At 40.9% G+C, this 115,343-nt stretch carries 114 protein-coding genes, 1 pseudogene and 1 riboswitch (1 of these 116 running past the window's edge); of the genes and pseudogenes, 28 read left to right on the forward strand and 87 right to left on the reverse strand.

From position 1 onward, the window contains the following. Positions 1-105: 105 nt before the first annotated feature. From NSQ41_RS18330 to NSQ41_RS18360, 7 genes are all read right to left on the reverse strand, one after another. Positions 106-1,938, reverse strand: a complete 1,833-nt coding sequence (locus NSQ41_RS18330; RefSeq protein ID WP_339210621.1) for a nucleoside-diphosphate sugar epimerase/dehydratase — start codon at positions 1,936-1,938, stop codon at positions 106-108. A 40-nt stretch (positions 1,939-1,978) separates the two neighbouring features. Then, a complete protein-coding gene (galU, locus tag NSQ41_RS18335; RefSeq protein ID WP_339211662.1) occupies positions 1,979-2,860 on the reverse strand; it encodes a UTP--glucose-1-phosphate uridylyltransferase GalU in 882 nt (293 codons plus the stop codon). 720 nt (positions 2,861-3,580) lie between these two features. Further along, on the reverse strand, positions 3,581-4,345 hold the full coding sequence (locus NSQ41_RS18340; protein WP_339211664.1) for a CpsB/CapC family capsule biosynthesis tyrosine phosphatase: 765 nt from the start codon (positions 4,343-4,345) through the stop codon (positions 3,581-3,583). Positions 4,346-4,442: 97 nt separating this feature from the next. Then, complete coding sequence (locus NSQ41_RS18345; protein ID WP_339210622.1) at positions 4,443-5,141, reverse strand: CpsD/CapB family tyrosine-protein kinase; 699 nt, start codon at positions 5,139-5,141, stop codon at positions 4,443-4,445. Continuing rightward, positions 5,131-5,877, reverse strand: a complete 747-nt coding sequence (locus tag NSQ41_RS18350; protein ID WP_339210624.1) for a YveK family protein — start codon at positions 5,875-5,877, stop codon at positions 5,131-5,133. Before NSQ41_RS18350 ends, NSQ41_RS18345 begins: the two co-directional genes overlap by 11 nt. 163 nt (positions 5,878-6,040) lie before the next feature. Next, positions 6,041-6,175, reverse strand: a complete 135-nt coding sequence (locus NSQ41_RS18355; RefSeq protein WP_339210625.1) for a hypothetical protein — start codon at positions 6,173-6,175, stop codon at positions 6,041-6,043. A 375-nt stretch (positions 6,176-6,550) separates the two neighbouring features. Then, positions 6,551-6,694 (reverse strand): hypothetical protein, encoded by a 144-nt coding sequence (locus NSQ41_RS18360; protein ID WP_339210626.1) that lies wholly within the window; start codon positions 6,692-6,694, stop codon positions 6,551-6,553. A 177-nt stretch (positions 6,695-6,871) separates the two neighbouring features. Between NSQ41_RS18360 and NSQ41_RS18365 the strand changes: the two genes are divergently transcribed. Further along, positions 6,872-8,485, forward strand: coding sequence for an SWIM zinc finger family protein (locus tag NSQ41_RS18365; protein WP_339210627.1), 1,614 nt, complete (start codon positions 6,872-6,874; stop codon positions 8,483-8,485). Positions 8,486-8,534: 49 nt separating this feature from the next. Then, positions 8,535-11,282 (forward strand): DEAD/DEAH box helicase, encoded by a 2,748-nt coding sequence (locus NSQ41_RS18370; protein WP_339210629.1) that lies wholly within the window; start codon positions 8,535-8,537, stop codon positions 11,280-11,282. Positions 11,283-12,099: 817 nt separating this feature from the next. On the opposite strand, the gene ssb is transcribed toward NSQ41_RS18370, so the two are convergent. Together ssb and NSQ41_RS18380 are read right to left on the reverse strand one after the other, a co-directional pair. Then, a complete protein-coding gene (gene ssb, locus NSQ41_RS18375) occupies positions 12,100-12,483 on the reverse strand; it encodes a single-stranded DNA-binding protein (RefSeq protein WP_311066645.1) in 384 nt (127 codons plus the stop codon). Between the two features lie 147 nt (positions 12,484-12,630). Then, on the reverse strand, positions 12,631-13,026 hold the full coding sequence (locus NSQ41_RS18380) for a hypothetical protein (protein WP_339210630.1): 396 nt from the start codon (positions 13,024-13,026) through the stop codon (positions 12,631-12,633). Positions 13,027-13,286: 260 nt separating this feature from the next. On the opposite strand from NSQ41_RS18380, the gene NSQ41_RS18385 reads away from it, so the two are divergent. Beyond that, positions 13,287-13,688 (forward strand): helix-turn-helix transcriptional regulator, encoded by a 402-nt coding sequence (locus NSQ41_RS18385; protein ID WP_339210631.1) that lies wholly within the window; start codon positions 13,287-13,289, stop codon positions 13,686-13,688. A gap of 73 nt (positions 13,689-13,761) precedes the next feature. After that, positions 13,762-14,220 carry a YwpF-like family protein gene (locus tag NSQ41_RS18390; RefSeq protein ID WP_063388992.1) on the forward strand — a complete coding sequence of 153 codons (459 nt, stop codon included), beginning with the start codon at positions 13,762-13,764 and terminating at the stop codon, positions 14,218-14,220. Positions 14,221-14,404: 184 nt separating this feature from the next. Here NSQ41_RS18390 and NSQ41_RS18395 read toward each other — a convergent pair whose 3' ends face one another. The 14 genes from NSQ41_RS18395 to NSQ41_RS18460 all read right to left on the reverse strand — a co-directional run bounded on the left by NSQ41_RS18395 (position 14,405) and on the right by NSQ41_RS18460 (position 27,402). Continuing rightward, positions 14,405-15,685, reverse strand: a complete 1,281-nt coding sequence (locus tag NSQ41_RS18395; protein ID WP_094246128.1) for an RNA-guided endonuclease TnpB family protein — start codon at positions 15,683-15,685, stop codon at positions 14,405-14,407. Further along, complete coding sequence (gene tnpA / locus NSQ41_RS18400) at positions 15,686-16,102, reverse strand: IS200/IS605 family transposase (protein ID WP_339210633.1); 417 nt, start codon at positions 16,100-16,102, stop codon at positions 15,686-15,688. A gap of 171 nt (positions 16,103-16,273) precedes the next feature. Continuing rightward, positions 16,274-16,546, reverse strand: coding sequence for a hypothetical protein (locus tag NSQ41_RS18405; RefSeq protein WP_339210635.1), 273 nt, complete (start codon positions 16,544-16,546; stop codon positions 16,274-16,276). A 478-nt stretch (positions 16,547-17,024) separates the two neighbouring features. Next, positions 17,025-17,447, reverse strand: a complete 423-nt coding sequence (fabZ, locus tag NSQ41_RS18410) for a 3-hydroxyacyl-ACP dehydratase FabZ (RefSeq protein WP_094244697.1) — start codon at positions 17,445-17,447, stop codon at positions 17,025-17,027. A 199-nt stretch (positions 17,448-17,646) separates the two neighbouring features. Next, on the reverse strand, positions 17,647-17,913 hold the full coding sequence (locus NSQ41_RS18415) for a DNA-directed RNA polymerase subunit beta (RefSeq protein ID WP_094244698.1): 267 nt from the start codon (positions 17,911-17,913) through the stop codon (positions 17,647-17,649). 190 nt (positions 17,914-18,103) lie between these two features. Beyond that, entirely contained in the window at positions 18,104-18,934 is an 831-nt protein-coding gene (locus tag NSQ41_RS18420) for a flagellar hook-basal body protein (protein ID WP_066248024.1), read from the reverse strand. Positions 18,935-18,950: 16 nt separating this feature from the next. Then, positions 18,951-19,769: a flagellar hook-basal body protein gene (locus tag NSQ41_RS18425; RefSeq protein ID WP_339197992.1), complete on the reverse strand. Its 819-nt coding sequence runs from the start codon at positions 19,767-19,769 to the stop codon at positions 18,951-18,953. A 928-nt stretch (positions 19,770-20,697) separates the two neighbouring features. Next, the gene (locus NSQ41_RS18430) at positions 20,698-21,699 is read right to left on the reverse strand and encodes a rod shape-determining protein (RefSeq protein ID WP_063388998.1); all 1,002 of its coding nucleotides are present in this window, start codon (positions 21,697-21,699) and stop codon (positions 20,698-20,700) included. Between the two features lie 144 nt (positions 21,700-21,843). After that, complete coding sequence (gene spoIIID / locus NSQ41_RS18435; protein WP_063388999.1) at positions 21,844-22,119, reverse strand: sporulation transcriptional regulator SpoIIID; 276 nt, start codon at positions 22,117-22,119, stop codon at positions 21,844-21,846. A 598-nt stretch (positions 22,120-22,717) separates the two neighbouring features. Beyond that, a complete protein-coding gene (locus tag NSQ41_RS18440; protein WP_339210636.1) occupies positions 22,718-23,677 on the reverse strand; it encodes a biotin-dependent carboxyltransferase family protein in 960 nt (319 codons plus the stop codon). Beyond that, entirely contained in the window at positions 23,655-24,443 is a 789-nt protein-coding gene (locus tag NSQ41_RS18445; protein ID WP_339210638.1) for a 5-oxoprolinase subunit PxpA, read from the reverse strand. Before NSQ41_RS18445 ends, NSQ41_RS18440 begins: the two co-directional genes overlap by 23 nt. Next, positions 24,440-25,174 carry a 5-oxoprolinase subunit PxpB gene (gene pxpB, locus NSQ41_RS18450; RefSeq protein ID WP_339210639.1) on the reverse strand — a complete coding sequence of 245 codons (735 nt, stop codon included), beginning with the start codon at positions 25,172-25,174 and terminating at the stop codon, positions 24,440-24,442. The genes NSQ41_RS18445 and pxpB overlap by 4 nt, the downstream gene beginning before the upstream one ends. A gap of 594 nt (positions 25,175-25,768) precedes the next feature. After that, the gene (locus NSQ41_RS18455) at positions 25,769-26,272 is read right to left on the reverse strand and encodes a GNAT family N-acetyltransferase (protein WP_063389004.1); all 504 of its coding nucleotides are present in this window, start codon (positions 26,270-26,272) and stop codon (positions 25,769-25,771) included. Between the two features lie 266 nt (positions 26,273-26,538). Further along, the gene (locus NSQ41_RS18460) at positions 26,539-27,402 is read right to left on the reverse strand and encodes a M23 family metallopeptidase (RefSeq protein WP_339197998.1); all 864 of its coding nucleotides are present in this window, start codon (positions 27,400-27,402) and stop codon (positions 26,539-26,541) included. 134 nt (positions 27,403-27,536) lie between these two features. On the opposite strand from NSQ41_RS18460, the gene NSQ41_RS18465 reads away from it, so the two are divergent. Beyond that, positions 27,537-27,977: a VanZ family protein gene (locus tag NSQ41_RS18465; protein WP_339198000.1), complete on the forward strand. Its 441-nt coding sequence runs from the start codon at positions 27,537-27,539 to the stop codon at positions 27,975-27,977. Between the two features lie 792 nt (positions 27,978-28,769). Here the strand turns inward: NSQ41_RS18465 and spoIID are convergent. The 23 genes from spoIID to NSQ41_RS18580 all read right to left on the reverse strand — a co-directional run bounded on the left by spoIID (position 28,770) and on the right by NSQ41_RS18580 (position 50,179). Further along, on the reverse strand, positions 28,770-29,789 hold the full coding sequence (gene spoIID / locus NSQ41_RS18470) for a stage II sporulation protein D (RefSeq protein ID WP_339210641.1): 1,020 nt from the start codon (positions 29,787-29,789) through the stop codon (positions 28,770-28,772). A 194-nt stretch (positions 29,790-29,983) separates the two neighbouring features. Then, positions 29,984-31,297, reverse strand: coding sequence for a UDP-N-acetylglucosamine 1-carboxyvinyltransferase (murA, locus tag NSQ41_RS18475; RefSeq protein ID WP_311066654.1), 1,314 nt, complete (start codon positions 31,295-31,297; stop codon positions 29,984-29,986). A 32-nt stretch (positions 31,298-31,329) separates the two neighbouring features. After that, positions 31,330-32,064 carry a YwmB family TATA-box binding protein gene (locus NSQ41_RS18480; RefSeq protein WP_327848526.1) on the reverse strand — a complete coding sequence of 245 codons (735 nt, stop codon included), beginning with the start codon at positions 32,062-32,064 and terminating at the stop codon, positions 31,330-31,332. A gap of 112 nt (positions 32,065-32,176) precedes the next feature. After that, positions 32,177-32,407, reverse strand: a complete 231-nt coding sequence (locus NSQ41_RS18485) for a DUF1146 family protein (protein ID WP_162877012.1) — start codon at positions 32,405-32,407, stop codon at positions 32,177-32,179. Positions 32,408-32,791: 384 nt separating this feature from the next. Beyond that, positions 32,792-33,205, reverse strand: a complete 414-nt coding sequence (locus NSQ41_RS18490; protein WP_063389011.1) for a F0F1 ATP synthase subunit epsilon — start codon at positions 33,203-33,205, stop codon at positions 32,792-32,794. 28 nt (positions 33,206-33,233) lie between these two features. Then, entirely contained in the window at positions 33,234-34,652 is a 1,419-nt protein-coding gene (atpD, locus tag NSQ41_RS18495; protein ID WP_066251292.1) for a F0F1 ATP synthase subunit beta, read from the reverse strand. Between the two features lie 36 nt (positions 34,653-34,688). Next, positions 34,689-35,546, reverse strand: coding sequence for an ATP synthase F1 subunit gamma (atpG, locus tag NSQ41_RS18500; protein ID WP_066251293.1), 858 nt, complete (start codon positions 35,544-35,546; stop codon positions 34,689-34,691). A 90-nt stretch (positions 35,547-35,636) separates the two neighbouring features. Next, entirely contained in the window at positions 35,637-37,145 is a 1,509-nt protein-coding gene (atpA, locus tag NSQ41_RS18505; protein ID WP_063389014.1) for a F0F1 ATP synthase subunit alpha, read from the reverse strand. Between the two features lie 15 nt (positions 37,146-37,160). Next, complete coding sequence (locus NSQ41_RS18510) at positions 37,161-37,700, reverse strand: F0F1 ATP synthase subunit delta (RefSeq protein WP_063389015.1); 540 nt, start codon at positions 37,698-37,700, stop codon at positions 37,161-37,163. Further along, on the reverse strand, positions 37,697-38,161 hold the full coding sequence (gene atpF / locus NSQ41_RS18515; protein WP_082830384.1) for a F0F1 ATP synthase subunit B: 465 nt from the start codon (positions 38,159-38,161) through the stop codon (positions 37,697-37,699). Before atpF ends, NSQ41_RS18510 begins: the two co-directional genes overlap by 4 nt. A gap of 281 nt (positions 38,162-38,442) precedes the next feature. Then, positions 38,443-38,655: a F0F1 ATP synthase subunit C gene (gene atpE, locus NSQ41_RS18520; RefSeq protein ID WP_063389017.1), complete on the reverse strand. Its 213-nt coding sequence runs from the start codon at positions 38,653-38,655 to the stop codon at positions 38,443-38,445. Positions 38,656-38,724: 69 nt separating this feature from the next. After that, complete coding sequence (gene atpB, locus NSQ41_RS18525) at positions 38,725-39,435, reverse strand: F0F1 ATP synthase subunit A (RefSeq protein WP_327873303.1); 711 nt, start codon at positions 39,433-39,435, stop codon at positions 38,725-38,727. A gap of 6 nt (positions 39,436-39,441) precedes the next feature. Continuing rightward, positions 39,442-39,825: an ATP synthase subunit I gene (locus NSQ41_RS18530; protein WP_339210643.1), complete on the reverse strand. Its 384-nt coding sequence runs from the start codon at positions 39,823-39,825 to the stop codon at positions 39,442-39,444. A 2-nt stretch (positions 39,826-39,827) separates the two neighbouring features. Then, positions 39,828-40,055 carry an AtpZ/AtpI family protein gene (locus tag NSQ41_RS18535; protein ID WP_066251303.1) on the reverse strand — a complete coding sequence of 76 codons (228 nt, stop codon included), beginning with the start codon at positions 40,053-40,055 and terminating at the stop codon, positions 39,828-39,830. Positions 40,056-40,238: 183 nt separating this feature from the next. Then, positions 40,239-42,485 carry a S8 family serine peptidase gene (locus tag NSQ41_RS18540; RefSeq protein WP_339210646.1) on the reverse strand — a complete coding sequence of 749 codons (2,247 nt, stop codon included), beginning with the start codon at positions 42,483-42,485 and terminating at the stop codon, positions 40,239-40,241. Between the two features lie 276 nt (positions 42,486-42,761). Next, on the reverse strand, positions 42,762-43,391 hold the full coding sequence (gene upp / locus NSQ41_RS18545) for a uracil phosphoribosyltransferase (protein ID WP_063389021.1): 630 nt from the start codon (positions 43,389-43,391) through the stop codon (positions 42,762-42,764). 187 nt (positions 43,392-43,578) lie between these two features. Beyond that, positions 43,579-44,820: a serine hydroxymethyltransferase gene (gene glyA, locus NSQ41_RS18550; protein ID WP_311066659.1), complete on the reverse strand. Its 1,242-nt coding sequence runs from the start codon at positions 44,818-44,820 to the stop codon at positions 43,579-43,581. 503 nt (positions 44,821-45,323) lie between these two features. Then, positions 45,324-45,872 carry a TIGR01440 family protein gene (locus NSQ41_RS18555; RefSeq protein ID WP_063389023.1) on the reverse strand — a complete coding sequence of 183 codons (549 nt, stop codon included), beginning with the start codon at positions 45,870-45,872 and terminating at the stop codon, positions 45,324-45,326. A 12-nt stretch (positions 45,873-45,884) separates the two neighbouring features. Beyond that, complete coding sequence (gene rpiB, locus NSQ41_RS18560) at positions 45,885-46,331, reverse strand: ribose 5-phosphate isomerase B (RefSeq protein ID WP_063389024.1); 447 nt, start codon at positions 46,329-46,331, stop codon at positions 45,885-45,887. A gap of 16 nt (positions 46,332-46,347) precedes the next feature. Beyond that, positions 46,348-47,643, reverse strand: coding sequence for a methyl-accepting chemotaxis protein (locus NSQ41_RS18565; protein WP_066251307.1), 1,296 nt, complete (start codon positions 47,641-47,643; stop codon positions 46,348-46,350). Between the two features lie 16 nt (positions 47,644-47,659). Next, positions 47,660-48,064, reverse strand: coding sequence for a low molecular weight protein arginine phosphatase (locus NSQ41_RS18570; protein ID WP_066251512.1), 405 nt, complete (start codon positions 48,062-48,064; stop codon positions 47,660-47,662). 263 nt (positions 48,065-48,327) lie between these two features. Next, positions 48,328-48,873, reverse strand: a complete 546-nt coding sequence (locus NSQ41_RS18575; RefSeq protein ID WP_063389026.1) for a manganese efflux pump MntP family protein — start codon at positions 48,871-48,873, stop codon at positions 48,328-48,330. A 262-nt stretch (positions 48,874-49,135) separates the two neighbouring features. Beyond that, positions 49,136-50,179: an L-threonylcarbamoyladenylate synthase gene (locus NSQ41_RS18580; protein WP_063389027.1), complete on the reverse strand. Its 1,044-nt coding sequence runs from the start codon at positions 50,177-50,179 to the stop codon at positions 49,136-49,138. Between the two features lie 432 nt (positions 50,180-50,611). On the opposite strand from NSQ41_RS18580, the gene NSQ41_RS18585 reads away from it, so the two are divergent. After that, the gene (locus NSQ41_RS18585; RefSeq protein ID WP_027725928.1) at positions 50,612-51,841 is read left to right on the forward strand and encodes an IS110 family transposase; all 1,230 of its coding nucleotides are present in this window, start codon (positions 50,612-50,614) and stop codon (positions 51,839-51,841) included. Between the two features lie 314 nt (positions 51,842-52,155). On the opposite strand, the gene NSQ41_RS18590 is transcribed toward NSQ41_RS18585, so the two are convergent. The 4 genes from NSQ41_RS18590 to prfA form a co-directional block, all read right to left on the reverse strand. Beyond that, the gene (locus tag NSQ41_RS18590; RefSeq protein ID WP_339210649.1) at positions 52,156-52,587 is read right to left on the reverse strand and encodes a hypothetical protein; all 432 of its coding nucleotides are present in this window, start codon (positions 52,585-52,587) and stop codon (positions 52,156-52,158) included. Between the two features lie 64 nt (positions 52,588-52,651). Next, a complete protein-coding gene (gene spoIIR / locus NSQ41_RS18595) occupies positions 52,652-53,296 on the reverse strand; it encodes a stage II sporulation protein R (RefSeq protein ID WP_339210651.1) in 645 nt (214 codons plus the stop codon). A gap of 115 nt (positions 53,297-53,411) precedes the next feature. After that, entirely contained in the window at positions 53,412-54,272 is an 861-nt protein-coding gene (gene prmC, locus NSQ41_RS18600) for a peptide chain release factor N(5)-glutamine methyltransferase (RefSeq protein ID WP_339210654.1), read from the reverse strand. A 3-nt stretch (positions 54,273-54,275) separates the two neighbouring features. Beyond that, positions 54,276-55,346, reverse strand: coding sequence for a peptide chain release factor 1 (gene prfA / locus NSQ41_RS18605; RefSeq protein WP_063389031.1), 1,071 nt, complete (start codon positions 55,344-55,346; stop codon positions 54,276-54,278). Between the two features lie 562 nt (positions 55,347-55,908). On the opposite strand from prfA, the gene NSQ41_RS18610 reads away from it, so the two are divergent. Then, positions 55,909-56,403, forward strand: coding sequence for a MerR family transcriptional regulator (locus NSQ41_RS18610; RefSeq protein WP_066251323.1), 495 nt, complete (start codon positions 55,909-55,911; stop codon positions 56,401-56,403). Positions 56,404-56,492: 89 nt separating this feature from the next. Here the strand turns inward: NSQ41_RS18610 and NSQ41_RS18615 are convergent, their stop codons facing one another. The 9 genes from NSQ41_RS18615 to NSQ41_RS18655 all read right to left on the reverse strand — a co-directional run bounded on the left by NSQ41_RS18615 (position 56,493) and on the right by NSQ41_RS18655 (position 64,373). Further along, positions 56,493-56,924: a hypothetical protein gene (locus tag NSQ41_RS18615; protein ID WP_066251326.1), complete on the reverse strand. Its 432-nt coding sequence runs from the start codon at positions 56,922-56,924 to the stop codon at positions 56,493-56,495. 134 nt (positions 56,925-57,058) lie between these two features. Then, positions 57,059-57,631, reverse strand: a complete 573-nt coding sequence (locus NSQ41_RS18620) for a thymidine kinase (protein ID WP_063389034.1) — start codon at positions 57,629-57,631, stop codon at positions 57,059-57,061. A gap of 85 nt (positions 57,632-57,716) precedes the next feature. Beyond that, entirely contained in the window at positions 57,717-57,917 is a 201-nt protein-coding gene (gene rpmE, locus NSQ41_RS18625) for a 50S ribosomal protein L31 (RefSeq protein WP_063389035.1), read from the reverse strand. A gap of 137 nt (positions 57,918-58,054) precedes the next feature. Then, positions 58,055-59,332: a transcription termination factor Rho gene (gene rho, locus NSQ41_RS18630; protein ID WP_339193595.1), complete on the reverse strand. Its 1,278-nt coding sequence runs from the start codon at positions 59,330-59,332 to the stop codon at positions 58,055-58,057. A gap of 273 nt (positions 59,333-59,605) precedes the next feature. Then, complete coding sequence (glpX, locus tag NSQ41_RS18635) at positions 59,606-60,571, reverse strand: class II fructose-bisphosphatase (RefSeq protein ID WP_063389037.1); 966 nt, start codon at positions 60,569-60,571, stop codon at positions 59,606-59,608. Positions 60,572-60,633: 62 nt separating this feature from the next. After that, positions 60,634-61,923, reverse strand: a complete 1,290-nt coding sequence (locus NSQ41_RS18640; RefSeq protein WP_339193597.1) for a UDP-N-acetylglucosamine 1-carboxyvinyltransferase — start codon at positions 61,921-61,923, stop codon at positions 60,634-60,636. A 285-nt stretch (positions 61,924-62,208) separates the two neighbouring features. After that, positions 62,209-62,850, reverse strand: a complete 642-nt coding sequence (gene fsa / locus NSQ41_RS18645; protein WP_339198020.1) for a fructose-6-phosphate aldolase — start codon at positions 62,848-62,850, stop codon at positions 62,209-62,211. Between the two features lie 113 nt (positions 62,851-62,963). Then, positions 62,964-63,824: a class II fructose-bisphosphate aldolase gene (locus tag NSQ41_RS18650; protein ID WP_063389040.1), complete on the reverse strand. Its 861-nt coding sequence runs from the start codon at positions 63,822-63,824 to the stop codon at positions 62,964-62,966. 177 nt (positions 63,825-64,001) lie between these two features. Continuing rightward, the gene (locus NSQ41_RS18655; protein WP_063389041.1) at positions 64,002-64,373 is read right to left on the reverse strand and encodes a response regulator; all 372 of its coding nucleotides are present in this window, start codon (positions 64,371-64,373) and stop codon (positions 64,002-64,004) included. A 178-nt stretch (positions 64,374-64,551) separates the two neighbouring features. Between NSQ41_RS18655 and NSQ41_RS18660 the strand changes: the two genes are divergently transcribed. Next, the gene (locus tag NSQ41_RS18660; RefSeq protein ID WP_339210656.1) at positions 64,552-65,070 is read left to right on the forward strand and encodes a DUF2529 domain-containing protein; all 519 of its coding nucleotides are present in this window, start codon (positions 64,552-64,554) and stop codon (positions 65,068-65,070) included. Between the two features lie 428 nt (positions 65,071-65,498). Here the strand turns inward: NSQ41_RS18660 and NSQ41_RS18665 are convergent, their stop codons facing one another. The 4 genes from NSQ41_RS18665 to NSQ41_RS18680 form a co-directional block, all read right to left on the reverse strand. Then, on the reverse strand, positions 65,499-67,103 hold the full coding sequence (locus NSQ41_RS18665) for a CTP synthase (protein WP_063389043.1): 1,605 nt from the start codon (positions 67,101-67,103) through the stop codon (positions 65,499-65,501). Between the two features lie 203 nt (positions 67,104-67,306). After that, positions 67,307-67,840 (reverse strand): DNA-directed RNA polymerase subunit delta, encoded by a 534-nt coding sequence (rpoE, locus tag NSQ41_RS18670; protein ID WP_339210658.1) that lies wholly within the window; start codon positions 67,838-67,840, stop codon positions 67,307-67,309. A 260-nt stretch (positions 67,841-68,100) separates the two neighbouring features. Next, positions 68,101-70,218, reverse strand: a complete 2,118-nt coding sequence (locus tag NSQ41_RS18675; protein WP_339210660.1) for a heterodisulfide reductase-related iron-sulfur binding cluster — start codon at positions 70,216-70,218, stop codon at positions 68,101-68,103. Positions 70,219-70,423: 205 nt separating this feature from the next. Then, positions 70,424-71,593 carry an ISL3 family transposase gene (locus NSQ41_RS18680; RefSeq protein ID WP_021292746.1) on the reverse strand — a complete coding sequence of 390 codons (1,170 nt, stop codon included), beginning with the start codon at positions 71,591-71,593 and terminating at the stop codon, positions 70,424-70,426. 178 nt (positions 71,594-71,771) lie between these two features. On the opposite strand from NSQ41_RS18680, the gene NSQ41_RS18685 reads away from it, so the two are divergent. Then, positions 71,772-72,296, forward strand: a complete 525-nt coding sequence (locus NSQ41_RS18685; RefSeq protein ID WP_327873552.1) for an RNA polymerase sigma factor — start codon at positions 71,772-71,774, stop codon at positions 72,294-72,296. Positions 72,297-72,814: 518 nt separating this feature from the next. Here NSQ41_RS18685 and argS read toward each other — a convergent pair. The 4 genes from argS to speE (NSQ41_RS18705) all read right to left on the reverse strand — a co-directional run bounded on the left by argS (position 72,815) and on the right by speE (NSQ41_RS18705) (position 76,888). Further along, positions 72,815-74,491 (reverse strand): arginine--tRNA ligase, encoded by a 1,677-nt coding sequence (gene argS, locus NSQ41_RS18690; RefSeq protein WP_066251345.1) that lies wholly within the window; start codon positions 74,489-74,491, stop codon positions 72,815-72,817. Continuing rightward, a complete protein-coding gene (locus NSQ41_RS18695; protein ID WP_063389048.1) occupies positions 74,492-74,917 on the reverse strand; it encodes a DUF1934 domain-containing protein in 426 nt (141 codons plus the stop codon). 165 nt (positions 74,918-75,082) lie between these two features. Then, on the reverse strand, positions 75,083-75,964 hold the full coding sequence (speB, locus tag NSQ41_RS18700) for an agmatinase (RefSeq protein WP_063389049.1): 882 nt from the start codon (positions 75,962-75,964) through the stop codon (positions 75,083-75,085). A 93-nt stretch (positions 75,965-76,057) separates the two neighbouring features. Beyond that, entirely contained in the window at positions 76,058-76,888 is an 831-nt protein-coding gene (gene speE, locus NSQ41_RS18705) for a polyamine aminopropyltransferase (RefSeq protein WP_082829608.1), read from the reverse strand. A 197-nt stretch (positions 76,889-77,085) separates the two neighbouring features. Between speE (NSQ41_RS18705) and NSQ41_RS18710 the strand changes: the two genes are divergently transcribed. The 3 genes from NSQ41_RS18710 (at position 77,086) to NSQ41_RS18720 (ending at position 80,899) form a co-directional block, all read left to right on the forward strand. Beyond that, positions 77,086-79,146 (forward strand): PBP1A family penicillin-binding protein, encoded by a 2,061-nt coding sequence (locus tag NSQ41_RS18710; protein ID WP_339198032.1) that lies wholly within the window; start codon positions 77,086-77,088, stop codon positions 79,144-79,146. Between the two features lie 285 nt (positions 79,147-79,431). Beyond that, entirely contained in the window at positions 79,432-80,265 is an 834-nt protein-coding gene (locus NSQ41_RS18715; RefSeq protein WP_094244729.1) for a lipoate--protein ligase family protein, read from the forward strand. Positions 80,266-80,284: 19 nt separating this feature from the next. Beyond that, positions 80,285-80,899: a PH domain-containing protein gene (locus tag NSQ41_RS18720; RefSeq protein WP_063389052.1), complete on the forward strand. Its 615-nt coding sequence runs from the start codon at positions 80,285-80,287 to the stop codon at positions 80,897-80,899. Positions 80,900-81,129: 230 nt separating this feature from the next. On the opposite strand, the gene NSQ41_RS18725 is transcribed toward NSQ41_RS18720, so the two are convergent. Then, entirely contained in the window at positions 81,130-81,807 is a 678-nt protein-coding gene (locus NSQ41_RS18725; protein ID WP_066251351.1) for an RsfA family transcriptional regulator, read from the reverse strand. A 182-nt stretch (positions 81,808-81,989) separates the two neighbouring features. Here NSQ41_RS18725 and NSQ41_RS18730 point away from each other — a divergent pair, with 182 nt between their 5' ends. The 5 genes from NSQ41_RS18730 (at position 81,990) to NSQ41_RS18750 (ending at position 85,527) form a co-directional block, all read left to right on the forward strand. Further along, positions 81,990-82,214, forward strand: a complete 225-nt coding sequence (locus tag NSQ41_RS18730; RefSeq protein ID WP_094244732.1) for a DUF1450 domain-containing protein — start codon at positions 81,990-81,992, stop codon at positions 82,212-82,214. Positions 82,215-82,380: 166 nt separating this feature from the next. After that, on the forward strand, positions 82,381-83,706 hold the full coding sequence (locus NSQ41_RS18735) for an HD domain-containing protein (RefSeq protein ID WP_094244733.1): 1,326 nt from the start codon (positions 82,381-82,383) through the stop codon (positions 83,704-83,706). 17 nt (positions 83,707-83,723) lie between these two features. Beyond that, on the forward strand, positions 83,724-84,242 hold the full coding sequence (locus tag NSQ41_RS18740) for a YwgA family protein (RefSeq protein ID WP_339210662.1): 519 nt from the start codon (positions 83,724-83,726) through the stop codon (positions 84,240-84,242). A gap of 100 nt (positions 84,243-84,342) precedes the next feature. Next, complete coding sequence (locus NSQ41_RS18745) at positions 84,343-85,005, forward strand: site-2 protease family protein (protein WP_339210665.1); 663 nt, start codon at positions 84,343-84,345, stop codon at positions 85,003-85,005. A 15-nt stretch (positions 85,006-85,020) separates the two neighbouring features. Further along, the gene (locus tag NSQ41_RS18750; RefSeq protein ID WP_063389058.1) at positions 85,021-85,527 is read left to right on the forward strand and encodes a YwhD family protein; all 507 of its coding nucleotides are present in this window, start codon (positions 85,021-85,023) and stop codon (positions 85,525-85,527) included. 76 nt (positions 85,528-85,603) lie between these two features. Here NSQ41_RS18750 and pta read toward each other — a convergent pair whose 3' ends face one another. Next, the gene (gene pta / locus NSQ41_RS18755; RefSeq protein ID WP_339210667.1) at positions 85,604-86,578 is read right to left on the reverse strand and encodes a phosphate acetyltransferase; all 975 of its coding nucleotides are present in this window, start codon (positions 86,576-86,578) and stop codon (positions 85,604-85,606) included. A 225-nt stretch (positions 86,579-86,803) separates the two neighbouring features. On the opposite strand from pta, the gene hemQ reads away from it, so the two are divergent. Together hemQ and NSQ41_RS18765 are read left to right on the forward strand one after the other, a co-directional pair. Continuing rightward, complete coding sequence (gene hemQ, locus NSQ41_RS18760) at positions 86,804-87,571, forward strand: hydrogen peroxide-dependent heme synthase (protein WP_063389059.1); 768 nt, start codon at positions 86,804-86,806, stop codon at positions 87,569-87,571. Further along, positions 87,564-87,881, forward strand: coding sequence for a hypothetical protein (locus NSQ41_RS18765; RefSeq protein ID WP_066251356.1), 318 nt, complete (start codon positions 87,564-87,566; stop codon positions 87,879-87,881). The genes hemQ and NSQ41_RS18765 overlap by 8 nt, the downstream gene beginning before the upstream one ends. 414 nt (positions 87,882-88,295) lie before the next feature. On the opposite strand, the gene NSQ41_RS18770 is transcribed toward NSQ41_RS18765, so the two are convergent. After that, on the reverse strand, positions 88,296-88,619 hold the full coding sequence (locus tag NSQ41_RS18770) for an alpha/beta fold hydrolase (protein ID WP_082829609.1): 324 nt from the start codon (positions 88,617-88,619) through the stop codon (positions 88,296-88,298). Between the two features lie 345 nt (positions 88,620-88,964). Between NSQ41_RS18770 and NSQ41_RS18775 the strand changes: the two genes are divergently transcribed. Both NSQ41_RS18775 and gerQ read left to right on the forward strand, forming a co-directional pair. Then, entirely contained in the window at positions 88,965-89,342 is a 378-nt protein-coding gene (locus tag NSQ41_RS18775) for a cell wall hydrolase (RefSeq protein ID WP_066251518.1), read from the forward strand. Between the two features lie 10 nt (positions 89,343-89,352). Next, the gene (gene gerQ / locus NSQ41_RS18780; RefSeq protein ID WP_063389060.1) at positions 89,353-89,796 is read left to right on the forward strand and encodes a spore coat protein GerQ; all 444 of its coding nucleotides are present in this window, start codon (positions 89,353-89,355) and stop codon (positions 89,794-89,796) included. 1,662 nt (positions 89,797-91,458) lie between these two features. On the opposite strand, the gene NSQ41_RS18785 is transcribed toward gerQ, so the two are convergent. From NSQ41_RS18785 to NSQ41_RS18805, 5 genes are all read right to left on the reverse strand, one after another. Continuing rightward, entirely contained in the window at positions 91,459-93,099 is a 1,641-nt protein-coding gene (locus NSQ41_RS18785; RefSeq protein WP_094244736.1) for a b(o/a)3-type cytochrome-c oxidase subunit 1, read from the reverse strand. Next, on the reverse strand, positions 93,096-93,569 hold the full coding sequence (locus tag NSQ41_RS18790; protein WP_094244737.1) for a cytochrome c oxidase subunit II: 474 nt from the start codon (positions 93,567-93,569) through the stop codon (positions 93,096-93,098). Before NSQ41_RS18790 ends, NSQ41_RS18785 begins: the two co-directional genes overlap by 4 nt. Positions 93,570-93,584: 15 nt before the next feature. Then, entirely contained in the window at positions 93,585-93,701 is a 117-nt protein-coding gene (locus NSQ41_RS18795; RefSeq protein WP_232515720.1) for a cytochrome c oxidase subunit 2A, read from the reverse strand. A 324-nt stretch (positions 93,702-94,025) separates the two neighbouring features. Next, entirely contained in the window at positions 94,026-94,397 is a 372-nt protein-coding gene (locus NSQ41_RS18800; RefSeq protein ID WP_063389063.1) for a DUF423 domain-containing protein, read from the reverse strand. An 80-nt stretch (positions 94,398-94,477) separates the two neighbouring features. Next, positions 94,478-94,783 (reverse strand): YwdI family protein, encoded by a 306-nt coding sequence (locus NSQ41_RS18805; RefSeq protein WP_144597606.1) that lies wholly within the window; start codon positions 94,781-94,783, stop codon positions 94,478-94,480. Between the two features lie 151 nt (positions 94,784-94,934). Here NSQ41_RS18805 and speE (NSQ41_RS18810) point away from each other — a divergent pair, with 151 nt between their 5' ends. Next, positions 94,935-95,783, forward strand: a complete 849-nt coding sequence (gene speE, locus NSQ41_RS18810; protein WP_094244739.1) for a polyamine aminopropyltransferase — start codon at positions 94,935-94,937, stop codon at positions 95,781-95,783. Positions 95,784-95,995: 212 nt separating this feature from the next. On the opposite strand, the gene NSQ41_RS18815 is transcribed toward speE (NSQ41_RS18810), so the two are convergent. Together NSQ41_RS18815 and NSQ41_RS18820 are read right to left on the reverse strand one after the other, a co-directional pair. Then, entirely contained in the window at positions 95,996-96,169 is a 174-nt protein-coding gene (locus NSQ41_RS18815; protein ID WP_235600485.1) for a hypothetical protein, read from the reverse strand. A gap of 693 nt (positions 96,170-96,862) precedes the next feature. Then, the gene (locus tag NSQ41_RS18820; protein ID WP_063389069.1) at positions 96,863-97,546 is read right to left on the reverse strand and encodes a uracil-DNA glycosylase; all 684 of its coding nucleotides are present in this window, start codon (positions 97,544-97,546) and stop codon (positions 96,863-96,865) included. Between the two features lie 384 nt (positions 97,547-97,930). On the opposite strand from NSQ41_RS18820, the pseudogene NSQ41_RS18825 reads away from it, so the two are divergent. Further along, positions 97,931-98,088 (forward strand): annotated as a pseudogene (locus NSQ41_RS18825) (UDP-glucose 4-epimerase GalE); the annotation flags it as partial. A 206-nt stretch (positions 98,089-98,294) separates the two neighbouring features. After that, on the forward strand, positions 98,295-98,930 hold the full coding sequence (locus NSQ41_RS18830; RefSeq protein ID WP_063389070.1) for a L,D-transpeptidase: 636 nt from the start codon (positions 98,295-98,297) through the stop codon (positions 98,928-98,930). Positions 98,931-99,068: 138 nt separating this feature from the next. On the opposite strand, the gene NSQ41_RS18835 is transcribed toward NSQ41_RS18830, so the two are convergent. Next, entirely contained in the window at positions 99,069-100,016 is a 948-nt protein-coding gene (locus NSQ41_RS18835) for an SDR family NAD(P)-dependent oxidoreductase (protein ID WP_339210669.1), read from the reverse strand. An 82-nt stretch (positions 100,017-100,098) separates the two neighbouring features. Next, positions 100,099-100,671 (reverse strand): TetR/AcrR family transcriptional regulator, encoded by a 573-nt coding sequence (locus NSQ41_RS18840; RefSeq protein WP_157727879.1) that lies wholly within the window; start codon positions 100,669-100,671, stop codon positions 100,099-100,101. Positions 100,672-100,871: 200 nt separating this feature from the next. Here NSQ41_RS18840 and NSQ41_RS18845 point away from each other — a divergent pair, with 200 nt between their 5' ends. Beyond that, positions 100,872-101,681 carry a bifunctional hydroxymethylpyrimidine kinase/phosphomethylpyrimidine kinase gene (locus tag NSQ41_RS18845; RefSeq protein ID WP_066251370.1) on the forward strand — a complete coding sequence of 270 codons (810 nt, stop codon included), beginning with the start codon at positions 100,872-100,874 and terminating at the stop codon, positions 101,679-101,681. Positions 101,682-101,742: 61 nt separating this feature from the next. Here NSQ41_RS18845 and NSQ41_RS18850 read toward each other — a convergent pair whose 3' ends face one another. Next, positions 101,743-103,209: a nicotinate phosphoribosyltransferase gene (locus NSQ41_RS18850; RefSeq protein ID WP_066251373.1), complete on the reverse strand. Its 1,467-nt coding sequence runs from the start codon at positions 103,207-103,209 to the stop codon at positions 101,743-101,745. A 310-nt stretch (positions 103,210-103,519) separates the two neighbouring features. Beyond that, the gene (locus NSQ41_RS18855) at positions 103,520-104,350 is read right to left on the reverse strand and encodes a glycerophosphodiester phosphodiesterase family protein (protein WP_339210671.1); all 831 of its coding nucleotides are present in this window, start codon (positions 104,348-104,350) and stop codon (positions 103,520-103,522) included. Positions 104,351-104,644: 294 nt separating this feature from the next. Between NSQ41_RS18855 and NSQ41_RS18860 the strand changes: the two genes are divergently transcribed. After that, positions 104,645-104,926: a biotin/lipoyl-binding protein gene (locus tag NSQ41_RS18860; protein WP_235600486.1), complete on the forward strand. Its 282-nt coding sequence runs from the start codon at positions 104,645-104,647 to the stop codon at positions 104,924-104,926. A 41-nt stretch (positions 104,927-104,967) separates the two neighbouring features. On the opposite strand, the gene NSQ41_RS18865 is transcribed toward NSQ41_RS18860, so the two are convergent. From NSQ41_RS18865 to nfsA, 6 genes are all read right to left on the reverse strand, one after another. After that, positions 104,968-105,669 (reverse strand): RNA methyltransferase, encoded by a 702-nt coding sequence (locus NSQ41_RS18865; RefSeq protein ID WP_327856162.1) that lies wholly within the window; start codon positions 105,667-105,669, stop codon positions 104,968-104,970. Between the two features lie 494 nt (positions 105,670-106,163). Next, positions 106,164-106,469 carry a cytochrome aa3 quinol oxidase subunit IV gene (gene qoxD, locus NSQ41_RS18870; protein ID WP_063389077.1) on the reverse strand — a complete coding sequence of 102 codons (306 nt, stop codon included), beginning with the start codon at positions 106,467-106,469 and terminating at the stop codon, positions 106,164-106,166. Position 106,470: 1 nt separating this feature from the next. After that, on the reverse strand, positions 106,471-107,085 hold the full coding sequence (gene qoxC / locus NSQ41_RS18875; protein ID WP_063389078.1) for a cytochrome aa3 quinol oxidase subunit III: 615 nt from the start codon (positions 107,083-107,085) through the stop codon (positions 106,471-106,473). Position 107,086: 1 nt separating this feature from the next. Beyond that, positions 107,087-108,982, reverse strand: coding sequence for a cytochrome aa3 quinol oxidase subunit I (gene qoxB / locus NSQ41_RS18880; RefSeq protein WP_232515722.1), 1,896 nt, complete (start codon positions 108,980-108,982; stop codon positions 107,087-107,089). Between the two features lie 68 nt (positions 108,983-109,050). Then, positions 109,051-110,013, reverse strand: coding sequence for a cytochrome aa3 quinol oxidase subunit II (qoxA, locus tag NSQ41_RS18885; RefSeq protein WP_339198058.1), 963 nt, complete (start codon positions 110,011-110,013; stop codon positions 109,051-109,053). 466 nt (positions 110,014-110,479) lie between these two features. Next, complete coding sequence (gene nfsA / locus NSQ41_RS18890) at positions 110,480-111,229, reverse strand: oxygen-insensitive NADPH nitroreductase (RefSeq protein ID WP_339193629.1); 750 nt, start codon at positions 111,227-111,229, stop codon at positions 110,480-110,482. 262 nt (positions 111,230-111,491) lie between these two features. Here nfsA and NSQ41_RS18895 point away from each other — a divergent pair, with 262 nt between their 5' ends. Both NSQ41_RS18895 and metE read left to right on the forward strand, forming a co-directional pair. Next, positions 111,492-113,078 (forward strand): BCCT family transporter, encoded by a 1,587-nt coding sequence (locus tag NSQ41_RS18895; RefSeq protein ID WP_339193631.1) that lies wholly within the window; start codon positions 111,492-111,494, stop codon positions 113,076-113,078. Positions 113,079-113,264: 186 nt separating this feature from the next. Next, positions 113,265-113,464: riboswitch (cobalamin riboswitch) on the forward strand. 150 nt (positions 113,465-113,614) lie between these two features. Further along, positions 113,615-115,343: the 5' portion of a 5-methyltetrahydropteroyltriglutamate--homocysteine S-methyltransferase gene (metE, locus tag NSQ41_RS18900; RefSeq protein ID WP_339198061.1), read on the forward strand. It continues 554 nt past the right edge of the window; the window shows 1,729 of its 2,283 coding nt (coding positions 1-1,729); it begins with the start codon at positions 113,615-113,617; the stop codon falls past the right edge of the window.

Below are 115,343 nucleotides of genomic sequence, written 5' to 3' on the forward strand. Positions count from 1 at the left end.
ATTAACTGAATTCAGTTTTTATTAAGAGTTCACTTCATTGATGATAGTTAGAGAATCTACTAAACAAAAGTTAAGCAAATTGGCATTCCTCAATACTTATAACAACTATTGATTAAACACAGAATTGATAGAAACCGACGATATAAATCGATTATTCGCAATCTCCAACAATCTTTCCCTAACCTCTTCTTTATCCATCTCTTCAAACTCTTCCATAAAGTCACGAAGAATTTTTTCGTCCACCATCGTTGCTTTCCCGATAAATATTTTCGGAAACACCTGCTCCGGATGCACTTCGTTTTCATTGAGAAGTTCTTCAAACAACTTTTCACCTGGTCGAATGCCGGTAAATTTGATACCTATTTCTTCGACGGTGTATCCTGATAATTTGATTAAATTTTTTGCCAACTCAACAATTTTCACCGGTTCACCCATATCTAAAACAAAAATTTCCCCGCCATTTGCAAGTGCTCCAGCTTGAATGACCAGCCTGGATGCTTCGGGGATTGTCATAAAATAACGTGTCATGTCGGGGTGAGTAACCGTCACGGGACCACCTTCTTGAATTTGCTTTTTAAATAACGGAATAACGCTCCCTCTGCTACCTAAAACATTTCCAAATCGAACGGCAACAAATTTTGTATTACTTCGCTTGTCCAATTGCTGTATGAGCATTTCGGCAAAGCGTTTTGTAGCCCCCATCACATTCGTCGGATTCACTGCTTTATCAGTTGAGATTAACACAAAATTATTGACACCAAATGTATCCGCTGCTTCGGCAACATTTTTCGTTCCGAAAATGTTGTTTTTGACTGCTTCCTTAGGATTGTATTCCATTAAAGGTACATGTTTATGGGCAGCCGCATGATATACAACATTGGGTTTATGCTCTTCCATCACTTCGAAGATGCGTTCACGATCTTGTATGTCCGCTATAATAGGAACAATTTCGAATTTGTCTTGATATTTTTTTCTTAACTCCAAATCTATTTGATAGATACTGTTTTCTCCATGTCCTAACAAAAGGATTTTTTTAGGATGGAACTTACATACTTGACGGCAAATTTCCGAACCGATCGAACCTCCCGCACCTGTCACAAGAATTGTTTTTCCCGTTAGTTTTTCTGAAATGCTTTGCATATCTAATTCAACTGGCTCACGACCTAATAAATCTTCGACTTGGACATCACGGAATTGATTAACGGATACCTTTCCTTCCAAAATGTCTTCCAACATCGGAACAATTTGTGTTTTTGCGTTTGTTTTCGTACAAACTTCAAAAATAGCATTCATTTTTCTTTTATTTAAGGATGGAATCGCAATAATTATATGTTCAATGTTCATTTTTTGAACAATATGGGGAATATCACGAATCATTCCAGCAACAGGAACATTTAAAATGTCAAGCTGTTGTTTTTTCGGATCATCGTCAACAAAGGCAACAGGATAGAGCTCTGCCTCTTTGTTACGCAAAAGCTGTCGTACCACCATCGTACCTGCTGCACCTGCGCCAATGATTAAAGTTCTCTTTTTATCAATTGCTTTTGTCATATAATTATCTCTGAAAATTCTCCATGCAAAACGGGAACCGCCAATGAGCAAAATATGAAGCATCCAAGTAACAGTAAGCATACGGATATAAATGTCATTTGTAAGAATAAATTGAATAATAGCTGTAACAATGATAGATAAAGTAACTGCTTTAAATATACTTAACAACTCACCGATGCTCGCATACTGCCATGCTTTTTTATATAGTTTATAAATATACGCAAAAATGTGATGGCAGCATAACATAGAAATTGAACTTATAATAACTAAAACTGGTACCTTGATTGTTTGATTTGGGTACAAAAGCCAGTAGCATAAATAAATAGAGGTAAGTACAATCATCGAATCGAGCAATATTAACAATGACAATCTTTTTTGATATGTCAAGCGCCGATTCCCCCCCTTTCATTTTCTCTTTAAATAGCATTTAATTAGTAATTTTATGTATTTTTATCAACTCTTCCATAAACTGTATCAACTCTGGCTTTAGTTCTTCGTTTTTCATCGCAAACTCGATCGTCGTCTTAATAAATCCGATCTTTTCCCCGACATCATACCGTTTTCCTTCGAAGTTGTAGGCGAAGACGCGCTGAATTTCGTTCAGTTTTTGGATGGCGTCTGTTAGCTGGATTTCGCCGCCAGCTCCGATTTTTTGTTCTTCTAAAAACCGGAAAATTTCAGGTGTTAGTATGTACCTACCCATAATGGCGAGGTTGGATGGCGCGGTTCCTTTTGCCGGCTTTTCGACGAAGTTTTTGACTTCGTATCGGCGGCCCGTTTGCTCGAGCGGTTCGATGATGCCGTAGCGGTGTGTTTCTTCTTCAGGAACAGGCTGTACGCCGATGATCGATGCTCCCGTTTTTCCATATTCGTCCATCAATTGTTTTAAGCAAGGCTTGTCCGCTTGCACGATGTCATCTCCAAGAAGCACCGCAAACGGTTCGTCACCGATAAATTTCCGAGCGCACCAGACAGCATGTCCAAGCCCTTTTGGTTCCTTTTGCCGTATGTAATGAATATCTACTTTGGAAGATTGGCGCACTTTTTCCAAGAGATCAAATTTTTCTTTTTCCACTAAATTTTGTTCAAGCTCAAAGTTGTTGTCAAAATGATCTTCGATCGCTCTTTTTCCTTTTCCGGTGACGATGATGATGTCTTCAATTCCGGATTCGATCGCTTCTTCTACTATGTATTGAATCGTCGGTTTATCAACGATCGGCAGCATTTCTTTCGGCATCGCTTTCGTTGCAGGCAAAAATCTTGTTCCGAGCCCCGCAGCTGGTATGATGGCTTTCCTCACTTTTTTCAATATACTCACTCACTTCCCTTTGTACTTTTTGTTTATACGGACCTACGTATAATCTATTCATCAATAGAGCATACGTAGATTCATATCGGTTTTGAAAACAATAACCACTTTTTGTTTCTAGTGGTTTTCCAGTTTTGTTTTTTAGTTTTAGCATTTTTTGTTTAAATACTCTTTATTTAGTTCTCTCTGTTTTAGGTAAATTATTTACTGACAATTTGCAGACTGTTTAATAAACAAAGCTTAATATGTTTGATGCAAATTTCAATTAAGATTTTTTATATAAGTCAATGTTTTCCTGTTAATTTTATCAATACTTTCTTGTGTTTGTTCAATATTGCTTTTTTACTCAATCCAATCATTCATAAAATAGTATAATTTTCCTTTCCATGTAGAGTAAAGAATGCTTTACAGCTGCCTACAATTTTGGGCGTTCACCAGTGAATTCTTTCAATATATCGTGTTAATAAACCGGTGAAGCACGTGAAAAAGATACAGGTCTATAGGCATATCTTTCAATATACCGTGTTAATAAACCGGGCATCTAACCCGCCCTCACACCGCACCATCGACGACTAGCGTCTAAGGTGTCCTTTGGGAAGCACCCACAGTGCGGCCGAGTGCCTCTATTGATAAAGGTAAAGAGACATCACCTTTAAAAAAATTCTAAAAAACAATATATTATATAGAAAAGGCGCTAATAGCCTTTCAATATATTGTAATTTAGAAAATTCCAAAAAACTTCTTTTTTTTGATGCGCTCGGGAGGTTCTTTGTAAATCGATTCGTTTCGGATGACGCAGTCGGCGTTATCTTTGAAATATTCGACCGCATCTATGCCGAATTGTTCTTCCACCTCCGCAAAAGCTTCCTGCATGTGAAAGCTCCTATACTTCAAATTGTGCGCATCTGAAGCAATAAAATGGACAAGATTGGCATTTAGCAACTCGAAAGAAAATTTTTTAATTTTGCTGCCAAACGTTCCCGTAATGCTTGCTGCTGTCAGCTGGGCTGCCGCTCCTTGCTTTACAAGCTTGTACAAAAGGTCGGGATTTTGCGCAATTTCGCTGTTTCTCTCTGGATGGGCAATGATCGGATTCAGCCCGGCCATCATCATATCAAATATCAACCGTTCCGCATATCTTGGCACATGGTTTGAAGGAAACTCAATTAAAATATAGTTTGACTGATTTAAACCGCCGCAGTTCCCAGCCGAAAAGTCTTCAAGCAGTTCCCCGTACAGCCGGATCTCTTGGCCGGGAACAACTGTAAGCGGAATTCCTTCCTGTTTCAATGTTTCATTCAATTTTTCTGTCTTTTCTATAACGAAGCTCCATTCATTGTCAAACTTCCCGTTTTTATGGTGCGGTGTAGCGGTAATGACCGAAATCCCTTGACGGACAGCCGCTCGCGCCATTTCGATACTTTCAGTCAAATGCTTCGCTCCATCGTCCACTTCCGGCAATATATGACAGTGCAGATCAATCATCATACGAAACCATCCTTCAAATCACGGAAAAAAATCAGATATTTCTCATTTTAAACCAGTAGACTGTTTTTTTCAAAGAAAAAATGGGTAAAAATACCTAATTTTTCCCGCCGTAATAATAGTAATAATGGCTGTCTTTCTGCGGCTTGCCGTTTAATACAACTCCTAACAGCTTGCTTTTTGCCGACAACAATGATTCTTTTCCTTTTAACGCTGCTTCTCTCTCCGTTTTTCCGCTTGCCACCACCATGATCGACGCATCGACTTGATTAGCCAAAATTTGCGCATCCGCTACCGCTAAAAGAGGCGGAGAATCAATAATCACAATGTCGTACTGATCATAAGCTTCTTTGAGCAACTCCACCATGCTTCTCGATGACAAAAGCTCGGCTGGATTCGGAGGAATCGGTCCGCTCGTTAAAACGTCCAAATGATCAACTTCACTTACCGACACAGCTTCCTGCAAAGTCGCATTTTTCAACAACACACTCGTCAATCCGTGAATGTTTTGCAGACGGAATGTATAATGAACTGTCGGTTTGCGCAAATCAGCGTCAATTAACAGCACCTGCTTCCTTTGCTGAGCAAACACAACAGCCAAGTTTGCCGCCGTTGTCGACTTCCCTTCTCCAGGGCCTGTTGATGTAATCATGATTGAACGAATTTCATGGTCCACAGACGAAAATTGAATGTTTGTCCGAATCGTCCGGTACTGTTCAGAGATCGGCGACTTCGGGTTGAGCGCCGTGATCAATGTGCGCTGTTTTTGCTTCATTCCTTTCGCTCTAGGCGCCATACGTCTCACCCCTGACTCTCGATTTTTTTACCGCTTGATTCATTGTCGAACTGTTCATTTCATTGTCCATTTCAGAAATTGCCCCAAGCACAGGAAGCTCCAAAAGCTTCTCAATATCCTGCTCTGTCTTTACCGTGTTGTCAAGATACTCAAGCAAAAACGCAAGTCCAACGCCGGCCATCAATCCGACAACAAACGCAATCGCCATATTTAAGACAGGCTTCGGCTTGACAGGAGAAACATTCTCTTTCACTTCCGCTTTCGACAAAATGTTGACGTTGTCAACGTTCATAATATTTTTAATTTCCTTTTGAAAAACGCTCGCGATCGTGTTGGCAATATTTGCTGCGTGATTCGGGTCAGGATCTTGAACGGAAATGTTGACGACCTGCGAGTCCTTTTCGCTTCCGACCGTAATTTTTTCATTTAATTCGTCGACCGTCTCGTTTAAACCCAGCTCTTCAATCACCAGCTCCAAAATTCTTGGACTTTTAATAATGACATTGTATGTATTAATGAGCTGCAAATTCGTTTGAATTTCGTTGTATTGAAAAGCGGCTTGGTCATCCTTCGTTTGGTTGACTAAAATTTGGGTGGAAGCTTGATATATCGGCGTCATAAAAAAATAGCTGACAATGCCGCTTGCCGCTGTTGCAATCGCCGTAATGAGAATAATTAAGCTGATCCGTTTTTTCAATGTATCCAATATCTCTTTTAAACTAATTGTTTCTTCCATGTTTACCTCCGTTGCAAAAAATGTCATTACCTATCAATTTATTATAATATTAAATTCTTCCAACATCTAGTTGATTCGACAATTTTTATAGAGAATTTTGTCCTTTTTCAGAAAAAAGTGTAAGGAGGCGAATCGCTTCAATTCACCTCCTGACACTTTCTTCCTACATCGTATTCAGCAAAATTGCAGAAGCCACCCCAATGGCAACAGCAAAAACCGGAAAAATGATATAAAGGCACATTTTTTTAATTTTTCTTCTCGCCTCGATTTCTTCCGGTGTCAACCATTGACCTTTCAACCCTTCACCCTCCCCTTCCCCTGATGCGCTTCTCCTAGCAAATACCAAGAAAGCGTCATCAAAAACTTCACAAATCCTTACAAAAATAATATGAAGTAAGAACTACATTACCCATATCGGTCAGCCGCCTTATGATGTTTACAGGAAAAAAGGCTTATTTTTAGTTCGGAGGAGATAGAACAATCAAACGTTCCCTAGCTTTTAAAACATGCAGAATGAAAGGAGATGTCAGATAAGTCACTTAAAATAAATCAAGTAGAGAAAAACAAACCGTTTTTCTCTACTTGATTTCGTATATTTCTATTTTTGTTTGAAAGTATCTGGCGGATGCCGGCTACTTTCAGTATGTTGCGGGATAATGCCACAATCCCACAGCTATGATACATACACCTTTTTAATCTCGTGTTCAAGCTGTTTTAACAATTCTTTCGTTGTGACATGTTCGTTCGTTTCACCTTGCATATACGCATTAAGGAGAATTTTCAGAAATTCATCCTGGATTTTCTTTGTCTCTTCCATTCTGAAAAATTTCCTTTCTTCATATTTTTACAAAAATAAACAGCAAGATATGACAATTATACTAACATCAAATCAAAGTTGCAATAGTTTACTAGACAAGAATAGTGTTCGATTTCGCATTTTGCGCTATAATCGTAAGGAACGTGTTGCTATAAACGACAAAGGAGCGGACTTCTCATGCCTTCCCATATTTTCGATAAACAATTAGTGCTTCATTGTTCAGAACAAGTGATAAACATGCTTTCCCCTGAAACAGAGGAACACCGTGAGTGGATAAAAAAAGGGTTTCTTTTATATAGACAAGGAAACGTGTTTAATGTCAAGCAGGAAGGAATATTTATTTCGGCGGCTGTTGAGGACGTAGAGCGCGCATATGTCAAGCTTGATTTGGAATATTTTCAGCTGTCAAGCTGTTCCTGTTCTAATGAGTTTCCATGCCGTCATCTCATTGCTGTTTTTTTATATATTTATGCATTTACAGACGATCTCGGTAATTTTTTTAGCAAATGGAAAGAAAATCCAAACAAAAAACTTGCCATGTGGAAGGAGGAAGGCTTGATTCAAAAAGGAATGAAGCCGAGTGAACAATCGGCCGAAGATTGGGCGGAGCTTTTTAAAGCCGAACTGGACAATGTCGAAACGCTCTTCGGTACACAAAGAATTTACGCGATTTGGTATAAAGTGTATCCGCTTCTGAAAAAAAAGGAGCCTGAAAACCGAGAATTAAAACCTCTCTACCATATCATGCTGGCAAGTAGTCTGCTTGTTGAAATTTGCCGTTTTTGCCATCAAAACGAAACAAATACAAATTCGCCAGCTCTTTTCCAGTATGCTGCTCAGGTGATAGAAGAATTGCAGCTTGAGATCATTGAACATGTAAAGCAAATCAAAACAACGCCTTTACCTTTTTCCGCTGATCCCATTTTACATGACATGAGGGATCACATCCGCGAGCTTTTGTTTTGCGGCAAAGCTTTTCTCTATGAGCGAGTCGTTATTTACCGGATCATCTGGGAGTATTTACTGAACAGAAAAAAGTGGATGGAAGAAGAGCGGACGATTCTTGAACATCAAAAAGATGATGAAATGAAAAAAGGCGGTTTGTTCATTCTTGAATGCGAACTCGCTATTTTCCATTTTGATTTTTTGGACAAAAACGACGACCATATCATCCATTACTTGCATGAAACTGATCTTCCTCTTTTGCCGTTTTTGTTTGATTGGATTATATCGATGAACAAACGAAAAGAATTTAAACGGTTCCGAAAATGGGTTCCGGTGATTCTTGATCAAGCCAATTTGTATATTCAAGTAGAATATTTTTACGATCGACAAGAAACGATATATTATTTATTAAATGAGTTTGAACATTACCGTGCTCAAGCTGGGGATGACGAGACGTTCGAACACGCTTGCCGAAAGCTTCTTCCGTACAGCTATGCAGTTTATCATGAATATTTAATTGAAAGAGGCCTGTTTCATACATGGGCGGAGCTTCAGCTTTCGATCGGTTTCTCTCTAGATGATGTAGAGAGCCGGCTTCTTACTGTCATTGAAAAAAAAGCACCCGGTGTGCTGCTTCCCCTATTGCATCAAGAAATTGCCGGCAAAATCGCTGCCAAAAACCGATCAAGCTACAAAGACGCTGTGAAATATTTAAAAAGACTGAAACGCGTTTATAAAAAAACGGGCGATATGGACACTTGGGAACACTATTTTCAGCATATTACGAGCGAGTATAAACGCCTTCGCGCTTTTCAAGAAGAGCTCGTAAAAGGAAAATTGATGTAATGCACACGCTTAAAGATCAAAAGTATTCAACAGAAAAGGAAGTGGGGACATGTTCACCACAACTAGTCTTGTGATTTGTGCCGAGAAAATCGGAGATTATCAATACAGCATTTGGTGTACAGATGAAGCTGGCACCTTTCTTGCGCTTAAGGAATGGCAGCAATATGCATTTATTTGGCATACTTCTTCCTTTTACGGCACCGATTTGCGTGTATCAGACAATTGTATTCTGCTTTCGCCGTGGCAGGCGGTCGAATTTTTTGCCAAACGACCTGTCAACTCTTTGCTCAATATTTCCTTTTCTAGCGATCTTGACCAGACATCGCAAACAGCTGAACTGATTTTTCAGCTTGTTCAGACCGGTAACTTCATGCCTGACTATTCATCTTGGCAAAAAGGAAAGCTGGGCTGGAAGCCGAAGGATAACACGGTTAAGGAAATTGATCTTCCATGGTTTTCCGCTGCCGTTTCTGACCTTTTGGAAAGAAGCGCAGGAGCGAAACGTGCTTGGGATCAGCTTGTCGAAACATATCCTTTGCTCACATCGTTTGAAGGGCATTTTCTTGACGAGCAGGACTGGCTTGAGAAAATAGGCTGGCGATTAAACGATCAGCCGTTTCAAATCGGCTTTCGTTTAAATGAACCTGAACAGGATGGCGGCATTTGGAGACTGGAAATGTTTTTGCGAGACCAAACAGACAAAGATTCTTTTCTTTTATACAAGGGGAAAAGCTCTCTGCCGGCTAAATGGCGGAAATATACGGACACGATTGAGCGTGAACAGCAGCGATTTTCTACAATCGTCCCATGGCTTGCATTTGAAAATGGAGAAGCTCTATTAAACGAACAAGAAGCGTGGCGTTTTTTATTTGAAGCAAGCGAAACATTCATCAATTCAGGCGTCGAGATTCTCCTGCCATCTTGGTGGCAGGCGGTGAAGCAATCAAGCCTGGCATTGAAAGCGCATGTGAATACCGTCCCGAAAGGAAGATCGTTTGTCGGGATGAATTCCCTCATCGACTTTAATTGGCGGATCGCAACAAACGGCGTGGAGCTGACCGAAGAGGAATTTGAACAGCTGGTTGAGCACAAACGGCGGCTCGTCAACATACGGGGAAAATGGATCATGCTTGATCCGTCAATGATCGAGCAGATGAAAAAAATGCTGAAGCGTGCAGAAAAAGAAGGCCTCCACATTTTTGATATTTTAGAGCAGGAATTTGGGCGAAATCGCGAAGAGGGGGACGAGCTAGAGCGCCCATTTGCTGGGATCGAAATCAAATTAAACAGCACATTAAAAAAAATGGTGAAGCAGCTGGGGGAGCTTTCGGAAATCCCTTCGGTAAGCCTGCCGAAACATTTCGCCGGCACCCTCAGACCTTATCAAAAACAAGGCTTGGATTGGCTGTTATTTTTACGCCGCTTCGGTTTTGGCGCGTGTTTGGCAGACGATATGGGGCTTGGGAAAACAGTGCAGATGATTGCTTATTTTCAATATGTGAAGGAACGGGAGAAGCCGGAAACGCCCGCACTGATCATCGTGCCGACGTCCGTGCTCGGCAACTGGCAAAAGGAAATAGAAAAATTCGCGCCTCAATTAAACGTTTATTTACATTACGGCCAAAACCGGAAAAAAGGCGAAGCATTTCAAAAAAAGGTTTTGGGCTCCGATATTGTTTTGACATCTTACGGCTTAAGCCACGTTGATTTTGACGAACTTTCTTCTGTTCATTGGTCCAGCCTCTGCATCGATGAAGCGCAAAATATTAAAAACGCCCATACGAAACAATCGCGATCTATCCGGAAATTGAACAGCCATCAGCGCATTGCGCTGACAGGAACGCCGATAGAAAACCGTTTGACGGAGCTTTGGGCCATTTTTGATTTTATCAATAAAGGTCTTTTAGGAAGCCTTCACCAATTTCAGAAGCAATATGTGCTTCCGATCGAAAAAGGGGAAAAACCGGACAAAATTCAAAAACTGCGCAGCATGATCAGGCCGTTTCTGCTTCGAAGAACAAAACGCGATGAGCATGTCGCACTGAATTTACCGGAAAAACAAGAACAGAAGGAGTACGTGCCGCTCACCGTCGAGCAGGCATCATTATATGAACAGCTTGTCAAAGACACACTTGAGGAAGTAATGAAAGCGGACGGCTTCGAGCGGAAAGCACTCATTTTAAAAATGCTGGGCAAGCTGAAACAAATTTGCAATCACCCCGCTCTTTATTTGAAGGAAGAGGCTGTTTCTACTCTTCAAGGCCGGTCTCATAAAATCGATAAGCTGCTTGAATTAGTTGAAGCTATTTTGAATCAAGACGAAAGCTGTTTAATTTTTACCCAGTACATTCAAATGGGGAAAATGCTGAAAAACTTGCTTGAAAAAACATTTAAAATAGACGTTTTATTTTTGCACGGAGGCTTATCCAAAACAGAAAGGGACAAACTTGTCGAGACGTTTCAAAATGGAGGCAGCCGCTTGTTTATTTTGTCGCTGAAAGCCGGAGGCACAGGATTAAATTTGACAGCCGCCAACCACGTCATCCATTTTGACCGTTGGTGGAACCCGGCCGTTGAAAACCAGGCAACCGACCGCGCCTACCGCATCGGCCAAAAGCGGTTTGTCCACGTGCATAAACTGATTACTACCGGCACAATTGAAGAGAAAATCGACGACATGATCGAGAAAAAACAAGCATTAAACGAAGAGCTGATCCAAAGCGACAACTGGATCACCGAACTTTCCACAGAAGAATTGAAGGACTTAATTGCACTCAGAAATGAAGAAAGACGATAAAGCGTGTCTGCATCGATCGAAAACGACTGAGGAATAAAAAAAGACGATAAAGTGTTAAAATGTAAAGCTTTTTAAAAAGTGACTATGTCTACTTTAGCGACTTCTTTTGTCAAAGTTTGAAAGCAAAGGGATTATTCCATTCTTAAGCTGTTAAAAAAGGAGGGAATCTTCTTGGCAAAAAAAGATTCTAAAACGGAAACACATGCCCCGGAATGGGAAAAACTTTATGAAGAATTAATAAAAGCTGCAAATAAATAAGAACTCTTTTAACCACTCTTTTTGGGAGTGAGGAGCGGAGTCTATACACCACAAAAAAAGATCTTGGAGTCTTATCAATTTTAATGAGGCTGAGGCAAAGACCGGAAGTTGGAAGCAGTCTCGACGAAACAGCATAAATACATTAAAAGGAAGCCAAGAATGGAGCGGTTGAAGCTTTTATAAAATGAAGCATCATTTTCATCTCTAAAAAATTTGAACAAAATGGATCAAAACGTCATTTCTAAAAAACGGCTGTTACCTTTCATTAGCTGATAATTCCTTTCCTCTCAACAAAACAGCCAGCCTCAAAAAAACGGCTGGCCAAAGGTTGAGGGAGCTTTTAGGGGATGCCTTGTGATTTTTTCTTTTCACTGGAAGGAAAAAAGCGGACGACTTAGCTAACGGAAGTCCATTTTCGATTTGTGTCAAAAGGTGGACTTTCTTCTCATAAGATTGATTTACGTTTCTTCTGCGGAATCAAAAGCAAACTTACTTTACATCAAACATGCCTTATTTTGCTGAGGACGAAAGGATTGTTTTTCCTCTAAAGTCAGACTTACTATGCCTCAGACTGTTCAGGTGCGGATTCCGGATCGAAAAGCTCTCTTGCCCGTATTCTTTGCGGCGGAGTGCCCATAAATCGAACGGAATCCGCAACAACTTCTGTTACGTACACTTTTTTGCCCTCGCTGTTTTCATAGTTTCGCGTTTGAATTCTTCCGATTACGCCAACGATCGATCCTTTCCGGCAGTAATTTGCAGTATTTTCAGCTGTTCGTCTCCAAAGTGTACAATGAACAAAATCTGTGTCGATTTCCCCTGCCGCATTGCGAAAGTTGCGGCTCACAGCCAGCGTAATATTGGCAACAGGAGCCCCTTCACTTGTATAGCGGATTTCAGGATCTTTCGTTAATCGACCGACGAGCGTCACATGGTTGATCACATCATCCCTCCCTTCTCGTAATGTGCACCCTTATTGTAGCTGAAGTTAAAAAAATAGAAAAATGTCTATTTTTAGATTTTTCCGCCTTTAACGACGTTGATTTTCTCATTTTCCTATAGCTATTTTTCGAAAATAAACAACGATTTATTAATTTTCGCGATTTTTCATATTTTTTGTCGTAATGAAGGAAAAATGATTCGACCCATAGATGTGTATGTTCTGCAAAAGCTTTGAGAAGATTGGAGAAGATTTCATTTGCTCATCGATGATTTCTTCTTTATAGCGAAGAGTTGTGTGGTCGTATGTAAACAATTGAACATAAAACTGCTTTTCTTGCATACCAAACATTACCCGCAATATTGACAATTTATCCTCCATTTGAAAATATACATCAATTACCGCATCGCTCGGGATTTGAAAATAATGATAGCTAAGCTCATTTTCGGAAAAATCGCCAATCCTCAACATCATGAATTCCTTATTTCTAGTTCTATTTTCATGACCGCGGATAATATGAATTTTTTTGAGTTTATATTTCGTCATCAAATCCCCCCTTAGGCCTTTTTAAAAAAGTATAATCCTTAATGTCAAAATTATCTATATTTACGAAATATTTGTAATATATGTATTTTAGTTCATTTTTCCTATAAAATGTCGAAAATTCTCCTTATCTCTTGTATTTTCTTCATTTTTCAATTTCGTTCTAATACTGAACGTTTATTTTATTGATCTTATTACGATCTGACGATGCCTTCTTTTTCCTTTACCATATTTTTTAATGGTATGGAAAAGTTGGTGGAATCGTGAACGCACAGCAAAAATTTCAAATGAATATGAAATTTTTCCGAAAAGAAAAAGGATGGACTCAGAAACAGCTGGCCGAAAAATTGAATATGACAAGATCAGTAATCAGCAAATTGGAAACTGGAGTGCAGCAGCCTAGTCTGGAGCAGCTTGTTTCGATTAGTGAAGCACTCGAAATCAGCATTGATCATCTAGTTGGTCAAGGCGGTACCCCGAGCATGTTGGCAGAAGTGCTTGAACCGTATCGGTCAGAAAAACATTTGGAGGAAGTAATTGACTTTTTAATAAAACATCCCAATTTATACGATGCGATTAAAAAATTAGCGCAAACGAATCATAATCAACAGCAATTATCCCAGTATGTTGCTACGATGATTCATGAACTGTTGAAAATAGAGTAAAGGCTGACTTTTGTCAAGCCTTTTTTATTTTATGTTATAATAAAGCATAAACTCTAGTTGGGGGCCTTGAACCATGAAAACCTTTAAGCTTGTCGAATTGAAAGTTGAGAGGAAAGATCAGGAAAACCGCATCGAAAATTTACCTCTTGCTGATGGGCTGATCATTAATAAAGAGGACGGCGAAAATTCGTGGTTAATTGAGGCGCTTCTTTCTAAACAGTTTCGTCCTTATTTTGAACACCATTTGCAAAATAATGATGAACTCAAGCTTTTAGCCACGATTACTAAAAAAAATAATAGACCCGCTCATATCATTGCAAAAATTCGTTCGATCACTATGTTAAAGGATCATATTTCTGTCCTTTTTGACGGCAGAATCTATAATAACCGAACTTCCAAGCAGGAAGCAGAAATGGTCCTCAGAGAACTAATTTCAAAAGGTCTATCCGGACAAGAGCTGCTGGAGGCATTTAGTAAAACAATCCATAAAATCCATGATCCAAAAACTAAATGCCGATTCAAAAAAAATTGAATAGTCCTCCATGAAAAAGGATAGTCCTGCGTATTTTAATGTGAAAGCCAACAAAAATCCTGGCCAGATTTGCCTAGATGAAACCGCAGATGCTCCACATCTAATCAATTTTAACTTAAATCAGTTATGAGACACCTCATTTAACTCGTGAACTACTCGTCATTGAAATGACGAGCTTCCTGTTCTACGCAACGAACTGTTGTCCGTTAAACGTATACACAGTCGGCGTGTCCAACACCACTACTGATTGAGATAAAGCCTTAATCTCTTTCAGATACTTTTTGCTGATATTGATAGCACCATTCACATCCGCATTGATGGTTGTATGACAGTCGTTACATACATATAACCCTCGATGAATCCGATTACTCGGCTTTGCGTTTTCTTCACAAGGGAACATTTGGCATACTGAACATGCTTGAGAGGTGTATTCTTCGGTTAATAAACGAACATCTATTCCTTGCTCCTGCGCTTTATACCGTATCATTTGAATGATTTTCGCATACGGAAAACCATGCAATTTTTGATTCGTTTTCTTGTTGAATTTCGCTTGTTCTCGTATACCTGTAATGTCACCAATCACAATCGTTTCGACTCCTTGTTGCAGAGCAATATCAATCACTTTTCTTGTCATACAATGCAACATGTGATGCACTTGTTTTCTTTTCTTTTGATAAAGTTGTAACACACGTCTGGAAGGTTTCGGGTATTGTATTCCTTTAGCACATTGTTGAGCGAAACCAATCGCTTGAAAATGGGCGATTTGTTTATGAAAGTAGCGTTCAACGGATAGCCATTGCCTTCCTGAAATGATGTGTGCTTTTCCTTGATAATCATAACAAGTCATCGCATTGGCAATCCCTAAGTCAATCGATAAAAATTTCGTGCTATTCTTTTGTTTCAATGGTACATCTTTGTATTCTTGAATCAGATAAATCGTATATTCTTTTCGACTGATGGGTTTCACTTCAATCAGTTTTATCTTTTCGATTTCGATATGTTTCGGAATCGGGATATAAAGATAACTTTCTTCCAATCCATACGTTTCTTTTAAAAAGGCTTTTTGAGCCTTTGGAATGGGTAAACGAATTTTGGTATTGTTCTCCACCAATTTGAAACTGTTATTTAGAAAACGGACATTAAAGTTTTGATGTTTGAATCGTGGTGGTTGTGGATTATCTATTCCATTGCTTTCCTTTAGTTTGAAAAAAGACACCCACGCTTCTTGCAAGACTTTTAAGACCTCTTGTGCTGATTGAGCAGGTAATTGTTTATACCAAAAATGTGTTTTTAATCGTTTTTTCTGTTCATACCAATTCGGGAACGGTACACCTTGTTCTTTCGACCAATTCCGTTTTTCATAGTTCCCCACATTCCATAACTTCCGACTGGCATAACACAAGTGATATAAGATGATTTGATTGGTTCGATTCGCTTTATAGGTGAAATACGATACCTTTTTCATTTAGTCACCACCTTTCTTTTGGTTAGCAATATAGCGTTTTATGACATCCTCACTAATAGAGCCAACGGTTTCAATATAATAACTAGAGTTCCATAATACTCCTTTCCATAATTTTTGTTTGATTTCAGGAAATTGCAGAAAAATTTTTCTCCCTGAAATCCCTTTTAACATTTTGACAATATAAGAAGGTGCTATTTTTGGATGAGCTGATACAAATACATGAATATGATCTTGTTCACCCACCTCTACCATCTGCAACAGAAAACCTTTTTCTTCTGCAATCTCTTTAAAAATTTTCTTGAGATATAACTCAACCTCTTGTGTCAAAACCTTCTTTCGATATTTCACAGACCATACAATATAATAATTGACATTATAAACACAAGTTCTTGCGTGAATTAAATTTGTTTTCTTCATACATATAGTATATCAAAAATATACAAAAAAACCAATTATTTCAATCTTTAATAAACCACATATAGTCTTTATAAAATATAAAAAAAGCGATTCATCTCCCCTTTAAAAAGGGGAGGATTCTCGCTTGTCTATCCTAAAAATAAAATAGAAGGCACAGACGGCCTTCTTCAATTATTGATTTTCTTGTTCTTCGTTGTTTTCGTCGTTATTATCGTCGTTATTATCGTCGGCAGTATCATCTTGATTGTTATCAGCACCTTCTTCATCATCCGGTGGCAATTCTTCATCTAAAGTATTCCCGTTATTGTCTTCATCTGTTGGACCTGTATTTTCTTCTGTATCGTTATTATTGTCCGGAGGGACCTCATCATTCGTATTGCACCCTGTCACCACCATCAACGCCATTAGCATGCTAAATAACATGTACATCCATTTCTTTTTCATATGATTGCTCCTTTCTTATTGTTATACGTTCTTAACATGCCCAAGTATTTTTAACACATTCAACAAATTTTTCTAAAACACAGATTGAATTTTTCAACCTTCAGTATATGATGACATAGATTGAAGAAAGGATAAGAAGAAATATTCGTAAAAGAACGATTTCGAAAATAAACTTTTGCAATCCAACATTTTCATATCCAAATGTAAGAGAAAACACTTTAGAAGGGCTCATAATCGGGGAAAAACAAACGAAAGCCATATTTTCAACATCAGAAGAAATAAAAAATGAAGATATAGAGATGAATACACCGTACTGGAGCACATCGAAAATTTTGGGAGAGAATACAGAAAGAAGATCTTTTAAGATGCAAGTACATTCAAATTGAGGTCAATACAACAGACTTCTTGAACTTATGAAAAAAGCGGCAGTCTAATGTGCTTATTTAATAAAAAACAGATGCCATTTGAAGGCACCCGTTTATTTCACAGCAAATGTTAATTCAGCTTCACAAGCGATTTCGTCATCAACCTTTGCAATTCCTTTTGCTTTTCCGATCGGACCCCGCTGTGCGATCATTTCCACTTCCAGTTTTAGTTGATCCCCGGGGCGTACTTGTCTTTTAAAACGGCATTTATCAATGCCAGCAAAAAGAGGGAGCTTCCCTTTATATTCTTCTTTTTTCATCATGGCAACGCCGCCTACTTGAGCCAGTGCTTCAACGATCAAAACGCCTGGCATAACCGGATAATCCGGATAATGTCCGTTAAAAAACGGTTCATTAATTGTGACATTTTTGATGCCGACCGCCCGCTTGCCTTCCTCTAATTCAACAACTCGATCGACTAGCAAAAACGGATATCGATGTGGTATGATCTCTTTTATTTGCTGAATATCCAACATGAAGATGCCTCCTTAAGGATTAAAACGATAGTCTGTTTCCGCAGCTTTTTATGGCTCTAATAAACGATTTATGCCCCATTTTTTCGTCTCCCGATCTCCGGCATGTGAGCAATGCATCAGCTCGTTTCTTAGAACCAGTCTTGCAGAAGATCTTAACAAGGAGGAAAATTCCCCCAGCCTTTCATCAAGTATATTAGAATTACGCGTCCTTTTCAACAAGATCTATGATGTGCTGCCATGTAGACGGTTTAAGTGCATCTAGTGGACGTCCGTCCCCCAACACTCCATATCCGATTATCGCACCGATGGCCATGCTGATGACCATTCCAAAAACAAGTAAAATGAGACGAAGCCAAATTGGAATAAGCCGGACTCGTGTGCGCGTTTTTCTCTTGACTCCGTCCTCTTTTTTCGCTTTTTTCCGTTCTTCCCTTGTTAAAATATCAACTTTTTCCTGAGCAGCCATCATAAAAACTCCCTTAAAAAAATAACAAGTTTTAAAAAGCTGATACAGCAGCTTCTTTTAAGGTCAAAGATCAAAAAGACCTATTTCTATATTCACGGTGAACTACCCCGTTTAAGGCTAGAGGTAAAACTTGTTAAATTGAATTTTTGCCGATTTTCAACTGTTCAACACAATTGCAGAAATCGCTCTATTACCTCACCGTGTTGATTAGTCCAAGCATTTGATCGCCGATCGTGATTGACCGAGCATTTAGTTGGTAGGAGCGTTGTGCGATCATTAAGTCTGTAATTTCTTGAGTCAGGTCGACATTTGAGCTTTCCAGAGCCCCTTGCCGCATGCCGATTTCCGTCCGCAAATCCCCTTCCAAATTCGTCAGCACATCTGTGATGGGCACGTTTCCTAATTGCTGCAAGCCGTATATATTATTGCCGAGTGAAATCATCATGCTCGGACGATCTACTCTGACAACTCCAAGATTAACCGTTTGCGGTAGCTCTCCTTCATTCCGTGGCGCTGCTGTAAGCGTCCCGTTTGCAGAAATGACAATATCTCGAATATCTCCGTCCAAGTAAATCGGGTTTTGATTTTCATCAAGCACTCGGTAGCCGTCTTTCGTCACAAGCATAAGGCGGTTCGTACCATCGTTTGCAGGAGATAAATAAAGAGCACCGTCTCTTGTATACCGGACCTCGCCGTCTACTTCCACTTGTAAAAACTGATCCTTGTGTAAAAGCGCAACATCTAGCTCTCTGCCTGTCGTTTTAATAGCGCCTTGATGAAAGACAAGCTGTTTATCCAGTCTGGCGCCGACGCCAAGACGAAGGCCGTAATCAGTCAATCTGCCTGTTTCTTTTTGAAGATCCGGCTGATTGTTCAGCTCTTGTCTCATCAATTCGTGAAAGGTTGTGCTCGTTTTTTTATAACCGTTTGTATCGATATTCGCTAAGTTATGACCGATTGCATCCAATTGCTGCTGTAACTGATTCATCGTATTAGTCGCTGTAATCATTGAGCGGAGCATTTACAACACCTCTTTGTCAGCCGATGCGGCCGATTTCATTGACTGCTTTGTCCATACTTCTGTCATATGCTTGCAGCACCTTCTGATTTGCTTCAAAAGAACGATAGGCTGTCAGCATACCCGTATAAGCCCTTGCAACATCAACGTTGGAACGTTCAATATATCCTTGGCGCAGCACATATTGCACATTGCCGTTGCCAATTGCACTTGGCAGCTCTGTTCCGTCAGCCGTTCGAAACAAGCCGTTCCCTTCATTGACAAGATTGCGGACATCATCTTCAAACCGAATGTCGATCGTTTGACCTGTGTATTGTCCGTTTTCCAGAACTTCTCCTTCAGGCGTAATAGTAAAATCGTTTCCTTCAATAATAATCGGCGTTCCGGTTACAGACAGGACAGGGTTTCCTGCCATTGTCAGGCGGCCTTGCTCATCAATCGTAAAGTGGCCGTTTCTCGTATATTTCACTTCACCATTTCCCGTTTCAACAGCAAAAAAGAGAGTGCCTTTTAAATTCGTTTCTTCATGAATTGGAACCGCTTCTTCCACTAAAGCTACATCAGTCGGCAAATCAGTTGCACGGATATCCCCTTGGGTAAATAGTGGAATCAATTCTTGCATATAAACGCCTGTATTGACAGATCCAACTTCCGAAATATTTGTCACACCGTTTTTTGTTTCAATTCTTGACAAAAGCATTTCCGGAAAAGCCCGTATTGCAGCCCGGTCAGATTTATATCCCGGCGTGTTAGCGTTGGCTATATTGTTTGAAAGCATTTCCGCATGGCGCTGCTGTGTGAGCATTCCTGCTGCAGCTGTATAGAATCCTCGAAGCATGATTTTTCACCCCATCCAACAAATCCGACATGTTCTCCTAATTTTATATTATAAAGGACTTTTCGATGATTCTCATTACAATTTTTTTATTATCTTATAGGTAAAAGATCACAATTTTCTGATAGGTCTATTATCTTCCGTCTCCTTTCCAAACTGTTCATAAAGAAAAATATCATTTGGATGTTGGGAGCTGAATGGGTATGTAAAAGCAGGATTGGTCTTTCAGATTTGAATCGAGTAGGAGGGAGCGATTAACTCCCGTCCTCTCACACCACCGTACGTACGGTTCCGTATACGGCGGTTCAATTAAGATAATTGACGCAAGTCTTTATAACTTCCGTGAATAGCTGTTCTCTTTATGCCAGTGGTCACTCCACCCTCCAAGAGATCTCCCACGGGATTCACCGCTTCCTCCCTCAAGTGAGGTACTACGTTTTCTGTGTTCATCATGACTCACTGAATGCCAAGGGCTATTCTCTCTTAATTGTTCGGTCCTTCTTAGTTGTTCTAGACCAACTAATACTATGACCTCTGCTGACTTCTGACTGTTCAGCTATCTATCACTAGATAGGTTACCAAGGTTACTTGGCGTGCCAGCCAGACCTCCCCGGGTAAGAGTGTAATCTTTCCTTCCATCCATCTGCTTCATTTACTCTGTATCACCTTCGGCAGAAAGGGCTTTGTTTTGTCTTGCAAACTCACCCAGTGATACCTAGCCTCATATGAAGTTCGTGTTCCTCAGACCGGAAGTTTGCCGCTCGCTTCCTTCAGATTCCGCGTCACCACGGACACCCTTGCGTTAAGCTAACTGCTACTTCTGCCTTCGCAGCTCGGGACTTTCACCCTATAGATTACACCCATGCCGGGCGCACAAGTAAAAAAATCGGCGTAAAAGCCGATTTCTAAAAAACTTATTGCTACGATTTTGTTATATAAACTTTCTTTTTGGCAGTTTGTCCATGTTTTCAAGCATGATTCCTGTTCCGACAGCAACGCAGTGCAGCGGATCATCCGCTATGGTAACCGGAACCTTCAGCTCTTCAGACAAGAGCAGATCAAGCCCATGCAGGAGTGCTCCGCCGCCTGTTAAAATAACACCGCGGTCAATGATGTCTGCAGACAGCTCAGGAGGTGTGCGCTCCAACACATTTTTGGCTGCTTGAATAATGGCTTCGACAGGTTCTTTTAATGCTTGCTCGATTTCTTTCGACCTAATAGTGATCGTCCGAGGCAGTCCTGTGACCATATCACGACCCCGAATATCGATTTCTTCGTCGCGTGCACCTGGAAATACTGTTGCCGCTTTCACTTTAATATCTTCTGCAGTTCGTTCACCGATCAGAAGCTTATACTCCCGTTTAATATAATTTAAAATTTCAAGATCAAATTTGTCTCCAGCCACTTTCAAGGACGAGGCGGTAACGATATCACCCATGGATAGTACAGCTATGTCCGTCGTCCCGCCGCCAATATCCACCACCATGTTTCCACTCGGCTGGAAAATCTCCATCCCAGCGCCAATTGCAGCTACTTTTGGTTCTTCCTCTAAAAAGACTTGCTTGCCGCCGCATTTTTCAGCTGCCTCTCGGATCGCTTTCCGCTCCACTGAAGTAATGTTTGTCGGGCAGCAAATTAAAATCCGCGGCTTTGATATAATGCCTTTGACATTTAACTTATTCAAAAAATGTTTGAGCATTGTTTCTGTAATATCAAAATCTGCGATGACACCATCCTTCAGCGGGCGTATGGCAACAATATTGCCAGGTGTACGGCCAACCATACGTCTCGCTTCCTCGCCAACCGCTAACACCTTTCCGTTGTTGCGGTCAAGTGCCACAACAGAAGGCTCATTTAACACAATGCCTCTGCCCTTTACATGAATCAGCACATTTGCTGTTCCTAGGTCGATTCCTACATCTTTTGAAAACATATTACTATGATCCTCCCTTGCCAATCATCATCTCTCCAACTAATATCCTAATTTCTTATTGTATCATATAATTGCATAAAAAGTATGATTTTGTAAAAAAAGACAAGATTTTCGGAGAGTTTTGTCGGTTGGCGTCGAGAATCATCATCGTTTTATCGGTTCTTTTTGCTGTTCTTCTTTTTTATATTTTAATTTTGTTGCTTCTCCGCCACGAAGATGGCGAATCGATTTATGATAATCTAGTATTTTCTTTACTTCGTTTGCTAAATCAGGATTTATCTCCGGCAGCCTTTCCGTTAAATCTTTATGGACAGTACTCTTGGAAACGCCAAACTCTTTCGCGATTACACGAACAGTTTTTTTCGTCTCCACGATATACTTTCCAATCTTGATTGTGCGTTCTTTGATGTAATCGTGCACACCACTCGACCTCCCTAATGTGGATGTGAGAAGTGTGAAATGAGATTCGCATGCACAGTGTATACAGCTATATACATGATGTAGAATCTAAAGTTGCCATTTTTGCTGTATTGATCATCTATCTCCACGATCCCTCACCTCAAACACTCTCTTGTTAGGTTTGTAACATTTTATTAGCTTGGGTGAAGATATATTCTTGAAAAGTCAAGAAGGACAAGGGATTTATGAAAATTTATTTTCCACTTAAAGTCGAGGTCATGTTTCGACACTTTTCATTGATTAGTTTTTCGACGATATGCGCCAATCATTTTCCGGGAAATATGTATAATTCCAGTGAAAAAAAGAAAACATCTGCTCCTTTTTGGAACAGATGTCGAGAAATGGGGAATGGTTTGATTCTTATGACAAAACAGAAAAACATTTTTGATGAGCTCTTCGGCAATGTGGACAAGTTCTCTCTTGCTTTTTTATGTTCCTAAAATATTTGACTTGTTCAGGCTTTTATTAGCGCAGATTACTGAAATTGTTCAGACCTTATAGGGTCGTATTTAATAAAATTTCGTTCAATGATCCTACATGTTCACTTTCCAACTTTCGTTTATTCATCATATATGCCAGCTCCGACTGAAATTTGGCGCATGATGCGCATCTGCTCAAGATAAAGCTTTTGAGCCTCTTGAACGGAAACCGGCTGAAAGCGAATCTTTGCCCCTGGCACTGCTTGAGCAACGTACATCAAATCCACTGTAATAACTGTTCCGATTCTCGTATATCCGCCCGTTGTTTGCCGATCAGCCATTAAAATGATCGGCTGTCCGTCAGCAGGTATTTGAATTCCGCCAAGGGGAGCAGCTTCCGACAAAATGTCGGCAGGCTTTCTATGAGAAATTTTCGGCCCTTTCAGCCGATAGCCCATTCTGTCCGATTGCGGTGTGACTTCATATACAGAAGAAAAAAAAGTATCGATTCCTTCTTTTGTAAACGCCTCTTCATGTGGACCCGGGACAATGCGAATGGTCATGTGCTTTTCATATTTCGGGATAAGGGAAGGGGATAACATTCGGCCAATTGTGCTTGTTTTTACAGCATCTGAACCCATGATTACATCCCCTTTTTGAAGGGCTCTTCCATTTAATCCTCCTATTCCCGCTTTTAAGTACGTTGATTTGCTCCCCATGACCTTAGGGACATTAATTCCGCCTGCGATTGCGATATAAGCTCTTGCACCGCTTTTCAAACCGGTAAAAGAAAGCTGATCTCCCTTTTTCAGCAGCACGCTTTTCCATAACGGAGCGTCTTTCCCATTGATTTTTGCCGCTAGATCGCCTCCGCATATCGCAATCACAATATCACGGACGGCCCTTAAGGAAGGACCTGCGATTGTTGCCTCCAGCACCGCTTCATCTTTTCGGTTGCCGACTAAAAGATTTGCGATTTGCATGGAAAACGAATCCATAGCGCCGGCAACAACAACTCCGTATTGCTGATAGCCCGTTCTTCCTAAATCTTGAACAGTCGTTAACAAACCAGGCTTTTCAACTAACAATATTTCTTTCATCATTTTTCGCTCCCGGATTGACAATACGAATATTTTCTTCTTCCAGTCTGCTTTTTAAAGCTTCAGCAAATGCTAATGCCTTCGGACCGTCGCCATGGATGCAGATTGTATCAGCTTGAATGGGGATGTCTTGCCCGTTTATTGCCGCTACTTTTCCCTCCTTCACCATACGGAGAACTCTTTCTACCGCTTCCTCTGGATCGTGTATGATTGCATTTTTTTCTGATCTTGAAGTTAATGTTCCGTCAGGCTGATACGTTCTGTCGGCAAAGACTTCATGCGCGACCGTAAGCCCGATCTTTTCCCCCGCACGGCAAAGGACGCCTCCTGAGAGTCCATATAGGATAAGCGACTCGTCAACATCTTTTACTGCTTGAGCAATCGCCTCCGCTAACGCCTCGTCTTTTGCAGCCATATTGTATAGAGCGCCGTGGGGCTTCACATGGTTCAGCTTCATCCCTTTTGATGCCGCCACAGCCTGCAAAGCTCCAATTTGATAAACGACCATATTGTAGACTTCCTCAGGAGATACTTTCAATTCCCTTCGTCCGAATCCGGCTAAATCGTTCAACCCTGGATGAGCGCCTATCGCCACATCAAACTTTTTCGCAAGCTCTACAGTCCGCATCATGACATTATGGTCGCCGGCATGAAATCCACAAGCAATGTTGGCTGAAGAAATACAGCGAAGCAGTTCTTCATCATTGCCAATTTTAAAATGGCCGAAGCTTTCCCCTAAATCGCTGTTTAAGTCAACAGATATCATGTTTCTGCCGCCTCCTTTTTATATTTGACCACTTTATATGAACCCTTTAGCACCTGCTGTTCAATTTTTTCATATTCTCTTTCCGTAATGGGGACAAATCGGATGTAATCGCCGGCTTTTAGCAATATTGGATCTTGTTTCTGCGGATCATACAATTTGACAGGCGTTCTCCCGATGATTTGCCAGCCTCCCGGTGTTTCCAAAGGATAAATCCCTGTTTGCTCCCCGGCAATTCCGATTGAACCGGCAGGAATTCTAGATCTGGGTGTCTTTTTCCTCGGCGCCGCAATTCTTTTGTCCATTCCGCCTAAATATGGAAACCCTGGAACAAACCCAATCATATAAATCAAATAATCGGAGGATGAATGAATCTTCACTACTTCTTCTTCCGACAATCCATTCGTTTCAGCAACAAACTGAATATCTGGCCCTGCCTCCTTGCCATATAATGTCGGAATTTCAATGACTATTGGATCCGGCACTGGCATGCTTTCTATCTTTTCTCCAATTTTTAAAAGCTTTTGAGAAAGTTCATCGTACGAAATAATATTTGGTCGATAAAAAACAGCAAGGGTGGTGTAAGCAGGAACCCATTCGACTATTCCTTCAATGCGGATTTGTTCCAGCCGATATACATATTGGCGGATTTGTTGATAAATTGCTTCGGAAATCTCCGTGCCGAATTGAATGATGATTCCTGTATCACCAAGCGGTTGAATCAAAAATTCCACCGTTTTCCACCCTCCTTTTGAAAAAGTGCTTTTACGCAGCAAAACACTTATTTTTGCAGCTTCTGTGTAAAGCTTGTCAATCCGGCCAAAACGACTGCTGCGGATGTTTTTTTCAGCACTGGTGGATTGCTGCTGTTAAGCAAGTTTTCCAGTCCACATAAACCGTTAATCGAAGCGTTCGTATCAAAAAGAAATCGACATAAAAAAGCCCCGATCACTCAATGGAAGCAAAAATTTATTTAATACTCTGGTACGCAATTAAAATATACATACTCGCAGATGGCAGATCTGATTGAATTCTTTCGCTGCACAAACTGCCAGAAAAACAGGATCGCCCATAATCATGCAACGAACAATTTTCCGCAGGAAAACTCAACATCAGTCTATAGATTCAAACAAATTTAAACAGTCGAACAATCATGTTCTAAAAAAGGATTGCAGTTTGGCTCAAAAGACACTTTTTTCTCAACTGGCGAATGAAAAAGAAACTAAAATACTATATTGCGAGCGGAGACACTGTTAATACGTTCAATCGGCTACACGTTTCCCCACTATCATGCATGCGGATGCTTACTGGTGGCGGATAGACGAGATTCAATCGGCTACACGTTTCCCCACTATCACTAAATCTCGCTCAACACCGTCCAGTACCGCCACACGGGGAAAGTGCCCCCAATCTCGGAATCCATTTTTGTAAAACAGCTTTAAGCTCGGGATGTTGTGCTTGAAAATAAAGCCAAGCAAATTTTTTATTTGGAGGCTTGGAGCCTTTTCTATAGCGGTCTTCAAGGCAAAATCGCCGATTTGTTTTCCCCGGTACTGTTCATCAATGTAAATGCTAATTTCCGCAGTTCCGTTATAAGCAGGCCTTCCATAAAAGGATTGAAAGCTGAGCCAGCCAGCTACGTTTCCATCCTGTTCGATCATCCACAACGGTCTCGTTTTTGGATTGTGCTCATGAAACCACTGTATGCGGTCTTCCACTGAAATAGGTTCAGTATCAGCTGTCACCATCCGGCTTGGGATCGTTGAATTGTAGATCGAGACGATTTTAGGCAAGTCATGTATCGTTGCATCTCGAAAAAGAATATTTTCCACGTGCTTCTTCCTTTCTCTTGCTTAGATTGATTCTATTATATATGGAATAAAGTGAATTTTCGATCGCTTCACATTATGTTTTGAAAAAATGCTTCGGCAAGCCTGCTTTCTCGCTTGCACCTTACCGTACGTTGTTTCTTGTACCGTTTATGAAAAATTTTTTGGTCTGTTCTTTATGAAAAATTCAGCAGCCTATGCTCATTTAATTTTTACCAGATATGATTTAGACAAAAAAAAACCTACTCGTTTGAGTAGGATTGTATTGGTTAAGGTTTAGTTGTAGAATTATCAGATTTTTCTTGTTCTGAATTTTCCTTTGACTGAGATTGTTCTTCATCAGGCTGAGTTTCATCTGATGGGGCTGTTTCGTCTGAAGTAGCTTCCTCTCCATCTTTATTTTCTTCTTTTTGTGCTGCCCCGTCAGAAGGCTCTTCAACAGATTTTTCAGTTAAACTTGTTAACGGCTCGTCCATGTAGTTTAATGGATTGTAGGCTTTACCGTCTTTGCGGATCTCAAAGTGAACATGGACGCCAGCGTCTTTATTGAATTGGTTTTTCCCAGCTTGTCCGATAATTTCTCCTTGTTTAACTTTGTCGCCGACCTGTACTTTCGTATCGGCAAGCGATTGGTAAATGGTTTTTACACCGTTTTCATGTTCAATTTCTACGACATATCCTAAAAGAGAATCTTTTTCAGCTTTTGCAACCGTTCCGCTTAAAGATGCAATGACTTCAAATGCTTTTCCATCATTTGATGCGATATCGATACCTTGGTTTGGATGGTATGTGTTATTATGGAAGACAAGTGCCGTTTCTTGTTCTTTTTCTGAAGCATTAAAGTCATAAAAGTTTGTTACTACCTTCACAGCATCAGGATCGATGGCCGGCATTTTGAAGTTTTCGACGGATTGATTTACTTCCACCGATTGATCTTCATTATAGGAAACGTCTGTACCATCGTCCGTTGATAAATCGTTTGCATCATTGTTGCGGATTGCTTGATACCATAAAACGGCTGTTAAAATAACGGCTGCACTGACTAAATAAATAGCAGGAAAAACCCATTTTTTTCTGAAAAACTGTTGGAACTTCGAGCCTTGAGAAGTACGTTTCTTTTCTTCCTCTCTCATTGTTCATCACCTCAGCAACCATTGTGAACAAGTTTGAGAGAATCTATACATCAAAATAAAATTTTTTCTTTTATTTTTTGCCATTTCTTTTTTTCTATGCATATTGTTGAAAAATATTTGAAGGAGTTTGGATCATGAAGAAGTTTGCGGTATATGTAATCAGTATTTTACCGATTATGTATATGGCGGTCATTTGGATCTTGTCGAGCTATCCAGCTGACACTTTCGTCAAAACGCCGTTTTCGTTCGACCATTTATTGAAAGAGTCGCTTCATCTCATTGAGTTCGGAATTCTTTATTGGCTTTTCATTTTCGCCTTCGCTGTCCATGAAAAGCTTACAGAAAAATTAAGTTTCGCCTCAGCGATGATCGCTGTTTTTTACGGGCTGTGTGATGAAATTCATCAATATTTCGTTCCCTCAAGATCTGCGACATTCATTGATCTTATTAAGGATACAATCGGTGTTTTCGCATCCTACTATATCGTCAAAATCTTTTATTTCCAAAAAGACGAATCGAAGCTAAAAACGTTTTTTTGCAAATTAGCAGCATTAAAAAGATCCCAGCGCTTTTAAGGCTGGGATCTAAAAAAGAATTTATCGAATCGATCAATATTTCATTTAGTTCGAAATGAAGTTGGCAGCTTACTGGCACTATCAGCGGTTCCCCTAAAGAAAATCGAGTAGGAGGGAGCGATTAACTCCCGTCCTCTCACACCACCGTACGTACGGTTCCGTATACGGCGGTTCAATTAAGATGATTGACGCAAGTCTTTATAACTTCCGTGAATAGCTGTTCTCTTTATGCCAGTGGTCACTCCACCCTCCAAGAGGTCTCCCACGGGATTCACCGCTTCCTTCCTCAAGTGAGGTACTACGTTTTCTGTGTTCATCATGACTCACTGAATGCCAAGGGCTATTCTCTCTTAATTGTTCGGTCCTTCTTAGTTGTTCTAGACCAACTAATACTATGACCTCTGCTGACTTCTGACGGTTCAGCTACTTATCACTAAGTAGGTTATGAAGCGCATTTCACCTATCCGCCAGACCTCCCCGGGTAAGTACATGCACTTTCACACCATCTATCCGCCTCATTTACTCGATATGACCTTCGACAGAAAGAGCTTTGTTTTGTTTGGCAAACTCACTCAATCATACCTAGCCTTATATGAGGTTCGTGTTCCTCGGACCGGTGTTTTGCCTCCAGCTTCCTTCAGATTCCGCGTCACCACGGACACCCTTGCTCTTGGCTAACCTCTACTTCTGTCTTCGGGGTTCGGGACTTACACCCTATAGTTCATGTACATGCCGGGCGCACCAAATGTGAGAAAACCGATTACCGATTTTCTTACAAAACGCACCGATTTTTTATTTTTTCGCCATATATTTTGATAAAAACGGGTTGGCTTGCGAAATTTCAATTCCCTGGTAGTAATGTGAGACAATCTCTTTATAATTTTTCCCTTCCTGCGCCATAAAATTGGCACCGTACTGACTCATGCCGACTCCGTGTCCGTATCCTTTTGTCGTAACAATAATTTGGTCGCCTTTCAATGTCCACGAAAAATCCGTTGACCTTAGACCTAGCTTTTCTCTTATTTCCCTTCCAGTAAACTTTTTCCCGTTAATTTCGACTAGAGCGACCCTGTGTCCTGGCGTCCTTTCGATAATTTTTCCAATTGAATTGCCTTTCCCTATTTTAATCCCTAATTTTTGTTCAAACTCTTGAACGGTAAATACCTCCCTAGCGAGAAATTTTTCCGATTTCTCATCCCAAGGGCTTTCCACGCTTTTTAAATAAGGAAGGGCGTTCGGCCAAATGGCCTCCGAATTTTCCGTATATCCATTGCTCGTTGAAAAAAAAGAAGCATCAATCGGCTTGTCGTCATACGTTAAAATTTGGCCTCTTGTTTCGGCAACAGCTTCTTTAATCTTTTTTATTTTCCAATCAAAATCTTTTTTCCAAATTCTCCTTAATTCTTCTTCATTTTTATAAACTTGATGGAGCTCAGTATCCGTGACTACCGCTCCTTCGGGAGAGCCGACATTTTGGCCCGTAAACAGCTCTTTCACGATGTACGTTCTAGCAGCTAAAGCTTGAGCCTTTAACGCTTCTTTTTCAAATTCTGCGGGCATCTCGGCGGCGACAACACCGACCACATATTCTTCAAGCGGAACTTCATCAATTTTTTTTTCTTGGGAACGATAAATTGGTACAGAAACTTTTGATTCCTTTTGTAGCACATCCGTTGTTTCCTTCTCGGCTAGTTCCTCGCCAAGCGTAGCTTTCGTCTTTTCGACAAACGGGGCTACCAGCAAACTTGGCACCATCAAAATAATGAAAAATATTGCTGCAAAAAAAAGAAAGAACGGTTTCACTCGTTTCATATTACAGCCCCCATTTCTTTTATCGCTGACTTTAGTAAAGTTTATGGGGAAGGACAACCTTTTATGACTGAAATCGGAGATGCTGTTTGCAGGGGGAGTTTTATGTATAAAACGAAAAAATATGAAAAAAATAAGCGGGTAATACGAAAAAGAAGCTAGCATCTCCCTAAAAGAGGCTAGCTTCTTTTGTGAAATTATACATTTAAATTCGTTGCAACGGCTTGTTGTTCAATTGCCGGGATGTCTGCTTCATCATTGACGCGTTCAATATCTGCGCCAAGCTCTTTTAACTTCTCATGAAAACGGACGTAGCCGCGATCTAAATGCTTCAGCTCCGTAACCCGTGTATACCCTTCTGCAGCAAGCCCAGCTAAAATTAATGCAGCTGCCGCTCTTAAATCGGTTGCCGTTACTTCTGCACCTTGAAGCTTTACAGGACCATTGATAATACAAGAGCGGCCTTCGATTTTAATATCTCCGTTCATACGACGAAATTCTTCTACATGCATAAAGCGGTTTTCAAATACCGTTTCGGTAATTACGCTAGTTCCGTTTGCCTGAAGCAGCAGGGCCATCATCTGAGACTGCATGTCAGTAGGAAAACCTGGATGAGGCATTGTTTTAATATCCACTGCCTTCAATGTTTCCGGACCAATGACACGAATGCCTTCTTCTTCCTCGATAATGGTTACGCCCATTTCTTCCATTTTCGCAATTAATGATGTCAAATGCTCCGGAACTGCTCCTTTTACAAGAACATTCCCTTTCGTAATGGCAGCAGCAACCATAAATGTTCCTGCTTCAATACGATCTGGAATAATTAAATGCTTTGCACCGTGCAAGGAATCTACACCTTCAATTCTGATAGTACCAGTGCCTGCGCCGCGGACATTTCCGCCCATTTTGTTTATAAAATTCGCAAGGTCGACAATTTCAGGTTCCTTTGCACAGTTTTCGATTACAGTTGTTCCTTCTGCAAGTGCGGCTGCCATCATAATGTTTTCTGTTGCGCCGACACTTGGGAAATCCAAATAAATTTTGGCTCCGCGAAGTCTGCCATTCACTTCTGCGTCAATAAAGCCGTTGCCGACTTTTATCGTTGCACCCATCGCTTCGAAGCCTTTCAAGTGCTGATCAATCGGACGGGATCCGATGGCACATCCTCCCGGCAAAGCAACACGTGCACGGCCTTTGCGGGCAAGAAGAGGTCCCATAACAAGCACAGATGCACGCATTTTTCTAACATATTCAAATGACGCTTCCGTTAAAAGCTCTCCGCATGCATCGACAACTACTTGATTACCATCAAAACGAACCTCTGCTCCGAGATAGCGGAGAACTTCGTTTATCGTGTAAACATCGGAGAGCTTAGGAACATCACAAATTTCACTCTTTCCTTCACTAGCTAATAAAGATGCAGCGATGACAGGTAAAACGGCATTTTTAGCTCCTTCGATCTTTACTGTACCGTTTAACTTTCGACCGCCGCGGACGATGATTTTTTCCAAGGTATTCCCCTCCGCGTCCCATTTTCTCTATATTAATATTCAGTTGTAATAATAGGTGTTCCTACTGTTACAGTAGTTCTTTCGCCCATTCCTGCACTTCTGAGCGAAATTTGAATGTTCATCTTTCCATTTTTCGTTTCAATAGAATGATCCCAATCGTTTGTAAAACCGGATATGGAAACGAAGCGTTGCTCGTTTAAGCTTTCCACCGGTTTTGCATGAAACCTTTTTAAAAGGTTATTTGCCTCAAAAAACAAAACACCTTCCATCTTATCATCTGTATAGCCTTTGACACAAGTGAAAAATGTAGGATTTCCAGGAATTTTGTCGAAAATGTGACGGTTAAAATAGCGCTCCAGCTTCATCCATGCACGGCCATTCCAACGTTTCCCTGTTGCTTCATATATAACTTGAATTTTCGGGCTTGCTTTTGCATGAGGTTTAATAATTTGCAATGTTTCAGTGATCTGCTTATCGCTGTTGTAATAAGTGCCGGTCCACTTTTCAAAATTACCGCTTTCCAAGTAAGACCAATTAAATTGACGAAACTGTGTGTAGATTCGTTTCACTTTTTTGCTTTTTTGAGAAAAAGAAAATTTTGCAAAAATTGACCATTCTGCCACATCTATGTTTTGTTGATGAAATTGCTCCACGATTTCCTCTACATGAATATCGTGTCTTTCAGCATTCGTTCGTTCTGTGTGCCAAGCTGACAAAAGAAAACCGAATAAAAATATGAAAATAAAGACAAAATATAAATTTTTCACCGCCATCACCCTTTCCTTATTAAAAGTGTTGCCGGAAAGGGTTTTGGCATACGTGGAAAAAGTCGTCAAGATTAGACAACAGCCTTTATGTATTCATTGTCCCTCGACATGTTTAAAAAAGATATTGCAGCTGCTGTGACCAAAAAAAATAGTTCAAGAAAAAATTGCTCACTGATGACGCAATGGCGATGGTCAATAAAATGAGCAAAAGCCTTGTCTCGACAACTCTTCCTTTACGAATGATTTTTTCAATTTGAAGAGCCTGTAAAGCCCGCCAAGTTAGAAAAATAAATACTAAATTTACTATGATGCTAATGAGCGCCTGCTGGCCTAGCCCCGCCACATTACTCCTCCTTCCGAAATCTTCCTTTCTTGTTTCACAAACCCACTTTATTATATAAAAATCTTTCCTATTCATGCACACTTTTTATTTGATTTTGTGAAAAACAATGGTTAGGCAGTTTTTTCATGTTGTTATTTCTTATAAATGAAGCATTCATTGATGTGGAATGTAGATAGGAGGTCAATTCGTTATTTTTGGATTTGCAGTTTTAGAGTTGAATGATGCGATTACATGTTGTCCATTTTTTGCTGTCAATAAAAGTAAGTTGCCGATTTTTTGCATCCAGGCTAGAGCCAACATTGCAAAATAGCCATGATCATGATTTCTTAGTTTTTTCAAAAAAGACGGCCCGAACTTAAACGCCGGGACGTCTTAAATGAGAAATTAGAAGTTCTTCTTCGCCACGTTAATACGATTGATGGCACGTTGCAGCGCCAGCTCAGCACGTTTAAAATCTATGTCTTCCTGCCCTTGGCCTTTGCGCTGCAAGCGTTCCTCAGCACGTTTCTTTGCAGCTTCCGCGCGGGCAACATCGATATCTTCAGCTCTTTCAGCTGCTTGTGCCAAGATCGTGACTTTATCAGGGCGAACTTCCAAAAAACCTCCGCTGACAGCCACGAGTTCTGTATTATTTCCTTTTTTCAGCCGAACTGCGCCAATTGCAAGCGGCGCAACCATTGGAATATGACCAGGCAAAATTCCAAGCTCGCCGCTTTGAGCTTTGGCGCTGACCAATTCTATATCCGCATCATAAACTGGGCCATCGGGAGTGACGACACTGACTTGTACGGTCTTCATATTCAGTTCCTCCTAGGGTCCCAAAATATTATACTTCAACGCCCATTTGCTTCGCTCTTTCAAGGACATCTTCAATTGTGCCCACTAAGCGGAACGCATCTTCAGGAATGTGGTCGTACTTACCTTCAAGAATTTCTTTAAATCCACGTACAGTCTCTTTTACAGGCACATATGAACCAGGCTGCCCTGTAAACTGCTCAGCAACGTGGAAGTTTTGTGATAAGAAGAATTGGATTCTTCTAGCACGATGTACAACAAGCTTATCTTCATCTGAAAGCTCGTCCATACCAAGGATTGCAATAATATCTTGCAACTCTCTATATCTTTGCAATGTTGCCTGAACTTGGCGGGCAACGTTGTAATGCTCTTCACCGACGATTTCCGGAGCCAATGCACGTGACGTTGAAGCAAGTGGATCCACCGCTGGATAAATACCCATCTCTGACAGCTTACGGTCAAGGTTTGTTGTCGCATCTAAGTGTGCGAATGTTGTAGCCGGAGCAGGGTCTGTATAGTCGTCAGCAGGCACGTAAATCGCCTGAATCGATGTAACAGAACCTACGTTTGTTGATGTAATCCGCTCCTGCAATTGTCCCATTTCTGTCGCAAGCGTCGGTTGGTATCCAACAGCAGAAGGCATACGTCCAAGCAACGCAGATACTTCGGAACCAGCTTGTGTAAAGCGGAAGATGTTGTCGATGAAGAAGAGAACGTCTTGCCCTTGTTCATCACGGAAATATTCAGCCATTGTCAAACCTGTTAATGCAACGCGCATACGCGCTCCAGGCGGCTCGTTCATTTGTCCGAACACCATTGCTGTTTTGCTGATAACGCCGGAGTCTTTCATTTCAAAGTATAGGTCGTTTCCTTCACGAGTACGCTCCCCAACTCCAGCAAATACGGAAATACCGCCGTGCTCTTGTGCAATGTTATTGATCAGCTCTTGGATTAAAACCGTTTTTCCAACTCCTGCACCGCCGAACAAGCCGATTTTTCCACCTTTAATATATGGAGCAAGCAAGTCAACAACTTTGATTCCTGTTTCCAAAATTTCAACTTGTGTTGACAGCTGTTCAAATTTCGGAGCAGGCTTATGAATTGGATCCCGGCGCGCTTCCGCTGGAATCGGGTCTCCAAGGTCAATATGTTCCCCTAACACATTGAATACCCGTCCTAATGTGACATCTCCAACTGGCACGGAGATTGGAGCGCCTAAGTCTTCGACTTCCATTCCGCGCGTTACGCCGTCCGTTGAAGCCATAGCGATTGTCCGAACGGTGTCATCCCCTAAATGAAGCGCTACTTCCAACGTTAAATCAATGTCTACCTCGTTCTCATTGCGCGCTTTATGTGAAATTTTTAGGGCGTTATAAATTTCCGGCAAATGTCCGCTTTCAAACTTTACGTCCACTACCGGACCCATTACTTGAACTACGCGTCCTTTCATGTTCCTGTTTCCCTCCTAACGTACTGTTTCAGTGATCTATTCAAGCGCTGATGCCCCGCCAACAATTTCTGTAATTTCTTGCGTAATCGCTGCCTGACGAGCTCTGTTGTAGGAAAGAGTCAGCGTATTGATCAGTTCCTTTGCGTTGTCTGTTGCATTCTTCATTGCCGTCATTCTCGCAGCATGTTCGCTTGCTTTGCTGTCAAGCAAGGCGCCGTAAATCAAACTTTCAGCATATTGCGGCAAAAGCACTGCCAAAATGTCTTCCTGAGACGGTTCAAATTCATAAGACGTCATTTTTTTATTCGCAGCGATGTCCGAAAGCGGCAGCAGCTTTTTCTCCGTTACTTCCTGCTGGATGGCGCTGACATAATGGTTGTAGAACATATAAATTTCATCTACTTTTCCATCCTCGAACAGCTTGACTGTATTGGAAGCAATTTCTTTAATATCCGAAAAGCTTATATCATCGCCTAATCCGACAATTTCTTCAACGACAGGCATACCGCGTTTTTTGAAAAAATCGCGGCCGACTTTTCCGATGGCAATCACGGCATATTCATCCGTCGAACGATGCCGTTCTTGAATCGTTTGATAAACGGCGCGCAGCACGTTGCTGTTAAACGCACCGGCAAGCCCGCGATCCGATGTAATGACAACGTATCCTGTCTTTTTGACCGGACGCTTTTCAAGCATCGGGTGGCTTACGTCCGTACTCCCAAGGGCGATGTTTGCCACAACTTCTTGAATTTTTTCCATATAAGGCACAAATGACTTGGCGCTGGTTTCCGCCCGATTCAGCTTCGAAGCTGAAACCATCTCCATCGCCTTTGTAATTTGGCTTGTCTTCTTCGTCGAATTGATGCGTGTTTTAATATCGCGCAACGATGCCAAAGGTTCTCACCACCTTTTTGAAAAATAGCCGATCATGTTTTGAAAACGGCTGTGAAAAGAATCCCCGTATTTTCACAGCCTTATCGTTCTTTATTCAGAAACTGCAAAAGTTTTTTTGAATCCTTTGATGGCTTTTTCCATTTTCTCGTCTTCAGGCAGATTTCCTGTCGAACGGATTTCTTCAAGAAGCTCTTTTTCATTTTGATCTAAATAAGCATAAAATTCTTCTTCAAAGCGGCGAATATCCTCAACAGGAATATCATCTAAAAATCCTTTTGTTAAGGTGTAAAGGATCATGACTTGTTTTTCAACTGGGATCGGCTTGTTGATGCCTTGCTTCAATACTTCAACTGTACGCATACCGCGGTTTAACTTCGCCTGAGTTGCTTTATCTAGATCAGAACCGAATTGAGCGAATGCTTCAAGCTCTCTGTATGCTGCAAGGTCTAGCCGAAGCGTACCCGAAACTTTTTTCATCGCTTTGATTTGCGCTGCACCGCCGACGCGGGAAACGGACAATCCGGCGTTTACCGCAGGACGCACACCTGAGAAGAATAGGTCAGATTGCAAGAAAATTTGTCCGTCTGTAATGGAAATTACGTTCGTAGGAATGTAAGCTGAGATGTCGCCAGCCTGCGTTTCAACAAATGGTAATGCCGTCAAAGATCCGCCGCCTTTTGCATCGCTAAGTTTTGCTGCGCGTTCCAATAGACGGGAGTGCAAGTAAAAGACATCCCCAGGGAACGCTTCACGTCCAGGTGGACGGCGTAGTAATAGAGAAAGCTCACGGTAAGCGGCAGCTTGCTTTGAAAGATCATCATATACGATAAGGACGTGTTTTCCTTGGTACATAAAATATTCGCCCATAGATACACCGGCATATGGGGCCAAATAAAGCAATGGAGCCGGTTGAGACGCAGATGCCGTTACAACGATCGTATAATCTAATGCGCCGTGTTTACGGAGTGTTTCAACAACATTTCGAACTGTTGATTCTTTTTGTCCGATCGCAACATAGATACAAATCATGTTTTCTTCTTTTTGGTTAATGATTGTGTCGATCGCAATTTGCGTTTTACCTGTTTGACGGTCACCGATGATGAGCTCGCGTTGTCCGCGGCCAATTGGGATAAGAGCGTCGATCGCTTTAATACCCGTTTGCAGCGGTTCATGAACAGATTTCCGGTCCATGACGCCTGGGGCAGGGCTTTCAATCGGACGTGTTTTTGTTGTTTCAATCGGGCCTAACCCGTCCACTGGTTGTCCAAGCGGATTTACAACGCGGCCGATCAGCTCTTCTCCAACAGGAACTTCCATAATCCGTCCTGTTCTTCTCACTTCATCGCCTTCACGAATGTCTTTAAAAGGGCCTAAAATAACAATACCGACGTTATTTTCTTCAAGGTTTTGGGCTAATCCCATAACGCCGTTTGAAAATTCGACAAGCTCACCGGCCATGACATTGTCGAGGCCATGAGCACGTGCGATCCCGTCACCTACTTGAATAACTGTGCCGACATCGCTAACTTCTATTTCAGACTGATAGTTTTCAATTTGCTTTTTTATCAGTGCACTAATTTCTTCAGCTTTGATGCTCATGAGTTTCACCCCTATCTACGAACTTTTCGCTAAATTCCGCCCGATGCGTTCGAGCTTACTCTTGATGCTACCGTCAAAAATACGATTGCCGATTTGAAGTTTCAGTCCGCCAATTAAGTTCTGATCAATGATGTTTGTGATCTTAAGCGATTTTTTTCCGACCTTTTGCGCAAATACTTCTGAAAGAGCCTGCTTTTCTTCATCCTTCAACGGACGGACGGAGTAAACCGTTGCTTCTGCTGTTTGCTGTTCTTCATTTGCAAGCTCCACAAAGTTATCTACAAGTTCAGGAACTAAGCGGATGCGATGGCGATCGATAAGCAGAAGAAGAGTATTGATAATTTCAGCACTCAATGAAGAAAACGCTTCATTGACCAATGATTTTTTATTTTCGAGCAACACCTTCGGATGCTCTAAAATTTGCAGCAATTTTTGATTTTCAATAAACACCTGCTTTACAATCCGCAATTCTTCTTCAAACTGCTTCACTTGATTTTTTTCCTTTGCAATTTGAAAAAGAGCTGACGCATAGCGCTTTGCCACTCCGCCAATCATAACTGTTCTCCTACCTCTTTAATATAATCATTGATCAGCTTCTCTTGCTCAGCCTCATTCAATTCTTTTTCAATCACTTTAGAAGCAATAAGAACGGATAATGATGCCACTTGATTACGCAATTCAGCAACGGCTTGCTCTTTTTCGTGTTCGATTTCTTTCTTGGCTGCTTCTTTCAGTCTTTCTGCCTCCGCACGAGCCGCTTGGATGATATCTTCTTTTTGCTGTTCGCCGAGTTTTTTCGCATTTTCAACAAGCTCCTGTGCTTCGATGCGGGCTTGCTTTAATAGCTCACGCTGCTCTTCGGCAAGCTTTTTGGCTTCCGCATGCTTTTCTTCCGCAGCGTTTATTTCATTTGCAATAAATTCTTCCCTCTGTTTCATAATGCCCATAAGCGGACCAAAAGCATATTTTTTGAGCAATGCTAACAAAACTAAAAATACAACGAGCTGAACGAGCATATCTCCTGCTGCGAAGCCTCCAGCTCCGAGGGCAAATTCAACTGTTAACACGGCTTCGTTTCACTCCCTTCAAAACTTCCGTTTTCCAACTACCGGCTATATTGGGACTCTGTTACCATTCACAACATAAAGGAATGGCGAAGATGCTTAAATAACTTCGCCATTTCCTCTTTTTCACTTGCTGTCCTTTCGATTCGGACTTCACGCAAATTGATTGCATGCACTTCTAAAAAGCCTTTTTCCAACACCAATCTGGGCAAGGCTCTTTTGAAATTTTTGAATTATGCACCAAAAGCCATAAATGCAATAACAACCGCGATAATCGGAATCGCCTCAACCAACGCAACCCCGATAAACATAGTTGTTTGAAGCATACCGCGCGCCTCAGGTTGACGTGCAATACCTTCTACTGTACGAGATACGATAAGTCCGTTACCAATACCAGCACCAAGTGCCGCTAAACCAATTGCAATTGCAGCTGCTAATAAATTCATGAATAAAGTCCTCCTTTATTTGTTTAAAAATAATTTTTTACACAAAAATTATGATGAAGTCATTTATTTTTAATGGTCATGGCTAACTTTATGCGCCATATAAACCATTGTTAACATTGTAAAGATAAAAGCTTGGATTGCACCTACAAAAATACTGAATGCCTGCCACGCCATCATCGGAATAATTGCCCCGATGAAGCCGAATGCTCCGCTAGTTGCCAAGCTGACAAGCAGACCTAGCAAAATTTCCCCAGCATAGATGTTACCGTAAAGACGAAGACCAAGCGTCAACGTGTTTGCAAACTCTTCAATAATTTTAAGCGGGAACAAAAACGGCAGTGGCTTGAAAAAGTCGCTTCCATAGGCGGAAAAGCCCTTTAATTTAATCCCGTAATAATGCGATAAACCGACGACTAAAATGGCCAGTGTCAGCGTTATGGTAGGATCAGCCGTAGGCGATTTCCACCAAAGCTCATGGTCAACAACGATAGCGAATGGTAGACCAAGCATATTGGAAACAAAAATGTACATGATGAGCGTCATTCCTAAAGTAAGGAATCGGCCTCCTGTCTGCCAGTCCATCGTGCTGTTAATAATGTTTTTCACAAAATCCATGACCCATTCCAAAAAGTTTTGCATGCCCGTTGGCTTCATTGCCAAAGAGCGGGTCGACAATACGGCGATGATAAATACAATTGCGCTAGATACAAGAATCATTAAAATATTGGACAAATTAAATTCAAGCCCTAATAATTTTACTATCGGCGCTTCGTGACCCAACAAAATTCACCTCTCTTCCCAAGCTTGTCCGCAAATGTATAGAATAGAATCTATCATAATGACAATATAGATTGTCATTAAACCAATAACCACGCTAATTAAATGGAAATGTTCAGGGAATTTAAGTGCGATTAATACCGCTAATCCTGCGGCTGCCATCCTTGAAACCGTTCCAAGCGAACGTGCTGTACGGCCTTCTTCAATTGCTTGCTGTATTTGCTTTGATTTACGCACTAGTATCCATAAATTATAGAGGCTAAAGCTTGTACCAAGGGCAAGACCGAGGAAAATATCTTGATAAGGAGTAAACCCACATGCTAACACATAGATGGCAAGCAAAAACAGCAAATATTTTTTGCTGCGCACAAACAATTTTTCAATACGATCCATAGTTACCGTTCATTCTCCTGAAAAAAATGTTGGACTAATCTCAGCATCGCAACTATTCCCGCAGCCAGTCCAATTAGAAGACCAATGATCAAAAAAACGGGTTCTGTATGCAACTGTCGATCAAGCCATCTTCCTGCAAAAACCCCAACGAGCACTGATCCTGCCAAATAGGAAAGAATGGCGGTCATTAAAGCGTATGCTCGGAGCGGATGGTGCTCTTTTTGCCGCATTGGGTATGTCCTCACAATATAAAATTACCTTATTTTTTATTATATCAAAAGGCTGTTGAAAACCTTATCATCCCACCCCGTTTAGCATACAATAGGCACCATTCAATGTCAATCTGTTTCACGTCAAAAGTTGAGCTATTTGTTAAGAATATCACAATTTGTTCACAAATATTTTTGCTGTTTCTATTGACTTTTTAATATTTTTTTATCTAAAATGATTGTCGTTTCATAGCTGCTTTCTTCCCCGTCTTTTTTTGCAAAAATGAGCGCTTTGTAAACGCCGTTTGGAATGTCCTTAAATTGCCCGGAAATATCTCTTTTCAACAAACCTCCCGGGATATTTCTTTGCCAGTCTAAAAACCCTTTGAATGTTAAAGTATCCGGATCATACAGGGCAATCCCGAATTCATCCGCCCCTTGCGGCAAATAAAGTTCATAATGGTACATATTCCCTTGATCGGCAAGCCCAAATTCAAATCCCATGATTTTTGGATAATTCGGTTCGCCAACAACGAATAAATATGGAAGGCGGATTGTCTGGCTGCCGGCTGTCACAAGAAGAGTCCCGTCATACAATCCTTCCCTCAATGATTTTGGTGCAACATCAATCGAGACGGATACTTCTCTTTTCCCGTTAGCAGGAACCTTTACGGAAATAGGGAGCTGCCATTGAACCCCTTTTTGATAATGCGGTTTAGAAAAAACAAACGTTTTTTCTTGATCGGAGAGATTTTCAAGAGTTAACGTGATCTCTTTCTTTTTCCTGCCGATATTTTTGTGAAATTGACCGAATGATAGAGATGCCGGATAAATGAGAGCTCTTGTCTGAACAGCCGATAAAATATCGATTCTTCCCGCCCCCTGCTCAAACACCTTGTACAGCCTTCCATTTTGATCATAAAGCGGTTTAGCAGTATTCATCATAGCTGCTTTTATTTGTTCCGGCGACCAATCTGGATGCTTTTGTTTGATCAATGCCGCTGCACCTGCTATATGCGGAGCAGCCATGCTTGTTCCTTGAAGAGCCATATACCCTTTAGGTATTGTGCTGTCAATTGCTACACCAGGCGCGACAAGATCGGGCTTCACTTCCCATGTGACTGTTACCGGTCCTTTTGATGAAAAGGGTGCGAGGCGATCTTTTTCTATCTGAATGGTTGTTTTGATGAACGATTTTTCATTCAATTGTTTCAGCAGCCATTCGCCATCTTCCTTTGAGATGGAGACAACAGGAAAGTCCAATTTTTCTTCTAAATTGCCGGTAAATCTCCCTTTCATGTTGTTGCAAATAATCAACGCTTGGGCTCCGGCTGATTTTGCATTTTTCACTTTTTCGGCAAACGTGATCTCCCCGCGCTTCACCAAGGCTATTTTTCCTTTAACAGAAGGTTTAAAGTCTTTTTTCTCCCCTAAGCCTGCATATTCTATCCGTCCTCTAATTGTTGTCCAAGGGGCAGAATTGAACAAAGATTCAGCTGGTATTTTCTTTTGAAATCCTGAAAGGGTTAAATACTTTACGTCAAGCGGCGGTGTCGATGCGCCGACGGAAATTGCTTTGCTTGCAGTGCCAGGCGAACCGACGGTCCAAATGTTAGGTCCAGAGTTTCCGCTTGATACAACTGCAGTTATCCCCTCTTCAACGGCTCGGTTTAACGCCAGGCTTGTCGGATAATCCGGACCGTTCACATCATTGCCAAGGGAAAGATTTACGATATCTACTTGATCCTCAATCGATTTTTCAATCGCTGCAATAACTTGGTCTGTCGTCCCGTACCCATGAGGGCCAAGCGCTCTATAGGCAATGATGGAGGCTTCCGGAGCAACCCCTTTCAATTTTCCATTTGCCGCTATAATTCCTGCTACGTGAGTGCCGTGAATTGTCCTCGAATTGTCTTTCGCGACTGTTTCCATTGGGTCTTTGTCTTGATCTACAAAATCAAATCCGCCTTGATAATTTTTTTGTAAATCTCGGTGGTTGTAGTCGATCCCCGTATCTATAACAGCTACTTTCACTCCTTTTCCTGTCAATCTTTCATCCTTCGCGTCAAAATAGCCGCGTGCATCGATGCCGCCTATAAAAGGAACACTTTCTTCAACCGTTGCTTGAAAAGTCGTTACAGGCTCTGCATGTTCAATGTAAGGCTCTTTTACTAGCTGATCTAGATCTCTTTTTTTCCCTTTTACTGAAAATCCGGTAAACGTTTTTTTATATTCCCAGCAAATGTTTATTTCCGGATATTTTTTTTGAATCAACTCTTTTATTTTTGAAAGGTTCTGATCTGACAAAACAATGATCATTGTGACTTGTTCATCAGCATTCTCTTCAGGGATTTGTGGATGTTCGGGGAAGGTCTTTGCAAAAGCAGTTATATCAAAAACGTGGAAAATGAAGAAAAAAAGCAAACAAATTCGCACTGAAGGGTTTCCCATTTCTATCACCTCAGCACTTATTGTTCGCTATGAACATCAGTTTATTGCATGAAAAAAGTCGTTTTAAGGGAAAAGTGAGAAATTGATGGAGCTGTTTAATAAGTCGTTTTTACGGCTTATTGACGCCTATTAATGTTTCAGAAACGTTGATATATCGATGTTTATGATTTTGTGTTTTCAAATGGGGATTTGACTTTCTGGACAGCTCCTTATATTAATGAATTTTTCATACTATACAAAAAAGAAAGAGAGGGCACTTCACTTCGCCCTCTCCTGTTATTTTGTACCAAATAAACGGTCTCCTGCATCTCCTAAACCTGGTACGATATAGCCATGGTCGTTTAATTTCTCATCAAGTGCGGCAATGTAAATATCGACATCTGGATGAGCTTCTTCCATTGCTTTTACCCCTTCAGGAGCAGCTACTAGACACATGAAACGGATATTTTTTGCACCGCGTTTTTTTAGACACTCTATTGCTTCAACTGCTGAACCGCCGGTAGCCAGCATTGGGTCAACAACGATGAAATCCCGCTCTTCCACATCAGAAGGAAGTTTTACATAGTATTCTACAGGCTTTAATGTTTTCGGATCCCGATATAACCCGATATGGCCGACTTTTGCGGCAGGAATCAGTTTCAAAATGCCGTCAACCATTCCTAGCCCCGCACGTAAAATGGGAATAACCCCAAGTTTTTTTCCTGACAAGATTTTTGTTTTCGCTACTCCTACCGGGGTTTCTACTTCCACTTCCTCCAGCGGAAGATCTCGTGTTATCTCAAACGCCATTAATGTAGCAATCTCATCCACAAGCTCTCGAAATTCTTTTGTTCCGGTTTTTTTATCGCGAATATAGGATAGCTTATGCTGAATTAACGGGTGATCAAATACAAACACTTTGCCCAAGTTTCACATCTCCTTTTCTTTTGCCTCAATAGATTTTACAGAAAAAATTTTTGAGTTTCAACATTTTCATCAACCTTTTTCGACAACATTCCAAACGATGAAATCCATTTTAAATAGTTTTAAGAGGCAGAAAATTAAAATAAAAAAAAGCGTCCGAAGCATGTGGCTTCGAACACTCAATATTTCCTCAATAATTTGGGTAGAGCGGGAATTTTTCTGTTAAAGCTTGCACCCGTTTTCTCGCTTCTTCCAATTTAACTTCGTCTTGATGGAATTTCAATGCAAATGCAATAATCGATCCGATTTCATCCATTTCTTCCAAACCAAAACCGCGGCTTGTGACAGCTGCCGTTCCAATACGGATTCCGCTTGTAACAAAAGGCGATTCAGGATCGTATGGAATCGCGTTTTTATTCACAGTAATGCCGATTTCGTCCAAAACATGTTCAGCAACTTTTCCTGTTAATTGCAGGTTGCGGACATCAACTAAAATCAAATGGTTATCTGTTCCTCCAGATACTAAAGTCAGTCCTTCTTCTTTTAATTTTTCTGCCAGCCGCTTCGCATTGTTGATAATGTTTTGCGCATATGTTTTAAATTCTTCTTGTAAAACTTCTCCCAATGCTACCGCTTTTGCTGCAATAACATGCATTAACGGACCGCCTTGAATGCCTGGGAAAATGATTTTATCAATTTGTTTTGCAAATTCTTCTTTGCATAAAATCATTCCGCCTCTTGGACCGCGAAGTGTTTTATGCGTCGTAGTTGTTACAAAATGGGAGTACGGCACAGGATTTTGATGAAGACCTGCAGCAACAAGGCCGGCAATATGAGCCATGTCAACCATTAAGTAAGCTCCCACTTCATCAGCGATTTCCCGAAACTTTTTAAAATCAATTTCACGAGGATAAGCGCTGGCACCAGCAACAATGATTTTCGGTTTATGCTCAAGAGCTTTAGCTCGAACATCATCATAATCGATAAGATGAGTGTTAGGATCAACACCGTATTCAACAAAATTAAATTGCATTCCGCTGAAGTTTACCGGACTTCCATGCGTTAAATGGCCGCCGTGAGACAAATTCATTCCGAGAACAGTGTCCCCATGATTTAAGACAGCATAGTAAACAGCCATATTGGCTTGAGAACCGGAATGCGGCTGAACGTTTGCATGCTCAGCTCCAAAAATTTTTTTCGCCCGTTCGCGAGCTAAATCTTCCGCAACGTCAACATATTCGCATCCTCCATAGTAGCGACGTCCCGGATAACCTTCTGCATATTTATTTGTTAATACAGAACCTTGGGCCTCCATTACCGCTTCACTGACAAAATTTTCTGACGCAATCAATTCGATTTTCGTACGCTGGCGCTTTAATTCGTTCTGTATCGCTTCATATACTTCAGGATCCTGTTGTTGAATATATTTCATGAAATGTTCCCCCTCTAGTCTTTCATCGATTGAACGGCACAGGCGAGCGACAAAATCGTCATGCCGATCTACTTATTAATCAGAATAACCGTATTGATCATCCTTTGGCAACCCTTTTCTTTTATGTAAGCGTATTCTTCCCAAACTTTTTTTTGGCATGAATAGTTTTTAATTCGGAATTTCTTAAAACCTCGATTCTGCCTGTATACTTAAACTATCAGTTTGTAAAATGAATCATGTCTTGTACAACTCGACCAACGGAGCTTCTATACCTAGCTCAATGCACAGAGTCGTCAAGCAGGAAATGATCGGCAACCTGTATTTTCACTAAACAAAATCGCATCAAAGTTTGATACGACTTTTGCTTACAATTTCTAAAGATGGAGGGGCCCCGATACTTCAAAGAAATGATGTGCATGTTTTTTTTCGTTCCGCTCCACTTCTTTTATAAAAAATAGCAGCACAAACCATGACGTAAGTTCGCACTGCTAATATTCGAATGTTTATTTTGTATAAACTGCCCGCGCACCGCCGATAAGCTTCGGCCGGCTAAAAGCTAAGTTTACATGGGCTTGTCCGACTTGCTTGACCGAACTTCTAACAGGGACAGCAACATGCTTTAAATGCATGCCAATAAGTGTATCTCCGATGTCAATGCCTGCATCTGCCTTAATAAATTCAACAACAACCGGATCCCTCATATGCTCATAAGCAAACGCTGCCATGGAACCGCCTGCTTTCGGGATTGGGATGACAGAAACGATTTCGTAATTGCGCTTTTCTGCTGTTTCCCGTTCAACGACAAGAGCGCGATTCAAATGCTCGCAGCATTGAAAAGCGAGCTCTACACCTGTTTCTTTTTGAAATTCCGATAATGCAGAAAATATCATTTCGGCAACATCCGTATTTCCGGCAGTGCCGATTTTTTCTCCGATTACTTCGCTCGTTGAGCACCCTATGACAATCAGCTGCCCTTTTTGAATTGGTGCTTTTTCTTTAAAATCGGCCAGCACTGTTAAAAGCTGTTCCCGGTATTCTTGCAATTCCGGCATTCGATCATCACCTTATAAATGGGTTTCTTCATATTTTGAAATTTTTTCTATTCTATTCGCATGCCTGCCTCCCACATATTCAGTTGTTAGCCACGTTTTCACAATTTCGCGGGCAAGTCCCGGCCCGATGACACGTTCACCCATTGCAAGCATGTTGCTGTCGTTATGCTCCCGGGTTGCTTTTGCGCTAAACACATCATGTACAAGGGCGCAGCGAATACCTTTTACTTTATTGGCCGCTATTGACATTCCGATCCCTGTTCCGCAAATTAAAATACCGCGGTCAAATTCGCCTTTCGCGACTCGTTCAGCTGCCGGCAATGCGTAATCAGGATAATCAACTGATGTCCCACAGTCGCAGCCAATATCTTCGTATTCGATATTCATCTCGTCAAGCAATTTTTTGATTTCTTCACGTATGTTGACCCCTCCGTGATCTGAGGCAATTATGACTTTCACTAGATGCTCCTCCTTTTTATTTTTCATAAGTAAATCGATCGATTACTTTCTTTAGCTGCTGAGCGCTTGCTTCAAGCTCTCTCGTTAATTGATTAATGTTAGAAATATTATCAGCTTGTTCTTGTACAGATGAGGCCACTTCCTGTGCACCAGCAGATGTCTCTTCGGCAATCGCTGCCACTTCTTCGGATTGCGCTCCTGTTTGTTGAATGCTTTTTTGCTGTTCGTCCATCAGCTCGCTGATCACCTTAACCGCTTCGGCAACATGCAAAATCGATTTCGACATCTCCACAAGAATTTTCTCTGTTTCTTTCCCTCTTTGCGCTTCTTGTCGAGCTGTTTTCACTTGATCTCCAATCTGTTCAACAACATTGCTTACTTCTTTTTGAATGTTAGAGATCAGCTCGGAAATTCCTTGAACAGCTTTGGCGCTTTGGTCAGCAAGCTTTCGAACTTCTTCCGCAACGACAGCAAACCCTCTGCCGTGTTCACCTGCTCTTGCCGCTTCAATTGACGCGTTCAGCGCCAGCAGGTTTGTTTGATCGGCAATATCGCCGACAAGGGATACAATAGTCTCCACCTTTTTGGCATTTTCTTCAAGACGCTGTACCGCCAAAATAGATTGCTCGTTTTTTTCGGCCAACGATTGAATCCCTTTAATTAAAGATTGAAATATCTTTTTGCTTTGGTCAAGTGATTGAACCATTTCATTCGCCATTTTTTCGGATACTTTTGCTTTTTCTTTTACCTGACTAGCAAGCTCTACCGTATCTTCCACCGCTTCTGCTGTTTCCTGAATAGCAGCCGCCGATTGGTCGGCTCCTGTTGAAATTTCCTTAATCGTATATGAAATGCTTTCAGCTTGTCTTGTTGCCTGTTCTGTTGCAGCATGTATTTGTTTCACCTGCTCATTTGTTTGCTCAAAATTTATTTCAATGTTTTTCACCATATGTCTTAAATTGGAAAGCATTTCATTAAAGGCTCTGCTTAAGGACCGAATTTCATCATCTGATTTGATGTCAGGAACATTTACGGAAATATCGCCATCGGCCGCTATAAGAGCAGCCTTTTCAAGCCGCTTTAGCGGAGAAATAAGAAATCCAGCTGCAATAGCTGTTAAAATCCCTGACCATATGATTCCAAGAGTCAGCGTCAAAATGGTAAAAGATGTTCGGTCAATATATTGTTTCACATACTCGTATACAACATAAATGAAAAATCCGCTTGTTGAATATGTAATAAGAGCAACAATCGTAATAAAGATGACGATTTTTAAACGGATGCTGAATTTGTATCGATTCTTGTTTTTCACAGAGTCCACCTGCCTGCTAATTTGTTTCTAATTTTGAAATAAGCTTTTGAAGCAATTGCTCCAGCTCTTCCCTTGTTTTTCTGTACTTTTCCACGGAACTGCCAAACGGATCGGTAATATCACGTATCTCCTCATCTTTTCCAACAACGAACTCGCTTACCGTAAATGTTTTTTCGGCTGCTTTAGGAAAAAATTGGCATAATATGTTTTTATGATCTTTAGTCATCGTAAATACATATGTTGCCCAATCGATATGTTCTTCCGTAAGTTTTGAAGCACTGTGCTCAACATGTATTCCCTTTTCCTCCAGCACTTTTTTTGCATTTTCTGAAATTTTCTGCCCATCCAATGCAAACACGCCTGCTGAACGAACGTTAAATCGGCCGTTTTTTTGCAAATGCTTAAAAATAGCCTCCGCCATCGGGCTTCGACATGTATTTCCGGTGCAAACGAATAAAATGTTTGTCACAAGGTTTTCTCCCTTCTATCTCTCCCTTTTGATGTTACCTTCATTATAATCAAAAAGTTCGAAAGAATGGAAACCATGAGGAATTTTTTTTATTTTTATTATCGACAAAAAGTCACAATTTTTTTGCATAATAGGCATATTTAACCAAAAAAATTAACAAAAAAAAGCACGTCCAATGACTGTGCTCAAACGATTGGTTTAGACAATACAGCTTTCTACATTGAAAATAATAATTTCAAGCCAAATACAAGCAAAATGCTGCCGCCAAAAGCTTCACTATATGTGCCGAACCAATCTTGAACCCGTTTGCCGATCAATAACCCGCTCCAAGTGAGCACCATGCTCATAAAACCAAACATTACGACGGTTAACAAAACCTCCGCTCCGTAGATACCTAGACTTAATCCTACCGAAAAACTGTCTAAACTGACGCTCAGCGCAAAAAGGAACAGGCCGATGCCGACCGGTGCAATGAAAGGCGATTCATCGCGTTTAAAAGACGAATAAATCATTTGAATTCCTAAAAGAGTGAGCAGACATCCTCCAATATACATGGCAACTAAACCAAACTTTTCCGATAGTACTTTCCCCAAGACAATTCCGATAAGCGGCATGATCATATGAAAAATCCCAATATATATACCGATGTCAAAAATTTGCTTCCATCGCAAACGAACTAAGCCCATCCCAAGGCTAACTGAAAAGGCATCCATCCCTAATGCAAATGCCATTAAAAATAAAGTTACTATTTCTGCAGCCATATAGATAACCTCCCCCGGACACGCATATTGAACGATATGCACGTCAGAGGGACATTATGACAAAGAATGGCGCCCGGTTCATTGATCTCTGTTTATTTAACTGCGCGATCTGTTTCTGCCTATGCGTGCGATGGCAGATGAGCCTTTACCATTTTTATATTTGCTTTTGATCTGTCAATTCCGCCTGTTAAACAAAGGATCAGAAAGTCTGGACTCAAAAAAACCGGCCTGAGCGCCGATTTTTGTTCAAGGCATTAAAAGTTTACCGTTCTTTTATGATCCGGTGGGATGCAGCTTTTAACAAGCGATTCATAATAGCTTGTCCAACTCCTTCCGCAGGAAACGCTTCGCTGAATAATACATCCAGCTGTTCTTCATTAAACTTTCTGAGCGAATCATACAGTGCGCTGGCAACTGTTCGCAAATCGCTTCTTTTTCCGCAGACAACAATTTTATCCGCACTGTAAAAACGACTATTTTCTTCTGTTGTCAACACCCCGACTTTTTTTTCTTTTTCTTTCTCTTTTTGTATTAATTGTTCAATAAATTCTTTGCTTCCATCGACAATCGTTAAAGGAGCATCAGGTGCATAATGTGTATATTTCATGCCCGGCGCTTTCGGCAATTCCTCCTGATTCAGCAGCGCAGCATCTATGCGCACCGAACCGATGACTTCTTCTAATTGCTGCTTTGTAACACTACCTGGACGCAGGATCACTGGAATATCCTCGGTGCAGTCAAGTACTGTTGATTCTACGCCAAGTCCAGTAGGGCCTGCATCGACAATTCCCGGGATTCGCCCTTCGAGATCATCCATGACATGTTTAGCAGAAGTGGGACTTGGCTTTCCGGAAAGATTGGCGCTCGGAGCTGCAATCGGCAGATTTGCTGCTTCGATTAATGCTAATGCTGCAGGGTGATCCGGCATGCGCACTGCTACTGTTGATAATCCTGCTGTGGCAAGATTCGACAGACCTTCTTTTTTTGGCAAAACAAGGGTGAGCGGGCCTGGCCAAAAACGGTCAATTAATGGATCAATCCAATCGGGATAGCTATCCACAATCTCTGTTAACTGTTCTTTTTTAGCAATGTGGATAATTAACGGATTATCGCTCGGTCTTCCTTTCGCGCTATAAATTTTTGCTACTGCTTCATCGCTTTTCGCGTTTGCTCCTAGTCCATAGACTGTTTCTGTTGGAAAGGCAACCAATTCATTTTTTTTCAATAGTTCGGCTGCCTGAACAATTTGTGGAGAATTTTTTGTAACATGCTCTAAATTATCCACAATCCAATGCTTCGTTTTCATTTCGTTTACTCCTCGTATACTAAGTTTCAGAAAGTTTTTTTATCGAATTTCCAGTCCGATACGCTCCTTGACAATCGCATATCTTGGGTGGTTACCTTTGTGGGAGGGGCGCGCCCCTCCCACAAAGGGTTCAGCGTACCGGGGTTGGACTTTTCGCAATGTTCCTGGATAATGGTCTTAGGATCATCGGGGATACTCTTCTCACTCCTGTAGCTTCGACTACTTGTAAAGTCTGTCTCCCCGGCTCCTGTTTGGACGTCTAACCCGCAGGCTGTTCCCGTTGGTTTTCCCCATGCTGGAAGGAGCAGCTTCCAGGGCAGCCCATGGTCCAACGTGAGTTCTCATATGCGAGGGTGACTGGTCAACAGGCGCGATCCGGGGGCATCCCGAAGAGTCCAACCCCTCGATCCTACAACAATAGGAGGTGATCTCATGAAACTCTACGTCGGGATCGACGTGAGCTCACGCGACTTAGCCACCTGCATTATGGATCATGAAGGAAATACGTGCGCACGCTTCAAAGTGGATAATCATCTTCTGGGCGCCACCTTCCTTCGGGATCAAATCCTCCTGTGGGCTAACAAGCGAAAGCCAACCGAAATTCTGATCGGGATGGAAGCCACCTCGGTCTACAGTTGGCATCCAGCTATGTTTTTCCACCAGCAGGAGGCCTTGCAGGCTTGGAACGTCAAGGTGTTTACGATCAATCCAAAGCTCATTCGCAAGTTTAAAGAAGCCTATGTCGACTTGGAGAAAACGGATGACATCGATGCTTGGATCATTGCGGATCGGCTTCGCTTCGGCCGTCTGAAGATGACGGCTGTCCTCAAGGAGCAGTTTCTCGCGCTTCAGCGACTGACACGCATGCGATATCATCTCGTCCACCAGTTAACCCGTGAGAAACAGTATTTTCTCCAGCACTTGTTTTACAAATGCAGTTCCTTTACCCAAGAGGTGGACAGTTCGATCTTCGGACATGCCATTCTCGAACTGCTGCTTGAGTCGTGGAGCCTCGATGACATCTGCCAAATGGATGTCAAGCAGTTGGCCGACTTCCTGCGCCAAAAAGGGCGCAATCGCTTTGCCGATCCGGAATGCATCGCCAAGTCGATTCAAAAGGCGGCCCGTTCGTCGTATCGGTTGTCCAAGTGTGTCGAGGATTCCATCGACTTGCTGTTAGGGCTGTCGATTCAATCAATCCGCAGCCTGCAATCGCAGCTCAAAGAGCTCGATAAAGCCATTACCCGCCATCTTGAAGGCATTCCGAACACACTGCAAACCATCCCAGGCATCGGACCGGTTTATACCGCAGGCATCCTGGCCGAAATCGGGCAAATCGAGCGGTTTCACAATCAGGCCGCCTTGGCAAAATATGCCGGCTTGACATGGTCCAAGCACCAATCGGGCCGTTTTCAAGCCGAGGACACCTCCCTCATTCGTTCCGGCAATCGCTATCTCCGTTACTACCTAGTGGAGGCTGCCAACTCGGTACAACGGCATGATGCGACGTTTCGTGCGTACTACCGGAAGAAGTATGAGGAAGTGCCCAAACACCAACATAAACGAGCCCTCGTCCTCACCGCTAGAAAACTCGTGCGTGTGATCGATGCGCTGCTACGCAACGGTCAAATCTACACGCCAAGAAAGGGGGAAGATCGATAAGAGGATCGATCTGGTATACCAATATCAACCTTTAGACCCAGTTTATTACATGTACCAATACTGGGTTTCTTCAGTATTGCCTTTTTTCGGATCATCGGACAAGGGAATTTCCAATTTCTATGATTTTTCACCTTGACATATTACCGCAGGACTTTGCTAATACATGAACGAGTGTTATGAATCTTTCTAAGCAATAGTGAAACTGTTCAATTATTTTTCAAGAACAAGCTTTATCCACAATTTGTGGATAAAGCTGTTGATTGCAGTGGATAAATTTTGTGGATATTGTGTATAATTTATACGTATCCATAGCTTTATTTTACCATAAACGCTACATTTGGAACGGATACCAACTGATTCATGAGATTTGACGCAAGCATGTGGGCAGGCAATTCATCCGCTTGAATCCTCTTGAATCCGAATATTTCTAATAACTCTGCTACAGAATTTTTGTTGACTGCAAAATAAATATTTTTCAAACGAAACTGTTCCATTAATAAGTCTGCCGATTTTAATAGGGAGATGATATGTCCTTGATTCAAATTGCTGGACACAACGCAAGAGCGGAGGAGACCATCCTGATTGATGACTTCCATTCCTAGACATCCCGCTATTTCACCATGATCAGTCTCCATAATAATAAAATGGCTGTTGTCGAAGCCTTCCGTGGAAACGCCCGCTTTATTTGCAAATTGTTGAATGTTTTTCAAGTCTTCCCTTTCCGCAAACCGCAATGAATAAAACACGCTTTCACCCCTTTTATTCGGACAAATCTAGTAATCAATGTATGAGGCAAAAGCTGAATTAGACCTATGAAAACAGTTTTGTAAACCATTCTACTAAGAAAAATTTCACTTCTACTTCCTCATCATGTTCTTCAGGAGCGAATAAGTTTTTTGTTTTCTCTAATTTCTTTTCTTCTTTTACTTTATCCTTTTCTTCATCCTGTTGAATAGCTTCACCGCTTGAAAAGTCGACAAAGCAAAGCGGAGGAAACAACACACACCACCAGTTGGCCCCTTTTCCTTCTCCAAGAGTAATCAATATGGCTTCATAGTTCCCAGCCGGATAAAGGAAATTTCCATAAAGCTTTGTCGGAAATTGAATTTTTTTAAACTCCACCGTAAAGGATTGGCTGCTATTTTCCTGTTTTAAAACGATTTGGACGATATCTTTAATTTCTGGTATTTTGGCTCGAATGATTTTACGCGCCTCTTCAATCGAAGTTAGATCCTGAACCCATTGATTAATTGCTTCATTGACCGCATTTCGAACATTCCGTTTTAAAGCTTGATCTTCCGGAGAGTCGCTATTTGCTAAAATCCGCAGACGAATGGCTTCGTCAGGAATGATCACCGTCTCATTTTGTTTTGCGTCTGTCGGCATTTCATAAGCTGTTAATAGGCTGCCAAACAGCATTAAAAAAATATATATAACAGATAATTTCTTTTTCATCGTTTTTCCTCTCCCTTCAGTACGTCATTATCGACAGAAGAGAGAGGTCTTAAACATAAATAATTGCTCAGATTTCAAGTTTGCTAGAAAAGGAGGAAATGGCTCGAAAAGCTCACTATATCGAAAGGACAGCAAATACTTTCCGTTCTTTTCCATTCATATCGTATTCAATTTGTATCTCTGCTTTTGGGAACCTATTCTCTAGCAGGCTTTTCACATCTTTTCCTTGCCCGTGCCCGATTTCAAATGCGATTAATCCAGGGATGCGGATCACATCTGGAAGCTGCTCCACAATTTTTCGATAAAACAAAAGACCGTCCGCACCTCCTGAAAGCGCCAATGTCGGCTCCCAGTCCTTTACAACTGTTGACAGCTGCATAATTTCTTCATCCGGAATATACGGCGGATTGGACACAACAACATCCACTTTTTTCTCCGCATTTATAATAGGTTTCAGCAAATCGCCTTGATAAAAATGTACATGGGCACAAAGCTTTTCGCTATTTTCTTTTGCCACTGCAAGCGCTTTTTCGGAAATATCGGTGGCAGACACGCGCATTTTTGTATTTTCAAGAGCCAATGTGACGGCAATAGCACCGCTCCCCGTGCCAATATCTACAACATCGATTTGCTCCCTTTCAGAAAATAAACGTTCAGAGCGGAGCAGCACGCCGTGAACTAGCTCTTCCGTTTCCGGTCTCGGAATCAATACATGCTCGTTCACCTTAAAAGGGCGGCCGCAAAATTGTTCGCAGCCGATAATATATTGCACAGGCATCCCTTGAGCATGTTTTTGCACGTCCTGCTGAAAGATTTCCCATACTTGTTTGTCAATATCCATTCTTAAATCGGCAAGCAAGCTCGCCCGACTTTTCTTCATATGATGCAAAAGCAGCAATTCTCCCGCATTCTCATCTCTTCCCGCTTGTTTTAAAAAAGAAGAAGCCCATTTGAGGGCTTCGAAAACTTTCGGCATGGTTTACTCCCCTTGGGATTGCAGTTTTTTCGCTTGATCTTCTAAAATGAGAGCATCGATAATTTCATCCAATTTTCCTTCTAGGATGAGATCAAGCTTTTGTAATGTGAGACCGATGCGATGGTCTGTAACTCTGTTTTGCGGGAAGTTGTACGTACGAATGCGTTCCGATCGATCACCGGTTCCAACAGCAAGCTTTCGGTTTTGATCGTATTCCGCTTGCGCTTCTTGGCGGTATTTATCTAAAATGCGGGCACGCAAAACCTTCATGGCTTTCTCTTTATTTTTTATTTGCGATTTTTCATCCTGGCAGGATACGACAATTCCGGTTGGAATGTGTGTTAAACGTACAGCTGACATCGTAGTGTTAACGCTTTGTCCTCCAGGACCGCTTGATGCGAATGTATCAACACGGATATCTTTCTCGTTAATTTCTACTTCTACCTCTTCCGCTTCCGGCAAACAGGCGACTGTTGCAGTTGACGTATGAATTCTGCCTCCAGATTCCGTCTCCGGTACCCGCTGCACGCGATGGGCACCGTTTTCAAATTTTAATTTGGAATAGGCTCCTTTTCCTGTAATCATAAAAATGATCTCTTTATAGCCGCCAGTCCCGGTCGTGTTTGCTTCCATCACTTCTATTTTCCAGCCTTTATCTTCCGCATACCTAGTATACATGCGGTAAAGGTCTGCAGCAAAAAGCGCTGCTTCCTCTCCGCCTGCTGCACCGCGGATCTCCATGATAACGTTCTTTTCATCGTTTGGATCTTTTGGAAGCAATAAAATTTTTAATTGCTCAATCAGCTCGCTTTCCCGCGCTTCAAGCTCTGCCAGTTCCTCTTTTACCATTGCCCGCATTTCTGGATCAAGCTTTTCTTCAAGCATGCTTTTTGCATCTTCTAGCTGCTCTCTTACCTTTTTATATTCACGGTAAACTTCAACCGTTTCTTGAAGATCAGATTGTTCTTTCGAATATTCGCGCAACTTTTTCGGATCGTTGACAACCTCCGGATCCATTAAAAGCTCATTCAATTTTTCATATCGGTCTTCAACCGCTTGCAAACGTTCTAACACGGAATTTCACCTCTATTTTTAATCATAGCCCACTCATAGGGAAACTCCTATGTGGTGCACCGTTTGTAACTTTCTAAATTATAGTATAGGAAACTGTACCAGTCAAAAACAACCGTTTTTAACAATTGGGAAGCAAAAAAGCTTTTTTCGATATGCGATGCTGCAAAGTCGATTTTACAGGTTCGGACGGCTTTTATAATCACATCAAGGTTTTGTTAAAAAGCGATTAATCAATCCAATATGCTGCCATCATTTGTACCAAACTAGCAACCTTTTAAAATTTTTCGTTTTTGATCTAGAGTGCAGGACAAAATCAAGTCGGCTGACAGACAAAACCAGATGTATGCGGACGAATGATTCTGCCATGAAATAGAATCAGCGGCCGAATGGAACAGAATATATTTTTTGAAGCTCTCGCAGTTTCAAACGTTCGGATAATTGCCGGCTCCTCTGTCGATATTCTAGAACTTTTGCCGGATGACCGCTTGTTTTGTCAAACAGGAAGGGTTCTCCTATAAAAAGCTGAATATGTATATTATGATCGTTTGAAAGGGGAGGTTCGATGAATACAACCGATGCTGCCAAAAAAATCGGTGTTTCTCCGAAAACAGTTCAGCGCTGGATCAAACAGCTTAATCTTCCAATGGAACGGAACGAACTTGGACATTATATGTTTTCTGACGAGGATATCGCCTTGCTCAAAGAAGTTCACAATCAAATAAAACAAGGAGTTCCAATGCAACAAGTAATAGTAAAAGCGAAAAGAAAAGAATCGGCTAAAAATGCTGGTGGAACGGTTTCGAACGAATTGTTGAAAAAAATAGCGGATCTGGAGCAAATGATCTATTCAAAAGCTGACGATGTCGTGTCATATCAGCTTTTAGTGCAAAGAAAGGAAATTGAAGAGCTGACAGGAAGGATCGAGACGCTCGAAAGAAAAATAAAAGAGCTTGAAAGCAAAAAAAGTATGCCTGAACTTCAAATGTCTTCGATTGATAAACCCCGAAAAAAGAAGGCAGTATATAAAACGCTGCTCAGCTCCATTTTCGGTTTATAAGCCCGTCTTCATGACACACACTCGATACACGAAATCAATTTTCGATTTATAAGTTCTTTCATAAAACTCGCTCAATCGGTGAACGAGTTTTATTTTTTATTGATTAACTGAACATGCAAGTTGTATCGGGGCAGTGCGCGCTGCAACTTGTCATACAGCTCCTTTTGCCGGTTTTCGCGTTGTTGTTCCGTCAATTTTTGCGATGTATAAATAACCGCCCATGCATCGTCCCCATTTGTCCAAAAAGAATCGAGCTCTAAACCTTTTTCAGTTTCCAGTGTACGGACGATTTGTTCTTTTGCCTCCCTGATCGTCAAGGGGCTGTTCGCAATATTTATGTTTGGATTTTGTGTTTGCTGGTCGACCACATCTCCTGTATTTTCAGGCTTAACGTCCCTCGTCATCAGGTTGGATCCATTATGATCGAGATTTAATGAGCGATTATCTGATATTTTATCCGCCGTTCCACACCCTGACAGTAAATATATTGCCGCCAAAATGAATGGTATCAATATTCGCATAAAAAGCACCTCCTGTTCTTAAGGTGCCCAAAAGGATCAGCTCTTTTAAATGAAAATATTTCCTTATCGTAAGATTCTCTTCATCACACTTTGCCGACAACGTTTCTTCCCATCTAATGCAAATAAGCAATGATTCATAACGGCGGATTCGCGTGGCACTTTCGGCAGACAGGATAGTACTTGTCATTTCCTCCGATTTGGATTTGCTCGCCCGAATATACCGGTTTGCCGTTGTCGTCAATCCGTAAATTCATTGTTGCTTTCCTTTCGCAGAACCAGCAAATCGTTTTCATTTCCTCAATTTTATCCGCAAAAAGCAGCAAATATTTGCTTCCTTCGAAAAGCTCATTTTGAAAATCGTTTTTCAATCCAAACGCCATTGCGGGAATATTCAATTTGTCAACAATATCCGCAAGCTCAAGTACATGCTTTTTCTTTAAAAATTGTGCCTCATCCACTAGCACACAGTACGGCTTAGGCTGATACTCCTTCACAATTTGGAAAATATTCGTATCATCGTAGATCGGTATCGCTTTTCGTCTGAAGCCAATTCTGCTTGATACATATCCAACTTCATCACGAGTATCAATGGCAGACGTGAAAATCAGCACCGATTTGTTTTGTTCCTCATAGTTATGAGCAACCTTTAAAATTTCGATGGATTTGCCGCTGTTCATCGCCCCGTATTTAAAAAACAATTGCGCCATATTTAAAAATCTCTCCCCGTTTTATAAAAACATGTCAAATAAGTGAAAAAACAGGCAGAATGAAAAGACTGCCTGTTTTACATAATTATTTAAGACCGTATTTTTTGTTAAATTTGTCTACACGTCCGGCTGCAGTTGCAAATTTTTGGCGGCCTGTATAGAACGGATGGCATTCAGAACAAATTTCAACGCGCACCTCGTCTTTAACAGAACCGCTTTCAAATTCGTTTCCGCAAGCACATTTTACGAGTACTCTTTTATAATTTGGATGAATTCCCGGTTTCATAGTTTTCAACTCCTTTACGCCCTGAATCATTCGAAACAGAGTTTATCTATTCGGAAACGTGCAATTACTTCACGCTTCAACATTCTTAAACACACATGAAAAAATTATAACAAGGGTTTACAAGAAATGCAACATAGTTAGAAACTTTTTATGCCAGTTGTTTTCCATTCTTCTTTAAGCATTTCAAAAAACTCTTCATTTGATTTCGTCATGCGCATTTTCTTTAAGAAGCGTTCAGCAAAATCGATCTGATCCGACATAGATTTTCGAATCGCCCATAGCATTTCTAAATGCTCTTTCGGAATTAACAACTCTTCTTTTCGTGTACCGGAACGGCGAATATCGATGGCAGGGAATATTCTCCTTTCCGCTAATGAACGATCAAGATGAAGCTCCATATTTCCCGTTCCTTTAAATTCTTCGTAAATGACATCATCCATTCGCGATCCCGTATCTACAAGCGCAGTTGCCAATATCGTCAAGCTGCCGCCTTCCTCAATATTCCGCGCCGCCCCAAAAAACCGCTTCGGACGGTGAAACGCGGCAGGGTCAATTCCTCCTGACAACGTTCGGCCGCTAGGCGGAATGACCAGGTTATACGCACGGGCCAGACGGGTTATGCTGTCCATTAAAATAATGACATCCCGTTTATGCTCCACAAGACGCATCGCTCGTTCAAGAACGAGTTCAGCGACTTTAATATGATTCTCCGGCACCTCATCGAAAGTTGAGCTTACGACATCCCCTTTTACAGAACGTTCAATATCGGTTACCTCTTCGGGACGTTCGTCAATTAGCAGCACAATCAGCTCAGCCTCAGGATGGTTCGTCGTAATAGCATTGGCAATTTCTTTTAAAAGCATTGTTTTTCCTGCTTTAGGTGGGGCCACAATTAAACCGCGCTGCCCAAAGCCAACTGGTGTAATTAAATCCATAATTCTTGTTGATAAATTTTTAGGTTCGGTTTCCAACTTCATTTGTCTATTTGGATAAAGTGGAGTAAGACCCGGGAAATGGACGCGTTCTTTCGCAGATTCGGGGTCGTCGCCATTTACCGCTTCAACGTGCAGCAAACCGTAATATCGTTCATTTTCTTTTGGCGGGCGGACTTTTCCAGATACTTTATCGCCGTTTCTTAAATCAAAACGGCGGATTTGCGAGGCTGAAATATAAATATCTTCCGCGCTGGGAGAATAGTTAATTGGACGCAGAAAACCAAATCCTTCAGAAGGAATGATTTCTAAGACGCCTTCCATAAAAAGCAAATCTTCTTTCTCCGCATTTGCTTTTAATATTGCAAAGATTAACTCCTTTTTCGTTAATTTGCTGTAATATGAAATTTTAAATTGACGTGCTAGTTCATACAACTCTTTTAATTTCATATTTTCAAGAGTTGAAATGGAAATCTCGCTCATACTTACACCACGCTTTTCTTACCATATTCAAAATGTCTCACGTTTCGTTCTTCCATCCATTAAAATTATGTTGTTTGAAAATGTAAGGACAAATGGATTGAGAAGGAGGCAGGAAGGTAGGAAGCTTAAAAGCAGAAATCTTTTTATAACAACCTCTTTATTTTTACCTTATTTTTTTACTTTTCGCAATACATTTCAAGCTAAAAAACAGCGGAAAGTATTTTGAAGGGTATTATTTTTAAAAAGCAGAGGAGATCTATTCGTCTCCTCTCACTAAGATCGAATAACTAAATTCGGTTTTTTATTCAAAGAATGGCGGCCATCGATAAAGCGAACTGTTCCGGATTTCGCACGCATCACAACAGAATGAGTCGTTGCAATAGAGCTTTTGAATTGCACACCTTTTAACAGCTCGCCATCCGTTACACCTGTTGCAGCAAAAATCGCATCATCGCCTTTTACTAAATCTTCCATTCGGAGAGTTTTGTTTACATCAATCCCCATTTTTTTACATCGTTCCAGCTCTTGGTCATTTTGCGGCAGCAGCTTTCCTTGTATTTCTCCTCCTAAACATTTTAAAGCAACTGCTGCCAACACTCCTTCAGGAGCCCCTCCAGATCCGAACAAAATATCAACGCCCGTATGGTCAAAGGCGGTATTAATTGCCGCAGCGACATCGCCGTCATTGATCAGTTTAATGCGAACACCCGCTTCTCGAAGGGTTTGAATAATATGCTCATGTCTTTTTCGATTTAAAACAGTTGCTACAACATCTTCGATATCTTTATTTTTCGCCTTTGCAACAGCTTTTAAATTGTCGATAATCGGAGCATCAATATCTATGCACCCGACAGCTTCAGGCCCTACTGCAATTTTGTCCATATACATATCTGGCGCATGAAGCATGTTCCCATGGTCGGCTACCGCTATAACAGCAAGTGCGTTCCAGCCGCCTGACGCCACAATATTGGTTCCTTCCAATGGATCTACGGCGACATCGACACGCGGGCCGTAGCCGTTGCCAAGCTTCTCCCCAATATACAGCATCGGAGCCTCGTCCATTTCTCCTTCTCCAATCACGACTGTTCCTTTCATCGGGATCGTATCTAGAACGGTTCGCATTGCTGAGGTCGCGGCATCATCCGCCTCATCTTTTTTGCCGCGGCCCATCCAACGTGCAGACGCAAGGGCAGCAGCTTCTGTCACACGTACAAGTTCCATTGATAAACTTCTTTCCATTTTGTGTTCCTCCCCCTTTGGTGCCATTTCATCCAAAAATGTTGATTTGAACTTGTCGATTCTTATGAATTTTGCAATTGCTGAATTTCTTTGTCAGTTAATTTCTCCCTCCATATTTTGGCGCCAATCCCGGCAAGTTTTTCTTCCAAATGGCTATATCCGCGATCAATATGATCGATGCCAGTTACCTCTGTTATGCCATCGGCCATTAAACCCGCTGCAACAAGCGATGCTCCTGCCCGAAGATCGCTCGCTTTTACTTTCGCACCTTGAAGAGTTGACGGACCTGTTATGATCGCAGACCGACCTTCCACTTTGATTTGAGCACCCATTCTTCTTAATTCATCAATATGTTTGAATCTTGAAGAGTAAATGGTATCCGTCACCATGCTCGTTCCGTTCGCCTGTGTCAAAAGCGTTGTCATAGGCTGCTGCAAATCGGTTGGAAATCCCGGGTAAACGAGAGTTTTTATATCGACAGGCTTTAATTCTTTATTTCGACGGGCGATATAAACTTGATCATCGCTCGTTTCGACATGGACCCCCATTTCCCGAAGCTTCGCAATAAGGGATTCAAGATGAAGAGGTATGACATTGTCAACGATGAGCTCTTCCGCAATGCCGGCACCGATAATCATATACGTCCCTGCTTCAATTCGATCCGGAATAATCGAATGACGGCAGCCATGCAGCTTTTCAACCCCATCGATCCGGATGACGTCCGTTCCGGCTCCTTTTATCTTTGCCCCCATGCTGGATAATAAAGTTGCAACATCAATGATTTCAGGTTCTTTTGCAGCATTTTCAATAATTGTCCGCCCTTTTGCCAAGACCGCTGCAAGCATGATATTAATAGTGGCACCCACGCTGACTACATCGAGAAAAATTCGAGCTCCTCTAAGCTCATCCGCCCGCAAATAAATGGCACCATGCTCATTTGTTACAGAAGCACCTAAAGCTTCAAACCCTTTTATGTGCTGGTCGATTGGTCTCGGGCCTAAATGACAGCCGCCGGGAAGCCCGATCACCGCTTTTTTAAACCGGCCAAGCATCGCTCCCATTAAATAATAAGAGGCTCTCAGCTTTTTCACTTTTCCGTTTGGAAGCGGCATTGAAAGCATGCTTGTCGGATCGACTGTAATATCGTTTTGATGAAACGAAACTTTGCCCCCTATTTCCTCCAATAAATCGCCCAAAATATGTACATCAGATATATCCGGAAGCCCTTCAATCGTAACGGATGAGCTTGCTAAAATTGTTGCTGGAATCAATGCTACTGCGCTATTTTTGGCGCCGCTTACCTTCACCGTACCTTTCAACTTCTGCCCGCCTGCAACTTTTAACTTTTCCATAGCAGTCTCCCTTCTTGTGACCTAACAGTTTGCTAAAGAAAACGGGATCCAGATTTTCTTTAACAAACTGTCATGATGAAAAGCCCTCTTTACACATTGATTACCATTTGTTGAAAAATACATACGAAAAGGCGGCAATTTTATTGTACACAAATAGATAGGGCATGACAAAACGTTCATCAGAAAAACGAGCAGATTCTACTCCTTCAGGCGTTACAGCAAGTCAAAAGACCGGATTCGACGGCAAAAAATTTTTCAAACGGGGGAAATCCCCCGTTTTATCATTTATCGATTGTTCCAGTCTGCTAAAAATTTCTCAATACCTTGATCAGTCAGCGGATGTTTGAACAGCTGCATCAACACTTTATAAGGAATCGTGGCAATATGAGCTCCGCGCAATGCTGCCTCAGTTACATGCTGCGGATGACGGATGGAAGCAGCAATAATTTTCGTATCAATGCCATGAATATCAAATATTTGGGAGATTTCTGAAATGAGATTCAATCCATTATGACCGATGTCATCTAACCGACCTAAAAAAGGAGAAACATATGTAGCACCTGCTCTTGCAGCTAGGAGCGCTTGATTGGCGTTAAAAATAAGCGTCACGTTTGTATAAATTCCCAATTCTGAGAATTTTTTGACCGCTTTTAGGCCATCAGGCGTCATAGGAACTTTTATCGTAATATTTGGTGCAATTTTAGCTAATTCTTGACCTTCCTTAATCATTTCTTCCGCTTTAGTTGAGATGACTTCCGCGCTGACAGATCCGGAAACAATGGATGTAATTTCTTTCAATCTTTCTTCAAACGTTACGCCTTTTTCTTTTGCAACTAAGCTAGGATTGGTTGTTACTCCTGACAAAACGCCTAGTGATTGAGCTTCCTTAATTTCTTCGATATTTGCTGTATCAATAAAAAATAACATGCCTGGTACCTCCCTTATGTGATCGCTTTCTCAAAAACAAGAAACGAAACCGCCATACTTCATAAAAGAAAGGCGGCCGTAAATTGCAAAAAGAAATATGAAACCTTATCTATTTATTCTGCTTTTCCGGATGAACCGAATTCGCGCATTTTGCCTTTAACTGTTTCTTTAATGGCTTCCCGGGCAGGACCTAAATATTTGCGCGGATCATACATATCCGGATTTTCTGCCAAAACTTCGCGTACGCGTTTAGCAGATGCTATTTGGTTTTCTGTATTAACGTTAATTTTCGCAGTTCCTAAAGAAATTGCTCTTTGAATATCCTTTGTCGGAATTCCTGTTCCCCCGTGCAGTACCAATGGAACGCCAGTCCGGTTGCTGATTTCCTCCATTTCTTTAAAGCCTAGGTTCGGCTCTCCTTTATACGGACCGTGAACAGATCCCAATGCAGGAGCTAGGCAATCAATACCTGTCCGTTTTACAAGCTCTTCACATTCATTTGGATCAGCGTAAATAATTCCTTCTCCTACTACGTCATCTTCCTGTCCGCCGACAACACCTAATTCCGCTTCAACAGAAACACCATGTAGATGAGCAAGCTCCACTACTTTGGAAGTTAAAGCGACATTCTCTTCAAAAGGATGATGAGAGGCATCGATCATAACAGAAGTAAAGCCGGCATGAATAGCTTTTGCACATGATTCAAAGCTTGAGCCGTGATCTAAATGGATGGCAACTGGAACGGTAATTTTATAATCTTCCATCAAACCTTTTACCATGTTCACAACCGTTTTAAAACCGCCCATATAGCGACCAGCGCCTTCAGAAACGCCTAAAATAACCGGTGATTTTTCTTCTTCTGCTGCTTGCAGAATTGCTTGTGTGAACTCGAGATTGTTTAAATTAAACTGTCCTACAGCATAGCCGTTTTCTTTTGCACGATTTAACATTTCAGTCATTGAAACTAAGGGCATCGAAAAATCCTCCTTAAATTAAGTAGCCTATGTTGCGATTAGCGAAAAGCTCAAATCTAGCATGACCTGAGCAAGAAAAATGTATGTATGATGCCAATCATCTTTTCTTACTAAATAGAATACCAACTTATGAGGATTTCGGCAACTTTATCCCGATAAATTTATGGATTATACACTTTATTTCGCTCGGGAAGGCAAATATTTTCTCACTGTATCCCGCAGCTCGTCAATGTCAAACGGCTTGGCGAAGTGTGTTAATGCCCCTAAATCTTTCGCTTCCTGAATCATATCCAATTCTCCATACGCGGTCATGATAATGACTCGTATATCAGGGTTAACCTTTTTTAGCCTTTTTAAAATTTCTATCCCGTCCATCCCTGGAATTTTCATGTCTAATAAAACGAGATCAGGGGAATGGTTTTCGGCTATTTCTAATGCCTGAAAACCGTTAGCAGCTTGAAAAGTTTGATAACCCTCTTTATTGAACACTTCATTCAGCAAAATCCGAATTCCGTATTGATCGTCGACAATTAAAATTTTCCCATCCATTTTTACACCTCTTAACTTAAACAAATGCAATACTTTTTAAAATTTTATTTAGTTATGTATTCTCGATTAAATTACAATTTCCTGCCAACCGATTCACAAATTATTCATATTTTGATTCTTCGCCGCTTTTTCTTATTATATAAGCAGAGAACTTTGTATAAAGGTGGCTGATGATTGAATGTTAAAAATTTTTACGACACAATTAACAGGGTTTTTCCAAAGAATTCAAGAGAAAGAAAACAGCCAAATAGAAGATGCCGCACGTCTTCTGGCGCAAGCTGCAATCGGAGAAGGCGCCATTTATGTAAAAGGATGGGGAATTCTTGAAGGAGTTTATGCCCAAGTTGAAAAAGGAGAATCCTTTCCGGCATGCAAGCCTTTGCCTGATGTGGATAACGTAACCGCAGCAGACCGTGTTCTCCTTTTCACCCCGTTTTCGACTGATCTTGATGCGATTGATACTGCGCAGCAATTGGCCGAAAAAGGGATTCCAACCGTTGGGGTTTCCGCAGCTGTTAACGGCGAAAAAAGCTTACAGCAATTTGTCGATATACATGTAGATTCCAAATTAACAAAACCCATTATTCCCACTGAACATAATGAACGAATCGGCTTCCCTGTGCTCATGACTTCATTATATGTTTACTACTGCTTATTTTTGACTGTGAAAGAAATATTGGAGGAACATGAAGAATAAACTTTACATGCAAGAAATGCGAAGAAATTGGCAAATCGCCAATTTCTTTTTTTATGAATTAGCATAGAAACCCATTGATTTCAAATTTAGTCCTCTCTTATACAGACTTTAGACCTTTATCAAATACATTTTGTAGTGCAGAGAGGCTGATGATCTGTTTCATGATTTACAATGCGTTTTTATGAAAAATCGCGTATAAGTTTTTTTCGATACTCTAATAAAATTTTATGTAAAATGCGACGCCGTTTATAGGGATGGTTTTTAAATTTAGAACAGCGTCGATTTCCCGATCGATTCTTTCTTCAAAATGAAAAACAAAGCCGCTGCTTTTGGAAAACAGTGAAAGATTTGTCGTAATAAAAAAATTTGTATTACGAGCAAAAAAAGGCTGTCTAACCAATCGTTCAGACAACCTTTTCTTTCATTTCTTATTGATTTTTCTTGTTTAGAGAAGCGTGAATGAACTCCCGGAAAAGAGGCTGCGGTCTAGTTGGCCGTGATGTAAACTCCGGATGGAATTGGGACGCAACAAACCAAGGGTGGTCTTGTAATTCAATGATTTCTACTAACCGTCCATCTGGACTTGTTCCGGAGAATACAAATCCGGCCTCTTCCATTTGCTGACGGAACTCATTGTTAAATTCGTACCGATGGCGATGACGTTCATAAATTACTTCATCGTTGTAGGCTTCATAAGCCTTTGTTCCTTCTTTCAATTTGCAAGGATATAAACCAAGACGGAGCGTTCCTCCTAAATCTTCTACTTCTTTTTGCTCCGGAAGCAAGTCAATAATCGGATATGGAGTGTTTGGATCAATTTCAGATGAATTCGCACCTTTTAATCCTAGAACGTTGCGGGCAAACTCGATCGAAGCTACCTGCATGCCAAGACAGATGCCAAGGAAAGGAATTTTTTGTTCGCGGGCGTATTGAGTCGCGATTATTTTCCCTTCCACTCCCCTGTCTCCAAATCCGCCAGGAACTAATATACCTTCAGCTCCCTGAAGCAAGTCTGCTACATTCTCCTTCGTAACATGCTCCGCATTGATCCAATCAATTTCCACATCGGCATCATAATAATATCCGGCATGCTTCAAAGCTTCCACAACGGAAATATAGGCGTCCTGAAGCTCGACATATTTGCCGACTAAGGCGATTTTAACTGTTTTTGATAAATTGCGGACTTTATTGACAAGCTCGATCCATTCCGTCATATCAGCTTGTCCGCATTGAAGATCCAAATAATCGCAAACAATTTGATCAAGGTTTTGTTCTTGCAATGCTAAAGGGACGCTGTAAAGAATATCGGCATCACGGCATTCAATGACAGCTTTCGGTTCAATGTCGCAGAACAAAGCAATTTTATCTTTCATCTCTTGGGAAATCGGCATTTCTGTGCGCACTACAATCACATTTGGCTGTATTCCCAATGAGCGCAATTCTTTCACACTATGCTGTGTCGGCTTTGTTTTCATTTCTCCTGCTGCTTTAATATATGGCACAAGAGTACAATGAATGTACATGACGTTTTTGCGGCCTGCTTCATTTTTCATTTGGCGGATGGCTTCCAAAAACGGCAATGATTCAATATCTCCGACCGTACCGCCGATTTCGGTAATAACGACATCAGCATTTGTTTCTCTGCCAGCGCGAAAAACGCGGTCTTTAATTTCATTCGTAATATGGGGGATGACTTGAACGGTTCCGCCTAAATAATCGCCTCTCCGTTCTTTTTTAATGACGGCCGAATAAATTTTTCCTGTTGTGACATTGCTGTACTTATTTAAATTAATATCAATAAAGCGCTCGTAATGGCCTAAATCGAGGTCAGTCTCAGCGCCGTCATCCGTCACGAACACTTCGCCGTGCTGATACGGACTCATTGTTCCCGGATCAACATTGATATATGGATCGAATTTTTGAATCGTCACATTCAACCCGCGGTTTTTTAGAAGTCTGCCAAGAGATGCGGCAGTAATTCCTTTCCCTAAAGATGAAACAACGCCACCGGTTACAAAAATATACTTGGTCATGCAAAAATTCCCTCCAGTTGCAATCTATCCTTTTGTTAATTTGCACAAAATAAATCGTCAGAAGGCATCAACAAAAAAATATGAAAGCTCCCTTCCTTTTCGGAAAGGGAGCTTTCATATTGTAATTTGTTTTCCGTACTTTTAAAGCCCAATTAAAATATTAGCGAGGAAAACTATGAAAGTCAACCCTTAAATTTAGGACATTATTGTTCGTCCAATTCTTCCTCATCGAGATCGAAATCAGCATCCAACTCGTCATCTTCTACATCGTAATCATCGTCAATTAGTTCATCATCAAAGCTTTCATCATCTTCTTCGTCCTCAAAATCATCGTCTTCTTCATCTACATAATCGTCAAGATCGTCATAGTCAAGATCGTCTTCAACCAAGTCTTCATAATCTTCAAGATCTTCTTCATCGTATGCAATCTTCGCTTTTTTCTTCTTCGTTTTAACCGTCGGCTGGGTTTCTTCTTCAATTTGATCGAGCGGATACCAGCTCTTAATGCCCCAGCTATTTTCCCCAATGCAAATAAATTTTCCATCTATATTTAAATCCGTATAAAACTGTGCAATGCGTTCGGTCGCTTCTTCTTCCGAAAGCCCTAATAAACTGCTAACTTCTTTCATTAATTCTTCAAACGGTATAGCTTGCCTTTTTTCGGAAAGAATAAGGTAAGCAATATCCACCATCGACATTTCTTTCAGCTGCTCCTGCGAGTATTGCGTTAAGCTCAAGGTCAGGCACTCCCTTTCTCGTCTTTCATCTATCTTTATTAAATGAAAAGGGCAACGAAAATAGAATAAAGCAGATATAATTCCGAATGATGAAATGCCGCCCTTTCAGTGATGTACCATATGATACGTTTGCATACCATTCATTATAAACAAATTTTACAACTTTATGCTACCGTATTGTGTCTTGATTTTAAATTTTTTCATCAAATTCCATTGTCTATCTTTCTATTTTTTAAAATTGCTTTCTATCTAACATATCTTTATGAAATGAGTTCTTGCTCCTTCGATTCGCCAAAAACAGCTTTTTCCAGCAGCTCCGCTACATCGTACGTTTTCACTTTATTTTCAACCTCTTTTGCTTTCGTTCCATCTGTCAGCATTGTTAGACAATATGGACATCCGGAGCTGATCACGCTTGGATTGACAGCTAATGCTTGTTCGGTGCGTGCAACATTGATGCGCACTCCCGTGTCTTCCTCCATCCACATAAGGCCGCCGCCGGCTCCACAGCACATGCCCGTTTCCCGATTCCGTTCCATTTCAACAACTTTTACACCTGGAATGGATGCCAAAATTTCACGGGGCGGATCATAAATTTCGTTGTATCTTCCAAGATAACAAGAATCGTGGAAAGTAATCGTTTCATTCACTTCATATTTCGGAACGAGCTTCTTTTCTTTCAACAGTTTTGCTAAAAGTTCTGTATGATGGTACACTTCGGCTTCAAAACCGAAATCCGGATATTCATTTTTAAATATGTTGTAAGCATGCGGGTCGATTGTAACAATTTTCTTCACATTATATTTTTCAAATTCGGCTATGTTGCTTGCAGCAAGCTCTTGAAATAAAAACTCATTGCCGAGGCGCCTCGGTGTGTCACCTGAATTTTTCTCTTTATTTCCTAATATAGCAAATTTCACACCTGCTTCGTTCAAAAGTTTAGCAAACGATAAAGCGATTTTTTGGCTGCGATTATCAAATGATCCCATGGAACCGACCCAGAATAAATATTCAAACTCCTCGCCTTGCTTTTTCAATTCCTTCACCGTTGGCACGTAGACATCTTCTCGTGATTTGCGCCAATTTTCCTTATCTTTGCGGTTTAGGCCCCACGGATTTCCTTGCCGTTCAATGTTTTGCATCGCCCGCTGCGCATCCGGATTCATTTTTCCTTCTGTTAATACAAGGTAGCGGCGCAGGTCAATGATTTTATCGACATGTTCGTTCATTACTGGACATTGGTCTTCACAATTCCGGCACGTCGTACATGCCCATATTTCTTCCTCTGAAATGACCTCCCCGATGAGGCTTGGATTGTAGTCGAGAGCCGCCGCCGCTTCACCTGTTCCCTTTTGCAGCGACTGAAGAGCCAACTGATTTCCCATCGTATTTTGAAATGCAAAGGCAGGCACCCAAGGGGACTTGGAAGTGATGGCAGCCCCTTTATTTGTTAAATGATCCCGAAGCTTTATGATTAAATCCATCGGCGAAAGCATTTTTCCAGTACCAGTCGCCGGACACATATTTGTACACCGTCCGCATTCAACACAGGCGTACAAATCGAGAAGCTGCGTTTGCCGGAAATCTTCAATTTTTCCGACTCCATATGATGTTTGAGTTTCGTCTTCAAAATCAATTTTCTCCAACTTCCCTGGATTTGACAAACGACTTAAAAAAACATTGGCAGGTCCTGCAATTAAATGGGCATGTTTAGACTGAGGGACATACACTAAAAATGTGAGCAAAATGAGCAGGTGCACCCACCAAAAAACGTAAAAAATAACAGCGGCGCCTGTTTCACCGACAAAGCCCAGCAGGAAAGCAGCCGATGAGGCAACAGGTTCACTAAAGCTTCGTTCATATCCCCTCCAAATCATGTACATACCGTTTCCAAGCAGTACAGACAGCATTAATCCGCTGATAAAAATAAGGACAAGTCCGGATTTAAACCCTCGTTTTAAACGGACAAGCTTTTCAATGTATCGCCGGTAAAAAGCAGCAACTACCGCTACTAAAATAAGGAGGGTAACAATTTCTTGGAAAAAGGTGAAAATCGGGTATAACGGTCCGAAAGGCAAATGGCTCCCCGGAATCAGCCCTTTTAAAATGAAATCAATCGCACCGAATTGGACAAGAATAAAGCCGTAGAAAAAAATAACATGAACCCAGCCCATTTTCTTGTCTTTTAATAGTTTTTTCTGTCCGAACACATTGACCCAAATCCGTTCGAAACGTTCTTTTACCTTCCCGTCGAATTCTTCTTTTTTTCCAAGTTTGATATAAGCAATTCTAGTTTGAATTAAATAAATAAACAAACACACCGCGTAAACGGTTACAAGCAAAAACGCAAAAAAATTAATCCATAATAGTGTATTCATTATTCTCCCCCATTCATAAAATCCCCCTGTTGTATTTGACTGAAATTTCGGACGTTTCTTAATTATATTATATAATGAATGAACGTTCAGTCAATTCGCCAAATCGTTGAAAATCGGAACCATTTTTCCTTTGTTTCGTATATAATGACAGTTATTTATTTCTAAAATATTGGTTCATCACCAAAAGATGTACTTGATTTTTACGTTAAAATGTGATAGAGGTCTCTAGACGGACACGCAAAGTAAAACGCTGGATATTTCGATACCCATATCCTCGCCTTTTGATCAATTTTATTTTGTTGTTGATTCCTTCCATTGGACCATTTGAGTAAGAAAAAACGATGCAAGAAAGCACTGCGTCTCTTCGGGTGATGAGTGCCTTGGCAATACTGCGTACGGCGGCACAGTCGCTAAAAAGGTACCGGTCAAACCATTGGGTCAAACGAGTTTCGGCTTGCTTTCTTGTTTGGCTTTTGGATACGTAACGGAAATGTTGAAGTGCTTGATAGACATCACGTAAATAAGCACTTTCTTGGCACCATTGTCGAACTTCCTGTCTCTCTTCTTCTGTTAATTTTTCTGGACGTTGGCTTAACAATCGGCACACGCGGCGAACGCTTCCATGTTTGGTTCCGCCTTTGGCAAGGTATTTGCGACAACGTTCCAGTGCATCGGTGAATAACTGAATCACATGGAAGTGGTCAAGAACATGGATGGCTTTTGGACATACCTTTTCAATGGCTTTTCTCATGGCAGGAGCCAAGTCGCTGACAACATACTTCACTTTGGAGGCGACGGGTTGAAGCGCCTCCACAATGGCTTCTTCATTTTTTCCAGAAGCAATGGAAAGGACATTCCGAGTCTGTGTGTCCATCACCGCTACTCCGTAATCATGTCCCTTTCGGAAAGCGAATTCATCCACACATACTACTGTAGGATTCGATGTTGGTAAAAGAGCCGGGGCATATTGATAAAACCAGCGTTCTACTGTCGTATAGGCGAGTTGTAACAAGCGAGCGACTTCTTGAATCGTTTTTCCGATGCATAACTGGGCGACCCAATGTTGAAACGATTCCGTCGCGATACTGTGAGACGGAAGTCCCGGATAAGAAACGGTGAACGTCAGAAAACAGGCTTGGCAACGCCGTCTTTCTATGGGAAGTTCAATCCAAAATAAACCGACCGTATTGGTATAGCCATGAATCCATTGTTTTCGTTTCGATGATATTTTGGTTGTCCGTCCGAAGCAAGTCGGGCAGATCGGACAATGAGGAGGGAGGGAAAGTTCAAAAATCCATCGTTCTCCCTCTTTTCGTTCTCCATGAATAAGAAAGCCTGGTAAAGTGATCAAATCTTTGATAAACTGAGATTGCATGCGAAATTTCCTCCATGGTTGATGGTTTGGTCACCTTTACCATACAGGAAATTTCGCATTTTTTGTACCCTTGATCAGAAAACAACCTGATTGTCAAGTACATTTTGTGGTGAAGAGCCAAAATATTGAACAAATTCCAAAATTTATTTGTTAATTTTGCTAGAGGAGTGCCGGAAAAATGGATACGACTGACATTGTCGGGCTCATTAAACAACACCATCATCAAATAAAAAAAACTGTCAAAAGGACTGTGAAAAACGAATCTCTTGTTGATGATATCGTCCAAGAAGTTTGTATTAAAATATATATATATTTTCAAACGAATGATATGCCTACCAATATCAGCGCTTGGATTACGACTGTCTCAAAAAATACAGCCACCGACCATCTTCGAAAAATTCAACGAAACAATCATTTGCTAAACCATCTGCAGCAAGAAGCAATTTTGCACAACTGCTCAGAATGGAATCCCGAATCCGAGGCCTTATTAAAACAAATGATTGAATACGTGCAAAATGCATTAAACGAAATGGATCCTAATACAAAAAAGATTATTCTATTGCGGCAGCAGGGATTATCCTATACAGAAATTGCCCAGCAGATGAATTTGCCTAAAAATACGGTGAAAACAAAAATTTTCCGCGGCCGAAAACAGTTAATGACATTTCTGCAAAAGAACGGGGTTTTTCAAAATGATTTATGAGGATGTTAGTTTTCAATATAACTAAGCGACCAATAATCTCTGCAACGACTGCCGGGCGTTTGCTGAACAACTCAAACAGCGTTCACATCGCTGTGGAAAACTCTCTTGACCTAGCAATAGAGCCTGCAATTTACTTTTGGATCGCGTTTTTTGTTTTTCGCTTTTTTCATTGTCTGCTTTTCCATAGCCTCAGCTGGTTCAGCCTCATTTCAAAAAGCAGTATGATGGATCCTGTTTAATATAGCAAAAAATGAATAAGCTCTTCCCTATCATAAACAAAATACAAAAGGGGTTATAACTCAACAAACAGCACAGCTGTCGGAAAATAAATAGCATGTCTCCTTCAAATATATGCAAACAAAAAAGCAAAAAGCCCTTTTTCACACAATAACTTGTTGAAAAAAGGCTTTTTCTGCTCTCTTCGTTTTAACATCCTAGAAAATGAGGTGCGATTAGGTTGAAATCGGAAAGCATTCCTATTTCCCTTTTACTCGAATCATTTCCCACATCTAAATTCGTTACATTTTTTCAGGAGCGGAAACGCCAATTAAGGTAAGGGCATTTTTCAGCGTGATTTGCGTTGCTTTCATAAGAGCAAGCCGCGCCTTAGATTTCATTTCATTGCTTGCATCAAGCACCTTTTCTGCATTGTAGAAGCTGTGTAGCACAGATGCCAGCTCAAAAATGTAATTCGTAATCCGATGCGGAATTCTTTTCTCTGCGGCTTCAGCGACAACGCCAGGGAATTCACCAAGCTTTTTTAACAGCTCTATTTCTTTCTCAGATTGAATTTCATTCAAAAGATCGCTTTCGTTTGCGTTGTAAGACAGGCCTTGCTCGTTTCCTTGGCGGAGAATGCTGCATACACGCGCATGAGCGTATTGTGCGTAATAGACAGGATTTTCATTTGATTCCGATACAGCCAAATCCAAGTCAAAATCCATATGCGAGTCGCCGCTTCTCATAGCAAAAAAGTAACGAACGGCATCCAAGCCGACTTCTTCGATCAATTCTCTCATCGTGACAGCCTTGCCAGTACGTTTTGACATTTTCACTTTTTCGCCGTTTTTAAAGAGGCTGACCATTTGCATAATTTCCACTTCAAGAATATTTTGATCATACCCCAGCGCCTGAATGGCTGCTTTCATTCTCGGTATATAGCCATGATGATCCGCGCCCCAAATGTTTATCAGCTTATCAAAGCCGCGATCCAATTTATCTTTATGATAAGCAATATCTGGTGTTAAATACGTATAAGACCCATCCTTCTTAATCAACACTCTATCTTTATCATCGCCAAATGCAGTAGAGCGGAACCATGTTGCCCCGTCTTGTTCATAAATGTGGCCGTTTTTCCGAAGCATGTCGAGCGCCTCATCAATTTTGCCGCTTTTGTATAGGGATGTCTCAGAATACCAAACATCGAAGGAAACGCGAAATTCTTCGAGGTCTTTTCTAATTTTCTCAAGCTCATATTTCAGACCGAGGTCACGGAAAAATTGCAGCCGTTCTTCTTCGCTTTTTTCAAGCAGACTGTCGCCATATTCATCAGCAATTTTTTTTCCGATTTCAATAATATCTTGTCCATAGTATCCGTCTTCAGGCATTTCCGCTTCTTTTCCAAGCGCTTCTAAATATCTTGCCTCTACGGACAGAGCTAAATTGTGAATCTGATTTCCAGCATCATTAATATAATATTCCCGGGTTACATCATACCCCGCTTTTTCTAAAATGTTGCAAAGAGAGTCGCCGAATGCTGCTCCGCGCGCATGCCCCAAGTGAAGATCTCCCGTCGGGTTTGCAGAAACGAACTCCACTTGGATTTTTTTACCTTCCCCAACATTTGATTCGCCGTATTTGTCACCCGCTTGAATAATGGCTGGAATCAACTTAGTTAAATATTCATTATTCATGAAAAAATTAATAAAGCCCGGACCAGCAATATCAATTTTTTCAATGGATGCTTTCGCTCGATCAAAATGTTGAACAATTTCCTCTGCAATCGCCCGAGGCGCTTTTTTAGCTATGCGAGCAAGCTGCATGGCCATGTTTGTTGAGTAATCGCCGTGTGCTTTTTCTTTCGGCACCTCTAAAATAACTTCCGGAATTTGCTCCTCTTCTGCGATGTTTGCTTTCAATACAGCATTTTTTATTTCTTGTTTCAGCTGCTCCTTTACTTCATCTACAATGTTCATTCAATGCTCCTCCTTCTTAAATTGAATGCTTAAACTGTGTAAACGAGGGGTATCTCCATTTATTTCGAGCAAATATTCTATGCTAAGTGTACCATGTTTTTCTTCATCTGTATGCCAGATAAGCGATTTTGTCTCTGCTGCGAGCTTCAGCGTCCCGTACGGTGTTTCATAATTGGCATACGTTTTTTGTCCCTGCTTGAAGCGCTGTCTTAAGCGAATGCCTCCGGAACGTATGAGAGTCGTTTCCTTTTCGCTGATTTTGATTAACGTCTTAACGGTTTCATCATCTTGAATCTCATCATAAACCAAATAAAAAGTGTGCTGCTTTTTGAAAAATTCCCCGGTTGTATAAAATTCAATCCGCTCTTCTTCTGTTTGATTTTGAAAAATCTTGTTTTGAACATAAATTTGAACAGGTACGCGCATGTCTTTATATCATCCTTTTTAGGGATTTATTCTATATTTTAGTGGAAATCATTTGCTGTTAAAAGCTTTATATTGGCCTGCCTGCCGCTTGACGCTCGATCCAAGCTGTTCAGCTTTTGAATAATAAAAAAGCCATAGCAGAAGCACTATGGCAGAAAAATGACTTTACTTTCTTTTTGCCACCCAGCCTAATAACATTTCGCGAATCAATTTGCTCGCTGTATTCGCTGTTTGTTCTGAATGGTCATATACAGGTGCGACTTCAACTAAATCAGCGCCGACAACTTTCACATCAGAACGGGCAATTTCATGTATAGAAGCAAGCAGCTCTTTTGATGTAATGCCGCCAGCATCGACTGTTCCGGTTCCCGGCGCGTGAGCAGGATCCAGCACATCGATGTCAATCGTAACATATACAGGTCTTTGTGAAAGTTTCGGAAGAATCTTTTTGAGCGGCTCGAGCACTTCAAATTTGGCAATGTAAAGTCCAGCCTCTTTCGCCCATTCAAACTCCTCCTTCATCCCAGATCGGATGCCGAATGAAAAAATATTTTCCGGGCCAATCAAATCGCTTGCTTTCCGGATCGGAGTGGCATGAGACAGAGGCTCGCCTTCATAATGCTCGCGCAAATCTGTATGCGCATCGATATGAATGACCGCTAAATTTGGATATTTTTTATGCATCGCTTTAATGACAGGCCATGTTACAAGGTGCTCTCCTCCAATTCCGAGAGGAAATTTATCCGCTTTTAAAATTTTGTCCACAAACTCTTCAATCAACTCAATGCTCCGCTTTGCATTTCCAAACGGAAGAGGAATATCGCCTGCATCAAAATATTTTACATCCCCAAGCTCACGATCTAAATAAGGACTGTATTCTTCCAACCCGATGGAAACCTCCCGAATGCGGGCCGGACCGAAACGGGAGCCTGGCCGGTAGCTGACTGTCCAATCCATCGGCATTCCATAAATGACTGCTTCACTTTCCTCAAAGCTTGGATGGCTTCTAATAAAAACATTTCCTGAATAAGCTTCATCAAATCGCATGGACATCACCCTCCTGTCTGAAAAAGCAAGAGGCTGATCCCTCTTGCTTAAACTGTATCATGCTATTCGCTTTTTGTTCAGTTTTCCTAAAGGCTATTTAATTATTTCGGAAACAAACTTCGGTAAAGCGAATGCAGCTTTATGAATTTCTTTCGTATAATATTTAGAATCCAAGTCAAAGAAACGATCGTCACTTACCTCAATTGGATCATATTTCTTCGATCCGATCGTGAATGTCCACAGCCCGCTAGGATATGTCGGGATGTTTGCAGTATATAGCCTTGTAATCGGGAAAATCTCTTTCACATCATGATAGACATTTTTTATCAAATCTGCCTTAAACCAAGGATTATCCGTTTGCGCGACAAAAACGCCGTCCTCCTTCAAAGCTTTGGATATTCCTGCATAAAACCCTTTTGTAAAGAGGTTGACCGCAGGACCGACAGGCTCGGTTGAATCCACCATAATGCAGTCATATTGATTTTCGCTTTGTGCAATGTGCATAAAGCCGTCGCCAACTTTCACTTCAACGCGTGGATCATCTAGTTTTCCGGCAATTTCCGGCAAGTATTTTTTTGAATACTCGATCACTTTGCCGTCAATTTCTGCAAGTGTTACTTTTTTTACACTTGGATGCTTCAGCACTTCACGGATAACGCCTCCGTCTCCTCCTCCGACAACTAGCACATATTCTGGCTTCGGATGAGTAAACAACGGTACATGGGCCATCATTTCATGGTAGACAAATTCGTCTTTTTGCGATGTCATTACCATTCCATCCAAGAAAAGCATGTTGCCGAATTCTTCTGTCTCCACTACCTCCAATTTTTGGAATTCGGTCTGTTCTGTATGTAAAGTGCGTTTAATTTTCATCGTAATCCCGAAATGTTCTGTCTGTTTTTCTGTATACCAAAGTCCTCCCAAGATTTAATCTTCCTTTCATATGTTTTTCCAATATCTTTCCCTAATTTGAACAGACAACACGTAAACCTCAAAAAAAGTATAGTGGAATCTATCAAAATTGCAAAGAATAAATTTCATTTTTCATAGGTGGAAGTTTAAAAACTTGCGAATCACCTCATACTGAATAACAAAACGAACGGGCTTAAGAGGTGATGGAAATGGAAGCGATGACGCCAAAAGGCATTCGTCTTACCATCAAAACAATCCGGGCATTATTTTTTATTCATTTTTTTGTTTTTGCTGCGGCAGCTATTTGTATTGCGGTTGTTTTGATTGCGGCTAAAGTACAAGGCGCTCCTTCCATTGTTGTGCCGCAATCAACTGTATTGTACGCAAGCAACGGAACGAAAATCGGTGAGGAGCATCACGGCGGCCGCCGTTTTTGGGTGGAACTTGATGAAATTTCACCCTATTTAATCAATGCGACAATCGCTATTGAGGACAAAAATTTTTATGATCATCACGGTTTTGATTTTAAACGAATAGCAGGTGCTGCCGTTGCCGATCTCAAAGCGATGGCAAAGGTGCAGGGAGCCAGCACAATCACCCAGCAATACGCAAGAAATTTATATCTTGGATTTGAAAAAACGTGGGCTCGGAAAATGACAGAAGCTTTTTATACCATTCGGCTCGAGATGAACTACTCGAAAGAAAAAATTTTAGAAGGCTATTTAAATACAATATATTATGGACACGGAGCCTACGGGGTCGAGGCGGCCTCCCGTTATTACTTCGGCAAAAAGGCAAAGGACTTGACGCTCGCCGAAGCCGCTCTACTTGCCGGCATTCCGAAAGGACCGTACTCCTATTCACCGATGGTGAACTATGATTTATCAAAAAAAAGACAAGAGATGATTTTGCAGACAATGGTCAAACAAGGGTTAATTACAAAAAAAGAAAGTGAACTGGCTGCAAAGGAAAAATTAACGTTCAAAACGAACGAAAACACCAAAACAGAAAAGTTTGCCCCCTATTTTCAAGATGAGGTTATGAAAGAAGTAAAAGAAATATTGCAGGACCACCAATTAATTGAAACAGCCGGTCTGAAAATTTTTACTACTCTTGATCCAAATCTGCAAAAAATTGCTGAATCGACCGTAGAAAAAGTCATGAGGAAAGACTCGGATATCCAAGTTGCCTTCTCGGCAATCGATCCGAAAACAGGCGAGGTAAAAGCTCTAATCGGCGGACGGAATTATAAAGAGAGCCCTTTTAACCGCATGACTCAGGCAAAACGTCAGCCTGGTTCAACGATTAAGCCGTTTCTATATTATGCAGCCTTGGAAAATGGATTTACGCCGTCCACAACGCTGAAAAGCGAGCCGACAACGTTCCATTTTCAAAATGGAACAAACACGTATTCCCCGGGCAACTACAATGGCTACTACGCAAATGATGAAATTACATTAATAGAAGCCCTTGCTTTGTCCGACAATATTTATGCTGTTAAAACCCATATGTTTATCGGTATGGATCAATTAATAAAAATGGGAAAGCTTTTTGGAATCGGAGAAAATTTTAAAATGGTTCCGTCGCTAGCTTTAGGAACTTCTCCCGTAAGGCCGCTCGATCTCATGAACGCTTACGGCATTTTAGCGAACGGCGGTCAAAAAATAAAACCGATATTTGTCCGTAAAATCATTGATAAAAATGGAAAAGTCTTATATGAGGCAAATGTTGAAAAGGAGCAAATTCTAAATGAACAAACAGCCTTTATCACCGCACATTTAATGACCGGCATGTTTGATCGAAAGCTAAACAGTTATACAACTGTTACAGGGGAAAACATTATCGATCAACTATCAAGGCCTTTTGCTGGGAAATCCGGGACGACAAAGACTGACAGCTGGATGATCGGATTTGCCCCGCAGCTCGTAGCAGGTGTATGGACAGGTTATGACAAAGGAAAGACGATTGACATGGTCGAGGAACGAGCCTATTCGAAAAAAATTTGGGCCGGCTTTATGGAAGAAGCGTTGAAACATGAACCTGTAAAACAATTTAAGCCGCCTGAAGGAGTTGTCGGTGTTTATGTCAATCCGGAAAACGGGCTTTTAGCGACGAAAGAATGTCCCGTCTCCCGCCTTGCGTATTATGTGAAAGGCACGGAACCAACAAAATATTGCATGGAGCACCTCGACAATATGGAAGAGCCGAAAAACAGCGGGCGGAAAAAAAAGGATGAACCATTATGGAGAAGGCTTATGCCGTGGTTTTAGACATATAGGCAAAATAAGGGTTTGCGCATAGTCTTGACGCAAGCCCTTATTTATTTTTCAAAGAAGATGCAGCTCCTATGATATACTATAAAAAAGGACGATATATATTTCAGATGTCATAACAAGAGACCAGTCTTTGTAGAAATCGACCGATTACATGTATGTTACAGCTCTTATATTTTTCGAAAGCTTCAGCGAAGAATCTGAGGAAAAATAAACGAAATAGCCGATTTCTACTATCCTTTTCATGCTTAAAAACACACGACTGAAAGGATTATCACAGCAATGAACGAATTATTAAAACAGCCGGAATGGAGAATCATCGATCATTCAAGCTTAGGACTCTTTTTTGATGCCAAGCAATCATTCGCTTACGATGATACGTTGTGCACGACAGTCGGGAGCGGCATGTCCCCCGCGACAGTCCGCACTTGGGTGCATCATGATACGATTGTTCTCGGCATTCAAGATACAAGAGCCCCGTTTTTAAAAGATGGAGTAGATTTTTTAAAAAAACAAGGATATAAAGTCATCGTTCGAAATTCCGGCGGGTTGGCTGTTGTTTTGGATGAAGGGATTTTAAACGTATCGATCATTTTACCGGAAAAGGAAAAAGGAATTGACATTAACCGTGGTTATGATGCAATGAAGGATTTAATCTGTTTCATCTTGAAACCGTATGGTGCAGAAGTCGAAGCAGGAGAAATTGTCGGTTCATATTGTCCCGGGAGCTACGACCTCAGCATTCACGGCAAAAAATTTGCCGGCATTTCTCAGCGCCGTCTTAAGAGAGGCGTAGCGGTTCAAATTTATTTATGCATCACAGGAAGCGGAGCAGCGCGCGCAAACGTGATTAAACAGTTTTATGACAAGGCAGCAAAAGGAGAAGCCGAACATTTCAAGTACCCAAACGTAAATCCGAGCACGATGGCGTCTTTACATGAATTATTAAAGGTGAAGTTAACCGTCCAGGATGTGGTGCACGACCTTTTTGCAGCTTTACAACATTTGAGCGGCCGCATTTATTCCTCCAATTTAACCGACTTTGAACTGGAATTGTATGAAGCAAACTTCATAAGAATGATAGAGCGGAATGAAAAATTTTTGCCTAATATGTAAATCGGGAAGGGAGAAAGTTATGTTTAAAAAAGTAGCTTCTGATGTTTTAGGATTAAGTGATATCGGCACGGTGATCAAGCCGGAGGATTATGATAAAGTGGACGCGGATGATTATGTCATGCATGAGGATGGGGAAAAAATCTACTTCCTCATTAAGTCGAAAACCGACGAGTATTGTTTCACAAACAAAGCGTTAATCCACGTTGACGGCACAAGCGCTGTCAGCAAAAAACGCACTTTAAAGCGGTATGACTACTATGCCCACCGCGTTTCAAACGTTGTGCTTGAAACGGCAGGGACTATTGATTTAGATGTAGAAATCAAATTCCAAATTGGAAACACGCCTTTTTCCATTGATGTTCATAAAAAACATTTAGAAGAGCTAAAAGATTTGTATAAAGCGTTGATTAAAATAGAAGAAATTTCAAACGATCATGACAATTATATGGAGTATGCAAAACAAAGCCTGCAAATGGCCGCCTCTGTATTCACCAACAACCGCATAAATGAAAGCAATATTTCCGAGCAATTTAAAGAAATTAACGATATTGCGTTCAATTGGCTAATGAATGCGAAAAAGCAATACAATTTAAAAGATTACGGGTTTGTGTTTGACCTTTTTATCCAGCAATAAAACACTAAATAAGTGCCTAAAAAATAAATCAAGCAGAGAAAAACAAACCGTTTCTCTACTTGATTTTGTATGTTTGATTGAAAGTAGCTGGCGAATGCTTGCTACTTTTTAGTATGTTGCGGATAATGCCGCAATCCCATTTTATTTTTTGTATGGCTATTATTCCAATATTGAATAAGATCAGGCTGCCGCCCTTTGTCCTTTAAAAAACGCAGGCGGAGCGTTTTCCGCTATTCCGCCATTTTTTCTAGATTGCCGTTTCGATCCATTTTAAACGTTGTTGTCGGACGTTCTTCTTCCTCAAAGAGAACTAGCTTTCGAGCGCGGTTCATAATCTTCATAAGTGTTTCATAGTCTTCTTGAACTGTTTTCGATTCTTCCTCAAGCTTGGCAACCTTCTTCTCCAACTCTTCGTTTTTCTTAATCAGTTCTTCATTTTCTTTTTTCAAACGCTCGTTTTCTTGCTGCAAAGCCTCGATATGTTCGCTGTTCCCTTGGTAAGTTCTTAAAAATTCAATTACGCTATCCATTGTCAGCTCTACTTTTGAATTGGCTGCAAGCTCTGGATGATTATAATTCTTTGAATTTTGCACCGCATTTACTTCAGTAAAATCACCAGGCGACGCTTCAGGCGGCGTATAAAGCAATCGCTTCTTTGCAGTCTGGCCTTTCCCAAGCGCTCTCATTTTCTGCTTTCTCTGTTTTTTTGCAAGCTGCAAAGCTTTTTCATACTTATGGCGCACAACGGCGTTCCAGCGGAAGCCACAGGCGGCCGACGTGCGGTTCAGCTTATCACCAACTTCTTCAAAAGCGTTTAATTGCGTGCTTCCTTCACGGACATGCCGCAAAACGGTTTCTGCTAATAGCAGATCGTTTTCTTCTGTCCAAGCATCCTGTCTTGTTTTCATTCACTCTCAACTCCCTTATTCTTGAATAATACTATTTGTTCTAGCATCATTTTTCCCAAAAGATTGAAAATATATACAAGGATAGTAGATTTTTACAGAAAAGCGCTGTACTTGATTTCAAAAAAAAGACAAGGTATACTACCCGATAGTGCTTATTCATAAAGAAAGGATTGTTCAAAAGGATGGCAAATGAGTTCCGTGTATGCGACGATTGTAAAGCGCCAAATTTAAAATCGCTTATTCCGAAATTAAAGAATTTGGATCCCGATTGCAAAATTGAAATCGGCTGCCAATCGTACTGCGGGCCCGGAAGAAAGAAAACGTTTGTATTTGTGAACAACCGTCCGGTCGCTGCGTTAACGGAAGAAGAGTTAATAGAAAAAGTGAAAGCAAAGCTTAAAAAATAAGAAACCGCCTTTTAAGGAATGAATGCTTCCTGAGGCGGTTTTTTATTTAAGGTTGTTGAACGACATTCCTTTGTGTCTGTTTAGAGCCGCACTTTGAAAAACGAGGTGTTCACCTGAATTTAAACAAGTTATAATATAATCATGTCAAAACGGAAGAGGGAAGAAAATGACCTATGCAAGTGAAAAGCTGCCAGAAGAAAAAGTTTTTAAAGACCCGGTTCACCGTTACATCCACGTTCGCGATAAAATCATTTGGGATTTGATCGGGACAAAAGAATTTCAACGGCTGCGCCGCATCCGCCAGCTCGGGACAACTTTTTTAACTTTTCACGGTGCGGAGCATAGCCGATTCAACCACTCATTAGGCGTTTATGAGATCGTCCGCCGAATTGTTGATGACGTATTTCGCGGGAGACCGGAATGGAACGAAGATGAGAGGCTGCTAAGTTTATGCGCTGCCCTTTTGCACGATGTCGGACACGGTCCCTTTTCTCATTCGTTTGAAAAGGTCTTCCATCTGGATCACGAAGATTTTACCCAAGCCATTATTTTAGGAAATACAGAAATAAACCGCGTTCTCTCAAAGGCAGGGGCGGAATTCCCGAAAAAAGTGGCAGAGGTCATTGCGAAAACATACAAAAATAAGCAGGTTATCAGCTTAATTTCCAGCCAAATTGACGCCGACCGAATGGATTATTTGCAACGAGATGCTTTTTACACAGGCGTTCAGTACGGCCATTTTGACATGGAACGCATTTTGCGCGTGATGAGGCCGAGAGAGGATCAAGTCGTCATTAAATACAGCGGCATGCATGCTGTCGAAGATTATATTATGAGCCGATATCAAATGTACTGGCAAGTATATTTTCATCCAGTAACGAGAAGCGCTGAAGTCATTTTGTCCAAAATTCTCCATCGAGCAAAAGCTCTGTATGAAAATAATTATTCATTCCAAGCAGATCCAGTCCATTTTTATTCGATTTTCAAAGGAGATGTTACAGTCGAAGATTATTTAAAATTAGACGAATCCATCATCCTTTATTATTTCCAAGAATGGCAAAAGGAAAAGGATCCGATTTTAAGCGATCTGTGCAACAGATTTATAAACAGGCGCCTGTTTAAATATGTGGAGTTTCAACCGTCCAATGAACAATTGATGAAGCTGATTGAACTAACGAATTTGTTCAAAAAAGCAGGCATTGATCCGGAATATTATCTTGTTGTCGACTCGTCTTCAGATCTTCCGTACGATTTTTACCGACCGGGCGAGGAAGAAGAACGGCTGCCGATCCATTTGCTCATGCCAAACGGGGAAATACGGGAGCTTTCAAGAGAGTCGGAAATTGTGGACGCCATTACCGGAAAGCGGAGAACGGATCATAAATTATATTTTCCTCTTGATTTTTTAAAAGATTTCTCGGAGAAACGAAACTTGAAAAAACAAATTTTAGAAATTTTGCAGCTAACTGACAAAGATGGATTTATTCTGTAGGTGAGGAGATGAAGGGTGTGTTAACCGAACACGCAAAATTAATGAAAGTGCTGTCCGCTTCGAAAGAGATCATCGGACGAAAAAAACTGCAAAAAATTATATTTATAGCAAAAAAACTTAATTATCCCTTTTATGAAAAATACGAATTCCATTTTTACGGGCCGTATTCAGAAGAGCTGACGCTTCGCATTGAAGAGCTTTGCAACATGGGCTTTATCAATGAAGTAAAAGAAAAAAAAGGCGGCTATTATCAATACAAATATTCCCTTACAAAGTCGGGACAGGAATTTTTAAGCCATTACGATTTGGACATGCCCGAATTGCAGAATTGCATAAATGAATTAAACGCCCAATCAGCACGTTTTTTAGAACTTGTATCAACCATTTTATATTTTGATCATTTGGACAAGGAAGAAGTGAAGGAAAAAGTATTCACGCTCAAAAAAAAGCAGCGTTATACGGATGAGGAAGTGGAGGAAGCTTATCAATTTATTCAACGATTGCAAGATCGCAAATTCAGTGCAAAAATCAGCTGAATTTTCCCCTAAAAAAATGAAGAAAATCCTTTTTATGTATTTCAACCTTTTTATAGTATACTGTAAGCAAAGGAAATTGTTAGAATAGGAGGGCGCATTTTTGCCGTTTTTATATTACGATTTGGAAGTTATACCGTTTGTCATTATTGCTTTGATCGTCGGCTTCACTATCCATGAATTTTCACATGCATTTGTTGCCTATAAGTTCGGAGATCCGACAGCGAAAAATCAAGGGAGGCTGACCCTTAATCCGATCTCCCATTTAGATCCGATCGGTACTCTTTTAATATTTTTGGCAGGGTTTGGTTGGGCAAAACCCGTTCCGGTGAATCGTTTCTATTTTAAAAATCCCCGCTTATCCGGGGTATTAGTATCTGTTGCTGGTCCATTGAGCAATTTCTTCATTGCCTTTCTCGCTTTTTTGCTGCTGAACTTTTTCTTTTCGTTTGGATTATTTGCCAATTTATCTTATGATGGAACCAGAATGGTTGAACAATTTTTTAATATTCTTATATCATTAAATATTATGTTGTTTATCTTTAATTTATTGCCGTTTCCGCCGCTTGACGGTTATCGCATCATTGAAGATTTAGCCCCGCCGGACATCCGCGCCAAGCTTACTCAATATGAAAATTACGGAGTGCTTATTTTTTTAATTATTGTTATCACCCCTTTGGATCAATATATTATTCATCCGATATTTAATTGGGGAAGCCGAGCCGTTATCACTCTTTTTCATTTCGTTTTACAACCGTTCTTTTAAAGGAGGGATGTTTACATGACAGAAAAAAAGAAAAAGGTTGAGTTCCAAATTATTAAAAACGATCCAACTGACGGCCATCGCGGCTTTGGAGCAGGCACCCTTAGCCTGGAAAATGTTTCCCCTGTCTTCATTGACATCGAGGAAAAAACGGCATTTGTAGATATCGGCGCAATGCATGCAAGAAGCCAGGTAGAACGCGGCATTAAATTTACTCATGTGAAAGAAGACGTTCCGAACGGAAAACCGTATTGGCTTGTATGGGTAACAATTGACAGAAAAGAAGATGGGCCATATTATGCCGGGGTTGCTGCCTGTTATATGACTGTTGATCGCGAGGCAAGACGAGGTTATAAATCATTGCCTGAACACGTAAACCGCATGGATAAATCGCTAAAACGGAACATCATTGTCGACCACATGGATGAAAGCTCGAAAAAAGTTCTTTCCGATTTTCTTCGAAACCATGATGAAGGCATGTGGGAGCGCTCAAGCGATGAATTAAAGCAAAGCCTTTCTGTTTAGAAGCGGAAGGTGTTGTTGATTCAGCAAAAAATGTGAAAAGCAGGGAATTTTTGATGGAAAATTCCCTGCTTTTTGTTTATGCAAGCGCCTGAAGGGCTGTGATTATCGCTAATTTATATACATCTTCAACGTTGCAGCCGCGAGATAGATCGTTCACTGGAGCATTCAATCCTTGGAGAATCGGTCCGATCGCTTCAAAGTTTCCAAGTCTCTGTGCAATTTTATAGCCGATGTTTCCAGCTTCAAGGCTCGGGAATATAAATACATTGGCATCGCCTTTAATTACAGATCCCGGCGCTTTCTTTTCCGCAACAGACGGCACGAAAGCTGCATCAAATTGAAACTCTCCGTCCAATATTAAGTCCGGAGCCATTTCTTTTGCCAATTCAACTGCTTTTGCCACTTTTTCTGTTTCCTGGGATGTTGCTGAACCTTTTGTCGAGAAGCTGAGCATAGCAACGCGAGGGTCGATATCAAACATTTTTGCCGTTTTCGCGCTTTCAATAGCGATCTCTGCTAACTCCTGACTGGTTGGAGCGATGTTGATCGCGCAATCAGCAAATATATATTTTTCCTCACCACGAACCATGACGAATACGCCTGATGTTTTTTTCACGTTTTGTTTCGTTTTAATGATTTGAAGAGCCGGCCGCACTGTATCTGCGGTTGAATGTGCCGCACCGCTCACAAGCCCGTCCGCTTCCCCTTTATAAACAAGCATCGTGCCAAAATAATTTTCATCCAAAAGAAGCTTCCGTGTTTCTTCTTCTGTCACCTTTCCATTACGGCGTTCAACAAAGCTTTGAACAAGCTCTTCTATTCCACTGTAATTGGCAGGATTATATATTTTTGCACCTGCAACAGAAATATTTAAACTCTTTGCTTTTTCTTCAATTTCTGTTTCATCCCCAATTAAAATGGGCTGTAACAAATTTTCCTCTGTTAATCGGGAAACTGCTGTTAAAATTCGCTCATCCAATCCTTCAGGAAAAACAATTTTAATATTTTTTCCCGATATTTTATTTTTCAATGCTGCAAAAATGTCTGCCAAAACAAAGTCAGCCTCCTTAATCTTAAAACATTCTTTTAACATGAATTGTTCCATTCACTTTTAGCATACCCCACCTGCTCTTAAATTTAAAATGAAAAATTTCATCATAGCGCTTTCAACAGCACTTTTTTCTGTCACATAATTGTCATACTGTTTTACCCGGATATTCTCCCCTAAACTGTGGTATAGTAAACTTGTACATAGCCAATATGAGAGGTGACGAAAATGAGTGAAGAAGTTCGTTCAAATGAAGCCGTTGAAACGCTCGATGGTTGGTATTGTTTGCACGATTTCCGCTCGATCGATTGGAGCGCTTGGAAAACTTTATCTAGCGATGAACGCCAGGAAGCTATTCATGAATTTCTGAATTTGTTAGAAAAATGGAGTGCAGTGGAAAAAGACCAACAAGGCAGCCACGCTTTATATACGATCGTTGGACAAAAAGCAGATTTGATGATCATGATTCTCCGGCCAACGATGGAAGAATTGAATGAAATTGAAACGGAATTTAATAAAACAAAACTGGCTGAATATACAAGCCCTGCCTATTCATATGTTTCCGTTGTGGAATTGAGCAGCTACGTAGGCGGCGGAAATGATGAAGATCCGTATCAAAATCCATATATCCGATCTAGACTATATCCTATTTTGCCGAAATCAAAATATGTTTGCTTCTATCCGATGGATAAACGCCGTCAAGGCAATGACAATTGGTATATGCTGCCGATGGAAGAGCGCCGGAGCCTCATGAGAAGCCACGGACTTATTGGCCGCAAGTACGGAGATAAAGTAAAACAAATTATTACCGGTTCTGTCGGATTTGATGACTGGGAATGGGGCGTCACGCTCTTCTCTGATGATGTTTTGCAGTTTAAAAAGCTCGTATATGAAATGCGTTTTGATGAAGTAAGCGCCAGATACGGCGAATTTGGCTCTTTCTTTGTCGGAAACATTTTACATCCTGAAAAAATTGCAGCATTTTTACATGTATAAACCAGTACTGCTTTCAGTACTGGTTTTTTCTGCTGAAGACCTACCAATAGTAAGCAAGCAATCTAGCTGCATGCTTAATGTGCAAGAAAAAATGTCATACTATACAGGAAGTGTAATAAATCACGATTTATCTCTTTCTTCACATGCAAAAAATAAAAGTACGGGAGATTTGAAGAAAAATTTCAATGGAAAGAATGGGCGAGACAGCTTGTCATGCGCAGGCGCAGCCGAATTTGAAAGGCAAGCTTCATACCCGGAGCTGCGCCTAGAGATACTCTATGAAATTGAGTTTTTCTCTTGCGGCAAATGAATTTTCTAGTCCTATTTTATTTAATGGTTCTCATGAATTATCGCAATATCGCTGCTAACTCATTTGGTCTTGAGTAAAATGGCGAATGGTCTGTATCCAAAGTTACACATGCTCACATGGATTAGCTGAATACATTGCCCATTGACACTGGATGGTAATGGCGTTGACGTGCAGACATTCAATATAGTATTTTGGAACACTGCCGAATTTTCCTCTGTAAGGCTTAATTTCGTTGAAAGAACATTTAGTGCTTAAGGATTTAGAAGTGATTTCGCTGTGTCCGCATCAGCGTCGTCACAGCCCTCATAAAAAACATCCTGGTAAGCTTTCCTCTCTCAACGCAGCAACACTTTTTCTTCAAATAAAATCATATTAGATGAGACTTGAGCTTCTATATAGCAGGAATTATATCTGTCATAGCTTCTCCTGCAAAAAAGCGCTTACATATATGAGTGCCTTAACTTTTTCAAATCTGTATTCTGCGCTCTGCGAGACAACGATACCTCCCATACTATGCCCGACAAGGTAAACCGATTCTTCAGCATCATCTAAAATGGAACATGCTTTGTCAGTATAGCTCTTTAGCGAAACTTGTGAAATTGGTGTCTGATCTGAACCGTGACCGGGTAAATCAATCGCATAAACGGTGTGTCCGGCTTTTTCAAGCAATGGGGTGACTTTTCCCAACACCATGCACCATGCCAAGCGCCATGGATGAATACATATGCTGCCATTCATGCCACTTCTCAAAATATGGGGCTGTCCAGAAAGTTAAAATCCACTGAAAATAAAATATCATAAGCATTGATATATCAGCGTTTCTAAAACATTAAAGAGACGTCTATAAGCCGGAAAATCGACTTATTATTAGACAGCCCCTCATACTTTATAAGCTTCTTTTTTTCTTTTACAGAACAAATGATGTCGGAATGGGAATTTTTCCGAATGTCATAAAAAAGACTTCGTCGTCATACATTGGAATGAAAGATTACTATTTAGGCAATGTCTTTTAAAAAAAGGCAGGTGAAAAAATGGCTGTAATTCCCACATACTGAAGAAGATGTAAAGCTATTGGCCAGATTGATGAGAGCTGAAGCAGAAGGAGACGGAGATTTAGGCATGCTTCTAGTAGGCAATGTCGGTGTCAACCGTGTCCTTGCAGATTGTTTAGACTTTAGGGATATACGCACCGTTCGCAGTATGGTGTTCCAAAGTCCTGGAGGCTTTGAAGCCACGCAGAAAGGATATTTTTATCAGGCTGCAAGGCAAAATGAAATAGACTTAGCAAGAAAAGTTTTGAGAGGAAACCGCTACAATCCTGCAGAAACCGCTTTGTGGTTTTTTAAGCCATATGGCGATTGCCCTGCTACATGGTATAACCAATATAACTCAGGTCGATATAAATCCCATTGTTTTTATTTTCCTGCACAATCTGCTTGCCCAAGCGTATACAGATTTTAGGAGGTTGAACATGAGCAACAAAAAACAGAACCAACGGCAGCAGCAGGGGTATCCAGTTCCTGCAGTTACTCCTGTACAGCCAACCTATCCGTACGGATTTTACGCGCCCAGCGGGTCTGTTATCGGCGCCCCTCCCTCAGCTCAACCAAGCGGCACCAGCGGTCAAGCTGTACCCGGAATGCTTCCGCTTGAAGAATCCTATGTCGAAAACATTTTGCGCTTAAATAAAGGGAAATTGGCCACCGTATACATGACCTTTGAAAACAATCCTGAATGGCCGGCGAAAGTATTTCGCGGCGTCATTGAAGCTGCCGGAAGAGATCATCTCATTTTAAGCGACCCGCAAACAGGAAGGCGATATTTATTGCTGATGGTTTTTTTGAATTACGTCACTTTCGATGAGGAAATCGTATATACATCCCCTCAAAGTCTCGCTTCTTATCCACCAAGATAAGAAAAACGCTAGACAGAGAGAGGCCGGTAGGAATGCTGCAAGACGCTTTATAATTTCTTGAACAGCGCCCTGCCCTTGTCTAGCTTCCTTGTCAAATAGACAGAAGTCTAAGCAGGACAGAAGTCTAAGCAGCCTTGCTTCTTTAATGAAGCAAGGTTATTCAGCTTTTCTATGAGCTTTTATTTTCATTTCGATCTTACTTATATAAATAAAAGCACTTAAATTTCAAAAACGGCCAATAAAGCTTTTTTTCCCTTCGACTTAAAACGTATAATCGAGATTCAGAAAAAATTTCCGATTACCTCCCCCATTTCATCTAGGGCATTTTCCGCATCCATAGCAATCGAGTAGGAGGGGGAGATTAACCCCCGTCCTCTCACACCACCGTACGTACGGTTCCGTATACGGCGGTTCAATTAAGATAATTGACGCAAGTCTTTATAACTTCCGTGAATAGCTGTTCTCTTTATGCCAGTGGTCACTCCACCCTCCAAGAGATCTCCCACGGGATTCACCGCTTCCTCCCTCAAGTGAGGTACTACGTTTTCTGTGTTCATCATGACTCACTGAATGCCAAGGGCTATTCTCTCTTAATTGTTCGGTCCTTCTTAGTTGTTCTAGACCAACTAATACTATGACCTCTGCTGACTTCTGACGGTTCAGCTACTTATCACTAAGTAGGTTATGAAGCGTACTTCACATATCCACCAGACCTCCCCGGGTAAGTACATGCACTTTCACACCATCTATCCGCCTCATTTACTCGATATGACCTTCGACAGAAAGAGCTTTGTTTTGTTTTGCAAACTCACTCAATCATACCTAGCCTTATATGAGGTTCGTGTTCCTCGGACCGGTGTTTTGCCTCCAGCTTCCTTCAGATTCCGCGTCACCACGGACACCCTTGCTCTTGGCTAACCTCTACTTCTGTCTTCGGGGTTCGGGACTTACACCCTATAGTTCATGTACATGCCGGGCGCAATCGAGTAGGAGGGAGCGATTAACTCCCGTCCTCTCACACCACCGTACGTACGGTTCCGTATACGGCGGTTCAATTAAGATAATTGACGCAAGTCTTTATAACTTCCGTGAATAGCTGTTCTCTTTATGCCAGTGGTCACTCCACCCTCCAAGAGATCTCCCACGGGATTCACCGCTTCCTCCCTCAAGTGAGGTACTACGTTTTCTGTGTTCATCATGACTCACTGAATGCCAAGGGCTATTCTCTCTTAATTGTTCGGTCCTTCTTAGTTGTTCTAGACCAACTAATACTATGACCTCTGCTGACTTCTGACGGTTCAGCTACTTATCACTAAGTAGGTTATGAAGCGCATTTCACCTATCCGCCAGACCTCCCCGGGTAAGTACATGCACTTTCACACCATCTATCCGCCTCATTTACTCGATATGACCTTCGACAGAAAGAGCTTTGTTTTGTTTGGCAAACTCACTCAATCATACCTAGCCTTATATGAGGTTCGTGTTCCTCGGACCGGTGTTTTGCCTCCAGCTTCCTTCAGATTCCGCGTCACCACGGACACCCTTGCTCTTGGCTAACCTCTACTTCTGTCTTCGGGGTTCGGGACTTACACCCTATAGTTCATGTACATGCCGGGCGCACCATAAAAAAACCGGGCGTGAAAATTCAACGCCCAGTTTCTTCTACCAGAATTTAAATCCCGGTGAACTTGGTGCATTTTCAATGATATCGATGACCGGTACTGTATAAGCGATTACAATTAGCACAACAGACAGACCGATCCAAATTTTCCAATTTTCTAGAAGCAATGGTGTTTTTTCCGCATCTTCATGAACTTCACCAACTGGAAATTCTTCCGTTCCTTTTGGAGCAGCCACTGCCAAATTTATAACAATATAAAGAATCATCAAAATGGCAACGAATAAGATGGCTCCGCCAACCGCCATGATAGTTTGATAAGACATCCATTCCAACGCCTGCGGATGGTCTCCATATGTTGTATAAGCGGTCCGCCGAGGAGCTCCAAACAAACCAACTGTATGCATGGCTCCTGACATTAGGAACATACCGATGCACCAGAAAACGGTTTGAATGATCCCTAATTTATTTAATCGCGGTGTTAACGTTCTGCCTGTTAAATGAGGAACCAACCAATAGGAAATACCAAAAAACGTCAACGCTACAGTGGTGGCCACTGTTAAATGGAAATGTCCTGTTACCCATAAAGTGTTATGAACGACTTGGTTCATTTGGTTACTTGCATTAATGATTCCGCCTGCTCCGCCAGGAATAAAAACGAGCATTCCCATAAACGGTGCAAAAAAGCGAACATCTGTCCACGGAAGTTTTTTCACCCAGCCAAACAGTCCGCTGGCCCCTTTTTCTCTTCCGCTTATTTCAAATGTTGCAAACAAAGCGAAAGCTGTCATTAAAGATGGAACAATGACCATAAACGTCAACACAATTTGCAAAAACTTCCAAAACGGAGTGATCCCAGACTCTAGTATTTGATGATGGAAGCCGACTGGGATGGAAAAAAGAACAAACAGTACAAACGCCAGTCTTGCAAGCGAATCGCTGAAAATTTTCCCGCCTATTATTTTTGGAATGATGACGTACCAGCACATATAGGCAGGCAATAACCAGAAATACACTAATGGATGGCCAAAATACCAAAAAAGTGTTCTGCTTAACAGCACATTGATTTTATCGACTAACCCGAAGGACCAAGGAATAAACTGGAATAATACCGTTACTGCTACGCCCAATGTTGCTATGATCCATAAAATCATTGTGGCAACTGCCATAAAGCTTAATAGAGGAGACGGTTTTCCTTCATTTTTCTTTTTCCAGACAGCGTATTGGCTAAACATGCCAGCTCCGCTTACCCAGCTGCCGACTACAACAAGCGTCAGACCGATATAAAACCATGGCGATGCTTTAAGTGGTGCATAAAAAGTGTATAGAACGGTCGCTTTATTTAATAAGATCATAACCGTTGTAATCGCTGTTCCAATCGTCATAAGCCAAAAGCCGATCCAACCCGCCTTTTTGGCAAACGGAGTTAAATCACCTGTCGTCCGACTCATGGAAGCATATAAAAAACCAATGATAAAAAATGTTGTAAAAACAAGTGCCAACAAAACGCCATGAGCAGTCAAAAGCTGATAATACCCGATCCCTGCCGGAAGCTCAAGCGTTCCGCTTCTAACAAAAGCCTGCAATAACCCGGCAATCGCTCCTAAAAACAATGCAATATAACCAACTGCAATATGGGCGAGCGCCAGCTTTCCATCGTTTGGGTGAAGCGCTGTATTTTTCATGCTTTTGTCACCTCAATTTTCGTGCTCATCATTTGGTGCCCAGTACCGCAATATTCGTTGCAAATTATTAAATAGCTGCCGGGTTTATGGAATGTATGTGTAAGCGAATTCACATGTCCCGGGGTCACCATCATGTTGACATTTGTGCCAACGATTTCAAGGCCATGAACAACATCTTTGCTTGTCACGATAATATGAACTTTTGCTCCCTCCGGTATTTTTATGTCATTCGGCATAAAGGCAAAAGCTTGAGAAACTATAACAAGTTCGTATTCGTTGTCTCCAATTTTCTTTAAGCCTGGTTGATTAAACGGCTCTGTCGTATCGACTTTTTGCGGATCCAATGTGGTCAGATCACTCGGCGGATGATGACCTTGTGCAAATGCACTGATGCCCACGATTGTTAAAAACATCACAAGCGTACCTATACCTATTAATAGCCAAACCTTTTCAAGTTTGTGCAAATGCAAGATGATCCCCCTCCTTTATAATCGTTGAATAAATAAGTAGTAAACTCCAAACCAAGAAAGTATTAAAAAAAGAGCCAGCATAAGAACAGATAAAAAAGTGCCAAATAACGAATATTCTTTCTTTTGAGCAATTTCCTGCTCTTTTTTATCGGAGATGAATTCTTTTGCCACCCATAACACCACCTTTTCTTCTTTTAAAAAAATTGTAGTTTAGCTTACGTTAGTCAATCTGTGAAAAAAATCACATTTTCCATAGTACTTTTTGACAGTATGTTGAACAAAAAACATTGCATTCACACTGAATCTTCTATCATTAGGAAGCTAGGAGCCAAAATGAACGGGACACATTTTTGGATGAAGCTCTGGCTATGACCTTTGAATCGGTTAAGAAGGTCACCCTTTCATTTCTTTGCACAAAAAAACGCCTGTCCCGATATAGTAGACAGACGTTTATATTTACATATATTTAACTGCAGCAACAGCAAGAAGAACCCATGCAATTAAAAATGAAATGCCTCCAAGCGGCGTAATTGCACCTAACACTTTGATCTGCGTCACACTTAATATATACAGGCTTCCGGAAAACAGGAGAATACCGATGAGCATCAGCCACCCGGCCCAATTTGCATAGCCTGCCTGCGGATGCTGCTGCAAAAACAGAGCCGTGACAAAAAGGCCTATCGAATGGAACATTTGATATTGTACACCTGTTTGCCATGTCTCCAAATATTTTTGCGGAATTTTCCCTTCCAAACCATGGGCGCCGAATGCTCCTAAAGCTACAGACAAAAAAGCACCGACGGCTCCAAGAATGAAAAATATTTTCATCATCTTCACCCCTTTTTCCCTTCATCTTACCTTATCGTCCGTTTTTTTTAAATGAAGATTTTACAGATGACAAGATTTTGTTAGAAATCAAAAATAGATTCTCCATTTGCATCGTCTTCGACCAACAAACGTTCTTTCATTGTCAGCGTTTTGCTGTTTGCATTTCCGATCATTTTTTCCAGCTCTAATGGAGTTATTTCACTTTCGCTTTTTGGCTCTTGACTAGCTGAAAAATCATAATTTTCCTCTTGTTGATCCAAAATAACATCACATAAAGAACGGATGACAAGAAGCCGGGCTTTTAGATCATGAGGTGTTCCTGCTGCCTTTGCCTTTTTCAGTTCCTCCTCCATTTTTCCTATTATGCTTGAGACCGGTATATTCAACTCCTATCGCTCCTTATTGAAAGATAATGATCTTGCTTTTTTTATCATATTTGATTTTTTCCTTATTGACAAACTTGTCTGCTTCATTCACTTTTCATAACAAACTTGTTACAATAAGTAAGGAATTTTTGAGCACAAGGAGGGCCTGCAGATGGACAATCAATATTTGCAAACAATAAACGGCGATTTATGGTTAACAGAAGATGAAAGAGAAAATTTAAAAATCAGCTATAGAATCAAAGAAGTGCTTTTTTCAAAGCAATCCCCTTTTCAACATGTTATGGTATTGGATTCATATGATTTTGGCCGCATGCTAGTGCTAGATGGAGTTGTGCAAACCACTTCTATTGATGGGCATATATATAATGAAATGATTTCCCATGTCCCGCTCAATCTCCACCCAAATCCGGAAAAAGTGCTGATCATCGGCGGCGGAGACTGCGGTGTTGCCAGAGAAGTGTGCAAATATGATTCAGTGAAGGAAATCGATATGGTGGAAATTGACGAGCTTGTCGTTTCCGCATGCAAGGAGCATCTGCCTGAAGTGTCAGGAAACTTAAGCGATCCGCGCGTAAATTTCTTATTTATTGACGGCGTGAAATATGTAGAAAACAAACAAAATGAATACGATGTGATCATTGTTGACTCTTCTGACCCGATTGGACCGGCAGAACAGCTGTTTTCAAAAGATTTTTATACCAACCTATATAAAGCGTTAAAAGACGATGGCCTCATGGTATGCCAAAGTCAATCGCCTGTTTTCCACTTGGATGTTTTAAAACGGTCTTATAGCCATATTCAATCTTTATTCCCGATTACAAAACTATACACAGCTGTTGTTCCTACATATCCGGGAGGACTATGGAGCTTTACAATCGGATCGAAAAAATATGAAGATGTAAAGTCGGACAATTTTTCGAAAGATACAAAATATGTAAATCAAGCTATTCTCGAAGGGTGCTTTAAGCTTCCTGAGTTTTTGCAGCAAGCATTGAAATAATGGAGCTGGCCCAAAAGTCATTGAAAGTTGGCTTTTTGGGCCTCTATTTGTTTTGACAAAAAAACATACTTTCTAGTAAAAATGCAAGCGTCAAACGAACAATTAAGAAAGAACTGTGTGCTGCAAAATAAAGTACATAATATTGCAATCAGACAAAGACGAGAATTTGCTTAAAGAAACGCAAAAAGTGAGAGGCGATGGTAAAGCACCTCTCATTTAGATAAAATCTCTTTTGCAACTGGGAATTCGCCTATTTGCTCATATTTTTGAAGCAGTTGTTTTGAGATTTGAATTGGATATTCTGCTTTTTCATTTTGGGTAACGCCTAATACCTCAATCAATCTGGAATGAAATTCTTCTAGACTAGGCACTTTACCTTCTTGCATATACTCTTTTTGAATTTTGAGAAGGAAAAATGCGATCTCTGCCCGCTCCTCACCATTTAAATCTTTTTTCAGAGCAACGTAATCAATATTAATAATAAGTCAGGAGATATCTTTTGATTACCAATAATCTTTATTAATAGATTTTTAAAAGCTCTACCTAATAATTTAAGTTATAAATTTCTTTATCTAACCTTTCTACCTGATTCTAAAAAATTTCAATCATTCCGAGCTATTTCTATCATCCATACTCGATCTCCTCCTGTTCTTTTCTTTCAACTGGACGAAAGATCAGAATCACTTCTACAATGGCTTTAGCTCCAATTCTTATAGCTGTGGCTCCAAGCGGCTTCTTCATAGCATCGTATCCGAAAAAAGAGCCTTTTGTCCGACGAGTGTGCACAAATCTATTCTTGAAGAAAAACCGAGGCAGAAAGTGCGCCCCGTCATATTAAAGGCAATCGGTCGTTCCGCAGATTTTCTTTTCGAGGGCTTTCGAAAGTCCAAACGGAGTTGGAATTGTGGCCATGGAACACAATCTATTGAAAGCGTCCGGAAAATCATTCACTTTCAACAGAATCTCCAAAAAAATAAAAAGACGGATGAAGAAAAACTTTATGATGTTTCTTCATCCGTTTTATTTTTGGATAGTCCCTTTTTCATGTTTCCACATATCACGCAAACGGCAGGCAGCAATTAAATGTCATTATCGCTGATGCACCAGTCAATTTCTTCTGATCCGATGGACTTTAAAAATTGATTTGCTTTAGAAAAAGGCCTGCTGCCAAAAAAGCCTCTGTTTGCCGAAAATGGCGATGGATGCGGCGACTCAATGACAAAATGCTTATTCATGTTAATCATTTCTTTTTTCGCCTGTGCATGCCTTCCCCATAAAATAAAGACGACTGGACGCTCTCGCTCGTTTAAACAGCTAATCACTCGATCGGTAAATTGTTCCCATCCTTTTCCTTTATGAGAATTGGCTAGTCCCTGCCTTACCGTCAGCACAGTGTTCAATAATAGAACACCTTGCTTCGCCCATTTGACAAGATGACCGTGGTTTGGAGGCTTGCAGCCGAGATCGTTCTCAAGCTCGATGAAAATATTTTTCAGAGACGGCGGCTGAGCAATCCCCGGCTTTACGGAAAAGCTTAATCCATGTGCTTGATTTGGTCCATGATACGGATCTTGGCCTAAAATGACAACCTTTACTTCTTCATAAGGCGTGTAATGCAAAGCATTAAAAATGTCGTACATATCCGGATAAATCGTATGATGGGCATATTCCTGCTTCAAAAATTCCCGCAGCTCTTTGTAGTATGGCTTTTCAAACTCTTCTTTCAACAGTCCCCACCAATCATTTTTTAAAATCTGCTTCAACGTTTGCCACCCTCTTAGCTTCTACTGATCTATCACTATTTTTAATGTTATGATGATTCGGCTTTTTTTGTCAAAGGGTGACAGCTGTCGCTAATATTTTGCAAAATGTTCCACATGAAACATTAAGGCTTTCGACAGAAGCAAGAGGGCAAAAATCGCAGTAAAGACTGAAATATCAACTTTTTTGCCGTTCCCATTATAAAGTGAGAAGCTTGGTGCCCTAAATGTACGAAAAACATTTGATGCATTTTTATCACGTTTAAACAAGCCGTAATGCTCCAAGATAACGCAAATGTTCTGACGATTCTATTGATTTTCGTCTGTTAGAAACTCGCAGGTAAACGGAATATCCATTCATTTTTAACTATTACCGAATAGCCAAATGAGACAAAGCTCGTCATTGAAAAAATGCTGAAACAGACGGACAAGGCCTACGACATCAAATATGCTGCCCCTCTCGATGCTTTAATGTGGCAGACGCCCATAAGGAAGGCATTTTAGGCGAGGGTCATGATCCTGAGGCACACCTCATCCCAATCATTTGCTAGAAGAGGTTTCTAGCTTGATGTCGATACACACGACGGAAATAATTTTTTTGCTTACTCCTTTATTCAAGTTCACAAAAAAATTATTTATGTTTCTTTTTGATTACAAATTTTTTCGTAATTGCAGCTTTTTTTGAATAGTTCTTTGCATAAGCACATAATTTTATAAAGAGAATGAACAGAAAGGACAGGTTTAAAAACATATGAGCATAAAGAAAATCTATATAGGTATCGCATTTATTTCTTGTTTCTTTTTTATTCTTTCATCACCAGTTGCAGCTGAACAAAAGATTGATGGTCAGCTGATCATAATAAACAAGAGCGTAAATAAACTGGCATTTTTTGAAGACGGAATTCTTCAAAGAGTATTTCATGTCGCAACAGGAAAATATGCTCAGCTAACTCCAGAAGGCATTTTCCCCATTGTCACAAAAATTAAAAACCGCCCTTATTTTAAAGAAAAGATTCCAGGAGGAGACCCGAGAAATCCATTGGGTGATCGCTGGCTTGGTCTTGATGCTTTAGGATATTATGGAAACAATTTTGCCATTCACGGCAATAATAATCCAAGATCGATTGGAACGTATGCAAGCAGCGGATGTGTCCGCATGCATAACGCCGAAATTCGCTGGCTCTTTGAAAAAGTTGAGCTGCATACGCCAGTCATTATTCTAAAATCCAATAAAAGCTTTGACGTTATTGCAAAAGAGCACGGATATTATACTGAACAAGGGGTTCCTGTCACTATTCGGAATGGAAGAGTGCTGTTTGAAAGGGAACAGTTAACGAAATCACCCGAAAATATGTATTCACCGCAGGGAGCTTTTGCTAAACAATAAACCATGGGGCGGAGACGGAGCAAGCAGCTGAATTACTCCGTTCCACTCAAAAGGTTTGCTGAATTAGACGAAATCGGGAAAGTATTGAGCATTTAGTCTCTCCGTTCCATGCGAAGCCAGTTGCAACATCGGGAGTGATCACGCTTCTTCTTGATGTTTCATAAAATCAACAGTTGCGATGATGCCTTGTTCGTAAGGAGTTTTTGGCAGCGGCCCGATTCTTTTTTCAAATTTTTCACCCGATAATACGACAGGCTCTTCGACTAAGTACATCATTTCAACCATTTCCTTCATCATCGGGCTGAATAACCCTAAAAAATAAATCATCGATTTCGTGACAACACTTACTTTCTTTTCATATTGAAGCTTTTCCCTCAAGATTTGAATAATTTCCCGTCCGGAAATAACTCCCGCCCCCGGTATATTCCAGTGCTCATGATAGGTATCGTCCCTTAATGCAAGCTCAACTAAAGCTTTGGCACCGTCCGGCAAAAAAATATATTCCCTCGGTATATTTAAATCCCCGATAAATTGAGATCGTTTATTTTGGACAACTTTTTTTAACGTATGATGCAACAATGTTTTTTCCCCACATGGACCGTAAAAATCGGGGAAGTGAGCGATCAAGTAGTCTACTCCGCTCTTTTCCACCATTTCAGCAAGCCGCAATCGTATTTTTCCTTTTTTAGTATGAGGATTTTTCGGATCAGTCTCGGACATTGTTTTTCCATTTGACCGTCCATATGCATAAATATTATCAACGACAACAAGCTTAGCTTTTTCTTTTTTTGCTGCCGCCAGCACATTTTCCATGATGATCAGTAGATCTCTATCCCACTGCGGATACGGTATGTTAATGGCATGGAAAATCCATTCCGCACCTTCGCATGCTTGCAAGATGCTGGATCGATGGAGGGCATCTCCAGCGACAATGCTGACGCGATCGTTCAAACGGTGAAACATTTTTTTCATTTTTTCTGTATTGCGGGCTACGGCGACAACCTCAATATTCTCTCTATTCAGCAATTCATAAACTAAATTGTAGCCCATTCCGCCTGATGCACCTAAAATAACCGCTTTTTTCATCCTTTTTACCTCCGATCTTAAAATTAACCATTGGTCAATAATATGCAAAAAAGTAAATAAGCTTAAGTGCTTATTACTTTTTTCAACTTAAAAATCCTTTGATTAAAAAAGCAACATATTGTTCAGCAAGTCCTTCCATATCTTTATACTCAGCATCGGTCTGTACATATTTCGTTACAAAACCGCTTACTGCAAGAAACAAACACCAAATGACTGTTGGATTTGCTTTATCTGGAGCAAACTGAAAAATAGCCTGCGCAAAACGTTCATATGACTTATTCGGCTCTTGCTCCATCAGCATATCAAGCTCGAGATTTTGTGTTAAAAACATCAGCTTATAATGACTTTTATATGTCAGCCCGAATTCAATAAACTTTAACAAGATCGTTTTTACAGCTTCTTCTTTAGAAGAATACGAGGCTTGCAGCACTTTTTCTAACAGCCCGTCTAAAAATTGAAAATCCGTCTGCACAATTTTATAAAAAAGCTCTGCTTTATTTTGAAAATGATAATAAAGCGCTCCATGTGTGCAGTGCAATTCTTTGGCGATTTCCCGCATGGAAACATGTTCATATCCTTTTATGACAAAAAGCTCTCTAGCAGCATTCATAATTGCTTCTTTCGTTAATTCAGTGTCTTTTTTTCTAGGAGCCAATTGTTCCATTCCTTTCTTAACAACAACAAGCGTGCCTCTGATTTTGGCGTGTTGGCATTTAGCTGCATTCTTATTTATTAACCGATGGTTAATTATATTTTAATCCTTTTTTTGTTTTTAAGCAAATGTTTTTCTCTTCTTATGGTACAAACTGCTATAATGTTGTTATAAAATCTTTACAGCTGGATGGAGGTAACAAAATGACAATGAAAAAAGCCTTGACGATCGCAGGTTCCGATTCCAGCGGTGGAGCAGGTTTACAAGCGGACTTAAAAACGTTCCAAGAATACGGAGTTTATGGAATGACTGCGGTCACTACAATTGTAGCAATGGATCCTCATAACGGATGGCAGCATCAAGTATTCCCTATTGAAATCGATACCATAAAGGCCCAGCTTGCAACGATTATAGAGGGAGTCGGTGTAGATGCCATGAAAACCGGAATGCTCCCGACAGCAGAAATTGTCGAGCTGGCAGCAGATACAATTAAAAAATATAATTTAAAAAACACGGTCATCGACCCTGTCATGGTATGCAAAGGGGCAGATGAAGTGCTTTATCCCGACCATGCGGAAGCGATTCGCAATTCTCTGACAAAAGTCGCGACGGTTATTACTCCAAATCTCTTTGAAGCAGGGCAATTGAGCGGGTTAGGTACTATTCAAACGGTCGATCAAATGAAAGAAGCAGCTGCCATTATTCATGATCTTGGTGCAAAATATGTTTTGGTGAAAGGCGGCGGAAAGCTTGAACATAAATATGCTGTTGATGTTTTATATGACGGAAAGGATTTTGAAATCCTAGAAGGCGAACGAATCGACACAACCTATACACATGGTGCTGGGTGCACATATTCAAGCGCGATTACAGCTGAACTAGCAAATGGCAAAACGGTTAAAGAAGCCGTTTATTCCGCCAAAAAGTTTATTACAGCAGCCATCCGCCATTCCTTTCCTTTAAATCAATATGTCGGCCCAACTTGTCATGCCGCATTAAGATTATACGAATAAATAATAGAGCCGAATCGATTAGCTCACGACCATTGTGGCTGTTCGTTCGGCTCTTTTCATGTTAATAATCCATATTTTTAACTTTTTGCTTTACTTCCTCAATATTTCTCATTTTATTTTCCCAGCACAATTCGCTCAGATCAACAGGGTATTCGGCAGGATTTAAAATGCGTTTATATTCATCCCATAACAGCTCCAAATTTTCTTTTACATATGACCGGATTTCTTCCAATGAAGGACATTCATACGTAAGCTCGCCATCAACAAAAATATCGTGATGCAAATCCTTTGCCGTAAAATCGGTTACATATTTTTTGATAAATGTATGGACAGGATGGAACATTTTCAGCCGCTTTTCTTTTTGCGGCTGTTCAAAATGTAATGTAATATAATCTCCTTCAGCCCTCTTATCCTTGTTGTTGATAATTCGATATACATTTTTCAAGCCTGGTGTTGTCACTTTTTCCGGATTTGATGAAATTTTTATTGTATCGACTAATTTGCCGTCGTCCCCTTCAATGGCAACCAATTTGTACACAGCTCCCAATGCAGGCTGGTCGTAGGCGGTAATCAGCTTCGTTCCAATTCCCCACACATCGATTTTCGCTCCTTCAGCTTTTAAATTGACAATCGTATGTTCATCAAGATCGCTCGAAGCTATAATTTTTGCGTTATGGAAACCAGCATCATCAAGCATTTTTCTCGCTTTTTTGGACAGATAAGCCAAATCCCCGCTGTCAAGGCGAATACCGATAAAATTAATTTTATCGCCAAATTCTTTTGCAACCCGAATGGCATTCGGAACACCGGAGCGAAGCGTATCATATGTATCCACCAAAAAAACGCAGTCTTTATGAGTACTTGCATATTTACAAAATGCAACATATTCATCACGATACGTTTGAACAAATGCATGTGCGTGGGTTCCGGAAACAGGAATTCCGAAAATCTTCCCTGCTCGGACATTGCTTGTCCCATCAAAGCCGGCAATATAAGCTGCACGGGTTCCCCAAATAGCTGCATCCATCTCATGGGCTCTTCTTGTTCCAAATTCAAGCGCTGATTCATTTCCAATAATTTGTTTAATTCTTGAAGCCTTTGTTGCGATAAGCGTTTGATAGTTCACAATATTTAAAAGAGCTGTTTCAATAAGCTGCGCTTCCCCTAGAGGGGCTTCCACACGCAAAATCGGTTCATTTCCAAATACAAGCTCTCCTTCTTTCATGGACCGAATCGTGCCGGTAAAACGAAGGTTCTCCAAGTAACGGATAAAATCTTCTTTGTAATTCAGCTCTTCCCTTAAATAAGCAAGGTCCTCTTCTGTGAAGCGGAAATTTTGTATATAATCAATAATTCGTTCCAGGCCGGCAAAAACAGCGTAACCGCTCCCAAAAGGAAGTCTTCTAAAAAACAACTCAAAAACTGCCTTTTTTTGGTGGATGTCATCCCTCCAATACGATTCGACCATGTTGATTTGGTATAAATCGGTATGGAGCATCAAACTATCATCATTATACATTTTCATCATCATGAAACCCCCATAATATTTAATCGCTGTCTGTTCCATACGGAATGTTGAAATGTCCAAGAGGCCCATTTGTGTCTAGCGGCGATGATAGATGGATGAAGCCTGTTCAGCAAAAATTTGAAACCTTTCAGAGCAGGCATCCCCTTCAAGCTTCCTTGCAATCTATCAGATCTTTCTAACGGGCTTAATCGTTGAAACAAATCTCAAGGACGAATCTCCATTATATTATGAAAGCACTAACCGTATTGTACTCCTTTCTATACCGTCATTCAATATTTGCCAAAATTAGTGTCCATTTTAAAAGCCGAAATTACCTAATCCTGCTTCTTTTACTATAAGAGGGTGATTTTGGCAAATTTGTCAAATAATCGGGATAATCCGTAATAATTCCATCGACATTCATGGCCATCAAATGTTGAATATCGTGTATATCTCTAGCTGTATAAGGCATAATTTTCATGCCGCTCTGATGAATCATATAAACTAATTTAGGGGTTACAAGCGCTTTATTCGGATTGATATATGTCGCAAATGCTGCATATTGCTGTAAATGCTCCTCCGTAATAGCGCCATGTCTATATCCGATGAGCACTCCAAGAGAAATCGACGGCAAGACACTGTGGAATTCCTGTAAAAAAGCGGTATCAAAGGATTGAACGACCACATTCAGTTGCTGATCCCCTTTTTCGATCAGTTCTTTTGCCAACCTCTCTACAATGCCGAACTGCTTTTTCGGTTCTTTAACTTCTATTAAAAAATTGATCTTCCCCCTGTATTTCTTAAGGACATCGCATAAAAGCGGTATTTTTTCTCCGGAAAATTTTCGATGAAACCAGGCTCCAGCATCAAATTGTTTTAGTTCTTCATATGTGAAATTTTTAACTAAACCTGACCCGTTTGTTGTACGATCAATCGTTTCATCATGAATAACGGCGAGCAACCCGTCTTTCGTCATCCGTACATCCAATTCTAAATAATCCGCCTTCATGTCAATAGCGAGATCAAAGGCTGCAAATGTGTTTTCCGGAGCATATCCAGATGCTCCCCGGTGTGCAACGGCAATTGTTTTGTTGGGCTCTTTTTTTAAATGAAATATTTTATAAAAAAAGCGGTGAACATAATAACGAACATAATCAAGCATGCATAACCATCCCCGTTTTTTTTGGATTTATACTAAATAATAATCACTTACATTAATTTATAACATTTTTTTTACAATTTTATTTTTCTTTTGCAGGATATTTCGTTTTGGAATAGAATAGTATTTAGAATATAAAAAAATTTTTAATTAACGCATCTTACAACACACCATTGTTTCCAGCCTGCACCTCATGATGAGAAGTTTTGGCCAAATCTCCTCTTCATAACACCCATTTCGCTTTTGTCCCGGATTATGCCCTATGCAAAAAATCTTAAGTTCAAGGAGAGTGATGGGATGATTAGAAAAGACGTGATGACAAAAACATGGGGAAATAAAGAAATTGTGACAAGTCCGTTTTATGGTGTCATAAAAAAAATTATGACCGAAGCAAAAAACCGGATTTATGAATGGGAACCGTTGTTTACCATTCAAACGGATGAGGGTACTCTTGTCCAAATCAGCGTCGGTATTGGAGGAATCATTGACAAGCTGTTCGTCAAAGAGGGAGATCGGGTTATTCCTGGAGCAGTCTTAGCATATATTGATGAAGATTTAATAGTCACTGGCAGCGATTAAGAATTAGGACCCCTAAGAAGAAAAAAGGGGTCCAGTAATAGCTACTTGTATTGAGCAACAATTTTTCTCAACCGGTTATTTAACGATTTAAGCATCCAATCCCGAAAGATCTCCTGTTTTTCTTCCAATGTTAAATAATACTCGGCGCCAGCTCTCCCCTTTGCAAGATCCGTTATATGTTTAATTGACAAGGCAGCAGCAACGGAAATGTTTAAGCTTTGCACAAATCCTTTCATAGGAATTACAAACGTTCTGTCAGCCATGTCAACCGCCTCTTTTGAAACACCGCTATGTTCATTTCCAAAAACAAGGACAGTCGGTCTGCTTACATCAAGCTTTTCAAGAGGAACAGCCTGTTCACTCAAATGGCTAACATATATTTGATATCCTTTCTTTTTTAATTGACTGATGGCTGCACTAATATCTGATTGATAATCAATTGTCAGCCATTTGTCTGCACTTTTCGTCACCAATTCATTAGGGGCAAAAGGCGCTCTTCCGGTGACAACCGTTACATTCTGCACGCCAAAAGCTTCGGCAGAACGAAGAACAGCCGCTTGATTATGGCCGTCATCCACCGCTTCCAACAATATGGATACGTAACGAGTCCGTTCCTTCAATACCTCATATAAACGATTCAGCCTTTCCGGCACAATCATATCAAGAATTTGGCGATCCTCATCATTTACAATCTTCTCTTTCAGCAATAATTCCACAATATTATTTTCTTTATTAACATTCACATCCCTTTACCTCCTTGAAAGCACGTGCGGGCAAGAAGATCGAACGTTCTCATTTATTATACGTCTTCTCCAAAAAAAATCTACCTCCTATAGCTGGAAACGTTATAGATCAGGTTAAATATAAACAGTTTATCCACATTATCTTTGTACTGTTTCGTTCGTACTCATTGGGCAAAAACAACAAAGTATCAAAATTTGTTTTTTTAAAAGAAGAGAATTTCCGCAAAGCTTCTTTGTATATATCAACGGATATTCACAGGAAATCCCCCTAATATAAACAGCTTTTACACATATTTTATCCACATATCCACATTAGCTATCCACATTTCGTATTGGCACATTTGTTCCCTACTACATATATGATTAAATAATTCACATTTGTTGATAAACTTATCCACTTATGCACAGCTTACAAACGGAAAACACTCAATTGCTTGTTTTGAACAAAAAAATCCCGAAAAGAGGTTTCGTAACCTTTTTTCGGGACGCTTATGTTAATAGTGATGTTGATGGCCTAAGGACATAACCCATATAGACCCTGCAACAATGACAATTGCGATATAGATCCCGTAATAAATCATTGTTGCCTGCCAAGAACCGCTCTCTCCTTCTTTCATATGCATGAACAGCAAAAGCTGAATAAACGCTTGGCAAAATGCTAAAACGACAATTAATGTAATAATCGTATTTGTCGGCAGATCGGTTGAAAATGTAATCCACACCGCCAATAACGTCAATATTATGGACAACAAAAACCCGAAGACATGCTTCCAAGGAAATCCTTTTTCGTTTTGTGCCAAGTTAACTCACCATCCCTGTCAAATAGACGAGTGTGAAGAGGAAAATCCAAACGACATCAAGGAAATGCCAATATAGACTTGAAATAAACACTTTTCTTGCCGTATCCGCGTTAAGGCCTCTTTTCAGCACCTGCAAAATGATAATCAAAATCCAAAATATCCCGATCGTAACATGAAGCCCGTGCGTTCCAACAAGAGCGAAGAAGGATGAAAGGAACGCGCTTGTTTGCATTGTTGCACCTTCATGAACAGCATACAAAATGAACTCTTCTATTTCAAAGTACAAAAAACCGATTCCCAACAATATCGTAACAATCAGCCAGCCGATCATACCGGCTTGCTTGCCTCTTCGCATTTCATAAACGGCAAGACCGCAAGTGAAGCTGCTTGTAAGCAGAAGAAAAGTTTCAATCAAAACTGTTTTCAATTCATACAATTCCTCGGGACCTGGTCCGCCCGCTGTTCTGGAGACGAGCACAAGATACGTAGCAAAGAGGGTGGCAAACAGGGCAAGCTCTGCCCCGAGAAAAATCCAAAAACCTAAAATATTTAATTGATTTTGTTTCGTTGAATACTCAAGTGGAAGATTCGATTGTTTTGGAGCAATTTCCGACATGTTACTCCCTCCCTGCTTCCGTCTGTTTAATTTCTTCGACCGGCACATAGTATCCATCATCATATTCAAAAGAGCGCAAAATCATGCAGATGATAACGCCGATCAATCCGATGATCGCAACCGGCATCCATTCGAAAACTAAACCGAAGCCGGCTATAAAGAAGAAGATCGACATGATGAAAGGCCGCCCCGAATTTGATGGCATATGGATTGGTTTATATTCCGGCTCCTCTTCTTCTTTTCCTTCTTTCCGTTCCTTCTTCATCATCCACCAAGCGTCAAGACCTTTTACCTGCGGTGTTACGGCAAAGTTGTAATGCGGTGCAGGCGACGGAATAGACCATTCCAGCGTCCGGCCATCCCAAGGATCTCCCGTGAGGTCACGCTCGCCTTTAAAGTACGTGTACACAACATTAATACACAGGAAGATAAAGCCGATTCCCATCATAACTGCGCCAATAGTCGAAATGACGTTTAATTCCGTCCAGCCGGCATCTGCCGGATATGTGTAAATTCTTCTTGGCATGCCCATAAATCCTAAAACATATTGCGGCAAGAAACATACATTAAAGCCAAGGACGAAAAACCAGAACGTAATTTTGCCGAGCTTTTCATTTAAAATGACGCCAAACATTTTCGGATACCAATAATGAAGCGCTGCAAAGACAGCAAAGACCGTACCGCAAATTAACGTATTATGGAAATGGGCTACAAGGAAATACGTATTATGATATTGGTAATCGGCCGCAGCCATCGAAAGCATCACACCTGTAACCCCGCCGATGACGAAAGTTGGAATAAACGCCAAAGACCATAGCATCGCAGATGTGAATTTGATTCGACCTTTATATAAAGTGAAGAGCCAGTTAAAGATTTTTACCCCTGTCGGTATGGCTATCGCCATCGTCGATACAGAGAAAAATGCATTAACCGGGGCTCCTGAACCCATTGTGAAAAAGTGGTGCACCCAAACGAGCATACTTAATACAGAAATCGCCACCATGGACCAAACCATGGCTGTATAACCGAAAAGACGTTTTCTTGCAAACGTTGAGACAACTTCCGAAAAAACCCCAAACGCTGGCAAAATGGCAATATACACTTCCGGGTGCCCCCAAATCCAGAACAGGTTCGCCCAATGCATTGGCACTCCATCGCCTGAAAGCGTAAAAAAGTGAGTGCCAAATATTCTGTCCAACGTCATTAATGCTAAAGCAACCGTCAATACCGGAAAAGCGAAAACAACCAATATAGACGTAATAAGTGTTGCCCATGTAAACATCGGCATGCGCATTAAAGTCATTCCAGGAGCTCTCATTTTTAGAATCGTTACAATGAAATTAATACCGGAGATTAATGAACCGATCCCTGAAATTTGCAATCCTAATAAATAATAATTTTGGCCCGGCCCCGGGCTGAGTTCATTTCCAGCAAGAGGCATGTATGCCGTCCACCCTGCATCCGGTGAGCCGCCGATCACAAATGAAATGTTGAACAGCAAGGCGCCAAAGAAAAACGTCCAGAAGCTGAGTGCATTCAAATACGGGAACGCCACATCTCTAGCTCCAATTTGGAGAGGAACTGCAATGTTCATGATCCCGAATATGAACGGCATTGCCATAAATAAAATCATAATGGTTCCATGTGTAGTGAAAATTTCATTATAATGCTGTGAATCTAAAAACGTATTATTTGGCACTGTCAATTGGGCGCGCATTAAAAGTGCGTCTACGCCCCCTCGGAATAGCATTAATACGGCGGAAATAATATACATAATCCCTATTTTTTTATGGTCAACAGTCGTTAGCCACTCTTTCCACAGCCATTTCCATTTTTTAAAATAGGTTAATACAAAAACGATACCAATAATTGTTAATACAATGGCTGCATCCGCCATATATATAAGGGGTTCGCCGGTAACGAAAAATTCATCCCATTTCACAGCACGTTCCTCCTTCCTTCCGATTAATGTCCTTCGTGCTGATGGCTTTCATGTTCACGATTATCATGATGATCAGATTCAACTTCCTCCAATTTTATGGTACCGTGCTTTTCTTTTGCAGGGATATTGTCTAAATGCTCACCTGGTTTCGCAAAATCAACCCACGCCAAATGTGTTCCAGAAAAAGTCAATTTATCTTTTAAAACTCCGACTTGGATGATTTCGTTAAATTGTTTTTTCGTCAGCAATGGAGCTGATGCTTGTGTTTCTTTCACCCATTTATAAAAATCTTCTTTTTCCATTGCGTTCACATCAAATGTTTGATGGGCAAATCCTTCTCCTGTAAAATTTGAATTCCGCCCTTTAAACGTACCGACATGATCAGCCTGCAAATAAAGAGTCATTCCCATTCCAGCCATATTATATTTTTGTCCGCCCAACTCTGGAATCCATAAAGCGCTCATCCCGCCGACAGCTGTCAATTTAAATTCAACTGGAACATCTTTTGGAATGTTGACATAATTGACTGTTTCAATATTTTCCTCCGGATAGCTGAAAATCCATTTCCAATCGGCTGCTGTCGCATGAATGACAATTGGTTCAACTCCTCTAGATTCCTTCGGCGGTTTTTCAAGCTCAAAAGTCGCCTTAACCGTTGGTATCGCCAATGCAATGACAATCAACACAGGAATCGCCGTCCAAACAATTTCAAGCACTGTATTCCCATGCTGTTCGGGCGGTTCATAATCCATATTGTCAGGTCTTTCCCTGTATTTCCACAAAATAATCGCAAACAATGAAAAAATGACGACAATAATCAAAAGCATAAATCCAACAGACCAAAGGATTAAATCTTTTTGAACAGCCGCTACCGGCCCCTTTGGATTTAATAAGACAAACCGTTCGCTGCATCCTGATAGCAGGAGCAAAACGGATAATGGCAAAACTTTCATAACCAACTTCAGCCAACTTGGTTTGGCCGGCATTGTGATCCCCCCTAGGATTTTCAAAAATGTGCCAAAAAACGTCAACCATTCACTTTGAAACAAAAATCATCTGTTGTAAGTGAACTTTATCACAAATTTATGTAAAAAAACTTGAATTCAATAAACAGTCAATAAAAGATTAAAATTTTGTAAAAAAATCGCCATCAATCCGACACAAAACAGGAAATCATGTGAATCGAAAGGAATGATTGCCTCTATTGCTAATAGACGCATAAGAAAAACCGGGCGAAAAACATCAACGCCCGGTTTTTCTATTCGCACACATCGGTCTTTTTGTTTTCTACATACTATACGATCGGAAAATCAGCTAATTTCTAAATCTATCCATTTTTAACAAAAGCGGATAATCTCATTGTTTCCATGTTCCCAAAATTGATTTCCATTTATTTCATCAAACAATTTGTCCATACCGCAACAGAGACAACTTGGCAAGAAACTGTTCATATTATTTTAAGTTATAGCCTTTTCTTTCCACAAATTGTTTCATATACATTCTCACCGGATTTGAAAGAGCGCGAGCCATTTGCCCTGTCCAAGTATCTTTGCGGACACCATTTGTACGTTTTTCATAATATTTGGATACTATTTGATTATATTCAAGAAGCCCCTGTTTATATATTTCTTCGTTTTGCTCATATTCTTCCTCATGATAAACATGATGTAAAGGCAATCGGGGTTTTTTTCCGGTATCAACGGCCGGATAGCCGACCGTTATGGCAAAAAGCGGGATGACCCGATCAGGAACTTTTAGCAGCGCCGAAACATCCTCTAAATTGTTGCGAATTCCGCCAATATAACAAATGCCAAGCCCCATGGACTCAGCGGCTAATGCAGCATTTTGCGCGGCCAATGCCGCATCAATAAGCGCAACCATAAATTTTTCTGTGCTTTCCAAGGATACCGTCACGTCTTTATCTTCCATTTCGCCTATTAGTTCGTGCCGGTGCAGATCTGCGCAAAAAACAAATAAATGGCCGCTTTTTTCCACATAGTCTTGGTTCCCCGCCAGTTCCGCAAGTTTTTTTTTCGTTTCCGGATTTTTCACCCCAATGATTGAGTAAGCTTGTATGTAACTTGAAGTCGAGGCCGATTGGGCACATTCCACAATTAAGCGTATTTGTTCATCCGTAAGCGGCCGATCTTCAAATTTTCGAACGGATCGATGGTTTAAAATGGTTTCGATCACTTTATTCATCATCATCATCCTTTCTTTTATATTCTTTTCTCAAAGTTTAACTTTTTTAGACGCCCATTTCATCGATTTTGTTTTTCGGCCAAGCAAAATGTGAAACGTAAGGATTTGGCCGTAATCGAGAGCATTTATAAGGATTTCTTATAAAAAATAAAATAAATTGAATAAAAAAGCTTATTACGACAAATTAATCTGAAAAATTAAACTTTCTATCAATTTTGTTTAAAGATATAATAAAATGTAATCTTTTTTAAAGGGGGATTTGATGAAGAATCGAAACATTATGGATTGGCCGACCTTTATCGGGGCGCTGCTTTTGCTGTTAATTGTAGCCGCTCCATTAGCAGTATTCCCTGAACAAGGCGAAGCCATTGTATTAGCTGCCAGCAGCTTTTTAACACAAAAATTTGGAATATTGTATTTAATCATGGGTGCAGCAGTATTGATTTTTATTCTTTATGTTTCTTTTAGCCGATACGGAAAAATCAAACTGGGGGATCCTTTAGAAAAGGCTGAGTTTCCGACATTATCTTGGGCAGCTATGCTTTTTTGCGCTGGAATTGGATCAAGTGTTCTTTATTGGGGAACGATTGAATGGGCTTACTACTATACGGGACCTCCATTTGGCATCGAACCTAGATCAAAAGAAGCCGTTGAATGGGCGGCCGCATATGGAATTTTTCATTGGGGACCGACGGCATGGGCCATCTATTGCCTCCCTGCCCTGCCAATCAGCTATTTCTATTATGTAAAGAAAAAACCGGTGTTAAAAGTAAGCGAAGCGTGCCGGCCTCTCATTGGCAAAAAAGCAGATGGACCAATAGGCAAAATCATTGATGTCTTGTTTATGTTTGGTTTGCTGGGCGGAGCTGGAACGACACTCGCTTTAGGGACGCCGCTCATTACAGAAGGAATTCATGAACTTTCCGGCATCGAACCTTCGATGACACTCCAAACAGTGGTTTTGCTTATTTGTACATTGATCTTCGCAGCAAGCGCTTACTCCGGTTTGCGGAAAGGCATTAAAATTTTGAGCGACATCAACCTATGGCTTGCCGTATTATTGTTGGTGTTTGTCTTCCTTGCCGGCCCGACCGTCTTTCTGGCGGAAACGGCCGTCAACAGCATCGGCATCATGCTTGATCATTACATGCGGATGTCTTTATGGACTGAACCTTTTAACAGTTTAGGACCGTTTGAACGAACAGGCTTTCCGGAATCATGGACGGTATTTTATTGGGCTTGGTGGCTCGTGTACGCTCCATTTGTCGGCTTGTTCGTCGCTAAAATTTCAAAAGGACGCACTGTCCGCGAAATGACGCTCGGAACAGTAGTATATGGAACGCTCGGCTGCATTCTCTTTTTTGGGATTTTAGGAAACTTTGGATTATTTTTAGAACTGACAGGCCAATACCATGTAACAGCTACATTAGATGAACATGGCGGATCAGCAGCCATTATCGGAATATTGAAACAATTGCCGTTAAGCAACATTGTGATTGCCGTATTTACTGTGCTTGCCGTGATCTTTTTAGCAACAACGTTTGATTCAAGCTCTTATATTTTAGCATCTGTTGTCCAAAAAGAAGTTGCCGATGAACCTTTGCGATGGAACCGTTTATTTTGGGCTTTTGCTCTTTCCGTTTTGCCGCTTATTTTAATGTACCTCGGCGGATTGTCCACATTGCAGACTGTTAGCATTATTGGCGGTTTCCCTTTGTTGTTTATTTTTGTCCTTTTAGCCGGTTCTTTTATCAAAGCGGCAAACCAAGATTTTTATTCCAGTAAATCTCAATTATTTAAAATGTATCCTAAAAAGAAAGGCGTGAAAAGAAACCTTCTCTCGAAATAACTGTTTTCCGGAAAAATCCCAACCGCTGTAAAGACCCGCAGAAAACCTTTATGTTCTGGCGGGTTTTTGTCATGTAAAGCGGAAGAAATCGCAAGCCATCTACTTTCCTAAAAAATTTTTCTTTTTAATTGCAAATGTGGTGTTGAAAAATAAAAAAAAATCCTCTATTCTGATAATTATAGTTTCATATGTGTACCAGCAACAGGTGCGTCATATTGCAGCCGCAATATGCGCTTAAAAGGGAAGTTTGGTGAAATTCCAACACGGTCGCGCCACTGTGATGGGGAGCTTTTGATCATCAGCCACTGTTTCTGCCAGAGAAATGGGAAGGAGATCAAAAGCGTTGAACCTAAGTCAGGAGACCTGCCTGTTGTATGCACTACGACCTACGCGTCATAGGGAGGAGTGAGAAGCCATGTTCATGTTGAAACCATTTGGGTGCCTCAACACGAGCTAGGATATCCAGTCCCTCTTTTATTAGCGTAAAGAGGGCTTTTTTATTGTGTTGAGCAAAAATCAAATGGGAGGTTTTCGTAATGGCAGCCATTAGTTCAAATCTTGGCTATCCGCGAATTGGCGAACGCCGGGAATGGAAAAAAGCTTTGGAATTATTTTGGAATGGAGACATTTCTGAAAGCAGCTTACTGGAAACGTTGAAAAAGATCCGTCTTTCCAACTTAAAGAAACAGCATGAAAGCGGAATTGAGCTGATTCCCATAGGAGATTTTTCGTTTTATGACCACGTTCTCGATACTGCTTTCATGTTTGGATATATTCCTTCGAGGTTCCAGCATATGGATCCCCGTTCCATCAAAACATATTTCGCAATGGCAAGGGGATCCGAAGAAGCCGAGGCTTTAGAAATGACAAAATGGTTTGATACAAATTATCATTATATCGTTCCGGAACTGGAAAATAAGCCGCCTGCTTTTTTGGAAAACCGTCTGCTCAAGCTTTACAATGAAGCAAAAGACGAACTAAATATTGAGACAAAACCTGTTGTTTTAGGGCCGATTACTTTTTTAATGCTGGCGAAAAAATATGAAAAACGAGATTTTTATAAGCATTTATCTGCTTTCATCCCAGTTTATATTCAATTGTTGACAGAGTTGCATCAAGCAGGCGCAAAGTGGGTGCAAATCGATGAGCCTGTTCTCGTTCAGGAAATTGATGAGTCATTGATTCCGTTGTTTAAAGAAGTGTATGAAGCTTTTCACGAAGCGAATCCATCTTTGAACATACTGTTGCAAACTTATTTTGAAAGTCTTTCTCACTATCAACATATCGTTTCATTGCCTGTTGCTGCTATCGGTCTTGATTTTGTACATGATGGGGGAGCCAACAGTGCAAACATCCAAAAATTCGGGTTTCCAAAAGACAAAATATTGGCTGCCGGTTTAATCAGCGGCCGCAACATATGGAGGGCATCATTAGAAGAAAAAGCAAGCAAAATTGATTTTCTCGCTCAGCATGTTGATGTTGATCGATTGATCATTCAACCTTCCTGCAGCTTGCTCCATGTGCCGGTTACCGTAAAAAATGAACACGAATTGCCGGAAATTTTAAAAAATGCTCTCTCCTTTGCAGACGAAAAATTAAGTGAAGTCCATCAGCTGACACAATATGCAAAAGGTGAATTAAGTATAAGCGATTTACGATACGATGACCGTTATTACACGCAATTTATGAATTCTGATTTTCGGACAAACCGAAACGTGCAAGAGGCAGCCGCCAAGATTGAATCCTACCCGACGAACCGTGTGGACTTTTCTGTTCGGCGCAAGCTGCATAAAAATAGATGGAACTTGCCAATTCTACCGACAACAACGATCGGCAGCTTTCCGCAAACGAAAGAAATCCGCCAAACCCGTTTAAAATGGCGGAAAGGCGAATACACAAACGAGCAATATGAGTCTATTATCAAAGATGAAATCAAAAAATGGATTGATATTCAGGAACAGCTTGAACTTGATGTATTGGTCCACGGGGAATTTGAACGAACGGACATGGTGGAATATTTCGGAGAAAAACTAAAAGGAATTGCTGTTACCAAAAACGGCTGGGTGCAATCTTACGGTTCACGCTGCGTCAGACCGCCGATCATTTATGGCGACGTTGCCTTTGATCAGCCGATGACCGTCAAAGAAAGCGTCTATGCCCAATCATTGACGGACAAACCTGTAAAAGGAATGCTGACTGGACCTGTCACCATCTTAAACTGGTCTTTTGTCCGTGATGACATTAGCTATGCGGACGTTCTTCGCC

It is taken from the genome of Aeribacillus sp. FSL K6-8210, from assembly GCF_037963925.1.
Classification (GTDB): Bacteria; Bacillota; Bacilli; order Bacillales; family Aeribacillaceae; genus Aeribacillus; species Aeribacillus composti.

Bases quoted from the DNA above. Each gene is read 5' to 3' on its own strand.
- NSQ41_RS18340 (WP_339211664.1), bottom strand. From the start codon at position 4,345: ATGATTGATCTGCACTGTCATATATTGCCGGAAGTGGACGATGGAGCG.
- NSQ41_RS18345 (WP_339210622.1), bottom strand. From the start codon at position 5,141: ATGGCGCCTAGAGCGAAAGGAATGAAGCAAAAACAGCGCACATTGATC.
- NSQ41_RS18350 (WP_339210624.1), bottom strand. From the start codon at position 5,877: ATGGAAGAAACAATTAGTTTAAAAGAGATATTGGATACATTGAAAAAA.
- NSQ41_RS18360 (WP_339210626.1), bottom strand. From the start codon at position 6,694: ATGGAAGAGACAAAGAAAATCCAGGATGAATTTCTGAAAATTCTCCTT.
- NSQ41_RS18365 (WP_339210627.1), top strand. From the start codon at position 6,872: ATGCCTTCCCATATTTTCGATAAACAATTAGTGCTTCATTGTTCAGAA.
- NSQ41_RS18370 (WP_339210629.1), top strand. From the start codon at position 8,535: ATGTTCACCACAACTAGTCTTGTGATTTGTGCCGAGAAAATCGGAGAT.
- NSQ41_RS18380 (WP_339210630.1), bottom strand. From the start codon at position 13,026: ATGACGAAATATAAACTCAAAAAAATTCATATTATCCGCGGTCATGAA.
- NSQ41_RS18390 (WP_063388992.1), top strand. From the start codon at position 13,762: ATGAAAACCTTTAAGCTTGTCGAATTGAAAGTTGAGAGGAAAGATCAG.
- NSQ41_RS18395 (WP_094246128.1), bottom strand. From the start codon at position 15,685: ATGAAAAAGGTATCGTATTTCACCTATAAAGCGAATCGAACCAATCAA.
- tnpA (WP_339210633.1), bottom strand. From the start codon at position 16,102: ATGAAGAAAACAAATTTAATTCACGCAAGAACTTGTGTTTATAATGTC.
- NSQ41_RS18405 (WP_339210635.1), bottom strand. From the start codon at position 16,546: ATGAAAAAGAAATGGATGTACATGTTATTTAGCATGCTAATGGCGTTG.
- fabZ (WP_094244697.1), bottom strand. From the start codon at position 17,447: ATGTTGGATATTCAGCAAATAAAAGAGATCATACCACATCGATATCCG.
- NSQ41_RS18415 (WP_094244698.1), bottom strand. From the start codon at position 17,913: ATGGCTGCTCAGGAAAAAGTTGATATTTTAACAAGGGAAGAACGGAAA.
- NSQ41_RS18420 (WP_066248024.1), bottom strand. From the start codon at position 18,934: ATGCTCCGCTCAATGATTACAGCGACTAATACGATGAATCAGTTACAG.
- NSQ41_RS18425 (WP_339197992.1), bottom strand. From the start codon at position 19,769: ATGCTTCGAGGATTCTATACAGCTGCAGCAGGAATGCTCACACAGCAG.
- NSQ41_RS18430 (WP_063388998.1), bottom strand. From the start codon at position 21,699: ATGTTTTCAAAAGATGTAGGAATCGACCTAGGAACAGCAAATGTGCTG.
- NSQ41_RS18440 (WP_339210636.1), bottom strand. From the start codon at position 23,677: ATGAAAGAAATATTGTTAGTTGAAAAGCCTGGTTTGTTAACGACTGTT.
- NSQ41_RS18445 (WP_339210638.1), bottom strand. From the start codon at position 24,443: ATGATATCTGTTGACTTAAACAGCGATTTAGGGGAAAGCTTCGGCCAT.
- NSQ41_RS18460 (WP_339197998.1), bottom strand. From the start codon at position 27,402: ATGAGAGAGGAAGAAAAGAAACGTACTTCTCAAGGCTCGAAGTTCCAA.
- NSQ41_RS18465 (WP_339198000.1), top strand. From the start codon at position 27,537: ATGAAGAAGTTTGCGGTATATGTAATCAGTATTTTACCGATTATGTAT.
- spoIID (WP_339210641.1), bottom strand. From the start codon at position 29,789: ATGAAACGAGTGAAACCGTTCTTTCTTTTTTTTGCAGCAATATTTTTC.
- NSQ41_RS18490 (WP_063389011.1), bottom strand. From the start codon at position 33,205: ATGAAGACCGTACAAGTCAGTGTCGTCACTCCCGATGGCCCAGTTTAT.
- atpD (WP_066251292.1), bottom strand. From the start codon at position 34,652: ATGAAAGGACGCGTAGTTCAAGTAATGGGTCCGGTAGTGGACGTAAAG.
- atpA (WP_063389014.1), bottom strand. From the start codon at position 37,145: ATGAGCATCAAAGCTGAAGAAATTAGTGCACTGATAAAAAAGCAAATT.
- NSQ41_RS18510 (WP_063389015.1), bottom strand. From the start codon at position 37,700: ATGATTGGCGGAGTGGCAAAGCGCTATGCGTCAGCTCTTTTTCAAATT.
- atpF (WP_082830384.1), bottom strand. From the start codon at position 38,161: ATGCTCGTTCAGCTCGTTGTATTTTTAGTTTTGTTAGCATTGCTCAAA.
- atpE (WP_063389017.1), bottom strand. From the start codon at position 38,655: ATGAATTTATTAGCAGCTGCAATTGCAATTGGTTTAGCGGCACTTGGT.
- NSQ41_RS18530 (WP_339210643.1), bottom strand. From the start codon at position 39,825: ATGGATCGTATTGAAAAATTGTTTGTGCGCAGCAAAAAATATTTGCTG.
- NSQ41_RS18535 (WP_066251303.1), bottom strand. From the start codon at position 40,055: ATGCGGCAAAAAGAGCACCATCCGCTCCGAGCATACGCTTTAATGACC.
- NSQ41_RS18540 (WP_339210646.1), bottom strand. From the start codon at position 42,485: ATGGGAAACCCTTCAGTGCGAATTTGTTTGCTTTTTTTCTTCATTTTC.
- glyA (WP_311066659.1), bottom strand. From the start codon at position 44,820: ATGAAATATATTCAACAACAGGATCCTGAAGTATATGAAGCGATACAG.
- NSQ41_RS18555 (WP_063389023.1), bottom strand. From the start codon at position 45,872: ATGCCGGAATTGCAAGAATACCGGGAACAGCTTTTAACAGTGCTGGCC.
- NSQ41_RS18570 (WP_066251512.1), bottom strand. From the start codon at position 48,064: ATGGCGGAGGCTATTTTTAAGCATTTGCAAAAAAACGGCCGATTTAAC.
- NSQ41_RS18575 (WP_063389026.1), bottom strand. From the start codon at position 48,873: ATGGCTGCAGAAATAGTAACTTTATTTTTAATGGCATTTGCATTAGGG.
- NSQ41_RS18580 (WP_063389027.1), bottom strand. From the start codon at position 50,179: ATGAAAACGAAGCATTGGATTGTGGATAATTTAGAGCATGTTACAAAA.
- NSQ41_RS18585 (WP_027725928.1), top strand. From the start codon at position 50,612: ATGAAACTCTACGTCGGGATCGACGTGAGCTCACGCGACTTAGCCACC.
- spoIIR (WP_339210651.1), bottom strand. From the start codon at position 53,296: ATGAAAAAGAAATTATCTGTTATATATATTTTTTTAATGCTGTTTGGC.
- prmC (WP_339210654.1), bottom strand. From the start codon at position 54,272: ATGCCGAAAGTTTTCGAAGCCCTCAAATGGGCTTCTTCTTTTTTAAAA.
- NSQ41_RS18610 (WP_066251323.1), top strand. From the start codon at position 55,909: ATGAATACAACCGATGCTGCCAAAAAAATCGGTGTTTCTCCGAAAACA.
- NSQ41_RS18615 (WP_066251326.1), bottom strand. From the start codon at position 56,924: ATGCGAATATTGATACCATTCATTTTGGCGGCAATATATTTACTGTCA.
- NSQ41_RS18620 (WP_063389034.1), bottom strand. From the start codon at position 57,631: ATGGCGCAATTGTTTTTTAAATACGGGGCGATGAACAGCGGCAAATCC.
- rpmE (WP_063389035.1), bottom strand. From the start codon at position 57,917: ATGAAACCGGGAATTCATCCAAATTATAAAAGAGTACTCGTAAAATGT.
- rho (WP_339193595.1), bottom strand. From the start codon at position 59,332: ATGAGCGAGATTTCCATTTCAACTCTTGAAAATATGAAATTAAAAGAG.
- glpX (WP_063389037.1), bottom strand. From the start codon at position 60,571: ATGGAAAGAAGTTTATCAATGGAACTTGTACGTGTGACAGAAGCTGCT.
- NSQ41_RS18640 (WP_339193597.1), bottom strand. From the start codon at position 61,923: ATGGAAAAGTTAAAAGTTGCAGGCGGGCAGAAGTTGAAAGGTACGGTG.
- fsa (WP_339198020.1), bottom strand. From the start codon at position 62,850: ATGTTATTTTTTATTGATACAGCAAATATCGAAGAAATTAAGGAAGCT.
- NSQ41_RS18650 (WP_063389040.1), bottom strand. From the start codon at position 63,824: ATGCCCTTAGTTTCAATGACTGAAATGTTAAATCGTGCAAAAGAAAAC.
- NSQ41_RS18655 (WP_063389041.1), bottom strand. From the start codon at position 64,373: ATGGATGGGAAAATTTTAATTGTCGACGATCAATACGGAATTCGGATT.
- NSQ41_RS18660 (WP_339210656.1), top strand. From the start codon at position 64,552: ATGTTAAAAATTTTTACGACACAATTAACAGGGTTTTTCCAAAGAATT.
- NSQ41_RS18665 (WP_063389043.1), bottom strand. From the start codon at position 67,103: ATGACCAAGTATATTTTTGTAACCGGTGGCGTTGTTTCATCTTTAGGG.
- NSQ41_RS18675 (WP_339210660.1), bottom strand. From the start codon at position 70,218: ATGAATACACTATTATGGATTAATTTTTTTGCGTTTTTGCTTGTAACC.
- NSQ41_RS18680 (WP_021292746.1), bottom strand. From the start codon at position 71,593: ATGCAATCTCAGTTTATCAAAGATTTGATCACTTTACCAGGCTTTCTT.
- NSQ41_RS18685 (WP_327873552.1), top strand. From the start codon at position 71,772: ATGGATACGACTGACATTGTCGGGCTCATTAAACAACACCATCATCAA.
- argS (WP_066251345.1), bottom strand. From the start codon at position 74,491: ATGAACATTGTAGATGAAGTAAAGGAGCAGCTGAAACAAGAAATAAAA.
- NSQ41_RS18695 (WP_063389048.1), bottom strand. From the start codon at position 74,917: ATGCGCGTACCTGTTCAAATTTATGTTCAAAACAAGATTTTTCAAAAT.
- speB (WP_063389049.1), bottom strand. From the start codon at position 75,964: ATGCGATTTGATGAAGCTTATTCAGGAAATGTTTTTATTAGAAGCCAT.
- NSQ41_RS18710 (WP_339198032.1), top strand. From the start codon at position 77,086: ATGGAAGCGATGACGCCAAAAGGCATTCGTCTTACCATCAAAACAATC.
- NSQ41_RS18715 (WP_094244729.1), top strand. From the start codon at position 79,432: ATGAACGAATTATTAAAACAGCCGGAATGGAGAATCATCGATCATTCA.
- NSQ41_RS18720 (WP_063389052.1), top strand. From the start codon at position 80,285: ATGTTTAAAAAAGTAGCTTCTGATGTTTTAGGATTAAGTGATATCGGC.
- NSQ41_RS18725 (WP_066251351.1), bottom strand. From the start codon at position 81,807: ATGAAAACAAGACAGGATGCTTGGACAGAAGAAAACGATCTGCTATTA.
- NSQ41_RS18730 (WP_094244732.1), top strand. From the start codon at position 81,990: ATGGCAAATGAGTTCCGTGTATGCGACGATTGTAAAGCGCCAAATTTA.
- NSQ41_RS18735 (WP_094244733.1), top strand. From the start codon at position 82,381: ATGACCTATGCAAGTGAAAAGCTGCCAGAAGAAAAAGTTTTTAAAGAC.
- NSQ41_RS18750 (WP_063389058.1), top strand. From the start codon at position 85,021: ATGACAGAAAAAAAGAAAAAGGTTGAGTTCCAAATTATTAAAAACGAT.
- hemQ (WP_063389059.1), top strand. From the start codon at position 86,804: ATGAGTGAAGAAGTTCGTTCAAATGAAGCCGTTGAAACGCTCGATGGT.
- NSQ41_RS18765 (WP_066251356.1), top strand. From the start codon at position 87,564: ATGTATAAACCAGTACTGCTTTCAGTACTGGTTTTTTCTGCTGAAGAC.
- NSQ41_RS18770 (WP_082829609.1), bottom strand. From the start codon at position 88,619: ATGAATGGCAGCATATGTATTCATCCATGGCGCTTGGCATGGTGCATG.
- NSQ41_RS18775 (WP_066251518.1), top strand. From the start codon at position 88,965: ATGAGAGCTGAAGCAGAAGGAGACGGAGATTTAGGCATGCTTCTAGTA.
- gerQ (WP_063389060.1), top strand. From the start codon at position 89,353: ATGAGCAACAAAAAACAGAACCAACGGCAGCAGCAGGGGTATCCAGTT.
- NSQ41_RS18785 (WP_094244736.1), bottom strand. From the start codon at position 93,099: ATGAAAAATACAGCGCTTCACCCAAACGATGGAAAGCTGGCGCTCGCC.
- NSQ41_RS18800 (WP_063389063.1), bottom strand. From the start codon at position 94,397: ATGAAAATATTTTTCATTCTTGGAGCCGTCGGTGCTTTTTTGTCTGTA.
- speE (WP_094244739.1), top strand. From the start codon at position 94,935: ATGGACAATCAATATTTGCAAACAATAAACGGCGATTTATGGTTAACA.
- NSQ41_RS18815 (WP_235600485.1), bottom strand. From the start codon at position 96,169: ATGCAAGAAGGTAAAGTGCCTAGTCTAGAAGAATTTCATTCCAGATTG.
- NSQ41_RS18830 (WP_063389070.1), top strand. From the start codon at position 98,295: ATGAGCATAAAGAAAATCTATATAGGTATCGCATTTATTTCTTGTTTC.
- NSQ41_RS18835 (WP_339210669.1), bottom strand. From the start codon at position 100,016: ATGAAAAAAGCGGTTATTTTAGGTGCATCAGGCGGAATGGGCTACAAT.
- NSQ41_RS18845 (WP_066251370.1), top strand. From the start codon at position 100,872: ATGACAATGAAAAAAGCCTTGACGATCGCAGGTTCCGATTCCAGCGGT.
- NSQ41_RS18850 (WP_066251373.1), bottom strand. From the start codon at position 103,209: ATGATGAAAATGTATAATGATGATAGTTTGATGCTCCATACCGATTTA.
- NSQ41_RS18855 (WP_339210671.1), bottom strand. From the start codon at position 104,350: ATGCTTGATTATGTTCGTTATTATGTTCACCGCTTTTTTTATAAAATA.
- NSQ41_RS18860 (WP_235600486.1), top strand. From the start codon at position 104,645: ATGATTAGAAAAGACGTGATGACAAAAACATGGGGAAATAAAGAAATT.
- qoxC (WP_063389078.1), bottom strand. From the start codon at position 107,085: ATGTCGGAAATTGCTCCAAAACAATCGAATCTTCCACTTGAGTATTCA.
- qoxB (WP_232515722.1), bottom strand. From the start codon at position 108,982: ATGGCGGATGCAGCCATTGTATTAACAATTATTGGTATCGTTTTTGTA.
- qoxA (WP_339198058.1), bottom strand. From the start codon at position 110,013: ATGCCGGCCAAACCAAGTTGGCTGAAGTTGGTTATGAAAGTTTTGCCA.
- nfsA (WP_339193629.1), bottom strand. From the start codon at position 111,229: ATGAATAAAGTGATCGAAACCATTTTAAACCATCGATCCGTTCGAAAA.
- NSQ41_RS18895 (WP_339193631.1), top strand. From the start codon at position 111,492: ATGAAGAATCGAAACATTATGGATTGGCCGACCTTTATCGGGGCGCTG.